The 114,281-nt window shown below is 52.7% G+C and carries 113 protein-coding genes and 7 tRNA genes (2 of these 120 cut by a window edge); 42 read left to right on the top strand and 78 right to left on the bottom strand.

The genetic code is table 11. From position 1 onward, the window contains the following. From hisM to pdxB, 14 genes are all read right to left on the bottom strand, one after another. On the bottom strand, positions 1-137 hold the beginning of the coding sequence (gene hisM, locus FDX24_RS14370; protein WP_003028116.1) for a histidine ABC transporter permease HisM. 571 nt of this gene lie to the left of the window's left edge; 137 of the gene's 708 nt are visible here — the first part of the coding sequence; it begins with the start codon at positions 135-137; its stop codon lies off the left edge, out of view. Next, entirely contained in the window at positions 134-820 is a 687-nt protein-coding gene (locus FDX24_RS14365; protein WP_003028118.1) for a histidine ABC transporter permease HisQ, read from the bottom strand. Before FDX24_RS14365 ends, hisM begins: the two co-directional genes overlap by 4 nt. 186 nt (positions 821-1,006) lie before the next feature. Then, positions 1,007-1,789 carry a histidine ABC transporter substrate-binding protein HisJ gene (hisJ, locus tag FDX24_RS14355; RefSeq protein WP_003028120.1) on the bottom strand — a complete coding sequence of 261 codons (783 nt, stop codon included), beginning with the start codon at positions 1,787-1,789 and terminating at the stop codon, positions 1,007-1,009. A 247-nt stretch (positions 1,790-2,036) separates the two neighbouring features. After that, positions 2,037-2,819, bottom strand: a complete 783-nt coding sequence (gene argT, locus FDX24_RS14350) for a lysine/arginine/ornithine ABC transporter substrate-binding protein ArgT (RefSeq protein WP_003028123.1) — start codon at positions 2,817-2,819, stop codon at positions 2,037-2,039. Positions 2,820-3,106: 287 nt separating this feature from the next. Continuing rightward, positions 3,107-3,676, bottom strand: a complete 570-nt coding sequence (locus FDX24_RS14345) for a UbiX family flavin prenyltransferase (protein WP_115601723.1) — start codon at positions 3,674-3,676, stop codon at positions 3,107-3,109. Positions 3,677-3,772: 96 nt separating this feature from the next. Further along, complete coding sequence (purF, locus tag FDX24_RS14340; RefSeq protein WP_005129677.1) at positions 3,773-5,290, bottom strand: amidophosphoribosyltransferase; 1,518 nt, start codon at positions 5,288-5,290, stop codon at positions 3,773-3,775. Positions 5,291-5,323: 33 nt separating this feature from the next. Then, the gene (gene cvpA, locus FDX24_RS14335; RefSeq protein WP_005129678.1) at positions 5,324-5,812 is read right to left on the bottom strand and encodes a colicin V production protein; all 489 of its coding nucleotides are present in this window, start codon (positions 5,810-5,812) and stop codon (positions 5,324-5,326) included. A 220-nt stretch (positions 5,813-6,032) separates the two neighbouring features. After that, entirely contained in the window at positions 6,033-6,701 is a 669-nt protein-coding gene (gene dedD, locus FDX24_RS14330) for a cell division protein DedD (RefSeq protein WP_061068227.1), read from the bottom strand. Next, positions 6,691-7,959 (bottom strand): bifunctional tetrahydrofolate synthase/dihydrofolate synthase, encoded by a 1,269-nt coding sequence (gene folC, locus FDX24_RS14325; protein WP_048211055.1) that lies wholly within the window; start codon positions 7,957-7,959, stop codon positions 6,691-6,693. Before folC ends, dedD begins: the two co-directional genes overlap by 11 nt. 69 nt (positions 7,960-8,028) lie before the next feature. Beyond that, positions 8,029-8,943, bottom strand: coding sequence for an acetyl-CoA carboxylase, carboxyltransferase subunit beta (gene accD, locus FDX24_RS14320; protein WP_115601722.1), 915 nt, complete (start codon positions 8,941-8,943; stop codon positions 8,029-8,031). Between the two features lie 149 nt (positions 8,944-9,092). Next, positions 9,093-9,752, bottom strand: coding sequence for a DedA family protein (locus tag FDX24_RS14315; protein ID WP_003028140.1), 660 nt, complete (start codon positions 9,750-9,752; stop codon positions 9,093-9,095). Positions 9,753-9,776: 24 nt separating this feature from the next. Continuing rightward, positions 9,777-10,589 carry a tRNA pseudouridine(38-40) synthase TruA gene (gene truA / locus FDX24_RS14310; RefSeq protein ID WP_061068229.1) on the bottom strand — a complete coding sequence of 271 codons (813 nt, stop codon included), beginning with the start codon at positions 10,587-10,589 and terminating at the stop codon, positions 9,777-9,779. Continuing rightward, positions 10,589-11,602 (bottom strand): aspartate-semialdehyde dehydrogenase, encoded by a 1,014-nt coding sequence (locus FDX24_RS14305; RefSeq protein ID WP_115643128.1) that lies wholly within the window; start codon positions 11,600-11,602, stop codon positions 10,589-10,591. Before FDX24_RS14305 ends, truA begins: the two co-directional genes overlap by 1 nt. Positions 11,603-11,670: 68 nt before the next feature. Next, positions 11,671-12,807, bottom strand: coding sequence for a 4-phosphoerythronate dehydrogenase PdxB (gene pdxB, locus FDX24_RS14300; protein ID WP_137364507.1), 1,137 nt, complete (start codon positions 12,805-12,807; stop codon positions 11,671-11,673). A 108-nt stretch (positions 12,808-12,915) separates the two neighbouring features. Between pdxB and flk the strand changes: the two genes are divergently transcribed. After that, positions 12,916-13,923 (top strand): flagella biosynthesis regulator Flk, encoded by a 1,008-nt coding sequence (flk, locus tag FDX24_RS14295; protein ID WP_121585493.1) that lies wholly within the window; start codon positions 12,916-12,918, stop codon positions 13,921-13,923. On the opposite strand, the gene FDX24_RS14290 is transcribed toward flk, so the two are convergent. Both FDX24_RS14290 and FDX24_RS14285 read right to left on the bottom strand, forming a co-directional pair. After that, a complete protein-coding gene (locus FDX24_RS14290) occupies positions 13,920-15,098 on the bottom strand; it encodes an MFS transporter (RefSeq protein ID WP_121584856.1) in 1,179 nt (392 codons plus the stop codon). The genes flk and FDX24_RS14290 overlap by 4 nt on opposite strands. 179 nt (positions 15,099-15,277) lie before the next feature. Beyond that, positions 15,278-15,652, bottom strand: coding sequence for a hypothetical protein (locus FDX24_RS14285; RefSeq protein ID WP_048212552.1), 375 nt, complete (start codon positions 15,650-15,652; stop codon positions 15,278-15,280). Positions 15,653-15,823: 171 nt separating this feature from the next. On the opposite strand from FDX24_RS14285, the gene FDX24_RS14280 reads away from it, so the two are divergent. The 3 genes from FDX24_RS14280 (at position 15,824) to FDX24_RS14270 (ending at position 17,119) form a co-directional block, all read left to right on the top strand. Then, a complete protein-coding gene (locus FDX24_RS14280) occupies positions 15,824-16,069 on the top strand; it encodes a helix-turn-helix domain-containing protein (RefSeq protein WP_061068232.1) in 246 nt (81 codons plus the stop codon). A gap of 163 nt (positions 16,070-16,232) precedes the next feature. Then, the gene (locus FDX24_RS14275) at positions 16,233-16,601 is read left to right on the top strand and encodes a hypothetical protein (RefSeq protein ID WP_061068233.1); all 369 of its coding nucleotides are present in this window, start codon (positions 16,233-16,235) and stop codon (positions 16,599-16,601) included. Continuing rightward, the gene (locus FDX24_RS14270; protein ID WP_137364506.1) at positions 16,601-17,119 is read left to right on the top strand and encodes a YbjP/YqhG family protein; all 519 of its coding nucleotides are present in this window, start codon (positions 16,601-16,603) and stop codon (positions 17,117-17,119) included. Before FDX24_RS14275 ends, FDX24_RS14270 begins: the two co-directional genes overlap by 1 nt. Positions 17,120-17,166: 47 nt before the next feature. On the opposite strand, the gene fabB is transcribed toward FDX24_RS14270, so the two are convergent. After that, entirely contained in the window at positions 17,167-18,387 is a 1,221-nt protein-coding gene (gene fabB / locus FDX24_RS14265; RefSeq protein WP_005129715.1) for a beta-ketoacyl-ACP synthase I, read from the bottom strand. Between the two features lie 159 nt (positions 18,388-18,546). On the opposite strand from fabB, the gene mnmC reads away from it, so the two are divergent. Further along, a complete protein-coding gene (gene mnmC / locus FDX24_RS14260) occupies positions 18,547-20,547 on the top strand; it encodes a bifunctional tRNA (5-methylaminomethyl-2-thiouridine)(34)-methyltransferase MnmD/FAD-dependent 5-carboxymethylaminomethyl-2-thiouridine(34) oxidoreductase MnmC (RefSeq protein ID WP_170973073.1) in 2,001 nt (666 codons plus the stop codon). Positions 20,548-20,667: 120 nt separating this feature from the next. On the opposite strand, the gene FDX24_RS14255 is transcribed toward mnmC, so the two are convergent. The 6 genes from FDX24_RS14255 to prmB are packed head-to-tail and all read right to left on the bottom strand — an operon-like array spanning position 20,668 to position 25,220. Continuing rightward, positions 20,668-20,946: a YfcL family protein gene (locus tag FDX24_RS14255; RefSeq protein ID WP_048211045.1), complete on the bottom strand. Its 279-nt coding sequence runs from the start codon at positions 20,944-20,946 to the stop codon at positions 20,668-20,670. 32 nt (positions 20,947-20,978) lie between these two features. Then, positions 20,979-21,527, bottom strand: coding sequence for an elongation factor P hydroxylase (locus FDX24_RS14250; protein ID WP_005129723.1), 549 nt, complete (start codon positions 21,525-21,527; stop codon positions 20,979-20,981). Beyond that, entirely contained in the window at positions 21,527-22,336 is an 810-nt protein-coding gene (locus tag FDX24_RS14245; protein WP_137364504.1) for a sulfite exporter TauE/SafE family protein, read from the bottom strand. The genes FDX24_RS14250 and FDX24_RS14245 overlap by 1 nt, the downstream gene beginning before the upstream one ends. After that, the gene (gene mepA / locus FDX24_RS14240; protein ID WP_061068236.1) at positions 22,336-23,160 is read right to left on the bottom strand and encodes a penicillin-insensitive murein endopeptidase; all 825 of its coding nucleotides are present in this window, start codon (positions 23,158-23,160) and stop codon (positions 22,336-22,338) included. Before mepA ends, FDX24_RS14245 begins: the two co-directional genes overlap by 1 nt. A 2-nt stretch (positions 23,161-23,162) precedes the next feature. Further along, positions 23,163-24,248 carry a chorismate synthase gene (gene aroC / locus FDX24_RS14235; protein WP_048211043.1) on the bottom strand — a complete coding sequence of 362 codons (1,086 nt, stop codon included), beginning with the start codon at positions 24,246-24,248 and terminating at the stop codon, positions 23,163-23,165. 39 nt (positions 24,249-24,287) lie between these two features. Next, a complete protein-coding gene (gene prmB / locus FDX24_RS14230; RefSeq protein ID WP_043017082.1) occupies positions 24,288-25,220 on the bottom strand; it encodes a 50S ribosomal protein L3 N(5)-glutamine methyltransferase in 933 nt (310 codons plus the stop codon). A 166-nt stretch (positions 25,221-25,386) separates the two neighbouring features. On the opposite strand from prmB, the gene smrB reads away from it, so the two are divergent. Continuing rightward, entirely contained in the window at positions 25,387-25,938 is a 552-nt protein-coding gene (gene smrB / locus FDX24_RS14225) for an endonuclease SmrB (protein WP_048211042.1), read from the top strand. 93 nt (positions 25,939-26,031) lie between these two features. Here the strand turns inward: smrB and sixA are convergent, their stop codons facing one another. The 4 genes from sixA to FDX24_RS14205 form a co-directional block, all read right to left on the bottom strand. Then, complete coding sequence (gene sixA, locus FDX24_RS14220; RefSeq protein WP_048211041.1) at positions 26,032-26,517, bottom strand: phosphohistidine phosphatase SixA; 486 nt, start codon at positions 26,515-26,517, stop codon at positions 26,032-26,034. Positions 26,518-26,725: 208 nt separating this feature from the next. Then, complete coding sequence (gene fadJ / locus FDX24_RS14215; RefSeq protein WP_137364503.1) at positions 26,726-28,873, bottom strand: fatty acid oxidation complex subunit alpha FadJ; 2,148 nt, start codon at positions 28,871-28,873, stop codon at positions 26,726-26,728. Beyond that, positions 28,873-30,183 (bottom strand): acetyl-CoA C-acyltransferase FadI, encoded by a 1,311-nt coding sequence (gene fadI, locus FDX24_RS14210; protein ID WP_061068237.1) that lies wholly within the window; start codon positions 30,181-30,183, stop codon positions 28,873-28,875. The genes fadJ and fadI overlap by 1 nt, the downstream gene beginning before the upstream one ends. 176 nt (positions 30,184-30,359) lie before the next feature. Further along, positions 30,360-30,644, bottom strand: coding sequence for a YfcZ/YiiS family protein (locus FDX24_RS14205; RefSeq protein ID WP_005129756.1), 285 nt, complete (start codon positions 30,642-30,644; stop codon positions 30,360-30,362). A 371-nt stretch (positions 30,645-31,015) separates the two neighbouring features. On the opposite strand from FDX24_RS14205, the gene fadL reads away from it, so the two are divergent. Further along, a complete protein-coding gene (gene fadL, locus FDX24_RS14200; protein WP_061068238.1) occupies positions 31,016-32,347 on the top strand; it encodes a long-chain fatty acid transporter FadL in 1,332 nt (443 codons plus the stop codon). A gap of 60 nt (positions 32,348-32,407) precedes the next feature. Here the strand turns inward: fadL and mlaA are convergent, their stop codons facing one another. Then, positions 32,408-33,163 (bottom strand): phospholipid-binding lipoprotein MlaA, encoded by a 756-nt coding sequence (gene mlaA, locus FDX24_RS14195; protein WP_005129765.1) that lies wholly within the window; start codon positions 33,161-33,163, stop codon positions 32,408-32,410. A gap of 286 nt (positions 33,164-33,449) precedes the next feature. On the opposite strand from mlaA, the gene FDX24_RS14190 reads away from it, so the two are divergent. The 3 genes from FDX24_RS14190 (at position 33,450) to FDX24_RS14180 (ending at position 35,288) form a co-directional block, all read left to right on the top strand. After that, positions 33,450-34,391: a formate/nitrite transporter family protein gene (locus tag FDX24_RS14190; RefSeq protein WP_137364502.1), complete on the top strand. Its 942-nt coding sequence runs from the start codon at positions 33,450-33,452 to the stop codon at positions 34,389-34,391. A gap of 75 nt (positions 34,392-34,466) precedes the next feature. Further along, a tRNA-Arg gene (locus FDX24_RS14185) sits at positions 34,467-34,541 on the top strand. 207 nt (positions 34,542-34,748) lie between these two features. After that, positions 34,749-35,288 carry a DUF2058 domain-containing protein gene (locus FDX24_RS14180; protein ID WP_048211015.1) on the top strand — a complete coding sequence of 180 codons (540 nt, stop codon included), beginning with the start codon at positions 34,749-34,751 and terminating at the stop codon, positions 35,286-35,288. A gap of 100 nt (positions 35,289-35,388) precedes the next feature. Here the strand turns inward: FDX24_RS14180 and pgtA are convergent, their stop codons facing one another. The 3 genes from pgtA to pgtC are packed head-to-tail and all read right to left on the bottom strand — an operon-like array spanning position 35,389 to position 39,831. Next, the gene (gene pgtA, locus FDX24_RS14175) at positions 35,389-36,636 is read right to left on the bottom strand and encodes a two-component system response regulator PgtA (RefSeq protein WP_048212549.1); all 1,248 of its coding nucleotides are present in this window, start codon (positions 36,634-36,636) and stop codon (positions 35,389-35,391) included. Next, positions 36,626-38,635 carry a two-component system sensor histidine kinase PgtB gene (gene pgtB, locus FDX24_RS14170; protein WP_137364501.1) on the bottom strand — a complete coding sequence of 670 codons (2,010 nt, stop codon included), beginning with the start codon at positions 38,633-38,635 and terminating at the stop codon, positions 36,626-36,628. Before pgtB ends, pgtA begins: the two co-directional genes overlap by 11 nt. Next, the gene (gene pgtC / locus FDX24_RS14165; RefSeq protein ID WP_105242214.1) at positions 38,632-39,831 is read right to left on the bottom strand and encodes a phosphoglycerate transport regulator PgtC; all 1,200 of its coding nucleotides are present in this window, start codon (positions 39,829-39,831) and stop codon (positions 38,632-38,634) included. The genes pgtB and pgtC overlap by 4 nt, the downstream gene beginning before the upstream one ends. A 415-nt stretch (positions 39,832-40,246) precedes the next feature. Between pgtC and pgtP the strand changes: the two genes are divergently transcribed. Continuing rightward, on the top strand, positions 40,247-41,638 hold the full coding sequence (gene pgtP, locus FDX24_RS14160; RefSeq protein WP_040231431.1) for a phosphoglycerate transporter PgtP: 1,392 nt from the start codon (positions 40,247-40,249) through the stop codon (positions 41,636-41,638). A gap of 114 nt (positions 41,639-41,752) precedes the next feature. Here pgtP and FDX24_RS14155 read toward each other — a convergent pair whose 3' ends face one another. Beyond that, entirely contained in the window at positions 41,753-41,995 is a 243-nt protein-coding gene (locus tag FDX24_RS14155) for a YfdY family protein (protein WP_048211012.1), read from the bottom strand. Between the two features lie 440 nt (positions 41,996-42,435). Between FDX24_RS14155 and lpxP the strand changes: the two genes are divergently transcribed. Next, positions 42,436-43,356, top strand: a complete 921-nt coding sequence (gene lpxP, locus FDX24_RS14150) for a kdo(2)-lipid IV(A) palmitoleoyltransferase (RefSeq protein ID WP_137364500.1) — start codon at positions 42,436-42,438, stop codon at positions 43,354-43,356. A 41-nt stretch (positions 43,357-43,397) separates the two neighbouring features. On the opposite strand, the gene FDX24_RS14145 is transcribed toward lpxP, so the two are convergent. Next, positions 43,398-44,015, bottom strand: coding sequence for a lysozyme inhibitor LprI family protein (locus FDX24_RS14145; protein WP_137364499.1), 618 nt, complete (start codon positions 44,013-44,015; stop codon positions 43,398-43,400). 344 nt (positions 44,016-44,359) lie between these two features. Between FDX24_RS14145 and ypdK the strand changes: the two genes are divergently transcribed. Next, positions 44,360-44,431: a membrane protein YpdK gene (gene ypdK, locus FDX24_RS14140; RefSeq protein ID WP_010723117.1), complete on the top strand. Its 72-nt coding sequence runs from the start codon at positions 44,360-44,362 to the stop codon at positions 44,429-44,431. Positions 44,432-44,496: 65 nt separating this feature from the next. On the opposite strand, the gene alaC is transcribed toward ypdK, so the two are convergent. Then, positions 44,497-45,735: an alanine transaminase gene (gene alaC, locus FDX24_RS14135; RefSeq protein WP_061068244.1), complete on the bottom strand. Its 1,239-nt coding sequence runs from the start codon at positions 45,733-45,735 to the stop codon at positions 44,497-44,499. A gap of 387 nt (positions 45,736-46,122) precedes the next feature. Here alaC and FDX24_RS14130 point away from each other — a divergent pair, with 387 nt between their 5' ends. The 3 genes from FDX24_RS14130 to FDX24_RS14120 all read left to right on the top strand — a co-directional run bounded on the left by FDX24_RS14130 (position 46,123) and on the right by FDX24_RS14120 (position 48,852). Then, on the top strand, positions 46,123-47,820 hold the full coding sequence (locus FDX24_RS14130; protein WP_137364498.1) for a sensor histidine kinase: 1,698 nt from the start codon (positions 46,123-46,125) through the stop codon (positions 47,818-47,820). A gap of 14 nt (positions 47,821-47,834) precedes the next feature. Then, the gene (ypdB, locus tag FDX24_RS14125) at positions 47,835-48,569 is read left to right on the top strand and encodes a two-component system response regulator YpdB (protein WP_048211008.1); all 735 of its coding nucleotides are present in this window, start codon (positions 47,835-47,837) and stop codon (positions 48,567-48,569) included. 82 nt (positions 48,570-48,651) lie between these two features. Further along, complete coding sequence (locus tag FDX24_RS14120) at positions 48,652-48,852, top strand: hypothetical protein (RefSeq protein WP_071887368.1); 201 nt, start codon at positions 48,652-48,654, stop codon at positions 48,850-48,852. 108 nt (positions 48,853-48,960) lie between these two features. On the opposite strand, the gene glk is transcribed toward FDX24_RS14120, so the two are convergent. Further along, positions 48,961-49,926 carry a glucokinase gene (gene glk, locus FDX24_RS14115; protein ID WP_115643122.1) on the bottom strand — a complete coding sequence of 322 codons (966 nt, stop codon included), beginning with the start codon at positions 49,924-49,926 and terminating at the stop codon, positions 48,961-48,963. Between the two features lie 204 nt (positions 49,927-50,130). Between glk and FDX24_RS14110 the strand changes: the two genes are divergently transcribed. Then, positions 50,131-51,366, top strand: coding sequence for an ion channel protein (locus FDX24_RS14110; RefSeq protein WP_048211006.1), 1,236 nt, complete (start codon positions 50,131-50,133; stop codon positions 51,364-51,366). Here FDX24_RS14110 and FDX24_RS14105 read toward each other — a convergent pair whose 3' ends face one another. Next, positions 51,367-53,019, bottom strand: a complete 1,653-nt coding sequence (locus FDX24_RS14105) for an alpha-keto acid decarboxylase family protein (protein ID WP_121584864.1) — start codon at positions 53,017-53,019, stop codon at positions 51,367-51,369. It lies immediately after the preceding gene. Between the two features lie 183 nt (positions 53,020-53,202). On the opposite strand from FDX24_RS14105, the gene mgrA reads away from it, so the two are divergent. From mgrA to FDX24_RS14075, 6 genes are all read left to right on the top strand, one after another. Continuing rightward, positions 53,203-54,192: an L-glyceraldehyde 3-phosphate reductase gene (mgrA, locus tag FDX24_RS14100; RefSeq protein ID WP_137364497.1), complete on the top strand. Its 990-nt coding sequence runs from the start codon at positions 53,203-53,205 to the stop codon at positions 54,190-54,192. A 137-nt stretch (positions 54,193-54,329) separates the two neighbouring features. Further along, positions 54,330-54,656, top strand: a complete 327-nt coding sequence (gene ypeC, locus FDX24_RS14095) for a DUF2502 domain-containing protein YpeC (protein ID WP_048211003.1) — start codon at positions 54,330-54,332, stop codon at positions 54,654-54,656. Positions 54,657-54,933: 277 nt separating this feature from the next. Continuing rightward, entirely contained in the window at positions 54,934-56,139 is a 1,206-nt protein-coding gene (locus FDX24_RS14090; protein ID WP_101742350.1) for a PfkB family carbohydrate kinase, read from the top strand. Between the two features lie 44 nt (positions 56,140-56,183). Further along, on the top strand, positions 56,184-57,146 hold the full coding sequence (locus tag FDX24_RS14085; RefSeq protein WP_048211001.1) for a sugar ABC transporter substrate-binding protein: 963 nt from the start codon (positions 56,184-56,186) through the stop codon (positions 57,144-57,146). Positions 57,147-57,219: 73 nt separating this feature from the next. Next, positions 57,220-58,746, top strand: coding sequence for a sugar ABC transporter ATP-binding protein (locus tag FDX24_RS14080; RefSeq protein WP_137364496.1), 1,527 nt, complete (start codon positions 57,220-57,222; stop codon positions 58,744-58,746). Between the two features lie 13 nt (positions 58,747-58,759). After that, positions 58,760-59,752 (top strand): ABC transporter permease, encoded by a 993-nt coding sequence (locus FDX24_RS14075; RefSeq protein ID WP_061068251.1) that lies wholly within the window; start codon positions 58,760-58,762, stop codon positions 59,750-59,752. A 51-nt stretch (positions 59,753-59,803) separates the two neighbouring features. Here FDX24_RS14075 and FDX24_RS14070 read toward each other — a convergent pair whose 3' ends face one another. Beyond that, on the bottom strand, positions 59,804-61,042 hold the full coding sequence (locus FDX24_RS14070) for an Nramp family divalent metal transporter (RefSeq protein ID WP_137364495.1): 1,239 nt from the start codon (positions 61,040-61,042) through the stop codon (positions 59,804-59,806). 344 nt (positions 61,043-61,386) lie between these two features. Between FDX24_RS14070 and nupC the strand changes: the two genes are divergently transcribed. Beyond that, on the top strand, positions 61,387-62,589 hold the full coding sequence (gene nupC / locus FDX24_RS14065) for a nucleoside permease NupC (protein ID WP_048210997.1): 1,203 nt from the start codon (positions 61,387-61,389) through the stop codon (positions 62,587-62,589). Positions 62,590-62,736: 147 nt separating this feature from the next. On the opposite strand, the gene FDX24_RS14060 is transcribed toward nupC, so the two are convergent. Both FDX24_RS14060 and FDX24_RS14055 read right to left on the bottom strand, forming a co-directional pair. After that, a tRNA-Ala gene (locus FDX24_RS14060) sits at positions 62,737-62,812 on the bottom strand. 38 nt (positions 62,813-62,850) lie between these two features. Next, positions 62,851-62,926: transfer RNA gene (locus tag FDX24_RS14055), tRNA-Ala, on the bottom strand. Positions 62,927-63,147: 221 nt separating this feature from the next. On the opposite strand from FDX24_RS14055, the gene FDX24_RS14050 reads away from it, so the two are divergent. Beyond that, complete coding sequence (locus FDX24_RS14050) at positions 63,148-63,510, top strand: YfeC-like transcriptional regulator (RefSeq protein WP_003028277.1); 363 nt, start codon at positions 63,148-63,150, stop codon at positions 63,508-63,510. A gap of 1 nt (position 63,511) precedes the next feature. Further along, entirely contained in the window at positions 63,512-63,904 is a 393-nt protein-coding gene (locus tag FDX24_RS14045; RefSeq protein ID WP_061068253.1) for a YfeC-like transcriptional regulator, read from the top strand. A gap of 57 nt (positions 63,905-63,961) precedes the next feature. On the opposite strand, the gene gltX is transcribed toward FDX24_RS14045, so the two are convergent. After that, positions 63,962-65,377 (bottom strand): glutamate--tRNA ligase, encoded by a 1,416-nt coding sequence (gene gltX / locus FDX24_RS14040; protein ID WP_048210996.1) that lies wholly within the window; start codon positions 65,375-65,377, stop codon positions 63,962-63,964. 258 nt (positions 65,378-65,635) lie between these two features. On the opposite strand from gltX, the gene FDX24_RS14035 reads away from it, so the two are divergent. The 4 genes from FDX24_RS14035 to FDX24_RS14020 all read left to right on the top strand — a co-directional run bounded on the left by FDX24_RS14035 (position 65,636) and on the right by FDX24_RS14020 (position 66,035). Next, positions 65,636-65,711, top strand: a tRNA-Val gene (locus FDX24_RS14035). A gap of 46 nt (positions 65,712-65,757) precedes the next feature. Then, positions 65,758-65,833: transfer RNA gene (locus tag FDX24_RS14030), tRNA-Val, on the top strand. A 46-nt stretch (positions 65,834-65,879) separates the two neighbouring features. Then, positions 65,880-65,955: transfer RNA gene (locus FDX24_RS14025), tRNA-Val, on the top strand. A 4-nt stretch (positions 65,956-65,959) separates the two neighbouring features. After that, positions 65,960-66,035: transfer RNA gene (locus FDX24_RS14020), tRNA-Lys, on the top strand. 152 nt (positions 66,036-66,187) lie between these two features. Here the strand turns inward: FDX24_RS14020 and FDX24_RS14015 are convergent. The 3 genes from FDX24_RS14015 to xapA form a co-directional block, all read right to left on the bottom strand. After that, entirely contained in the window at positions 66,188-67,072 is an 885-nt protein-coding gene (locus FDX24_RS14015) for a LysR family transcriptional regulator (RefSeq protein ID WP_124021395.1), read from the bottom strand. A gap of 70 nt (positions 67,073-67,142) precedes the next feature. Further along, positions 67,143-68,399: a nucleoside permease gene (locus FDX24_RS14010; protein WP_101742267.1), complete on the bottom strand. Its 1,257-nt coding sequence runs from the start codon at positions 68,397-68,399 to the stop codon at positions 67,143-67,145. A gap of 57 nt (positions 68,400-68,456) precedes the next feature. After that, positions 68,457-69,290: a xanthosine phosphorylase gene (gene xapA / locus FDX24_RS14005; protein WP_137364494.1), complete on the bottom strand. Its 834-nt coding sequence runs from the start codon at positions 69,288-69,290 to the stop codon at positions 68,457-68,459. A 291-nt stretch (positions 69,291-69,581) separates the two neighbouring features. Between xapA and FDX24_RS14000 the strand changes: the two genes are divergently transcribed. After that, positions 69,582-69,920 (top strand): FlxA-like family protein, encoded by a 339-nt coding sequence (locus tag FDX24_RS14000; RefSeq protein ID WP_048210992.1) that lies wholly within the window; start codon positions 69,582-69,584, stop codon positions 69,918-69,920. Here FDX24_RS14000 and FDX24_RS13995 read toward each other — a convergent pair. Next, positions 69,911-70,837 carry a LysR family transcriptional regulator gene (locus tag FDX24_RS13995; RefSeq protein WP_048210991.1) on the bottom strand — a complete coding sequence of 309 codons (927 nt, stop codon included), beginning with the start codon at positions 70,835-70,837 and terminating at the stop codon, positions 69,911-69,913. The two genes, FDX24_RS14000 and FDX24_RS13995, sit on opposite strands and share 10 nt — an antisense overlap. An 89-nt stretch (positions 70,838-70,926) precedes the next feature. Here FDX24_RS13995 and FDX24_RS13990 point away from each other — a divergent pair, with 89 nt between their 5' ends. Next, positions 70,927-71,925, top strand: a complete 999-nt coding sequence (locus FDX24_RS13990) for a bile acid:sodium symporter family protein (protein ID WP_061068297.1) — start codon at positions 70,927-70,929, stop codon at positions 71,923-71,925. Here FDX24_RS13990 and FDX24_RS13985 read toward each other — a convergent pair. From FDX24_RS13985 to zipA, 3 genes are all read right to left on the bottom strand, one after another. Next, positions 71,922-72,140 (bottom strand): DUF3820 family protein, encoded by a 219-nt coding sequence (locus FDX24_RS13985; protein ID WP_003038102.1) that lies wholly within the window; start codon positions 72,138-72,140, stop codon positions 71,922-71,924. The two genes, FDX24_RS13990 and FDX24_RS13985, sit on opposite strands and share 4 nt — an antisense overlap. 1 nt (position 72,141) lies before the next feature. Then, positions 72,142-74,157 (bottom strand): NAD-dependent DNA ligase LigA, encoded by a 2,016-nt coding sequence (ligA, locus tag FDX24_RS13980; protein WP_137364493.1) that lies wholly within the window; start codon positions 74,155-74,157, stop codon positions 72,142-72,144. A gap of 71 nt (positions 74,158-74,228) precedes the next feature. Next, positions 74,229-75,233 carry a cell division protein ZipA gene (gene zipA, locus FDX24_RS13975; protein WP_121584870.1) on the bottom strand — a complete coding sequence of 335 codons (1,005 nt, stop codon included), beginning with the start codon at positions 75,231-75,233 and terminating at the stop codon, positions 74,229-74,231. 230 nt (positions 75,234-75,463) lie between these two features. On the opposite strand from zipA, the gene cysZ reads away from it, so the two are divergent. The 5 genes from cysZ to crr all read left to right on the top strand — a co-directional run bounded on the left by cysZ (position 75,464) and on the right by crr (position 80,324). Then, positions 75,464-76,225, top strand: a complete 762-nt coding sequence (cysZ, locus tag FDX24_RS13970; protein ID WP_086523404.1) for a sulfate transporter CysZ — start codon at positions 75,464-75,466, stop codon at positions 76,223-76,225. 163 nt (positions 76,226-76,388) lie between these two features. Beyond that, positions 76,389-77,360: a cysteine synthase A gene (cysK, locus tag FDX24_RS13965; protein WP_137364492.1), complete on the top strand. Its 972-nt coding sequence runs from the start codon at positions 76,389-76,391 to the stop codon at positions 77,358-77,360. Between the two features lie 383 nt (positions 77,361-77,743). Next, positions 77,744-78,001: a phosphocarrier protein Hpr gene (gene ptsH / locus FDX24_RS13960; RefSeq protein ID WP_002913505.1), complete on the top strand. Its 258-nt coding sequence runs from the start codon at positions 77,744-77,746 to the stop codon at positions 77,999-78,001. Between the two features lie 45 nt (positions 78,002-78,046). Beyond that, entirely contained in the window at positions 78,047-79,774 is a 1,728-nt protein-coding gene (gene ptsI / locus FDX24_RS13955; protein WP_005121951.1) for a phosphoenolpyruvate-protein phosphotransferase PtsI, read from the top strand. Positions 79,775-79,814: 40 nt separating this feature from the next. Beyond that, positions 79,815-80,324: a PTS glucose transporter subunit IIA gene (gene crr / locus FDX24_RS13950; RefSeq protein ID WP_000522253.1), complete on the top strand. Its 510-nt coding sequence runs from the start codon at positions 79,815-79,817 to the stop codon at positions 80,322-80,324. A 61-nt stretch (positions 80,325-80,385) separates the two neighbouring features. On the opposite strand, the gene FDX24_RS13945 is transcribed toward crr, so the two are convergent. Both FDX24_RS13945 and pdxK read right to left on the bottom strand, forming a co-directional pair. Beyond that, positions 80,386-80,625, bottom strand: coding sequence for a cytoplasmic protein (locus FDX24_RS13945; RefSeq protein ID WP_101742264.1), 240 nt, complete (start codon positions 80,623-80,625; stop codon positions 80,386-80,388). Beyond that, positions 80,622-81,488 carry a pyridoxine/pyridoxal/pyridoxamine kinase gene (gene pdxK / locus FDX24_RS13940; RefSeq protein WP_137364491.1) on the bottom strand — a complete coding sequence of 289 codons (867 nt, stop codon included), beginning with the start codon at positions 81,486-81,488 and terminating at the stop codon, positions 80,622-80,624. Before pdxK ends, FDX24_RS13945 begins: the two co-directional genes overlap by 4 nt. A gap of 82 nt (positions 81,489-81,570) precedes the next feature. Here pdxK and ptsJ point away from each other — a divergent pair, with 82 nt between their 5' ends. Next, positions 81,571-82,863, top strand: coding sequence for a transcriptional regulator PtsJ (gene ptsJ, locus FDX24_RS13935; protein ID WP_137364490.1), 1,293 nt, complete (start codon positions 81,571-81,573; stop codon positions 82,861-82,863). A gap of 13 nt (positions 82,864-82,876) precedes the next feature. Further along, a complete protein-coding gene (locus tag FDX24_RS13930; protein ID WP_061068302.1) occupies positions 82,877-83,593 on the top strand; it encodes a type 1 glutamine amidotransferase in 717 nt (238 codons plus the stop codon). 91 nt (positions 83,594-83,684) lie between these two features. Here the strand turns inward: FDX24_RS13930 and cysM are convergent, their stop codons facing one another. The 10 genes from cysM to FDX24_RS13880 all read right to left on the bottom strand — a co-directional run bounded on the left by cysM (position 83,685) and on the right by FDX24_RS13880 (position 92,173). Continuing rightward, positions 83,685-84,596 carry a cysteine synthase CysM gene (gene cysM, locus FDX24_RS13925; protein WP_137364489.1) on the bottom strand — a complete coding sequence of 304 codons (912 nt, stop codon included), beginning with the start codon at positions 84,594-84,596 and terminating at the stop codon, positions 83,685-83,687. Positions 84,597-84,715: 119 nt separating this feature from the next. Then, positions 84,716-85,813: a sulfate/thiosulfate ABC transporter ATP-binding protein CysA gene (gene cysA / locus FDX24_RS13920; RefSeq protein WP_003038066.1), complete on the bottom strand. Its 1,098-nt coding sequence runs from the start codon at positions 85,811-85,813 to the stop codon at positions 84,716-84,718. Further along, on the bottom strand, positions 85,803-86,678 hold the full coding sequence (gene cysW / locus FDX24_RS13915) for a sulfate/thiosulfate ABC transporter permease CysW (protein ID WP_115601694.1): 876 nt from the start codon (positions 86,676-86,678) through the stop codon (positions 85,803-85,805). The genes cysA and cysW overlap by 11 nt, the downstream gene beginning before the upstream one ends. Then, positions 86,678-87,511, bottom strand: coding sequence for a sulfate/thiosulfate ABC transporter permease CysT (gene cysT, locus FDX24_RS13910; RefSeq protein ID WP_003038061.1), 834 nt, complete (start codon positions 87,509-87,511; stop codon positions 86,678-86,680). Before cysT ends, cysW begins: the two co-directional genes overlap by 1 nt. Next, positions 87,512-88,528 (bottom strand): thiosulfate/sulfate ABC transporter substrate-binding protein CysP, encoded by a 1,017-nt coding sequence (cysP, locus tag FDX24_RS13905; RefSeq protein WP_137364488.1) that lies wholly within the window; start codon positions 88,526-88,528, stop codon positions 87,512-87,514. Between the two features lie 159 nt (positions 88,529-88,687). Further along, positions 88,688-89,479: an SDR family oxidoreductase UcpA gene (gene ucpA / locus FDX24_RS13900; protein WP_048210976.1), complete on the bottom strand. Its 792-nt coding sequence runs from the start codon at positions 89,477-89,479 to the stop codon at positions 88,688-88,690. Between the two features lie 205 nt (positions 89,480-89,684). Then, positions 89,685-90,584: a porphyrinogen peroxidase gene (yfeX, locus tag FDX24_RS13895; RefSeq protein WP_048210975.1), complete on the bottom strand. Its 900-nt coding sequence runs from the start codon at positions 90,582-90,584 to the stop codon at positions 89,685-89,687. A 92-nt stretch (positions 90,585-90,676) separates the two neighbouring features. Continuing rightward, positions 90,677-91,252, bottom strand: coding sequence for an RpoE-regulated lipoprotein (locus FDX24_RS13890; RefSeq protein WP_061068305.1), 576 nt, complete (start codon positions 91,250-91,252; stop codon positions 90,677-90,679). Positions 91,253-91,311: 59 nt separating this feature from the next. Beyond that, a complete protein-coding gene (locus tag FDX24_RS13885) occupies positions 91,312-91,761 on the bottom strand; it encodes a DUF2919 domain-containing protein (protein ID WP_137364487.1) in 450 nt (149 codons plus the stop codon). Beyond that, positions 91,748-92,173: a GNAT family acetyltransferase gene (locus FDX24_RS13880; protein ID WP_048210972.1), complete on the bottom strand. Its 426-nt coding sequence runs from the start codon at positions 92,171-92,173 to the stop codon at positions 91,748-91,750. Before FDX24_RS13880 ends, FDX24_RS13885 begins: the two co-directional genes overlap by 14 nt. A gap of 212 nt (positions 92,174-92,385) precedes the next feature. Here FDX24_RS13880 and amiA point away from each other — a divergent pair, with 212 nt between their 5' ends. Next, entirely contained in the window at positions 92,386-93,255 is an 870-nt protein-coding gene (gene amiA / locus FDX24_RS13875; RefSeq protein WP_005121924.1) for an N-acetylmuramoyl-L-alanine amidase AmiA, read from the top strand. A gap of 2 nt (positions 93,256-93,257) precedes the next feature. Then, the gene (gene hemF / locus FDX24_RS13870; RefSeq protein WP_137345517.1) at positions 93,258-94,157 is read left to right on the top strand and encodes an oxygen-dependent coproporphyrinogen oxidase; all 900 of its coding nucleotides are present in this window, start codon (positions 93,258-93,260) and stop codon (positions 94,155-94,157) included. 70 nt (positions 94,158-94,227) lie between these two features. Here the strand turns inward: hemF and eutR are convergent, their stop codons facing one another. The 18 genes from eutR to maeB form a co-directional block, all read right to left on the bottom strand. Continuing rightward, on the bottom strand, positions 94,228-95,280 hold the full coding sequence (gene eutR, locus FDX24_RS13865) for an HTH-type transcriptional regulator EutR (protein ID WP_061068308.1): 1,053 nt from the start codon (positions 95,278-95,280) through the stop codon (positions 94,228-94,230). A gap of 48 nt (positions 95,281-95,328) precedes the next feature. Further along, positions 95,329-95,859, bottom strand: coding sequence for an ethanolamine utilization microcompartment protein EutK (eutK, locus tag FDX24_RS13860; RefSeq protein WP_048210969.1), 531 nt, complete (start codon positions 95,857-95,859; stop codon positions 95,329-95,331). 11 nt (positions 95,860-95,870) lie between these two features. After that, entirely contained in the window at positions 95,871-96,530 is a 660-nt protein-coding gene (gene eutL, locus FDX24_RS13855) for an ethanolamine utilization microcompartment protein EutL (protein ID WP_040233508.1), read from the bottom strand. Between the two features lie 9 nt (positions 96,531-96,539). After that, the gene (gene eutC, locus FDX24_RS13850) at positions 96,540-97,436 is read right to left on the bottom strand and encodes an ethanolamine ammonia-lyase subunit EutC (RefSeq protein ID WP_048210968.1); all 897 of its coding nucleotides are present in this window, start codon (positions 97,434-97,436) and stop codon (positions 96,540-96,542) included. Between the two features lie 20 nt (positions 97,437-97,456). Further along, positions 97,457-98,818 (bottom strand): ethanolamine ammonia-lyase subunit alpha, encoded by a 1,362-nt coding sequence (gene eutB, locus FDX24_RS13845; protein WP_137364486.1) that lies wholly within the window; start codon positions 98,816-98,818, stop codon positions 97,457-97,459. 11 nt (positions 98,819-98,829) lie between these two features. Then, the gene (eutA, locus tag FDX24_RS13840; RefSeq protein WP_101742255.1) at positions 98,830-100,233 is read right to left on the bottom strand and encodes an ethanolamine ammonia-lyase reactivating factor EutA; all 1,404 of its coding nucleotides are present in this window, start codon (positions 100,231-100,233) and stop codon (positions 98,830-98,832) included. Next, positions 100,230-101,462 carry an ethanolamine utilization protein EutH gene (gene eutH, locus FDX24_RS13835; RefSeq protein ID WP_003038023.1) on the bottom strand — a complete coding sequence of 411 codons (1,233 nt, stop codon included), beginning with the start codon at positions 101,460-101,462 and terminating at the stop codon, positions 100,230-100,232. Before eutH ends, eutA begins: the two co-directional genes overlap by 4 nt. Before the next feature lie 27 nt (positions 101,463-101,489). Then, on the bottom strand, positions 101,490-102,677 hold the full coding sequence (gene eutG / locus FDX24_RS13830) for an ethanolamine utilization ethanol dehydrogenase EutG (protein ID WP_048210965.1): 1,188 nt from the start codon (positions 102,675-102,677) through the stop codon (positions 101,490-101,492). Beyond that, entirely contained in the window at positions 102,667-103,506 is an 840-nt protein-coding gene (eutJ, locus tag FDX24_RS13825; protein WP_048210964.1) for an ethanolamine utilization protein EutJ, read from the bottom strand. Before eutJ ends, eutG begins: the two co-directional genes overlap by 11 nt. 12 nt (positions 103,507-103,518) lie before the next feature. After that, entirely contained in the window at positions 103,519-104,922 is a 1,404-nt protein-coding gene (locus FDX24_RS13820; RefSeq protein WP_048210963.1) for an aldehyde dehydrogenase family protein, read from the bottom strand. 11 nt (positions 104,923-104,933) lie between these two features. Next, a complete protein-coding gene (gene eutN, locus FDX24_RS13815) occupies positions 104,934-105,221 on the bottom strand; it encodes an ethanolamine utilization microcompartment protein EutN (RefSeq protein WP_005121909.1) in 288 nt (95 codons plus the stop codon). Between the two features lie 121 nt (positions 105,222-105,342). Then, on the bottom strand, positions 105,343-105,636 hold the full coding sequence (gene eutM / locus FDX24_RS13810; protein WP_005121908.1) for an ethanolamine utilization microcompartment protein EutM: 294 nt from the start codon (positions 105,634-105,636) through the stop codon (positions 105,343-105,345). 41 nt (positions 105,637-105,677) lie between these two features. Continuing rightward, complete coding sequence (pta, locus tag FDX24_RS13805; protein ID WP_048210962.1) at positions 105,678-106,694, bottom strand: phosphate acetyltransferase; 1,017 nt, start codon at positions 106,692-106,694, stop codon at positions 105,678-105,680. Then, positions 106,691-107,494, bottom strand: a complete 804-nt coding sequence (eutT, locus tag FDX24_RS13800) for an ethanolamine utilization cob(I)yrinic acid a,c-diamide adenosyltransferase EutT (RefSeq protein WP_048210961.1) — start codon at positions 107,492-107,494, stop codon at positions 106,691-106,693. Before eutT ends, pta begins: the two co-directional genes overlap by 4 nt. Positions 107,495-107,503: 9 nt before the next feature. After that, the gene (gene eutQ, locus FDX24_RS13795) at positions 107,504-108,202 is read right to left on the bottom strand and encodes an ethanolamine utilization acetate kinase EutQ (protein WP_061068313.1); all 699 of its coding nucleotides are present in this window, start codon (positions 108,200-108,202) and stop codon (positions 107,504-107,506) included. Further along, entirely contained in the window at positions 108,180-108,659 is a 480-nt protein-coding gene (gene eutP / locus FDX24_RS13790; protein WP_048210959.1) for an ethanolamine utilization acetate kinase EutP, read from the bottom strand. Before eutP ends, eutQ begins: the two co-directional genes overlap by 23 nt. 12 nt (positions 108,660-108,671) lie before the next feature. Beyond that, a complete protein-coding gene (eutS, locus tag FDX24_RS13785; protein ID WP_003037995.1) occupies positions 108,672-109,007 on the bottom strand; it encodes an ethanolamine utilization microcompartment protein EutS in 336 nt (111 codons plus the stop codon). A 159-nt stretch (positions 109,008-109,166) separates the two neighbouring features. Beyond that, positions 109,167-111,446 carry an NADP-dependent oxaloacetate-decarboxylating malate dehydrogenase gene (maeB, locus tag FDX24_RS13780; protein WP_137364485.1) on the bottom strand — a complete coding sequence of 760 codons (2,280 nt, stop codon included), beginning with the start codon at positions 111,444-111,446 and terminating at the stop codon, positions 109,167-109,169. Positions 111,447-111,725: 279 nt separating this feature from the next. Here maeB and tkt point away from each other — a divergent pair, with 279 nt between their 5' ends. Continuing rightward, a complete protein-coding gene (tkt, locus tag FDX24_RS13775) occupies positions 111,726-113,720 on the top strand; it encodes a transketolase (RefSeq protein WP_137364484.1) in 1,995 nt (664 codons plus the stop codon). 82 nt (positions 113,721-113,802) lie between these two features. On the opposite strand, the gene FDX24_RS13770 is transcribed toward tkt, so the two are convergent. After that, a protein-coding gene (locus FDX24_RS13770; RefSeq protein ID WP_048212548.1) for a DUF1176 domain-containing protein crosses the window boundary here: on the bottom strand, positions 113,803-114,281 show its 3' portion. Its footprint extends 565 nt past the window's final position; the window shows 479 of its 1,044 coding nt (coding positions 566-1,044); its start codon lies beyond the right edge, outside the window; the stop codon is at positions 113,803-113,805.

Below are 114,281 nucleotides of genomic sequence, written 5' to 3'. Positions count from 1 at the left end.
ATCGCCAAAAACAGCGCCAGTATCCCGCCCATCACCACCGACGAAATCAGCAGCCAGAGAGTGATAGCAACGCCAGTGTAGCGATATCCGTCAGTCCACAGCAGGGACTTCCAGTATTCCTGAATAATCTCAATCACAGGTCAGCCCTCTTCACACCCACGGAGTAGCGGCGCTCAAGGTACAGCAGCACACCATTAGACACGGTGGTAAACACCAGATAGATGACCCCGCACACCACGGCAAAATAGAACGGCTCCCAGGTACTCTTCCCGGCAAGCTGAGTGGCTTTCACTACGTCTTCAAGTCCAAGCAGTGACACCAGCGCCGTGGCCTTAAGAATGACCTGCCAGTTGTTGCCTATTCCCGGTAAGGCATAGCGCATCATCGCCGGGAACATAATGCGGCGAAATATTTGTGAGCTGGTAAAACCGAATGCCGTCGCGGCCTCAATATGACCTTTTGGCACAGCCATGAACGCACCACGGAACGTTTCGGTAAAATAGGCGCCGTAGATAAACCCAAGCGTAATTATACCCGCGACCATCGGATCGATATCAATCTGGCCGATACCGATGGCATCGGTAATGGTATTCAGCGCAATTTGTAACCCGTAGAAGATGAGCAGCATTAAGACGAGATCGGGAACCCCGCGGATAAGCGTTGTGTACCCTTCGAAAATAAGCCCCATTGCCCGGCTTTGCGACAGCTTAGCTGCCGCGCCGACAAGACCTATCAGAACCGCCAGTACCACCGAGCTGAGTGCCAGCTCAAGCGTAACAATTGCGCCCTGTAAAATAACACCTGAAAAGCCATACAACATGCTGCCTGTCCTGTCGTGTGTGGTGGAGTAGTAAGCCTCTTTTGATTTCAGACTAACCGTTAAATGCCGGATGGCGGCTTTGCCTTATCCGGCCTACAAAATCACCGTAGGCCTGATAAGCGCAGCGCCATCAGGCATAAATTCAACGCGTCAAAAATCTACGGGCTTTATCAGCACCTGCGGTGATTAACCGCCGTAAACATCAAAATCGAAATACTTTTTCGCCAGCTTCTCGTAAGTCCCGTCAGCGCGCATTTCAGCAAAGGCTTTGTTCAGCGCTTCGCGCAGCTCGTTATCGTCTTTGCGCAGCCCCATACCGGTACCCACGCCGAATAACTTTTCGTCTTTCACAGACGGGCCGCCGAATTTGTAATCTTTACCGACCGGCTGTTTCAGGAAGCCTTCGCTGGCCGCGACTTCATCCTGGAATGCGGCGTCAATACGCCCGGCAGTCAGGTCAGAATAGATATTGTCTTGTCCCTGATAGGAGACAATTTCAATGCCTTTTGGCGCCCAGTGCTCGTTACCGAACGTTTCCTGAGTCGTGCCCTGCAGCACGCCGACACGTTTACCTTTCAGCGACTCAATAGTCGGCTGAATAGCAGAATCTTTAGCGACAACCAGACGCGAGTCGGCTGCATAAAGCTTGTCGGTAAAGGCAATTTCCTGCTGACGTTTTTCAGTAATGGAAAGCGAGGACATGATCGCATCGATTTTTTTCGCTTTTAGCGAAGGGATCAGCGCGTCCAGCGGGTTTTCCACGAAGGTACATTGCGTATTGATACGTTTGCACAGCTCTTTAGCCAGATCGATATCAAAACCGACTAATTCACCCTGCGCATTTTTCGATTCGAACGGCGCATAAGTAGGATCGGTACCGATACGAATTTTTTGCGGAATGGCGGCAAATGCTGCGGTAGCACTGGAGAAAGCCAGAACCAGAGAAAGAGACAACACCAGTTTTTTCATAACTATCCTCAACAGACTGTCTTTTATAGGGGATCTTTACAGGACCAGGTGCAGTTATCGTGCCATTAATCAGGCCGACAAGGCAAAGCATTCTACCCTGTCGGCGGTATTTATTTGCATGAAAAGCGCTTAAGTATGCACTCATGCTTATTAAGCCAACGACAAAAGCACCAAAAAAGTGCACTGAATGTATTATGCACCGTAATGGTTACCCGCAATGGTGCAGTCAATTCCCCGCTGCGGCGTATTAATCGCCGTAGACATTGAAGTTAAAATACTTACTCGCCATTTTGTCGTAAGTGCCGTCTTTGCGCAGTTCACCCAGCGCTTTATCAAAAGCGGCTTTCAGCTCGGTGTCATCTTTGCGCAAACCAATCCCGGTTCCGTCGCCAAAGTATTTTTTATCTTTTACCGAAGGACCTGCAAAGTCGTAGTCTTTACCGGCAGGCTGCTTCAGGAAGCCTTCGCTGGCCGCGACTTCATCCTGCAACGCCGCGTCGAGACGACCCGCCGTCAGGTCAGAATAAATGAGATCCTGGTTCGCATAGGCCACCACATCCACGCCTTTGCTACGCCAGTTGTCATTGGCATAGGCTTCCTGAGTAGAGCCTTGCAGCACGCCAACGTGTTTACCCTTGAGGGAATCCAGAGTCGGTTTAATTGGGGAACCTTTCGCGGCGATCAGACGTGAGTCTGCTGCGTAAAGTTTGTCTGAGAACGCAATCTCTTGCTGACGCTTCTCGGTGATAGAAAGCGAGGAGATAATGGCGTCAATTTTTTTCGCTTTCAGCGACGGGATCAGCGCATCAAAGTCGCTGGCAACCCAGGTACATTTGATCTGCATGCGCTTACACATCTCATTTCCCAGATCGATATCAAAGCCGACAAAGTCGCCTTTGGCATCTTTAGAGGAAAAAGGTGCGTATGTTGTATCTGTACCAATACGAACCGTCTGCGGAAGTGCTGCGTAGCTGGCCGCGGTGGCGGAAAGTCCTACCAGCAAAGACAAAGCAAGAACCGTCTTCTTCATACATAACCCTCAAGTGGCGTAATTTTATTATGTTTTACGTTGTGTTGTGTGTTTGCAGACTTTTTCATGCAGGTCTTATGCCATTTTCGCGTCGATGAGGATATTCGACGTTAAATATGTTAATAAAACGTTGCAATAATGTCCTGATTTTGAAGATAGCAGGTCTGACGGTTGAACCGCAGCGTTTCGTTGAGTTTTAGCGAATTAAATGTTGAGGATATGATCGCGGTTACAAAATTGCCCTGAAACAGGGCAACGGACGCTTCTTTGCACGCTAATGGAACGGCTCACGCCCCTTGCCAGCGGGTGAACAGATCCTGTGGAAGGGAAATATCGAACTGGTCAAGTACGCGGTTAACCGTTTGATTAATCACATCATCGAGCGTTTGCGGGCGATGATAGAACGCCGGGACAGGCGGCATAATTACTGCGCCAATTTCTGCCGCCTGGGTCATGAGGCGCAGATGCCCCAAATGCAGCGGCGTTTCGCGCACGCACAGCACCAGCGGGCGGCGTTCTTTCAACACCACATCTGCCGCACGGGTCAGCAGCCCATCGGTATAGCTGTGGACGATGCCGGAAAGCGTTTTAATGGAACACGGCAGGATAACCATTCCGGCGGTCTGAAAAGAGCCGGAAGAGATACTGGCGGCGATATCGCGCGTATCGTGAGTCACATTCGCCAGCGCCTGTACGTCACGCACGGTGAGGTCCGTTTCCAGTGCCAGCGTCTGCCGGGCAGCGGCACTCATCACCAGATGGGTTTCCACATCGGTAACGTCACGCAAAACCTGCAGCAGGCGCACGCCGTAAATTGCCCCGCTTGCGCCAGAAATACCAATGATGAGTCGTTTCATGTGTAATCGCCCTTACTTGCTCAGGGCCGACTTTGCAGGAAATTACGGTGAGTTGCAAGCAAGGGTGCAGGTTGCGCCCTTGCTTGCGAGCAAACATTAACCTTCGTTGTGCATCTCAAGGTTTTCCGCTTCGTTCTGACGCAAAATCGCTTTGGCGTCGTCATTACGCAGGGAGTCGAGGAAATCGAGATATTGCTGGTCGACGTCTTTGGTGACGTACACGCCGTTAAACACGGAACATTCAAACTGCTGAATATCCGGGTTCTCAGCACGGACGGCTTCAATCAGATCGTTCAGATCCTGGAAGATAAGACCATCTGCGCCAATTATCTGGCGAATCTCGTCCACTTCGCGACCATGAGCAATCAGCTCCGTCGCCGTAGGCATATCGATACCATAAACGTTCGGGAAGCGAATTTCCGGGGCAGCAGAGGCCAGATACACCTTCTTCGCTCCTGCCTCACGAGCCATCTCGATAATCTGTTCTGAGGTCGTACCGCGCACGATGGAGTCATCCACCAGCAACACGTTTTTATCACGGAATTCCGCACGGTTGGCGTTCAGTTTACGGCGCACGGATTTACGGCGCAGCTGCTGGCCTGGCATGATAAAGGTACGGCCCACGTAGCGGTTTTTCACAAAACCCTGACGGTACGGCTTACCGAGAATACGGGCAATTTCCAGCGCGATATCACAGGAGGTTTCCGGAATCGGGATCACCACGTCAATGTCCAGATCTTCCCATTCACGAGCAATTTTTTCGCCAAGCTTGGTACCCATGTTTACGCGGGCGCTGTAGACGGAAATCTTGTCGATAAAGGAGTCAGGACGTGCGAAGTAGACATATTCAAACAGGCACGGATTGCTGACCGGGTTATCGGCACACTGGCGGGTAAACAACTGACCTTTTTCGGTGATATAAACCGCTTCGCCAGGGGCAACGTCGCGCAGGAATTCAAAGCCCAGCGTATCCAGCGCTACGCTCTCGGAGGCCACCATGTATTCGGTACGACCATCGCCGATATCACGTTTACCCAGCACCAGCGGGCGGATGCCGTTCGGATCGCGGAAAGCAACCATACCATGGCCGATAATCATCGCCACGCAGGCATAGGCGCCGCGGATCTGGCGGTTGGTTGCGGCAATAGCAGCAAAAATATTGTCGGCTTCCAGCGGATAGTGGCGGAAATTATCCAGCTCGCTGGCGAAAATATTCAGCAGAATTTCAGAATCTGAAGTGGTATTGATGTGGCGGCGCTTTTCTTCAAACAGCTTTTTACGCAGCTCATGCGCGTTGGTCAGGTTGCCATTGTGGGCAAGCGTGATGCCATACGGTGAGTTGACGTAGAAAGGTTGGGCCTCAGAGGCGCTGGAGCTGCCAGCCGTTGGGTAACGCACATGACCAATGCCCATGTTGCCCTGCAAACGCTGCATGTGGCGCGCTTCAAAAATGTCGCTCACCATTCCGTTCGCTTTACGCAAGCGGAAGCAGTTGTTGGCATCAATGGTGATGATGCCAGCGGCATCCTGGCCACGATGCTGGAGCACCGTTAACGCGTCATAAATCGACTGGTTTACCGGCATAACACCGGCGATACCGACAATACCGCACATACGTCTTTTCCTCGTTCAGCAACAACCCAAAGTTTATACTTTGGGCAAGAAACTTGACGAGCTTTGCAGATAGTCAAAGAACCATCTGATGATGAAACTGAACTGCGGGATCAGCTGCGACTTACTCCAGTCTTCACTTTTCGACAGACCGGTAAATGTATCGAGAAAGAACAAGATGGCGGCGACGATCAGCGCCCCTCTCAGAGCTCCGAAGCAAATCCCCAACACCCTGTCGGTACCCGACAAGCCTGTTTTCTCTACCAGCTGGCCTATCACAAAGTTAACGATAGCGCCGACGATAAGTGTCGCGATGAACAGTATCGCGATAGCAATCCCATTTCGAACCAGTTCGTCTTCAAAGCCCGTAAACCAGACAGACAGGTAAGTGTAGTAATGGCTGGCGACAAAGAAAGCACAACCCCAAGTCACCAACGATAATGCTTCACGAACAAAGCCACGGATCAGGCTAACCAGACAGGAAAAACCAATCACCGCGATAATGGCGTAATCAATCCAGACCATATGTGTCCCACGATTTTACGCCCTGTCGTCCTGTTCGGGGCGCATTCTAACAGAAAAAGAAAACGTTTGCGTAGGGATTTCCTTTCCACGCGTAAATAAAAATGGCGCTGAAAAAATCTTCAACGCCATACCGTTTTATGCCTCTTCGGGCACTGCCGGATAGCGGTAAAAACACCGTATCCGGCCTGAATCAGAGCTGCGCCGTAAACAGCGCAATCCCTTAATTAGGGGTGTACCCCATCACGACGCCACTCAGACCAGAGATCTTCTGCAGCTCGCCCAGCGAGTTTTTCAGCTTATCTTTGGAGGCGTCCGGCCCCACGAGAATGCGGGTTATTTTACCCTGCACCGGCGTTGACGGGGAAGTATATACCCGGAAGCCCGCGCCACGAAGTTTACCCACGATCTCATTGACCTTATCCGCATTTTTCAGCGCACCGAGCTGTACAACGTACGCTTTGCCGGTCGGCGCTGGCGGTTCCTCAGCAGCCGGTTTAGGCGCTGGGGCTGGCGCAGGAGCAGGCGTCGGAGCGACGGCAACAGGCTGCGGCTTCGGTTTGGGTTTCGGCTGCTCTACGGGCGCTGGGACAGGATCTAACTCCGCGCTGTTTGCCGTCGTCAAACGTGAAGGATCCAACGATGGCGCGGCAGCATCTCCCGCACGCACCTCTTCTGCCGCCCCTTCCGGCGGCTGGGTCGGCAGCGCCTGCGTTGCCGCTGGCATCATATCTGGTTCATCGCGATCGCCGGGTTTCGGCACCAGAGGGATCGCCGCAAACTCATCCTGATAATGTTTTTTCTGCCCGTCAAGCAGCCCAGGGAGCACAATCACCCCCAGCGCGACCAGCACAATTGTGCCGACTAATCGATTCTGAAACTTACTCGCCACCGCTTCTCCCCACGTCTATTACTTCCATGACATGTGCGACAGTGTGAAACGATCCACACACCAACACGGTATCTTCTGGCTTCGCCTCAGCCAGTGCCGCAGACCATGCCTGCGCCACGCTATCGTAGGCGTCGCCTTTGCCCAGATGCTCCAGCAGTTGTTCTGCCGTTGCGCCACGCGGCCCTTCCAGGGGCGCACAGTACCAGACGTCAACCACGCTTTTTAACCAGGCTAACGTACCGGCAATGTCTTTATCATGTAGCATACCGATAACCGCAAGTACACGCCCGCTTTTCACTAACTTTTTCAGACGTCCGGTCAGATACTCTGCCGCATGCGGGTTATGGGCAACATCGAAAATCACTCGCGGCGACTCGCTCACAATCTGGAAGCGTCCCGGCAAAATCGCGTGTTCGATGCCGTCACGAATGGCCTGCTCGCTAACGTTCAGCCCGCTTGCACGCAGCGCGGCCAGTGCGGTAGCAGCGTTAGGTTGTGGAACCTGCGGCAACGGCAGATGCGCCAACGTTCCGTGAGCGTCCGTAAATGACCAGTCGTCCTCAGTGACCGCATAGCGCCAGTCCACGCCGCAGCGTTGCAAAATTGCCCCGCACTCTTGCGCGACATCCGCGATGGTGTAAGGCATTTCAGGTTCGCCGACGATAGCCGGTTTCTCTGCACGGAAAATGCCCGCTTTCTCACGACCAATGCTTTCACGATCCGGACCCAGCCAGTCGGTATGATCAAGCGCAATACTGGTGATCACCGCCACATCAGCATCAACGATATTGGTGGCGTCAAGGCGCCCGCCCAGCCCCACTTCCAGAATAACGACATCCATCTGCGCCTGTTTAAACAGCCAGAGCGCCGATAACGTACCGTATTCAAAATAGGTCAGAGAAATGTCGCCACGCGCGTCTTCGATCTCAGCAAACGATGCGGTATGCGCTGACTCCGGCAGTTCACGCCCCTGCACGCGCACGCGCTCCGTGTAGCGCACCAAATGCGGCGAACTGTACACCCCGACTTTATAGCCTGCTGCGGTCAGCACCGATTCCAGCGTACGACATGTCGTGCCTTTTCCGTTGGTTCCTGCCACCGTAAACACAAATGGCGCGGGTTTCAACACACCCAGTTTGCGCGCCACCTGGCTTACACGTTCAAGGCCAAGATCGATGGTTTTACTGTGCAGGTTTTCCAGATAAGAAAGCCACGACGCCAGGGGCGACGCGGCTTGAGGAATACGTTTATTGTCCATGATGCCTGTAATTTTATGACGTAGAGAAAAGCAAAAGGGCAGAGCCAGTGGCCCTACCCTTATCAGCTATCAGGCCTCTGATTCCTGATCGGGTACCGGAGGCACCACCTCGCCTTCACGCGGCTCATCCGGATTCGGCGCAGGAAGATTCATCAGCTTCGCCAGAATGCTTGCCAGTTTCAGGCGCATTTCCGGACGGCGGACGATCATATCGATAGCGCCTTTTTCAATCAGGAACTCGCTGCGCTGGAATCCCGGCGGCAGTTTCTCACGTACGGTTTGCTCGATAACACGCGGACCTGCAAAGCCGATCAGCGCTTTCGGCTCAGCAATGTTGAGATCGCCCAGCATCGCGAAGCTTGCGGAAACACCACCCATTGTTGGGTCGGTCAGTACAGAAATATACGGTAAACCGCGTTCCTGCATTTTCGCCAGCGCTGCAGAGGTTTTTGCCATCTGCATCAGAGACATCAGCGCTTCCTGCATACGCGCCCCGCCAGAAGCGGAGAAGCAGATCAGCGGACAGTTATCTTCCAGCGCCTGTTCGACGGCACGGACAAAACGCGCGCCGACCACAGAGCCCATGGAGCCGCCCATAAACGCGAACTCGAATGCTGCAGCAACGACCGGCATACCATGCAGCGTGCCTTTCATCACCACCAGCGCATCTTTCTCGCCGGTTTCTTTCTGCGCAGAAGCCAGTCTGTCTTTGTATTTTTTGGAATCACGAAACTTCAGCACGTCTTTCGGCTCAAGCTCGCTACCCAGTTCCACAAGAGAACCTTCATCTAACAGGCTATGCAGGCGATTGCGCGCCGACATGCGCATATGATGGTCACACTTCGGACAGACCTCAAGATTACGTTCCAGCTCAGCACGGTATAAAACCTGACCGCAGCTATCACACTTGGTCCACACCCCTTCAGGAATGCTTGCCTTGCGGGTGGGAGTAATGTTGCTTTTAATTCGTTCAATCCAGCTCATTGGTGACCTTTCTGCCTGAACCCTAGTCAGCTTTGTTATAAGGGGCGCATAATGCCATTTTTGCCCCTAACAGACCATGAATGTTGCACATTAAAACATAACAGCCCGAAACTTTGGATAAAAAAGTGGTCGAACCGCTGAGTTACTTTCTATTTTGCAGCCCGTGACGCAGCACGCTTATGGCGAATCACTTCAATTACGCCCGGCAATACGGAAAGAACGATAATCGCCACAATCAGTAATTTCAGGTTTTCCTGAACGATCGGCAAATCGCCGAACAGGTAGCCTGCGTAGGTGAATAACAATACCCACAGCAGCGCGCCTACGACGTTATACATCGCAAAATGACGGTAGGACATGTGTCCCATCCCGGCAACAAACGGCGCAAATGTCCGTACGATAGGAACGAAACGCGCAAGAATAATGGTTTTACCGCCATGACGCTCATAGAACGCATGGGTTTTATCCAAATAGCTGCGGCGGAAAATTTTGGAATTTGGGTTACTGAACAGCTTCTCGCCAAACAATCGCCCGATGGTGTAGTTCACCGCATCGCCCACAATCGCCGCCACTATCATTAACGCCACCATCAGATGAACATTAAGATCGTTCGTTGGCAGCGCAGAAAGCGCACCAGCAACAAACAGCAGCGAATCGCCTGGCAGGAACGGCGTCACCACCAGTCCCGTTTCGCAGAACAGAATCAAAAACAGAATAGCGTATACCCAGATACCGTATTCCGCGACCAGCTCCGCCAGGTGCACATCAATGTGCAGGATAAAATCAATAAGAAAGTAAATCAGGTCCATAGTTATGCCTTTATACGACTCAAATTAGTCCGCCAGAAATAGCGGGCCCATAGGCGGTTTTGGCAGGTCGAACCGATCCGGGTAATCTACTGCAACCAGATACAGTCCTTCCGCTTTCGCCGTTGCCGCTGCCAGCGTTCTGTCCTTCGCCGCTAACAGTTCTGCTATCCAGCTCTCCGGCTGGTTGTGGGCACCTACTTCCATCAGGCTGCCGACAATATTCCTGACCATATGATGTACAAAGGCATTCGCTTTAATATCCACCACCACATACGCACCGAAACGTTCAACGTTAATGTGCATCACGTTACGCCACGGTGTGCGCGACTGGCACTGTACCGCCCGAAACGAGGTAAAATCATTTTCGCCAATCAGACACTGGGCTGCACGATGCATACGCTCAGCGTCCAGCGGCTCATAGTAATGGGTTACCCCTTTACCTAAAATCGCAGGACGCAACCGATGATTGTAGATGATGTAGCGATAACGGCGAGCCGTAGCGCTAAATCGGGCATGAAAATCATCAGGTACAGCTTTCACCCAGCGTACAGCGATGTCACCAGGTAAATTCGCATTTACCCCCAGTGTCCAGGCCGCATCTTTACGCTGTGCCGTCGTTTCAAAGTGAACAACCTGCCCTGTGCCATGAACGCCCGCATCCGTGCGTCCCGCACAAAAGACATTAATGCGTTCATTCGCCACCTGAGAGAGCGCTTTTTCCAGTTTTTCCTGAACGCTACGCACTTCGTTCTGGCGCTGCCAGCCATAATATTTGCTGCCATCGTACTCAATGCCCAGCGCAATTTTATGAGTTGACGGCTGTTGCAGGTCAGACATTAGTACAGGTACTCCTGCACCAGTTTTTCCGCAATTTTCACCGCCATTAACGCGCCGCCAAAGCGCACGTTGTCTGCCACAGACCAGAACTGAACTTGCTCAGGCATGCCGTAATCGTTATGCACGCAGCCAATGGAAAGGTGCGGAGTACCTGACGCGTCGCCAACCTGAGTCGGGAAATCGGTCTCTTCTGACAGAACAATATCTTCACCACGAGAAAAGGCATCACGCGCCTCTTCTGCGGCCAGCGGGCGCAGCGCTTCAAAATTCACCATCTGCGCATGACCGTAGAACACGGGTGACTGCACGATGCTGGCTGAAATTAACAGGCCGTCATCCTGCATAATCTTGCGCACTTCATCAACAATACGACGCTCTTCCCGCACGCTACCTTCGCGATCGGGCAGCAGCGGCAGCATATTGAACGCCAGCTGACGACCAAAGAAATCATCTTCGTCAATCGGGATGCCGTTAAGCAATTTCGCGCTTTGTCCGGCCAGTGCGTCTACGGCTTTTTTACCGTGAGCGGAAGCCGAGATAATGTTGGTTACCGTAATACGTGAGAGGCCACCGTCATCGATCAGCGGTTTCAGCGCGGAAAGCAGTTGGCTGGTCAGGCTGTTTGGCACCGCAATCACATTGCGGTTACGGTAATCCGCCAGCACGAACGGGTTAACGTCCGGGACGACCAACGGAACGTCAGGCTCGAGCGCAAACAGACCACTGCTGTCAATAACCAGACAACCGGCATTGGTTGCTTCTTCAGCCCATGCCGCAGTGGCTTCAACGCCCGCGACAAAAAATGCCAGCTGAGCCTGGGTCCAGTCAAAGTCAGCGACATCCTGCACTATGACCGATTTACCGTTAAAACGCAGATGCTCACCGGCACTTTCATTGCGTGCCAGCGCATAAATTTCACCGACCGGGAACTGGCGTTCAGCCAGCGTATCGAGCAGGGCTTCGCCTACGGCGCCCGTTGCGCCCAGAATGGCAATATTCCAGCCTTCAGACATGGTGATTTACTCCAAGAAATACGTAAGCGTCCCTGTCGCATTATTCGACAGGGAGCATTAAGAAGACATTAATGTGCCGGATGATGAACGGCGTTAAAACCCAGCTTACACAGCAGGGCAGCAGCGGCTGCGTCGTCACACATCACATATAAAGACGACCATTCACGGCGCTCAAGATAATTCTTGCGCAGTTTATCAAATTCACCCGGAATTCCAGCGACTTTGCGCAGTGGCGCATCGTCGCGGCGCACATCATACACTAAATGAACCAACCTTTTCAGCGTTGGCTGATCTAACGGGCCATGCAGGGTGATACGACCAAATTCCGGTGCGGGTAACAGGGTACTGAGCGCAACGTGCTGCTCGTGACCAATAAACTTACTATAGGCCTCAAAGACCTGCGTGGTGCCACGCGCTTTTCCTTCGAGGGTATACCCGGCAATGTGCGCCGTGCCAATATCGGCTTTCTCCAGCAACGCCACATTGAGATCCGGCTCTCCTTCCCAGACATCCAGCACAACGCTCAGCGACTGACCGGCATTCAACCGGTTCAGCAATGCTGTATTGTCGATGACCGGCCCACGGCAGGCGTTGATCAGAATAGTGCCCGGCTTCAGTCGGCTAATCAGCGCATCATCCGCCATGTGCAGCGTTTTGTAGGGTCCGTCTTTAAACAGTGGCGTATGGAAAGTCAGCACATCAGCTTGCTCTACCAGTTCGTCCAGTGAGCGGAAATCGCCCTCGTCGCCCCGATCGGCACGCGGTGGATCGCACAGCAAGGTACGGATCCCCAGCGCTTCCAGGCGCGCCTGCAAACGCCCGCCCACGTTGCCCACGCCCACAATACCCACGGTACGATCGCGTAAAGCGAAGCCATCACGCTCCGCCAGCATCAACAATGCTGAAAAAACATATTCCACGACCGCAATCGCGTTACAGCCGGGCGCGGCGGAAAAACCGATCCCCGCCTGCGCAAGCCAGGCGTCATCCACATGGTCTGTGCCAGCGGTTGCCGTACCGACAAATTTAACCGGTTTTCCGCTAAGCAGTGATTCATTTACTTTCGTCACCGAGCGCACCATTAAAGCATCCGCATCATCCAGTTCAGCAACGGGAATCGGACGACCGGGAACCGCTTTGACCTCCCCCAAACGACTGAACAGTTCGCGGGCATAGGGCATATTTTCATCAACGAGGATTTTCACGTCTTTCGCACCTGTTTGAGAACGAGAGTTAACCGGGCAAGTGTGCCATAATCTCGCCGCCAGGCATACTGCGAGACCTGGCCAGGACAGATTTAAGGAACAGAGATGATGCAGCCCATTTCAGGTACGCCCGCCCGCCCTCCCGGCGAAGGCCAAAATGCCCCTTCCGCTGCGGGTGAACAACCGTTATCCACGCAACAACGTACCGTACTGGAACGACTGATTACCCGTTTGATTTCGCTTACCCAACAGCAAAGCGCTGAGGTGTGGGCTGGAATGAAGCACGATTTGGGCGTTAAAAACGATACACCGCTGCAGTCACGTCACTTCCCCGCAGCAGAACAAAACCTGAATCAGCGTCTGGGGGTTGCTCAGCAGAATCATGCTAACCGTCAGGTTCTGTCGCAGCTCACTGAATTACTGAGTCAGGGAAATAATCGCCAGGCGGTGAGTGATTTCATCCGTCAACAGTACGGGCAGACAGCGCTCAGCCAGCTCACGCCAGAGCAGTTGAAGAACGTGCTCGCGCTGTTGCAGCAAGGGCAGCTTTCAATACCGCAGCCACAACAGCGGCCGGCAACCGATCGCCCTTTATTACCCGCCGAGCACAATACGCTGAACCAGTTGGTCACTAAGCTGGCGGCCGCCACGGGAGAGTCGGGGAAAATGATCTGGCAGTCAATGCTGGAGCTGTCTGGCGTAAAAAGCGGCGAGCTGATCCCCGCCAAACAATTTACGCATCTGGTGACATGGTTGCAGGCGCGTCAGACCCTCAGCCAGCAAAATGCGCCGACGCTGCAAACGCTCCAGGCGGCGCTAAAACTGCCGCTGGAGCCAAATGAGCTAACGGCAATAAAAGAGTACGCACAGCAGACGTATCAGATCCAACCACAATCGATTCTGACCACGGTGCAGGTGCTGGACTTGCTCAATCAAATCTTCCTGCGCCGCGTGGAACGTGACCGGGAGCAGGAATTAAACGATCCGCGTCATCTTCAACCCATTTTCAGCCCGTTCGCACCAGTGATTGAAACGGTAAAAACGCTGTCGGCACGACCGGGGCTGATGTTTGTCGCCTTGCTGATCGCATTAGCCCTGTTCTGGTTGCTTGCTTAACCTTTTCGCAGAGTCAGCAGCGTCACGAAAATGCCCACCACCGCGGAAATCGCCCCGGCAAGGAATACCGAGGAGTAACCGTATGCAGTGGCCAGAACCCCGGCAACCGGACCGCTTATGCCGTAGGAGATATCCTGAAATGCGGCGTAACCGCCCAGCGCCGTACCGCGAACCTGCGCGGGTACTCGCTTCACGACCTCGACGCCCAGCGCCGGGAAGATAAGCGAACACCCGGCCCCGGTTAATGCCGCTCCAAGCAGTGCAACCCAGGCTGTTGGGGCCTGCCACAGCAGAATCAGACCCGCGGTTTCAACCAGCAAAGAGACAACGGCAACCTTCACGCCGCCGAACCGGTCCGGCATCCAGCCAAACAGAATGCGCATCAGCACAAACGCCCCGCCAAATGCGGTCAGGGTGAACCCCGCCATCGTCCAGCCGTTGCTGACAAAATAGAGTGAAATAAATGTACCGATCACCGCAAAGCCAACGCCCTGCAGCGCCAGGCCCAGGCCCGGTTTCCAGATAAGCCCTACCACACTCCATAACGAAGGACGCTCTCCTGCATGTGCAGGCACTTTGCGCACGGTGCCATTGAATGCCCATGCCAGCAGCGGTAATACCATCGTGGTTCCTGCCAGCGCCGCAAAGCCAAAGTGGCTGTGGATCAAAAGCCCCAGCGGCGCCCCCGCGGCCAGCGCGCCGTAAATCGCCATCCCGTTCCACGACATCACCTTGCCGGAACGCGTTGGCCCAACCAGCCCCAGCCCCCAGGTCAGCGTTCCGGTGAGCAACTGGCTTTCGCCAAAACCAAGGATCAAGCGCCCGACAATCAACAACGCAAACTTCACCGGAACGGAAACGGGCAATAGCGCGGCTAACAGCCACGCCGCGCCCGCCAGCGCACAGGCAAACATCCCCTGTAGCGCCGAACGTTTAGCACCATATTGATCGGCTAAGCGCCCGGCGTAGCCGCGCGTTAATACCGTTGCCAGAAACTGTACGCCAACGGCGATACCGACCATGGTGTTGCCATAGCCCAGCTCCTGGTGCACAAACAGAGGAATGACGGGCAAAGGTAAACCGACCGTCATATAGGTCAGGAAAACCGCAAAAGCGATACGAAACAGCGAAAAATTCGCCGAAGGTGTTTTTTCTTGTTGGGTTACAGCTGTCATGCGTTACTCCAAAATGCAGAGTAAGGCGAGGAATGTCCACGCCCCCTCTACCTGACTATCAGGATTAAGGTGCGTTGGATAACGTTAAACGCTTACGCATTATCAAGAGGATAATGTTGAAGCTGGAGTCTGCCTGCGAGTGGCCCTGGCTGTCAACTGTGAAAGCATAGCAGTGCGTTTCAAAGCGATGACTTCTCTACGAACAAAAAGGGAAATACCGCTTCAACGCCTTTCGTTCTGAACCGCCCGGTTACCTGTTCACGCTGCTGCGGCGTCAGGAGCAGGAACATCATATCCCAAATCTCTTTGGGTCCTGCTTCCTGCACGATGTTGCAATCTGGTGCTTCTGTTTTCTCATTTTCATTCAGATACGAGCGTACATACAGTGGGAACACAGAAATATGAAATTCCTCGGCCTTAGATTTCGCTCGCTTGCGCTTAACGCCCTCTTTCCCTTCACTGTAGGTATTTAAGCGCAGGCGTACAGCGGGTGCGCTTCCAGGAAACCCCGGTAATTCAAGACACTCCTTGACCGTGAACCACTCTTTTACCATCAGTTTCTTTCCTTTCTGCTGATGAAATAAAAATATTTTTTCTTTTTCGCGAAATTTCAAATTAATTCTGGCAATATTCCTACGACAAAAAGAAAGTAACGTTCTTTTGTCTTTCTAATTTATAACCTGAAAAATATCGGTGCCGATAACACATCTTCTTAGGATTACAGAATGGAACAAAAAAGCCAAGACTGGCATCGTGCAGATATTAAAAGTGCACTGGAAAAAAGAGGTATTACACTCAGAGAGTTGTCACGTTCGGCAGGTTTATCTCCTGACTCGCTGCGTAATGTATTTACCCGCAACTGGCCCCGAGCAGAACAGATCATCGCACAGGCGCTGGAAACCACGCCGGACGTGATTTGGCCGTCACGTTATCTCTCAAAATCAGCAAAAAAAAGCCGTTGCAAAGAATAATCATTAATTATAAATACATCTTCAAGAATTTGCCCAGCAAATTGATTAATATCTCAATTAAATATATTTATGATATTAATAGCACTATCGGCTATTCCCATCGGATTAAATCCTGTTAAAGCAATACACGAACTTATTACATATTCCATCAACAGGAGTCATGATGAGCTGGAATAAAACAACAGCAGTTAATCACGCTAAATCACACGCGAGTTCACATTCTCAAGGACGCTGCGCGGAATTTACCCGCAAAGCCATTCAGGCAGGAGGTATCACTCTTGGGCATACTTATCATGCTAAAGATTATGGTCCCATGCTAAAAAGTGCCGGTTTCAGCCCTATCGGCACATTTGAACAACCCCGGGAAGGCGATGTCGTCATCATTCAGCCTTATGAAGGAGGAAACCCAAGCGGGCATATGGCGATATTTGACGGTCAGGCGTGGTACTCCGATTTTAGACAACGCGATATGTGGGCCGGACCTGGCTATCGGGCGGCAAAACCGTCATACACTATTTACAGGAAGCAGTAATGAAAGCATTCTCGTTGATTGCTCTGGTGCTGTTACTTTGCGGCTGCTCTACACCGCGCCACGATAGCTCCCGGGATGTAAAACAATTCTATCTCGCGTGGATGTCCGCCTACACACAAGAGCGGGATACATCCGCACTCATGCAACGCTATGTGGCGAAAGACGTTATCAATCGTCTGGCGCTGATTGACGGCCTTTATGAGCAGGAAATTCTGGACTCGGACTACTTTATGTACGTACAGGATTACGACCCGGAGTGGATCCCGCTGTTACGGGTTGGACCGGCTCAACCTTTTCTCGGTGGCGAAAAGGTGGAAGTACAATTAGGTGGGCCGACAGGTGAAGTCCCCATGCTGTTGGAGGTATATACGCGTTGGGAAGACAGGCGCTGGAAAATTTATCGCGTTCGCGATATTAGCGATCGTTATGAACAGCCCATCTACAGTACCGGGGATATTACCCGTGCGAAAGCTTGGTCTGCGAAGATCGCACCGGAGTACGAAAAGATGAATAAGTAAAAAAGGGAGCCTGACGGCTCCCTTTCGTGTACTGCATTAGCCGGGACTTATGCTTTCAGCTTACGCATAACCAGCGTGGCGTTGGTGCCGCCAAAACCGAAGCTGTTAGACATAACAGTCGTCAACGCTTGCTCGGTCGGTTTAGTCACGATGTTCAGACCTGCAGCCTGCTCGTCCAGCTCTTCAATGTTGATGCTCGGCGCGATAAAACCGTGTTCCAGCATCAGCAGAGAGTAGATAGCTTCCTGAACGCCAGCCGCACCCAGTGAGTGACCGGTCATGGCTTTGGTTGCAGAAATGGCCGGGCTGTTATCGCCAAAGACTTCGCGGATTGCGCCCAGTTCCTTCACGTCGCCTACCGGAGTAGAAGTACCGTGGGAGTTCAGGTAGTCGATCGGCGTGTCTACGCCGTGCATCGCCATCTGCATGCAACGTACTGCGCCTTCACCAGACGGAGCAACCATGTCTGCGCCATCGGACGTTGCGCCGTAACCGACGATTTCCGCATAGATGTGCGCGCCACGGGCCAGAGCGTGTTCCAGCTCTTCGACCACCACCATACCGCCGCCGCCTGCGATAACAAAACCGTCACGGTGTGCATCATAAGTACGGGAAGCTTGAGACGGGTTGTCGTTATATTTGGTAGACAGCGCGCCCATTGCGTCGAACTCGCACGCCATTTCCCAGCACAACTCTTCGCCGCCGCCAGCAAAAACGATGTCCTGCTTGCCCAACTGAATTTGTTCAACAGCGTTGCCGATACAGTGTGCAGAAGTTGCACAGGCGGAGCTGATGGAGTAGTTGACGCCGTGGATTTTGAACGGCGTTGCGAGGCAGGCAGAAACGCCGGACGCCATCGCTTTGGTGACCACATACGGGCCAACCGCTTTCAGACCACGCGGGCTACGCATTGCGTCAGCGCCGAATACCTGAAAACGCGGGGAGCCGCCGCCGGAACCTGCAATCAGGCCAACGCGCGGATTGTTCTGATAATCTTCTGCAGCCAGGCCGGCATCAGCCACTGCCTGCTCCATAGAAAGGAAAGCATAGATGGATGCGTCGCTCATAAAGCGCACTACTTTGCGGTCAATGAGGCCAGTGGTATCCAGTTTTACGTTGCCCCAAACGTGGCTACGCATGCCGGAGTCCTTCAGCTCCTGAGAGAAAGTGATCCCTGAACGTCCTTCACGCAGAGATGCCAGGACTTCCTGCTGGTTATTACCGATGCTGGAAACGATGCCCAAGCCAGTAATCACTGCACGTTTCATTCAATACCTCTGTAAGTCGCACTATTTTAAAGTTTCGAGTGGCACAATAGCGTACACTTGTACGCCGAACAAGTCCGATCAGCCATTTTGTGTGGAAATTTGCGCAGCCAGGCACTCCTCGTTAAGATCGGGGCACAGCCTGTCAGACGAGTAACTTACGTGAAACAATACGCTATACAACCTGCCAACCTTGAATTCAACGCTGAGGGTACACCTGTTTCCCGAGATTTTGACGATGTCTATTTTTCCAATGATAACGGGCTGGAAGAGACACGTTACGTCTTCCTTGGCGGCAACCACCTCGCCGAACGTTTTCCTGTGCACCCACGCCCGGTGTTCGTGGTGGCAGAAAGTGGCTTTGGTACCGGGCTAAACTTCCTCACGCTCTGGCAGGTATTCGCCACCTTTCGCAACGCACACCCTGACGCTACCCTGGAAAGATTACATTTCATCAGTTTTGAAAAATTTCCGCTGACGCGTGAGGATCTGACACTAGCGCATCAGCGCTGGCCGGAACTGGCGTCGTGGGCAGAGCAACTCCAGGCACAGTGGCCACTGCCGCTGGCGGGTTGCCATCGTCTAGTGCTTGATGAGGGGCGGGTTACTCTGGATCTGTGGTTCGGCGACATCAACGAACTCACCAGTAAGCTGGACGAGTCTCTGAACCAACAGGTTGATGCCTGGTTCCTGGACGGCTTCGCCCCAGCCAAAAATCCGGATATGTGGACGCCAACACTCTTTAACGCCATGGCCAGACTGGCCCGACCAGGCGGTACGCTGGCGACCTTCACTTCGGCTGGTTTTGTACGCCGGGGATTGCAGGAAGCCGGATTTACGATGCAAAAATGCAAAGGTTTTGGTCGCAAACGTGAAATGCTCTGTGGCGTAATGGAACAAACTCAGGCGCTGCCTTCCTCAGCCCCCTGGTTTGCACGTACGGGAACTGAGAAGCGCGAAGCCGCCATTATTGGCGGCGGTATTGCCAGCGCATTGCTGTCTCTGGCGCTACTGCGTAGAGGCTGGCAGGTCACACTCTATTGCGCGGACGATAAGCCTGCGCAGGGCGCATCCGGTAATCGCCAGGGCGCGCTCTATCCGTTACTCAGCAAGCATGACGCGGCTATTAATCTCTTTTTCCCCACCGCGTTTACCTTCGCCCGTCGACTGTATGACACCCTCCCCGTTGAGTTCGCGCATGACTGGTGCGGCGTAACGCAACTCGCATGGGACGAAAAAAGCCAGCAAAAAATCGCCCAGATGTTGTCCCTTGAACTGCCCGAAGCGCTCGCCGTCGGCGTGGACGCCGATCAAATTTTGCAAACAACAGGCGTAGTGACCGAATGTGATGGCATCCAGTACCCGGCCGGCGGATGGCTGTGTCCGGCGCAGCTTACCACTGCCGTTCTCGAGTATGCGACAACGCTTGGGTTACGTACTTACTACCAACACACACTGACCTCACTTGCTCATCAAACCGATAGCTGGCAGTTGCAGTTCGCCAGCGGGGAAGCGGCAACACATGAGGTCGTGGTTCTGGCTAACGGACATCGCATTAACGGCGTTGAACAGACGCAGTCGCTACCGGTGTACTCCGTAGGCGGTCAGGTGAGTCACATTCCTACTACGCCTTCGCTTTCAGCGCTGCATCAGGTGCTGTGCTATGACGGCTACCTCACGCCGCACAACCCGCAAAATCAGCAGCACTGCATTGGCGCCAGTTATCATCGCGGAAGTGAAGAAACGGTGTATCGTGCTGACGATCAGCAGCAAAACCGTCAGCGCTTAATAGATTGTTTCCCGAATGCCGCGTGGGCAAAAGAAGTAGACGTTAGTGGCAATGCCGCACGTTGTGGAGTGCGCTGCGCCACGCGCGATCATTTACCGATGGTCGGTAATGTGCCGGACTATAACGCCACACTCAGCCAGTACGCCACGCTTGCCGAAGACAAAGAGCATGCTTTAAGCGCACCGGTATACCCGGATTTGTTCATGTTTGGCGCGCTGGGGTCACGTGGGTTATGTTCTGCCCCGCTATGTGCAGAAATTCTGGCCGCGCAAATGAGTGGTGAACCGATCCCAATGGATGCCAGCACGCTGGCGGCGCTGAATCCGAATCGTCTGTGGGTACGGAAGTTATTGAAGGGTAAAACGGTGAAATAAAAGGATGGGGTGTCAGCCGATCATTGCCTGATGGCGCTACGCTTATCAGGCCTACAAACACCCGCCCACATAGGCCGGATAAGACACCTCAGTGTCGCCATCCGGCACACGCTACTGTACTTATTGTTTTGTCGCCTTCAGGAACAAGGTGTCCCACATCTCTTTCACTAACGCCTGGTCACGCGGCGAGAGTTCGCCCGCGCTGATGGCTTTCTCCAGACTGCTGGTCACATTGGCGTACAATGCCTCAGCCGAATGGTCCTCGCCAGCATCCAGCTCAGCAACGGCCAGCGTCAGGTGTCCACGCAAATAACCACTGGCAAACAACTCATCATCGCTGGCGTGCTCTACCATATCGTCGATTAATGCCAGAATGCGTGATTCAAACTCCGCGATCATCTTCTTTCCTCATTGTAAACGTGGCAGCGGCGTCAGTTGAGCGCTTCGGGCCACGGGAATTGTTCCGCCTTAAGTTCAGGCGTGTGATAATAATTCTGTAACGCGTTAATGAAACGCGCCGGGCGTTCAGGGATCCCCTTGTCCAGATACTCCATCACCTGAGCATGAACACGGCGCTGGAATACCACGCGATCCGGTTCAAAGTCCCCTTCCAGGTTGTCGCAACTGACGTTAAACGGGTAGCCCGCCGCCATGCAAAACAGCCAGTCAAACGCCTGCGGCTTCACTTCTACATCTTCAAACTGGCATTGCGTCTTCGCGTCGCGTCCGTCCGGACAGTACCAGTAACCGAAGTCGACCAGCTCACGACGCGCCTTTCCCGCAATACACCAGTGTGAAATTTCGTGTAACGCACTGGCGTAATAGCCATGCGCAAAAACGATACGGTGATACGGTAATTCCGCATCCGCAGGAAGATAGATCGGTTCGTCGTCGCCTTTAATCAGACGGGTATTAAATTCATCGGCAAAGCAGCCGTTAAAAATCTCAATTAACTGTTCGTAGTGATGGGTATTATTCATTAGTTCATCCCCAGCCAGTGGAGAATCTCCTGTCCATGATTATCATAAAGTAGCTTGGCGCTCATCACGGCGGAGACAATAACGATCATTGGCCGAATGAGTTTTTGTCCTTTGCTGAGCACCAGTCGAGAGCCCATCCGTGCGCCAATAAACTGGCCAATGAGCATCACAAATCCGGTCGCCCAAATCACTTTGCCGCCGAGGGCAAACAGCAACAGCCCACCGATATTCGATGTGGCATTTAATACTTTGGCATGGGCCGTCGATTTCGCCAGGTTGTATCCGCACAGCATGACAAAGGCCAGCGCATAGAACGAGCCTGCCGCCGGACCAAAAAAGCCATCGTAAAAGCCGACACAGCCCCCGGCCACCAGCGCGAAAGGCAAACCGTGCAGTCGACGCTGTCGGTCCTCTTCCCCGATTTTCGGCATCAACAGAAAGTAAAGGCCAATACAGATAACCAGAACCGGCAGGATCTGGCGCAAAATGTCTGACTGCACATGCTGAACCAGCAGCGCGCCGCTCATTGAGCCGATAAAGGTCATGAAGATATTGAGCTTCTGATCCGCCAGATTAACCACGCCACGACGAATAAAATAGAGGGAGGAAGAGATAGATCCCCCGCAGGCCTGCAATTTATTGGTGGCCAGAGCTTGCGCAGGTGGCATCCCGGCCGCCATCAATGCCGGGATGGTGAGTAAACCACCGCCTCCGGCCAAAGAATCAATAAAACCTGCCAGCATCGCCACAAAAAAAAGCACACCTAACAGCAGTGGCGTCACCATAAACAGAGAGGCAAAATGATCCATTAGAGTACATGCTCGTCCAGTAGCGCCTGGCAGGAAGGCGGCAACGGCGGCGGTGTCTTCTTCTCAGGCTTGGTGGTTCCAGGTTTCGGAGGTTCGAACCAGCTTTGCAGCTCCGCGCCGCAGCCGTCACCCGGTGGCGGTAACGGTTGATCTTCGCACTCAAGGCTGTCGGCAGGGCAACGTAACCGGACGTGCATATGCGCACGGTGCTGGAACCATGGCCGCACTTTACGCAACCAGTCCCTGTCGGTCCCTGCATCCAGACAAAGTTGTTGCTTAATCGCCGGATTCACGAAAATACGCGTTACTTCATTATCTTTTGCAGCCAGCCTTACCAGGCTGAAAATCTCCGGCTTCCACAGGGACGGTACAACACGTTTACCATCCTGCGAGACCAGATCTAACGCCTGTGGCCGCAGCAGTTGTGACTGGGTCCAGCGCGTTTTCGGCAGTTGCAGGAAAATATCCACATCCAGCCCGGTCTGGTGACTGGCATGACCGCCATTAAATCGCCCACCGGCCGGCATGCCCATATCACCGATTAACACCGTGCCCAGCCCCTGACTATTAGCCTGATTACTCAGACGCTGGATAAACCTCACCAGATCCGGATGGCCAAAGTAACGACGCTGATCGGTGCGCATTACCTGATAGTGTTCTGACTGTACAGGCAGCGTCTCTGCGCCAACTATACAGCCATTGGAAAACGCGCCGATAGACTGCGCGCTGCCCGCAACCGGATGGGTAATTTTCTGCCAGGGCGTCGCCGCCAGACAGGCGGTACTGGCAAACAGAGCCAGCGCCGCAAGTGCCGTTTTTTTCATTTTTACCAGCGTGGAATATCGGTCTTCACATCCGCATTTTGCGCCCGCTGACGCAGCAAGTGATCCATCAACACGATCGCCAGCATTGCTTCAGCGATCGGCACTGCGCGGATCCCAACGCACGGATCGTGACGACCTTTAGTGATCATGTCGACTTCTTCACCAAAGCGATTAATGGTGCGCCCTGGTACGGTAATACTGGACGTCGGTTTCAGCGCCATATGGGCAATAATTTGTTGCCCGCTGCTGATCCCGCCCAAAATGCCGCCCGCATGGTTGCTCTGAAAACCGTCTTTGGTGATTTCATCGCGGTTCTGACTGCCGCGCAGCGCTACAACGTCAAATCCGTCGCCAATCTCAACGCCCTTAACGGCATTAATGCTCATCAGCGCATGGGCGATGTCGGCATCCAGACGGTCGAATACAGGTTCGCCGAGACCCGCAGGTACGCCGCTTGCAACAACGGTTACTTTCGCCCCGATGGAGTCGCCCTCTTTCTTCAGCCCGCGCATCAGTTCATCCAGTGCTTCAATTTTATCCGGGTCCGGGCAAAAGAAGGGATTCAATTCGACCTGAGACCAGTCCTTGATCTCCAGCGGAATATCACCCATCTGCGTCAGGCAACCGCGAATTTCGACGCCGAATTTTTCCGCCAGATATTTTTTGGCAATCGCGCCAGCCGCAACGCGCATCGCCGTTTCACGTGCGGATGAACGTCCGCCGCCACGGTAATCGCGCAGGCCATATTTCTGCTCATAGGTATAGTCGGCGTGTCCTGGACGGAAAACATCCTTGATCGCGCCATAATCCTGTGAACGTTGATCGGTATTTTCGATTAGCAGGCCAATGCTGGTGCCGGTAGTAACGCCCTCGAATACGCCGGAGAGGATTTTCACCTGATCCGGCTCGCGGCGCTGCGTAGTGTAACGCGAAGTGCCAGGACGACGTCTGTCGAGATCGTGCTGCAGGTCAGCTTCTGTCAGAGAAATGCCCGGCGGAACACCATCGACAATACAACCGAGCGCCAGCCCGTGTGATTCGCCGAAGGTGGTTACGCGAAAGAGTTGCCCAATTGTATTTCCTGCCATCACGGCTCCGTTATGCGTGTTGTGTATGTGCGCGTGTATTTAGTCTTTGTAAATGCTGAAGTGCTCACGAGCGGCGATCAACTGCTCTTTGGTCAGCATGAATACGCCGTCACCGCCGTTGTCGAACTCCAGCCAGGTGAACGGTACATCCGGATATTGCTCTATCAGATGTACCATGCTGTTTCCGACTTCACAAATCAGAATACCGTTATCTGACAGGTAGTCCGGGGCGTTACCCAGAATGCGGCGGGTAAGTTTCAGCCCATCACTGCCGGACGCCAGACCCAGCTCAGGTTCGTGACGATATTCGTTTGGCAGATCGGACATATCTTCCGCATCGACATACGGCGGGTTGGTCACAATCAGGTCATACTGAACCTTCAGCAGATCGCGGAATAGATCGGAGCGGATCGGCGTAACATGATGGATCAGGCCGTGCTCTTCAATGTTGTGCTCGGTCACCGCCAGCGCATCAGTGGAAATGTCCACCGCATCGACTTCGGCTTCCGGGAAGGCATAGGCGCAGGCAATGGCAATACAGCCGCTGCCGGTACACATATCGAGGATATGCTGCGGCTGCTCATTAATCAGGCCCGCAAAGCGGTTATTGATAAGCTCGCCGATCGGTGAACGTGGAACCAGCACGCGTTCATCAACATAAAATTCATGCCCGCAGAACCAGGCTTTGTTGGTCAGATAAGCCACCGGAATGCGCTCGTTGACGCGGCGAATCACGCGTTCAACAATTCGATGGCGTTCGCTGGAAGTCAGACGCGCAGTGCGCATATCTTCTGGGATATCCAGCGGCAAATAAAGCGACGGCAGCACCAGCTGTACGGCCTCGTCCCATGGGTTATCCGTGCCATGGCCATACCAGATATTCGCCGCGCTAAAACGGCTGACCGCCCAACGCAACATGTCCTGAATGGTATGCAGTTCACTCACGGCTTCATCGACGAAAATTTTATCCACGTATTTCTCCAGGGCATGCTCGTATTAATTTCGGCGGCTAGTTTGCCACGAAGACGGCGATAAATCAGCATTCACGCGGAGCCTGAGCGCGAAAATTGCGTTTTAAGCGATCGGATGCCCGCCGAGTCGGGTTAAACTAACGGAAAATAAAAGATGAGACACTCGAATGAAAAAGAAAACATCGCTCAGCGAGGAGGATCAGACGCTGTTTCGCCAGCTGATGACCGGCACGCGTAAAATTAAACAGGACACTATTGTTCACCGACCGCCACGTAAAAAAATCACCGAGGTTCCGGTTAAAAAGCTGCTGCAGGAACAGGCGGATGCCAGCCACTATTTCTCGGACGAATTTCAGCCGCTACTGAATACGGACGGCCCGGTAAGATACCTGCGTGCCGACGTCAGCCATTTCGAACTGAAGAAAATGCGCCGTGGCGATTACTCCCCGGAGCTGTTTCTCGATCTGCACGGGCTGACCCAGCAGCAGGCCAAACAGGAGTTAGGCGCGCTGATTGCCGCCTGTCGTCGTGAGCATGTGTTTTGCGCCTGCGTGATGCACGGCCACGGGAAGCATATTCTTAAGCAGCAAACGCCGCTCTGGCTGGCACAACATCCGCATGTGATGGCCTTTCATCAGGCGCCGAAAGAGTACGGTGGTGACGCCGCGCTGCTGGTGCTGATTGAAGTGGAAGAGTGGCTGCCGCCCGAACTTCCCTGATGCAGAAAACAGAAAGAGCCGCATTTGCGGCTCTTTGATTTTCCGGATGGCGGCAGTGCCTTATCCGGACGATGAAACGTGGCACGGGTTCGATTAAATCGCCTTTGCCATTTTCAAATTACACGGGCTCATCTGCCAGTTGAAAATGCCCTTTCCGCTCTCATCAAGCGTTACGCTGGCAATCGCAGATGTGGTAAACATCGGCGGCGTTTCACCCGGGCAAAGCTCAGACACCAGATATCCCACTAACGGTAAGTGAGAAATTACCAGTGCCGTGGCGATACCTTCATTGGCCAGAGCCTGTAAATAGGCGCTGACCAGACCGACATCGCCGCAGGGAGTCAGCTCCGGCAAAACATCCACACCGGCTGGCAGGTTCATACACTCTCCCACCACATCCAGCGTCTGTTCGGCTCGTAGGAACGGGCTCACCAGAACACGTTCGATATCCACTTTTTGACCTTTAAGCCAGTTCGCCATCAGGCGAGATTCGTCACAACCACAAGAGGTTAAAGGACGAACCGAATCACTGGCGGCATCGAGGGCCGCGTCGCCGTGACGCATGATAAAAACTTGCATATTGCACCGCTTTTGTTAACCAGGATCACCAACACCTTTATTCACCGCCCCTATTGACCGTGGTAACGATGTGGTGGCCGGCATTGTGCCTTATCCATTCACCGAATGAAACGCTGTTTTTTACCTCAACGGCGTAAGTATAGTCAATCTCTGTTTACATTTTGAGCGCGACCCATACATTCGGTGCGGATTCATCCTACCTTTGACCTCATGAATTCAGGTCAGTTTCCCCGATATCCCAGAATCTTTCACCACGTTCCGCCATCTGCAATAACTGTTCACACGGCGTAAACCGTGAACCATATTGCGTGGACAGTCGTTGCAGAACCGCAACCACTTCACCCGTACCGAGAGAATCCATATACCGGAACGGGCCGCCGAGGAATGGCGGAAAACCAATACCAAATACAGCGCCGATATCGCCATCACGTGCGCTACGGACGACCTGCTCACCAAAACAGCGTGCTGCTTCGTTAAGCATTAACATGACACACCGCTCTGCAATTTGCGGGGCTGTGAGTTGGCCCTGACCCTGGACGCCAATAAGCGTATAAATTGCAGGGTCGACCTGTTTTTTGCTTTTACGCCCTTTCGCGCCATAAAGATAGAAACCCCGACCATTTTTTCTACCTTTGCGATCATCATTCAAAATTGAAGCAACAACATTTGCAGGTGCGCTAAAACGTTCTCCATAGGCGGCCTCAAGCACTGGTATAATTTTAGTGCCCGTATCAATTCCGACCTCATCCAAAAGTTGGATTGGCCCTACCGGAAAACCAAACTTAACCAGCGCGGCATCAATCGTCTCGACGCGCTCGCCTTCGGTCAGCATACGAATCGCTTCGTTGATGTAAGGCGCTAAAATACGGTTAACGTAAAAGCCAGCCTTATCCTGGACAACAATCGGCGTTTTGCCCTGCTTTTTCGCTAACTTAACGGTTGTGGCAATCGTCTGCTCAGAGGTTGTTGCATGCGGAATCACTTCCACCAGTGGCATTTTTTCTACCGGGCTAAAGAAGTGCAGACCAATTACCTGTTCAGGTCTGGTAGCATTAGCCGCAATATCGCCAATCGGTAAAGATGAGGTGTTTGACGCAAAAATAGTATGAGGGGCACAATTCTGCTCAACTTCTGCCACCATCTGTTGTTTTAACGACAGATCTTCGAATACCGCTTCAATAATCAGATCGCGATGCGCAAAACCGCGATAATCGGTGGTTCCCGAAATCAACGCCAGCTGTTTATCACGCTCGCTGGCTTTGATATGACGGCGGCGAACCTTCGTTTCAAGCTGCTCCCAACTGTACTTCAGCGCGTGGTTGATTCCCTTAGCATTAATATCTTTGATGCGCACCGGCACGCCACCTTTACAGGCTGTGACGTAAGCAATACCGCCGCCCATCAGGCCACCGCCCAAAATACCGACGCTATTCAGCGGGCCGGGCTTCGCTTCACTACCGGGATCTTTTTTTACATCGGTATTGGCAAAAAAGATGTTCCGTAGCGCCTTAGACTGCGAAGTCATCGCCAGCTCGCCAAACGCGCGGGCTTCCGCCTCATAGCCGCTGCTGCTGCCCTGCGCGAGACCGGTTTCGATCACCTCAAGAATGCGGTCCGTCGCAGGGTAGTTGCCCTGCGTTTTTTGCGCCGTCTTTTTGCTGACCATACGAAACAGCAGCGCACGTCCCAGCGGCCCCGCCAGCACGCGTTCACGTACGGGCAGAACCCGGTGTGCCGAGCTGTCTTTTTTGGCCAGTTCAACCGCGGCTTCCAGCAAAATGGTCTGTGGTACAACTTCATCCACCAACCCCACTTTTAGCGCCTGTTTTGCCCGGAGCTGTTTTCCTGTCAGGATCATATCCAGCGCAGTACTGACACCAATAAGACGGGGTAATCGCTGGGTGCCCCCGGAACCGGGAAGCAGGCCTAACTGTACTTCCGGCAACCCCAGTACGGTTTTAGCATCATCGGTACAAATACGGTTGTGGCACGCCAGCGCCATCTCCAGCCCACCGCCCAAACAGGCACCATGAATAGCGGCAACAACCGGGATCGGCAATGCATTAATTTCTGCCATGATCTGCTGCCCCTGACGGGCCAGCGTTTCGGCTTCCTGCGCGCTGCGACAGCTACCAATCATGTTGATATCCGCCCCGGCAATGAAGTTATCGGGTTTAGCCGAAATAAACACCACACCACGCAATGCTTTGTTATCGCGGATTTGTTTCAGAATAGCCCGCACCTGAGAAGCAAACTCTGCTTTCAGGGTGTTCATTTTCTCTCCGGGCACATCAATGGAGACAACGGCGACGTTATCCAGACGCACGTTGAGTGTAAAAGCCGATGTCATTTCCATTATTCCGCCTCCAGAACCATTGCCGCACCCAGACCACCAGCTGCACAGGCTGTCACTAAACCAAAACCGCCGCCACGACGACGCAGCTCATGGAGGGTTTGAGTGATCATGCGCGCACCGGTGGCAGCAAAGGGGTGTCCATAGGCAATTGAGCCACCCAGCACGTTAAATTTACTGTCATCGACTTCGCCAGTGGCGTGGGAGCGCCCCAGCACTTCGCGGGCAAAACGCTCGCTGCCCAGCAACTGGAGGTTCGCCAGCGTTTGTGCGGCAAAGGCTTCATGCATATCAATAAGCGTTAAATCCGCCATGGTTAAGCCTGCACGCTCCAGGGCAAGCGGCGTTGACCACGCCGGCCCCAACAGCATGTCCTGCCAGACATCAATGGCGGTAAAGGCAAAACTACGCAGATATCCCAGCGGTACCAGCCCTAACTCTTTCGCACGCGACTCCGTCATCATAATCACGGCGGCTGCGCCATCCGTCAGCGGAGTGCTGTTAGCCGCCGTAACGGTACCGTGTTTTCTGTCAAATGCCGGACGCAACCTCGCGTAATCCGCCATCGTCGAGTTACCGCGAATATTGTTATCTTCTGAAAAAGGATCTTTAAAGGGGGGAGTGTAGGTCGTCATCACCTCATCTGCGAGTTTTCCTTCAGACCAGGCCTGAGCTGCGCGCTGATGAGAACGGTGCGCCAGCGCATCCTGCTGCTCACGCGTGATGCCATAGGTTTTGGCCATTTGCTCGGCGGTATCTCCCATGCGTAAACCGGTGGAATATTCAGCCACTGCAGGTGGCACAGGCATCAGGTCGCGCAAGCGTAGTCGGGAAAAGAGCTTCAGACGTTGCCCGGTTGTGCGGGCTTTATTAACATCCACCAGTACTCGCGCCAGCTTTTTGCTGACACCAATAGGCAGAACGGAAGAGGAGTCTGCACCACCGGCAATCCCAGCACGAATAGTTCCGGCCATCAGGCTTTCCGCGACATTTGCCACGGCCTGAAAGCTGGTTGCACAAGCCCGGCTTACGCTGTAAGCATCTGTATGCACATTCATCCCGGTTCCCAGAACGATTTCCCGGGCAATGTTGGGGGCTTCTGGCATTTGCACCACCTGGCCAAAAACCAGCTGTTCAATCACTTCAGCAGGTATTTCGCTGCGGGCCAGCAATTCACCAACAACCATTTTTCCCAAATCAACGGCGGGAATGCCATGAAACGCGGTAGCCTGACGGGCAAATGGCGTACGCAATCCGCTCACGATGGCGATACGGTCGCCCTGGCGGGTAACCAGCGATAAAGCCTGACTCATAACACTCCCCTGTAAAAAATAAAAATAAGTGGTCTGACCTGATCACAGTCTTAACCAATTTTTTACATTTAGCCAAGCGAGGAGAAAAGAAAGTGAGAGCTATGACACAGTGAATAGTCACTGACTGTTACGAAAATGCCCTTGCCACCGGGTGGCAAGGGCATGAGCAGAAGGGATTAACGCAGGCCCAGCTGGAAAATCAGCGTTTCAGCTTCACAGGCAAAAACAAAATCGATATCCAGACGCACACCCTCTGACTCTTCAGTGAAAGTCGGGGTGATTTTGCAAGGTTCAGACTCTACGCTACGTGCCTTCTCAGTCAGAGCGGCCAGCGTTTCTTCTGCCTCTGCGCGATTCGCGAACACGCGGCTGTAGGAAGCGGTGCAATCGGAGTTGTCCATGATGGTGCCAACATCCATACAGCAGCAAACCGGGGTTTCATCAGCACTGCATTTACTCATTGTAGATTTCCTCTGTATTCGCACCCGAGGTGCCAGATAAACGATAGGGACATTTTACGCTCCCATTATTCGCCTCTCCAGTCGTTAATTGTGCGAAATGCGATAAGTGACCGAAATCACACTTAAAAATGATCTAAAACAAAAATCGCCCAAACAGGTGAGTGCGCGCACCTGCAATTTTGCCAGCTGGATCGCGTTTCTTAGATCAGAATTGAAAATATTTATAAACATACTTGCAACATTCCAGCTGGTCAGACCTATACTCTCGCCACTGGTCTGATTTCTATGTGGTACCTCAGACCCTACACTTCGCGCTCCTGTTACGGCATGTAACATAGTTTGTATAAAAATAAATCTATGAGGTTATGGTCATGAGCCAGAAAACCCTGTTTACAAAGTCTGCTCTCGCAGTCGCAGTGGCAATTATCTCCACACAGGCCTGGTCTGCAGGCTTTCAGTTAAACGAATTTTCTTCCTCTGGCCTTGGCCGGGCATATTCGGGTGAAGGCGCTATTGCAGATGATGCTGGTAACGCCAGTCGTAACCCCGCGCTGATCATGATGTTTGATCGCCCTACTTTCTCTGCGGGTGCGATTTTCGTTGACCCGGATGTCGATATTTCCGGGCGTTCGCGCATTGGTAATGACGCCAGCCAGGATAATATCGCCCCAACCGCCTGGATACCGAACGTGCATTTTGTTGCCCCGATTAACGATCAGTTTGGTTGGGGGGCGTCAGTTACCTCTAATTATGGTCTGGCAACGGAGTTTAACAATAATTACGCAGCCGGCTCGATGGGCGGAAAAACCGATCTGGAAACGCTGAACTTAAACCTGAGCGGCGCCTACCGTCTGAATAATCATTTTAGCTTCGGTCTCGGTTTTAACGCCGTCTATGCCAAAGCGAAGCTTGAGCGTTATGCAGGTGATCTGCCGCAGCAGATCGTTGCAGGCTCTGGTGGCAGGGTTCCTCCCGCCCTGGCCGCACAATACCCGGCAGATACGCAGATTGCGCGCCTGAAGGGTGACGAATGGGGCTTCGGCTGGAACGCCGGTATTCTTTATGAAGTGGATAAAGATAACCGTTACGGTTTCACCTACCGTTCGGAAGTAAAAGTTGACTTCGACGGTGATTACCGCAGCAGCCTGCCATCAATGGACCGTATTCCCGCGCAGTTGCGCCCGGTGTTTGCCAGCCTGCCTGCTGGCACTAACGGCAACACAATCGACGGATCACTTGATCTGAATCTGCCAGAAATGTGGGAGTTCTCAGGTTATAACCGCGTTGCGCCACAGTGGGCGGTTCACTACAGCATGGCATATACCAGTTGGAGTCAGTTCCAGGAGCTTAAAGCGAAAGGCAACAACGGCCAGACTCTGTTCTATAAAGAAGAAGGTTTCAAAGATTCTTACCGCATCGCGCTGGGTACGACCTACTACTACGATGATACCTGGACCTTCCGTACTGGTATCGCCTTCGATGATAGCCCAGTTCCAGCTAACCGCCGTTCCATCTCTATTCCGGATCAGGATCGCTTCTGGCTGAGTGCGGGTACAACCTATGCGTTTAATAAGGATGCTTCATTGGATGTCGGCATTTCTTATATGCACGGTCAGAAAGTGAAATTCGAAGAAGGCCCGTACTCCTTCGAATCAGAAGGGAAAGCCTGGCTGTACGGCATGAACCTGAACTACGCATTCTGATTTCCATCAGACGTAAAAAAGGTGAGCTTTTTAGCTCACCTTTTTATTTGCCTCAATTCCTTACTCAGAATCGATCTCTTTTAACTCATCCTGAATATCTTTTGCGTTCGGGTTTTCTTCTGGTTTGAGTTTACCGCCATTCGCAATAAAGTCATGACGCTGGAAGTAAGCTTCACGCACCATGATGTAAGGATCTGAAGATTGACGCAGCAGACCGTCAGAATCGAGCAGTTGCGCACGCGTTTCAATTCCTTCAACCGTCCATTTACCTATCGACAACGGCCAGGTTAACCAGGAGAGAACCGGATACAGCGTATCCACCATATCGCCGCCATCATCACGCAGCGTGAAACTGCCGTAGAACGGAAGCTGCATATATGGACCGTAACCGACATCATAATGGCCTAATGTGCTGCCGAAGCGGTGTGGTTCAACACGCTGCAACTTCGGATTCGCCATCCCCGCCACATCAATAAACCCGCCCATACCTAACAAGGTGTTGAGGAAGAAACGGGTAAAATGCACCATCCCCTGATAGGGGTCGCCTTGCAGGAAATAGTTAACCATGACAGCCGGTTCTTCAAGGTTGCCAGTAAAGTTGCTCAAACCATTACGGGCCGGCTGCGGAACATAATCACGCCAGGCTACAGCCACCGGGCGAACAACGTATGGATCCAACACATTAAAGTTGAAGTTGTACATGGTACGGTTGAACCCTTCAAATGGGTCCGAACGCCCCTGCTGTTCAGTACCGGAGCTCGCACACCCCACCAAAAGTGTGGTTCCCAGCGCAAGCGCCGACAGGCGAAGCTTCATAAGTGTCTCCCTGTGTATTATGGCTATCGCTGATTGCCATCCATGACGGAACGATGATGTATCCGCCTGATTAGATGTGAGCGATTGTAACAGCACGTCAATCGATGTCTATATGCCCTAACTTACTGATTTGATCATAGCCTGGTAATACAGACACAGTGATGGTTCATTTTAACGAAGCCAATAAAAACATGCGTTACCATTTTTGCGATTTCAGACTTTATCCACCAGCCTTCAAATAAAAACCGCTACGCTTTAGCAATACGTGCTTATTCAGGATCCTGGTATGAATGACATCGAAAAAGAGAAGATTGATCGCCACAGCGACGAGCTCCAGGTGGAAAGCGAAGAAAAGCGGAGCGGAAAAAAGATAGAGCTCAATGAGGACAGGCTCCCCTCACGTGCAATGGCGATCCACGAGCATATCCGCCAGGACGGAGAAAAAGAGATGGAACGTGACGCGATGGCGCTATTGTGGTCAGCCATCGCAGCCGGACTGTCAATGGGAGCATCGTTGTTGGCAAAGGGAATTTTTCACGTACAACTGGAGGGGGGTCCCGGCGGATTTTTGCTGGAGAATCTCGGTTATACCTTCGGCTTTATTATTGTGATTATGGCCCGCCAACAGCTCTTTACGGAAAATACCGTCACCGCCGTCTTACCCGTTATGCAAAACCCTACCCTCGGCAATTTTGGTTTGTTGATGCGTCTGTGGAGCGTAGTACTACTGGGTAATATTCTGGGCACCGGGGTTGCGGCATGGGCGTTTGAATACATGCCGATTTTTGATGAGGCGACCCGCGACGCCTTCGTCAAAATAGGCATGGATGTAATGAAAAATAGCCCGACGGAGATGTTTGCCAATGCCATTGTCTCCGGCTGGTTGATTGCCACGATGGTCTGGATGTTTCCCGCCGCCGGAGCCGCAAAGATTGTCGTCATTGTCCTGATGACCTGGCTGATTGCCTTAGGCGATACCACACATATCGTCGTGGGTTCCGTTGAAATTCTCTATCTGGTCTTTACTGGCACACTGCACTGGGGCGACTTTTTCTGGCCTTTTGCCTTACCGACACTGGCCGGGAATATCTGTGGCGGGACGTTTATCTTCGCGCTGATGAGCCACGCGCAGATCCGCAACGATATGAGCAATAAACGCAAGGAAGAAGCCAGGTTGCAAGCAAAGCGGGAAGCACAACCGCAGAAAAACCAGAAAAAACAGACCTGAATGGCGACTGTTTGAGCAGTCAGGCAGCCTGAGACTTACCGTTGAGAGTAAAAAACGCTATACTCATGCCGCTTCGTCCCCTTAGTTAAATGGATATAACGAGCCCCTCCTAAGGGCTAGTTGCAGGTTCGATTCCTGCAGGGGACACCATTCACATCTAGAACGCAACGCTCTGTTTTATTTCACCATCACGGTACTTGCCATAGCTCCACACAGTTTCTCCCCCGCCGTTTAGCGCCTGAGCATTTCGCGATGCCAGACAGGAGCCAGACCGGTTTGGCAAACCCCGTATTCTGGCATCCCGTTGGACGTTAAGGTTATAATCCTGACAACGATTTTATTGGATCAGATGCAAAAATGACAAAACTCACCCTACAAGAACAGATGCTGAAAGCTGGCTTAGTTTCCAGCAAAAAAATGGCGAAAGTGCAGAGAACGGCGAAAAAATCACGCGTTCAGGCCCGTGAAGCCAGAGAAGCGGTTGAAGAGAATAAAAAAGCACAAATTGAACGGGATAAGCAGTTAAGCGATCAACAGAAACAAGCGACGCTATCGAAAGAATACAAAGCGCAGATTAAGCAGCTTATTGAAATGAACAAAATCACCATTTCCAAAGGTGATATTGGGTATAACTTCACCGATAATAATCTGATTAAAAAAATCTACGTGGATAAGGTGACACAGGCGCAATTGATTAAAGGACGTCTGGCTATTGCCCGGCTGACTGCTGAAAGCGAGCGTGACAGCGAATATGCTATTATCCCGGCCATCGTTGCCGATAAAATTGCGCAGCGCGACGACAGCTACATCGTCTTAAATTGCGAGCTGAGTCAGGAAGCGAAAGACGAAGACGATCCGTATGCTGACTTCGTCGTACCTGACGATTTAATGTGGTAAGCGAAAAATGCCGGATAATGAGTCCGGCATTTTTTCTAATAATGAGGTGACGACTCAGATGTTCATTCAATTGCCCTTATCATAACCGCACCTCTTCTCTCTAGAACTTATAATGCTCTTTACTTAGCCCGTATTTTCTCATCCGCAAATACAGTTTTTTACGCGGGATTTGCAGATATTCTGCCACTTCATTAATACGCCCTTGATGAATATTTAGCGCTTCGGTAATGATTTGCCGCTCATACTCTTCAACCCGGCGATCCAACGGTGTCGGTTCCGGCATATGCAACTGCGGATTAGCGGTTTCCGCCAATGGCAGCAACCCAACGGCAAAAAGCTCTGCGGCGTTTGCCAGCTCTCGCACATTACTTAACCACACACGACGTCGCATCCCTTTTAGCAATTCCCCGTCGACCTCCGGAATGGGGTGGTTCAGACGCAGACAGGCTTTTTGCAGGTAATGGCGAAATAGCGGTTCAATATCGTCCGGGCGCAGGGATAGAGGCTGGCAGGCGATTTGCGTCATGGCGAAACAGTAATAGAGTTCGGCCACGATCTGGTTTGTTGCCGCCAGTTCCACCAGCGATGTCGTGCCAACACCAATTAGCCGAAAAGGGCGCCGCTCCTGACTTTGCAGGTGAACCAAATGGTGCTGCTGCTCGCGCGTCAGACACGCTATATGGCTTAATACCAGCGTCCCACCTTGCGCTTGAGCAATCAGCTCATCGAGCTGAGCGGTGTTCCCGGCGGTGAGTTCTGCGCGGATAAACGGCCCCTGGGCGCTACGCCCCAACTGATGCAAATAACGGGCTCCCGTCATACGTCCCGTCCCGGGTTCCCCATAAAACCAGACGGCAAGATCCGTTTCTGCCAGTTGCTGCAGCCGTTGACGGTACTGATTTATCCAGTCGCTGTAGCCAACCAGTTCAACCTGCAGCTTTTGCTGGCAGTAATGACGACGGGCAATCACAGATTTTCGCTGCTGCAATGCCTGTGCAACCAGCAACAGCAGCTTACCGGGATCGACCGGTTTTTGCAGAAAATCCCATGCCCCTTTTTTCACCGCATCCACCGCCATCGGCACATCACCATGTCCGGTAATCAGCAGGATCGGCAGCTGGTTATCATCCTGATGAAAAAGAGCCATCAGTTCGATACCGTTACAGCCAGGCATACACACGTCACTCAGGACGATACCGGGCCAGTCAGCCTGTAGCCAATTTCGGGCATCGTATGGGTTATTGCACGCGCATACCCGATAGCCTGCCTGCTCAAGCAACAAGGTGTAAGCATCAAGGACATCGGCATCATCATCAATCAGCAGAACAGAATATTCATCACTCAACATCTTCTACATCCGTCAGGTTGAATTGCAGTACCACGCAGGCATTGCGCCCCAGTGTCGATGCCAGGCGTAGCTCGCCGTTCATCTGCGTCATTAACGAGACACAAATTGATAGCCCAATACCGAGACCAACATCCTTACTGGTGGTAAACGGTTTTAATAGCGACGGTAGCAGCGCACCAGGCCAGCCGGGGCCATTATCGCTGACAAATACACACACCGTGCTGCCCTCAACCTGGCAGTGAACGTCAATCTTCGCGGCAACCGGACAGGCATCCAGCGCATTTGCCAGTATGTTTACCAGAACTTGCTGAATTCTCACCTCATCGCCCATAACCCACACGCGCTCAACCGGCAGCGAAAGCGTACCCTGCTGCGGTTTATGCCGCATAGACAATAACTCCCAGGCCGCGCTGAAGGTTTGCCGTAAATCGACCGGATGCAGCGGTGCCCCCGGCTCGGCCCGGCGCGCAAACTGTCGCAATGAGCGGATAATGGCATCGATACGGGTAATGAGTCCTTCGGCTTTGGTTAACGTGCTTCTGGCCTGCGCCAACTGCTCCTGTTCAATTGCCCTGCCCGCAGTAAACAGATACATCGACAATGCATTCAGTGGTTGATTGATTTCGTGGGCCAGCGTGGTCATGGTCTGTCCGACCACCGCCAGTTTCGCCGTCTGAATCAATTCGCCCTGGGTCGCTCGCAGATCGGCTTCAATCTCCTTACGCTCTGCCACTTCCTGTTCAAGCTGACTTTTTTGCGTATTGAGCTGACCCAGCGTATGGCGCAGTAACCCCGCAATGCGCCCTAGCTCATCACGACCATAAACCGGGATCGAGGCATCGGTTCTGCCAAGACCAATTTGCACCACGGCCTGGTTGAGCGCGGTAAAACGCTTCACCAACCGTGAACGGATAAAGTAGTGGTTTAGTCCCCAGGCAAGAAGCAGCGCCAACAGCGTCGCCAGCAAAATAAGCCCGCCGCTAACGCGAACAATCTGCTCCAGTCGCTGGTTAAACATCTGCATTTGTTGATGGCTACTTCCCAACTGAGCCTCAAGCAATGTTCGAAAACGACCAAGTGTAGCTTCTCTGGCATGACTGGCATCAACCAGCGCTTTTTGCGCCGCGACATAATCGCGCATCGTATCGGGCATTTTATTTTTCATCATCCCGATTTCCAGCAATTCGTCGATGGTTTGCCGCAACGTGATAGTACTGGGCCAGTCGTCCAGGGTGCGAATATTTTCATCCGCCGTTTTCTTCAGATTTTCCAGATAGCGAATATGATTCTCGACCAGCATGCCGTCGTCGCTACCTGACTTCAGTTCATTCAACCTGTCGCGTAAATCATCGACAATCTGGTTTTCAATTCTTGCCAGCGTGTACACCTGTTGCTGCTCATTCTGCACCTCCCTGGCGCGTTTCAGGTACAACGCCGCGTCGCCATTTTTCGCTTCAATTTGATCCAACAACGTTCCCTGCTGCCAGGTGAAATCCTGCACCAGAGAGTTCAGTTCGGTCGTGAAATCATCATGTAACCAGTCGATTCGCGCGGAAAGTTCGCTGACTTTTTCGCGTACCAGGAACATGTTGTAGAGCACCCTGTCCAGCTCGGTCATCAATGCCCGGCTATCTTGCAAAATCACCGCCAGCTGTTGCTGTTCCGCGGGTTGCAATCCCCGGCTCAGCAGTTCAATTTTGTCCAGATGTTCGATGATCTGATTACGCAGTTGCAGCCGTACGGTCGTATTGGGGGCAAGCAGGAATTCATTAAGCTGATCGACAACCAGGTTAAGATTCCCTTCAATCAAAAAAGCGGAATGTACGCGCGGAAAATAGTCATCGAGCGAATAGCGGATTTGCGAGCTTTGCTCATGCCAGGAATACAAACTGACACAGCTCACGCTCAGCGTCAGTAAAGCCCCCGTCAAAAAAGCCCCCCGCAAACTGCTGCTGATGCTGAGCTGACGAAGACGTTGCCATAGCGAACCGCCTTTCATTGTAGTTCTTCCAGTTTTGATATCGCCAGGCGCTGGTTTTTAAGAAACCAGAGTTGCCACTCCATCATTTGCTGTTCAGCAAAGCTTTTATTATCGAATTGAGCAAGCCAGGCTTCATCTTCGCTGTTCCTGGCGTCGATTGGGACCTGGGTTAACAGCGCTCTGATTTCGGGTAACGGGTGTTTCAGACGAGCTTCCGCACTGTACAGCGCTCGCCAGGCATCCTTAAGCTGCGCGAGGCGGAAACTGATGGCCGTATCAAACATCCTCTGGACCAGTTGTTGACGCTTCAGGATCAGACGGTAATTAAGCGGTGGCTGTTTCATCAAAATGGCCTGTTGGGCTGCACGCGGGTTATCTGCTGCCAGCGACGTTACCGGATATTTACCGGTATTCGCATCTGCAAGGATCCGCTGCCCTTCCGGGCTCAATAAATAGCGGATAAAACGTTGTGCTTCATTGGCACGCGGGCTGTTTTTCAGCACGGCTACGTAGGTCGGCGAGACCGCCGAGTGTGGGAAGTAAGTAAAAGTCAGATTGGGGTCATTGAGCAGCAGATTGGCATAGTTATCAATAACCGGTCCCGCAACGCCCAATCCGCTCTTAATTTTGTCCGCAACACCAAAGCTGCGTGATGAGATGGTCACCAGGTTCCCGGCACTGGCCAGCAATGTCGCCCAACCTTCTTGCCACCCTTTTTGTTGCAGCAGTGATTCAACCATCAGGTGATTGGTATCGGAGCGCGATGGGCTACTCATCAACAGAGCATTTTGATATTTAGGATGCGTTAAATCACCCCAGTCCGTCGGTGGTGGCAGATGTCGCGCCGTCAGTGCTGAACGATTAATCAGCAGACCAAATCCCGAGAGAGCCACGGCTACAGACGTCGACCGTATTGACTCAGGCACCAGACGCTGGCTTTCCGGCAATGCATTATCAAAAGGAGCAAGTTTCTGATGCTCCTGAAGATGCTGCAGTAGCATCGGCGAAGAGGTCAAAATCAGGTCAACGTTCTCCGCATTCGCGGTATCGAGCAGTTGTTCGAGAGAAGAACTGGTCCGGTTTAGCGTGCGGATCATCACTGATCCCGGCTCCGTTTGCCAGCGCTGAATAATCCAGGCCGTTGCCCCCGGGGAAAACGTCGTCGCCATCACCAGCTCCTTCCCCTGTGCCAGACAGGTCGCCGACAGCGACATAAAACACAGTGAGAGCGCCAACAAACTACCCCGACAGAAAAGTCTGTTTGTGATCCTGCTCATAAATACCAACATCTTCGAAAAATAATATTGAGACAAAATTTACCCGTTTATCACGACACATGGAAAAGATAAAACTGCTATCAAAATAACCAGACGGAATGCGATAACAGAGATAAAGAATACCTGAAAATGTCGTTTGAATTTGTTAATACCCGCACATGCTGATGATAAAAATGCATTAAGAATAATAGCTCTGGCCTCACCATAATTCAAAAAGGTCAAAATCAGCCCCGCTTTCAGCAAATTGAGTCAATAGTGACACATTTCTTCAATTTGAATTTCTTAGCCATCTATTTCACTCTTCACTGCGAAAAATCCTGATATTCACATCAATATAAATTTAGGTGATGATATGTTATCAATATTTAAGACAGGGCCATCGGCAAATAAAGTCCCGGAAGAGAAAATTCAGGAGACTTATGGTCGATACCGCATTCAGGCGTTACTTAGCGTATTTCTTGGCTATCTTGCGTATTATATTGTACGCAATAACTTCACCCTCTCTACCCCGTACCTGAAAGAACATCTGGATCTCAGCGCAACACAGATTGGTTTACTCAGCAGTTGTATGCTAATTGCCTATGGGATCAGTAAAGGCATCATGAGTAGCCTGGCAGACAAAGCCAGCCCGAAAGTCTTTATGGCTTGCGGCCTGATCCTGTGCGCCATTGTCAACGTTGGCTTAGGGTTCAGCACCGGATTCTGGATTTTTGCCGCACTGGTCGTCTTCAACGGACTGTTCCAGGGGATGGGCGTCGGTCCCTCGTTTATTACCATCGCCAACTGGTTCCCACGCAAAGAGCGCGGACGCGTTGGCGCATTCTGGAATATCTCACACAACGTCGGTGGCGGTATTGTCGCCCCCATTGTTGGCGCCGCTTTTGCCATTCTCGGCAGCGAACACTGGCAAAGCGCCAGCTATATTGTCCCAGCCTGTGTCGCGGTGCTGTTTGCTTTTATTGTTCTGATGTTGGGCAAAGGCTCACCGCGCGAAGAAGGCTTGCCTGCTCTGGAACAGATGATGCCGGAAGAAAAAGTCGTGTTAAATGCCCGGCACGTAACCCAGGCACCGGAAAACATGAGCGCCTTTCAAATTTTTTGCACCTACGTGCTGCGTAACAAAAATGCCTGGTATGTTTCATTGGTAGATGTTTTTGTCTATATGGTGCGTTTTGGCATGATCAGTTGGTTACCGATTTATCTGTTAACTGAAAAACATTTCTCGAAAGAACAAATGAGTGTGGCGTTCCTGTTTTTCGAATGGGCCGCAATTCCTTCCACACTGCTGGCGGGCTGGCTGACCGATAAACTGTTTAAAGGTCGTCGCATGCCGTTGGCCATGATTTGTATGGCGCTGATCTTCGTCTGCCTGATCGGTTACTGGAAAAGTGAATCCCTGCTGATGGTCACTATTTTTGCCGCCATCGTCGGGTGCCTGATCTATGTGCCCCAGTTCCTTGCGTCTGTTCAGACCATGGAAATCGTCCCCAGCTTTGCTGTCGGTTCGGCGGTCGGATTACGCGGTTTTATGAGCTACATTTTTGGTGCATCGCTGGGAACCAGTCTGTTTGGTGTCATGGTCGATAAAATGGGATGGCATGGCGGTTTCTATCTGTTGATGGGCGGGATTGTCTGCTGCATTCTGTTCTGCTATCTGTCTCACCGCGGGGCGCTGGAACTCGAACAACAACGAAAAAATGCCCAACAACAGGACACGGAGTTGCAGCTTGCTGATGCCAGGTAATCGGCTTTAGAGAGAAAAAAGTGCCAGCGATGCTGGCACTTTAGTTTGCTCAGATGGAAGCCAGAAAATCAGTCAATGTGGTACATAATTGCGTTTCAGTTATGAACCTGCGATTTAATGCTTATTGTCCCCCACCATAAAGCGAATGATCAATCCGCATGTCGGGGCAAGAAAAAGAAACAGTCCCGTTACCATTTCGTTTCCGTCAGTCAACCGTATGGTAAAGAAATAAATTAATGCCGTAAGGATAGCCATGCCGAAAAAAGAACTAATTGACGCGGCAGCGCCCATTACCTGCCAAATATAGCAACTAACGCACAGAATGCTCAATGCGAGGAAAGTCCAAAAATAGAACATAGCGTTACCTCCTGTCTGCCGTAAAAATCGACGTAAGTCCTTACACATCCTTGAGTTTATAGTCTAAGACAATTCCTATCCGTTCGCAATTCGAGCAACATTTTCGCTACAATAACTGTTCATTTTCTGAACCGGGCATTCTCCATTGACCTTTATTTAATCGTCATAAAAACAACATATTATCTATAAGTCTATTCTTGCTTTTTATCGACCAAAAAACATTTACGAAACTTGAGGAATTATTTCTGGATGACATTAATCTTCGGGTGTACATTGTGCGTCCGATCATTCATACCCCTCGTGGTTTGTCCTGACTCAGTTTTACACTCTTTACAGGAACCATTGTCGCTCATAGTGACCTAACTGTTCAGTGACAGAGAGTAACGCTGTAGACAAAGAATCTTCGCGATACATTATTTTCGTACCAACAACAGGTGCTTATGTTCCCCCAATGTAAATTTTCGCGCGCGTTTTTGCATCCGCGCTACTGGCTCACATGGTTCGGTGTCGGTGTGCTCTGGTTACTGGTGCAATTCCCTTATCCTGTTTTATGTTTTCTGGGCACCCGTACAGGTACGCTGGCGCGCCCATTTTTAAAGCGCCGGGAATCCATTGCCCATAAAAATCTCGAACTCTGTTTCCCGAATCTGTCGCAAGAAGAAAGGAACAAACTGGTCGACGAAAACTTCCGCTCACTCGGCATGGCACTGCTTGAAACCGGTATGGCCTGGTTCTGGCCAGATCGCCGGGTGCGTAAATGGTTTGATGTTGAAGGTCTGGACAACCTGCAACGCGCTCAGGCGCATAACCGTGGCGTAATGGTAGTAGGCGTGCATTTTATGTCGCTGGAACTGGGGGGCCGCGTGATGGGGCTTTGCCAGCCAATGATGGCAACCTACCGCCCGCACAACAACAAATTAATGGAGTGGATACAAACCCGCGGCCGTATGCGCTCGAACAAAGCCATGATCGGCAGAAATAATCTGCGCGGCATTGTCGGCGCACTGAAAAAAGGGGAAGCCGTATGGTTTGCGCCCGATCAAGATTATGGCCGTAAAGGCAGTTCATTTGCGCCATTCTTCGCCGTCAAAGATGTTGCGACAACCAACGGTACCTACGTGCTGTCACGTTTGTCGGGGGCGAAAATGCTGACCGTCACCATGGTGAGAAAATCTGATAACTCCGGCTACCGTCTGTTTATCACGCCAGAAATGGAAGGTTACCCGGAAGATGAAAACCTGGCCGCGGCCTATATGAACAAAATTATCGAAAAAGAGATCATGCGCGCCCCCGAGCAGTATCTCTGGATCCACCGTCGCTTCAAAACGCGCCCGATGGGTGAAACCTCGCTATATGTCTAAAAAGAAAGGCCGAATGGCCTTTCTTCTTTTCTACGGCTGAATTACTTAACGCCCCACTTGTTCTGGAGTTCAGTCATTCGCTCATTATAGCTTCGGGCAATGCAGGCTGGCTCATCATCCTTCTCCTTCCAGCATTCATTACGTCCTTTGATCCAACCTCGTTGCTCTGCTTTTAGCATTGGGTCATTCTTCGATTTAGCCAATGCCTGTTTGTAGACCCCGTTCAATTTTAGATCCATTGCGGAGAGCGATGGGCTCTGACAGATAATCTCTTCCATACTTCCCTTTTCCACTGCAGAACAGGAGAACGATGGGCCAGCATGAGTCGATTTTTTCGCCACAGCGAAATCAACATTATCCTCAGGCTGACAAATCCCATGCTTGCGGTTTGGGCCAGCCCAGGATACTTCCGGGTTTCCGTCATCTTTTCTGGAAATTGAGACGGTATTTTTACCGCTCTTCGCCTCCCAGTAATTTTCATTGAAGCTTTTAATGGTCGCTTTTGCGCCATTAATCCATACATTGCCTTTACCATCACTATTCACACCACCAATACTTGCGCAGCTGAAATTGAACGCTTGCGGTGCAGCCGCCATTGACGTCAATGGCGCAAGAACAAGTGCTAACATCATTAATCTGGTCATTTTTAACCTTTTCATTATCAAATTCCGCGAAAAAATTAACCACATTAACCTCAAGGTGATATGAGAATTCTCTGAGTAACAGTCACGTCGCTCAATAGCAATTTATTACCGTCAGAAATTAAACTGTCGCCGAATCACGACACTTGTAAGTTACTAAAATTAAATAAAAAAATGCCTCTTGTTTCACCTCATTTTTAGGCGTACATTAGCGCCGTCTGGAGCATTAAAGCTCAGAATTCTGAGGTGATGCAGCCAAGTAAGCGCGGGGTATTCTCCCTTTCGTTTATGCTCGCATCAGCTCTCTGTCAGGTAAGCATATGTTCATTGAGACGTACCCCAGGTACGCGGAGAGATGAAAAGTGAAATATTTCTTTATGGGCATTTCTTTTATGGTCATCGTTTGGGCCGGTACTTTCGCCCTGATGATCTAAATAAAAAGACGCAGCAAAAAAACAGGAGCCATTTGGCTCCTGTTTGCGTTTGAGGAATCGTGTTATCAGTCGGTACTTTCCGTGGTCGATTTCGCACTGGCAGGCAGCAAACCATCCGCGCGAAACATTGCTTTGATGCCGCGAATTGCCTGGCGAGTACGGTCACGGTTTTCAATCAACGCAAAGCGCACGTGTGTATCACCATAGTCCCCAAAGCCAATCCCCGGCGAAACACAAACCTTCGCCTCATTCAGCAATTTTTTGGCAAATTCAAGCGACCCCATTGCGGCGTATTGCTCTGGAATTTTCGCCCACACGTACATCGACGCTTTTGGCATTTCAACCATCCAGCCCGCTTCATGCAGCCCCTTGACCAGCACATCGCGACGACGCTTATATTGCTCAGCGATATCCCGTACGCACTGCTGATCGCCTTCCAGCGCGGCAATAGCGGCTACCTGCAGCGGTGTAAACGTTCCGTAATCGTGATAGCTCTTAATGCGCGCCAGTGCGTTTACCAGCGTTTTATTGCCAACCATAAAGCCAATGCGCCACCCCGCCATGTTATAGCTTTTCGACAAGGTGAAAAATTCAACGGCAACATCACGGGCCCCCGGAACCTGCATAATCGATGGCGCTTTCCAGCCGTCGTAGACAATATCGGCATAGGCCAGGTCATGAACCACCAGCACGTCGTAGCGTTTAGCCAGTGCGACGACCTTTTCGAAAAACTCCAGCTCGACACACTGCGCCGTCGGGTTGGACGGGAAGCCTAAGATCATCATCTTCGGTTTCGGGTAGCTTTCGCGAATCGCGCGCTCCAGTTCATTAAAGAAGTCGACCCCTTCCACCAGCGGCACGGAACGCACCTGTGCTCCGGCGATAACGGCACCATAAATATGGATGGGGTAACTGGGATTAGGCACCAGAACCGTGTCGCCGTGATCCAATGTAGCCAACATCAGGTGAGCCAGCCCCTCTTTGGAGCCAATTGTTACAATCGCTTCGGATTCAGGATCGATCTCGACGTCATAGCGTTCCTGATACCAGCGAGAAATCGCCCGACGTAAACGAGGAATACCGCGCGATGTTGAATAACCGTGGGTATCCGGGCGCTGCGCCACGGTACACAGTTTTTCGACAATGTGAGGAGGCGTGGCCCCATCCGGGTTCCCCATGCTGAAATCGATAATATCTTCGCCGCGCCGACGCGCAGCCATCTTCAGTTCAGCGGTAATGTTAAAAACGTAAGGGGGAAGACGATCAATACGCGTAAAACGACGTTCAGGGCGGGAATCAGCCATAATATCCTCAGATGTACGTTAGCGCCCGGACCGTCCGAGCGACGCTGCCACGATGGTGGCACGTTTAGAAAATAGCCTGATTAATTTCCTTCTGTCGAGAGGTACAGCAAAATATTTTTTATCGGCATAAAAGAGGAACAACATTTCTAAAACGGGAAATTCATGAATATCCACCCCTTATGAAATCACCAATTATTAACATTTTGTTGTTAAATACATTACGTTGAGGTCCGCCTTCTCTGGAGAGATATTGTAAATACAACAATCATGCAACAATCCCCTTTTAATATTGTGGTTTTTCCTCATTAGTCCATGCTGACAGGGATGCTGGTCATCCTGCCTCAGGTTACCTATCATAGAGGTTTAACCCCTTCGCAAGAGTCACCTGTGCACGAAATATTCAATATGCTGCTGGCGGTCTTTGATCGGGCAGCGCTGATGCTGTTCTGTCTGTTTTTCCTGATTCGTATCCGCCTGTTCCGCGAACTGTTGCACAAGTCAGCCCACTCGGTGAAAGAGCTGCTCGCCGTTACTGCCATTTTCTCCATGTTTGCACTGTTCAGCACCTGGTCTGGTGTACCGGTAGAAGGCTCACTGGTGAACGTGCGTATTATTGCCGTGATGTCAGGAGGAATTCTGTTCGGCCCATGGGTCGGTATCATTACCGGACTCATCGCGGGTACACACCGTTATCTGATTGATATTGGAGGTGTTACCGCCCTTCCCTGTTTTATTACCAGTATCCTTGCTGGCTGTATTGCAGGTTGGATCAACCGAAAAATCCCTAAGGCGCAACACTGGCGCGCCGGTATTTTAGGCGGGATGCTTTGCGAGTCATTGACTATGATTCTGGTGGTCGCCTGGGCCCCCACTACCGAACTGGGGCTGGATATTGTCTCGAAAATCGGTATCCCAATGATCCTTGGCAGCGTCTGTATCGGCTTTATCGTCATGCTGGTACAAAGCGTGGAAGGAGAGAAAGAAGCCAGTGCGGCAAAACAGGCTAAACTGGCGCTGGATATCGCTAACAAAACCCTGCCGCTTTTTCGTCAGGTCAATAGCGAGTCGCTACGCCAGGTGTGCGAGATTATTCGCCATGATATTCATGCAGATGCCGTCGCGATCACCAATACCCAGCACGTTCTGGCCTATGTCGGCGTTGGCGAACTGAACTACCGCGATAACGATGATTTCGTTAGCCCTACCACCCAGCAGGCGATAAATTACGGAAAAATCATCATAAAGAACAATGATGAAGCACATCGCACGCCGGAAATACACTCCATGCTGGTAATACCGTTGTGGGAAAAAGGTGTGGTCACCGGTACGCTGAAAATCTACTACTGCCATGCCCACCAGATCACCTCCTCATTACAAGAAATGGCTATCGGCCTGTCACAAATTATCTCAACTCAGCTTGAGGTTTCCCGTGCCGAGCAGCTACGTGAAATGGCAAATAAGGCAGAGTTGCGGGCACTACAAAGTAAAATAAATCCCCATTTCCTGTTTAATGCGTTAAACGCGATCTCATCGTCAGTGCGGCTTAACCCGGACACTGCACGCCAGCTCATTTTTAATTTATCTCGCTATCTTCGCTATAATATTGAATTAAAAGATGATGAGCAGATCGACATCAAGAAAGAGCTGTATCAAATTAAGGATTACATTGCCATTGAGCAGGCCCGTTTTGGCGATAAGTTGACGGTTATTTATGATATTGATGAAGAGGTCAGCTGTTTTATTCCCAGCCTGCTGATTCAGCCATTGGTTGAAAATGCCATCGTTCATGGGATCCAACCCTGCAAAGGGAAAGGTGTGGTCACTATCAGCGTGGCGGAATGTGGTAAGCGGGTGCGCATTGCCGTCAGAGATACCGGTCATGGTATCGATCCAAAAGTCATTGAACGCGTTGAGTCTAATGAAATGCCGGGCAATAAAATTGGCCTGTTGAATGTGCATCACCGCGTTAAACTCCTGTACGGCGAAGGGCTACATATCCGCCGTCTTGAGCCTGGCACAGAGATTGCTTTTTACGTGCCAAACCAGCACTCACCTGCAGCAGCCCCGGCCACATTATTGCTTTAACCAGGAGTTAAGTTGTGAAAGTCATCATTGTTGAAGATGAATTCCTGGCCCAACAGGAACTTAGCTGGCTGATAAAAGAGCACAGCCAGATGGAGATTGTCGGCACATTTGACGACGGTCTGGATGTGCTTAAATACCTGCAGCACAACCGCGTTGACGCTATTTTTCTGGATATTAATATTCCGTCACTGGATGGTGTGCTGCTGGCGCAAAACATCAGTCAGTTCGCGCATAAACCCTTTATTGTGTTTATTACTGCCTGGAAAGAACACGCTGTTGAAGCCTTTGAACTGGAAGCGTTTGACTACATTCTGAAACCGTACCAGGAATCACGGATTGTCGGCATGTTGCAAAAACTGGAGGCAGCCTGGCAGCAACAGCAAACAGGAACCCCCCTTACCAGCCCGGTGATGCGTGAAAACGATACGATCAACCTGATCAAAGACGAGCGGATCATCGTTACGCCAATCAACGATATTTACTACGCTGAAGCCCATGAAAAGATGACCTTCGTCTACACGCGACGCGAATCGTATGTCATGCCGATGAACATCACCGAATTTTGCAGCAAACTGCCTGCTTCACATTTTTTCCGCTGCCACCGCTCATTCTGCGTAAACCTGAACAAAATCCGCGAGATCGAACCGTGGTTTAACAACACCTATATTTTGCGATTAAAAGATCTGGAATTTGAAATCCCGGTTAGCCGGAGCAAAGTAAAAGAATTCAGGCAATTAATGCATTTATAGTGCGATTAGTCATGATCGTGCGGATCGTTGTAAAATGGCGATCTACTGCCGGTGCTATAAAACGTAATAAAGTGAATTTTCAATGAAATACAGACATGTGCTATCTCAGTTATGTTTTCAGATGCTGGAAATGGGTGCGGATCGCCGTACGGTGAAAAAAGCCCTCACCTCCCGTCGAATGAAGGCACGTCAGGCTGTCGTACTGCTGTGCAAGCAAGAGATGGTGCTACTGAGAGCCGGGAAACTACCGATACAAAACGCAACAAGCACGACATCTCACTGACAATAACAGGTCGCGAGCTAACTAAACCATTAACTCGCGACCACTTCGCGTACAGAGCATGCTACAGGCTAAACTGAATTAACTAAGAGCAACCTTCCGGCACGAGTCTTACAGAATGTGCCCCAGCGTCTGGCGTAAGTGCGCGCCGGAACCAAGCAGACCTGGATTATCATGCACAATCAGATATACCGGGATATCCTGCACATAGGCTTTAAAACGCCCTTTATCCTCAAAACCACCGCGAAAACCCGACGCTTTAAAGAATTCCAGGAAGCGCGGCACTATGCCTCCGGCAATGTACACCCCGCCAAACGTCCCCAGCGTTAATGCCAGATCGCCGCCAAACCGGCCCATGATGACGCAAAACAGCGACAGTGCACGGCGACAGTCAATACAGGAATCGGCCAGGGCGCGTTCCGTAATGTCTTTCGGTTGCAGATTTTCCGGCAAACGTCCGTCGGATTTCACAATCGCACGATACAGATTTACCAGCCCAGGACCAGAAAGCACGCGCTCCGCAGAAACGTGACCAATCTCAGCCCGCAGCACTTCCAGGATAATCGCTTCTTCCTCGCTGTTCGGCGCAAAATCTACATGCCCCCCCTCGCCTGGCAGGCTCACCCAGCGTTTATCCACATGAACCAGATGCGCCACGCCGAGACCGGTGCCTGCGCCGTAGACCGCAATAGGTTTGCCCTCGACAGGCTCAGCGCCGCCAAACTGGATCAAATGCTCTTTTTTCAGCATAGGGATTGCCATTGATACGGCTGTGAAATCATTGATGATTTCCAGATGGCTAAAGCCCAGATTCTTTTTCATCTCGGCAATAGAAAATGCCCAGGTATGGTTGGTCATGGCCACCCAGTCGCCGGTTATTGGGCAGGCAATAGCGATACAGCCATCTTTGACGCTAACGCTATGCTCATCCAGGTACACGCGCACAACGGCTTCAAGGCTTGGGTAATCCAGCCCGGAATAGGTTTTCGCCTGCGAAATCTCGCCACTGGCAATATCGCACAGAGCAAGACGCGCATTGGTGCCGCCAACATCACCCACTAAAGCATATTTTGTCATTCTTCCACGGCTCCGCTAAAGTCAGAATACATCTTTGTCACACTGTAAATTCATGGGGGCATAACAACAACGCCCTGAAGGCTGATGCCCGTGGAATATCGATCCAGGTCACAGAATTACTTTATCGTTTCAGCACCTTTTGCAGCGATGCCGTTGGGCAGGCTGTGCAAACTACGTCTATGACTCTGCATTAAGGAATAGAAAATGCTCCATCCGCGAGCCAGAACGATGCTCTTGCTATCAACGCCTGCGTTGCTGATTGGTGTAGCGTCCAGCCTGGTGCTGATTGCTGTAATGAAAGTGGCTTCCGTTTTACAGCAATTTTTGTGGGAACGTCTGCCCATAAGCATCGGTATTGCCCAGGATTCTCCATTCTGGATTATTACTATGCTGACGCTTACCGGGGTCATGGTCGGGCTCATCATCCGCTACAGTCATGGTCATGCTGGCCCTGACCCAGCCTGCGAACCCTTAATTGGTATGCCCGTTTCGACGTCTGCATTGCCCGGACTGCTGGCCGCCCTGATAATTGGCCTCGCGGGTGGCGTCAGTTTGGGTCCAGAGCACCCCATCATGACCGTTAACATTGCGCTGGCAGTGGCGATTGGTAGCCGCATGTTTCCGCGAATTGCAAAGCTGGACTGGACCATCCTCGCCTCTGCTGGCACCATCGGGGCGCTATTTGGTACCCCGGTTGCCGCTGCGCTGGTCTTTTCGCAAACGCTGAACAGCTCCAACGATGTCCCCCTATGGGATCGTCTGTTCGCACCGTTAATGGCCGCCGCGGCAGGTTCACTCACCACCAGCCTGTTCTTTCATCCCCACTTTTCATTGCCTATCGCGCACTATACGCAGATGCATCTGGTCGATATCTTCAGCGGCGCGGTCGTTGCTGCCATTGCTATCGCGGCGGGGATGGTGGCCGTGTGGTGCCTGCCTCGTTTGCACCATCTGATACATCGCCTGAAATACCCGGTGCTGATCCTAGGCGTTGGAGGCTTTATCCTCGGTATTCTGGGTGTTATCGGAGGACCACTAACCCTGTTTAAGGGCCTGGATGAGATGCAGCAAATGGCATTTAGCCAGACACTGGGAGCCTCGGACTATTTCATGCTGGCGGTGATAAAGCTGGCTGCGCTGGTTGTGGCTGCAGCGAGTGGTTTTCGCGGTGGGCGGATTTTCCCTGCGGTATTCGTTGGCGTCGCGCTGGGGCTGATGCTGCACGCCCATGTCGAAGCCGTTCCTGCCGCGATTACGGTCTCCTGCGCCATTCTGGGATTGGTACTGGTCGTCACTCGTGATGCATGGCTGAGCCTGTTTATGGCGGCAGTGGTGGTGCCGGACACCACCCTACTACCGCTGTTGTGCATCGTTATGCTTCCGGCCTGGCTGCTCTTAGCCGGAAAACCAATGATGATTGCTGACCGTCCCGATAAGTAGCTATCCCCCGTTGCGGGATTCCAGCGCACGGGTCACCGTGCGCAAGAGTTCTGGAAGGTCAGCCTTCGGCAACACCACTTCTATCAACGAGAGGCGTTGCGGTTTTGCCAGACGAGCCAGAACCTCTTCCAGTTGGACAGCCTGCTTCACGCGCCAGCATTCCGCCTGACATTCACGACTTAGCGCCTGTGGCACCAGCGTCCAGCTCCATCCGGCTATATCATTGTATCGTTGGTTCGCACCATGAATGGCACGTTCCACGGTATAACCGTCATTATTAAGCAGTAAAATAACAGGAGTTTGCCCGTCTCTAAGCATGGTTCCCAATTCCTGAATGGTGAGCTGTGCCGCACCATCGCCAATAATCAGGATCACCCTACGGTGCGGGAAGGCTGTTTGCGCCCCAAATGCAGCAGGCAAAGCGTAACCGATTGACCCCCATAGCGGCTGGACCAGTACCTCCGCCCCGGCAGGAAGTGACAGCGCAGCTGCGCCAAATGCTGCGGTCCCCTGATCGACAAGGATAATGTCGTCGGGGGCCAGATATTGTTGCACCGTATGCCAGAAATTTTCCTGCGTCAGAGGGCCTTTCTCAACCTGCAGACGCCCGGCACAAGGACGTTCAGGCGGCAGTGAAAACGACATTTCCAGGCACAGTTCCCGTAGCGTAGTAACCGCCTGTTCCATCGGGATGTTAAACCAGCTTCCCCCAACCCGCGACGCATGGGGTTGAACCTCAATAGTGCGCTCGCGAGGTAAGTTTTGCGTAAACCCGGCGGTCAGCGTGTCAACAAACCGGGTACCGACGCAAATAATCGTATCAGCATCTTCTATCGCCTTACGCACATAATCACTGCTGGCCCCCGCACTGTATGTGCCCACAAACGCAGGATGCCGCTCATCAAACAATCCTTTGCCCATCAACAGCGTGGCATGAGCCATCGGCGTTTCCGTCATCCAGCGTTGTAAAACGGGCTGCAAGCCAAATCGTAGCGCGAGAAAATCGGCTAATAGCGACACGCGTGAACTGTCCAGCAACTGTTCACGTGCATGATAGCGAAACGCAGCAGCTACACTACTTTCCGGCTCGCTCAAGGGAACAATGAGTATGTCACTCGGTGGTGTAGCAGGTTGTTTCGCAACATCAGCAGGTAGCATCAGGTAACCCGGTCGTCTTTCGGTTAACATCGCTTGCAACACGCGGTCAATTTCATAGCAGGCATTTTGTTCATCCAGCACTGCACTGGCGACCGTCACTGACTGTTGCATACGGTAGAAATGCTGAAAGTCACCGTCGCCGAGAGTGTGATGCATTAACTCGCCACGACGCTGAGCGCTGCGACATGGGGCCCCGACAATATGCAGGACAGGAACGTATTCCGCGTAACTTCCTGCAATACCATTAATTGCGCTTAACTCGCCCACACCAAAAGTGGTAAGCAGCGCTCCCGCTCCGACTACCCGGGCATAGCCATCCGCGGCATACGCCGCATTCAATTCATTCGCACACCCGACCCAACGCACGCTTGAGTGCTCAATGACGTGGTCAAGAAACTGTAAATTGTAATCGCCCGGCACACCAAACAGATGGTCAATGCCACAGCCTGCCAGCCTGTCCAGCAGATAATCAGCAACGGAATACGGGGTTTGCATGACAGCTATCCTTCTGACGGTAACCTCATGTTGAGTATCGAAGAACTGCGTTGACTGTCCAGGAATGTCGCTGCGAAGGAGGTGGAAAGCAGGATGTACAGTTTTGGCGATTTAAATTTCCTTGAAGAATCGATTGTGTAACCGTATACACTGAAAGACACATATGTTCTGGAAGGAGGCGACATGGTTTATCAGGCTAACGAAAATCGCTATCACACAATGGAATACCGCCGCTGCGGTCAGAGCGGGCTCAAACTGCCGATTGTCTCTCTGGGTTTGTGGCACAATTTTGGTGATACCACTCAGGTCGAAAACAGCCGGACCTTATTACAGCGCGCCTTCGATCTGGGGATCAGCCATTTTGATCTGGCGAATAATTACGGCCCGCCGCCGGGTTCTGCTGAACGAAACTTCGGTCGCATCCTGCAGGAAGATTTTTTATCGTACCGGGATGAACTGATAATCTCGACCAAAGCGGGCTATACCATGTGGGAAGGTCCCTACGGTGATTGGGGATCGCGCAAGTACCTGATTGCCAGCCTCGATCAAAGCCTGAAACGTATGGGACTGGAGTATGTTGATATCTTCTATCATCACCGCCCTGATCCCCAAACTCCGCTCAGAGAAACCATGAACGCGCTGGATCATATTGTGCGTCAGGGGAAAGCGTTGTACGTAGGACTCTCTAACTATCCGACTGATCTCGCCAGACAGGCGATCGAAATACTCGATGATTTAGGGACGCCATGTCTCATCCACCAGCCGAAATATTCCATGTTTGAGCGCGAGGTAGAGAGGGGACTGCTATCACTATTACAGGAGAAAGGTGTGGGCAGTATCGCCTTTTCCCCGCTGGCTGGCGGGCAATTAACTGACCGCTATCTGAACGGTATTCCGGCGGATTCCCGGGCAGCGAGCGCCAGTCGTTTTCTCAACCCAGACCAAATCACCCCACAAAAACTGGAAAAAGTCCGTGCTCTTAATGCGCTGGCCGAGCGCCGGGGACAAAAGCTGTCCCAAATGGCGTTAGCCTGGGTTCTCCGCGATGATAAGGTGACGTCAGTACTGATTGGTGCCAGCAAACCTGCGCAAATTGAAGATGCCGTTGGCATGCTGGCAAACCGTCATTTATCTCCCGAAGAGTGTACGGAGATCGACGCCATCCTGGGTTGATGGAAATAAAGACACATTTATTAACAAAAAGTGCGCTCTCTGACGATTTAAGAGTTAAGGCGATGAAACGGGGCTTTACTGCCCCGTAATATTGCGTTAACAGGCCGGCTACGGCTCGATCGTGAAGGAGAGAAAGAATGTTCAGGTCACTGATTCTGGCGGCAGTGTTATTGGCTTTTGCACCGCTGGCCGCAAACGCTGGCGAAATCACCCTGCTGCCGTCGATTAAATTACAAATTGGCGATCGCGATAACTACGGCAACTACTGGGACGGTGGGCGCTGGCGTGACCGGGATTACTGGCACCATAATTATGAATGGCGTAAAAATCGTTGGTGGCGTCATGACAACGGCTATCATCGCGGCTGGGATAAGCGCAAAGCTTATGAGCGTGGCTATCGTGAAGGCTGGAACGATCGCGATGACCATCGCGGGCGTGGACATGGCCACGGGCACCGCCACTAATGTAACAAATCCCCATCATGTGGGGAGTACTGCTCACAAAAATCATCGAGTTACCCAGGGCCTGTGTCTATACCCAGGCCCTTTTTGCATCACGCTTCGCCAATCGCCAGATGACGAGCAGTCAAATCCGCTCCCCCCTGTTTTCCCGTAAATTTCCTGTTCATTTCACAAATTCGCAAAATCGGAAAAAAAAATTCCGATTTATCGTGTTTTTTTTGAACTTTGCGCGATAAATATTAACATTAATTTAATATTATAAAACCTGGGGTGAGCGCTAATGAAAAAACAAGAAAGACAAAAGGCCATTCGGGTTAAGTTAGTAACCGATAAGAAGGTTTATGTTAGCGAATTAGCAAAGGAATTATCTGTCACAACTCGCACGATCCGTAATGACTTAAATGAATTAAGTCAGAATAGTCTTTTCTCGTTATTTCATGGCGGTGCACAAATAAAAAGCGCACCTGATGAATCATTATTTGAGCAGTCTTTCACCAACACCATATTGAATGGGTTCAAAAGCCACAAAGAAATTACATCGGTTCCTGCTCATGCCAAGCAAAACAGCTATATTGATGATAGCATTTACATACTTGGTTCATTTAATATAGATATTGTTTCTGAAACGACGACATTTCCTCAGATTGGCCAGACTATCCGAGCGTCTGCAACCCGTTTTTATGCCGGAGGCAAAGGCACAAACCAGGCAGTTGCCGCAGCTAAAATCAATAATAATGTTCATCTTACCGTTAAGTTAGGAGCCGATGAGTTTTCAAAAAAAGCCAAAAGATATTTAACCAATACTGAAATTTCTTCTTTTTCTTTTTTTGAAAATGAAATGTCATCCACGGGCATTGCAATGGTATGGGTTTCAGGTGCCACAGGTGACAATATGATCAGTATCGATCTTGGGGCCAATGAAACATTTACCCAGGAAGATATTCTATTGGATATTGATACCATTCGTAATTGCAAAGTTTTTTTAACTCAGCTGGAGAATAATTTTCCGATCACGCGTTTCGCTATCATGCAGGCAAAACTCGGAAAATCGCTGGTTGTCCTGAATCCGGCACCTTATGTTTCAGAGATCAAAGAAATATTGCATTTAATTGACATTATTACGCCGAACAAAATTGAAGCTGAAGCGTTATCTGGTATCAACATTGTTGATATCTATTCGGCCAAAAATGCCGCCAGGAGCATTTATGTGCAAGGCGCAAAATGCGTCATTATCACGTTAGGTAGCGACGGTTGTCTGATCTTTGATGGCACAGTTTTCACTCATATTCCTGCCTATAAATCAGCCGTCGTCGATACCAGTGGAGCAGGCGATGCCTTTACCGGGGCACTGGCTGCATGCATTGCAAACGGTAAAGGACTCATCAATGCAGCGCAGTACGCTTCTGCGTTTGCCTCGTTGAAAGTTGAACGTAAAGGTGCATCAAATATGCCCAACAATTCACTCGTTTATCATCGTATGCAGTAGCTGTTTAGAGCATCATTCAGCCCCTACACCTATAGGATAATTTCATGAAAAATAAAATGTTTTATCGTGTTATCGGTGCCACAGTCGGTTTAGCGCTTTCCGCCACTTTCACCGTCCCCGCTTTTGCCGCCGATACTCAGACGCATAAACCTAAAGTCGCGCTGGTGATGAAGTCACTGGCAAATGAGTTTTTCCTGACCATGGAAACCGGAGCAAAAGAGTATCAGAAAAAAAATGCCGACAAGTTTGATTTGATTTCTAACGGCATCAAAAACGAAACGGATACGGCAAATCAAATCCAGATCGTTGAACAAATGATTGTCTCGAAAGCCGACGCGATTATCATTGCGCCATCAGACTCGAAAGCCCTTGTACCGGTCATTAAGAAAGCAATTGATGCAGGTATTATTGTCATCAACATTGATAACAAATTTGATGACAGTGTGCTTAAAGATAAAAACCTGAATATTCCTTTTGTTGGCCCGGATAACCAAAAAGGTGCAAAAGAAATTGGCGATTATTTAGCGAAGCATCTTAAGGCCGGCGATCAGGTTGGTATTATTGAAGGCATCCCTACCTCCAGCAACTCTCAGCAACGTACTCTGGGCTTCCAAAATGCGATGGCACAGGGCGGCATGAAAGTCGTTTCTGTGCAATCTGGCCAATGGGAAATTAACAACGCCAATGCGGTCGCGGCGGCAATGTTAAGTGAGTATCCTGATATCAAAGCACTGTTAGCCGATAACGATAATATGGCATTAGGTGCCGTTTCTGCCATCCGCTCTGCCGGGAAAAAAGGACAGGTTCTGGTTGTCGGCTATGACAATATCGAAGCGATTAAGCCAATGTTAAATGACGGTCGTGTTTTAGCAACTGCGGACCAATTTGCCTCTCAACAAGCTGTATTTGGTATTGATGCCGCCCTTGATGCCTTAAAAAATGGCAAAAAACAGAGTGAACTCTCTAGCAACGTAGAAACACCAATAAAACTGATCGTCAAACAATAAGCGGAAAACAGTGCGCCGCTGTGGTACTGCCATCAATTGAGTATCAGAGCGGCTTACCGGATAAGGCCAGAATATGAAAAGTGGGCAAGAAATCCTCTCAATACAGGGGGTAGGTAAAACCTACAGTGAACCTGTTCTGGTGGATGTAACGCTAGCATTATATCCAGGAAAAGTACTGGCCCTGACGGGAGAAAACGGTGCCGGGAAAAGTACGTTATCAAAAATTATTGGCGGGTTAACCAACGCAACGACCGGGAAAATGGTTTATCAGGGGCAGCCTTACGCACCTGCGAACCGAAAAGAGGCGGAAAAGCTGGGTATTCGCATGGTTATGCAAGAACTCAATTTACTGCCTACGTTGTCGGTTGCAGAAAACTTATTTCTCGAACAACTTCCGCATCGATTCGGCTGGATCGATCGAAAAAAGCTAGCAAAAATGGCCCGTCCGGTGATGGCAATGGTTGGGCTGCAATCGGTCGATCCAACTACGCTGGTGGGCGAATTGGGTATTGGTCACCAACAGATGATCGAAATCGCCAGAAACCTGATTGGTGAAAGCCGGGTACTGATTCTGGATGAACCGACAGCCATGCTCAGTAGCCGTGAGGTCGAACTGCTGTTTAAACAAATAGCGCTCTTCAAAGCCCGGGGCGTTTCAATAATTTATATTTCTCACCGGCTGGATGAGCTTGCGATGATTGCTGATGACATCGCGGTGCTACGTGATGGTCATTTGGTTTGCGTGGACGATATTAAACGCTATACCCGCGATCAACTTGTTTCGTTGATGGTCGGCCGCGATTTAGAAAGTTCATTTGATTTAAGTGGACGCCAGGCAGGTCAACCCATTCTGAAAGTGGAAAATTTTAAGCGTGGGAAAATCATTCGGGACACGTCGTTCACCTTGCACAGTGGCGAAGTGCTCGGCATTAGTGGCCTTGTCGGCTCTGGCAGGACAGAGCTGCTACGCGCTATTTTTGGCGCAGACAAAATAGACAGTGGCACATTACTGATTGGTACGCCACTTAAACCGGTGGTGATCCGTTCGCCTGCACAGGCTATCCGACATGGTATTGCATTAGTCACGGAGGATCGTAAAGGTGAAGGGCTTCTGTTACCACAGTCGGTTGCCGCAAATATCTCGTTGGGTAACAGCGACAAAATTAGCCATTTGTCGGTCGTTAACACATTGAGTGAAACCACATTAGCGAATAAACACATTAAAAGTTTAGGCGTTCGTACAACGAACACTTCACAGGCCGTGGAAAGCTTGTCAGGTGGTAATCAGCAGAAAGTTCTCATTAGCCGGTGGCTGGAACGAGACTGTGAAGTCGTCTTATTTGATGAGCCGACTCGCGGTATTGATGTGGGTGCCAAGCAAGATATTTATCAATTGCTGAATACGTTAACGGCTAAGGGAAAAGGCGTTGTTGTCGTTTCCAGTGACCTACGCGAACTGATGCTGGTTTGCGATCGTATTGCGGTCATTTCCGATGGCAAGTTAGTGAACACATTTACACGTGATAACTGGAGCCAGGATCGCATTTTAGCGGCTGCATTTTCGGCCTATCAGCATTCAGAAGAGACTGTCAGCGAGTAGCCGGGGATAAAAAATGAAAAATAATTTTGCGACAAAACAAGCGGCAGCAGAGAAAAGAAATACACCGACGTCATGGAAAGGCCTAAGTAGCTATATCGGGTTGCTCGGGGCGTTAGCCGCAATGATCGTCCTATTTTCATGCCTCAGTTCTCATTTCTGGAGCATGAACACTTTCAGCACTATTGCAAATCAGATCCCCGATTTAATCGTCATGTCGGTGGGGATGACATTTATCTTAATCATTGCCGGCATCGATCTTTCCGTTGGATCGTTGCTAGCGCTTGCTGCTGCAGTCGTCAGCGTCACCTATTTAAATTTTCATTGGACGCCCTGGCTGGCCGCGCTTTCAGGTGTAGCACTCGCCACATTCGTTGGGGCACTAACGGGTCTGATTACCGTTGCCTGGCGTATTCCGGCGTTTATCGTCTCACTGGGTGTTCTGGAAATGGCCCGCGGAGCAGCGTATCAGTTAACTGACTCGCGGACCGCGTATCTCGGTTCTATTTATGATTATTTAGCCGACCCCATTCTCTTTGGCGTCTCCCCCTCTTTTATTATCGCGATCGTTGTCATTGTTGCCGGGCATCTGGTGCTGACGCGAACCGTATTTGGTCGCCATTTGATCGGTATTGGCACCAATGAAGAAGCCGTTCGATTATCAGGTATAAATCCAGGTCCCTATAAGATTGCAGTCTTTGCCTTGATGGGGGGATTATCCGGTCTGGCCTCGCTGTTTCAGGTTGCCCGCCTTGAAGCCGCCGACCCCAATAGCGGCGTTGGCATGGAACTACAGGTGATTGCCGCAGTTGTGATTGGTGGCACAAGCCTGATGGGAGGACGTGGCTCTATTATCTGTACGTTTCTTGGCGCGCTGATCATTTCCGTTCTGGCTGCGGGACTGGCGCAAGTTGGCGCAAGCGAACCGACAAAACGTTTTATAACAGGAGCAGTGATAATCGTTGCAGTGGTACTTGATACCTACCGTAGCCACTTAAATAAAAAATAATCATGAGGGTTACCCGGCTTGACCGGGTAACCACAGCGGATGAAAGCCCTGCTACAATCCGAGCGCGGTCCCGACCAGCAACCAGATATTCAGTGCCACCACCAGCACCACAATCACCCAGCCAACCTGTTTTACCCAACGGCTATTAACTAAATCCCCCATCAGTTGGCTGTTGCTGGTAAAAATCAGTAGCGGTACCAGCGCCAGAGCGATACCAAAACTGAGTAATACCTGACTCATCATCAGAATCCGGGTGGGATCAAGCCCCATTAAAATCACAATAAATGACGGCATCATGGTGACGCTACGGCGCACCCAGAGCGGGATATGAAAGCGGATAAACCCTTGCATAACCACCTGTCCCGCCAGCGTGCCAACCACGGTAGAGGAAAGCCCTGCCGCCACCAGACTTAAACCAAACACGGTTGCCGCAGCATGACTTAACAGCGGTTCAAGCGTCAGATAGGCCTGGTCCAGGTCTGCGATACCAGTATGCCCGCTAAAGTGAAACGCGGCTGCTGCAGTCGCCATCATCGCCAGATTGACAAATCCGGCAATCGTCATGGCGATAGCCACATCCCATTTCGTCGCTGCGTAACGCTGCTGGCGCGTACCACCGTGCAAATGCTGGGTTAAGGAGGAGTGCAGATAAATGACGTGCGGCATGATGGTGGCGCCAAGCACACCGGCCGCCAGGAACACCGCTTCAGAATTAGGCAGGCTCGGTATAACCATCCCTTTGCTCAGCTGTGCAAGGTTCGGTTGGGAAAAGATCAGCTCGACAATATATGCCGCAGCCACGAACAACAACAAACCGCCGATCACTTTTTCCAGGGGTTTCTGCCCGCGGCGCTGCAGCATCAGAATTAAAAATGTCGCAATACCCGTGAGCACAGCCCCCTGCAGCAGCGAAACGCCAAGGATGAGTTTAAAGCCAATCGCAGCGCCAATAAATTCTGCAAGATCGGTCGCCATCGCAATAATTTCGGCCTGTACCCAGTAAAACCAAACCACTGGACGAGGATAATGATCACGGATCTGTTCCGCCAGATTTTTGCCGGTGGCAATGCCAAGCTTGGCCGATAGCACCTGAATCAGCATCGCCATCAGGTTTGCCCAGACCACAACCCACAACAGTTTGTAGCCAAAGCTAGCCCCTGCCTGGATATTGGTAGCAAAGTTACCTGGATCGATATAGCCGATCGCCGCGATGAACGCAGGTCCCATTAATGCGAGCTTCAACTTGCGCGCTGCCCGTCCACTGCTACTCTCAACGCGATCGTTAGTCATTTTAGTGCCTCAGAAACATAGCCTTTGCTATGTTTCAAGCTACGCCTATTGAGAATGATTATCAAATTCATTTTAATGGGTGAAGTTGATTTCTCTGATAGCGTTTGTCTATGGAACGGTAAGAAATTTAGAAATGCCGGTAAGATGTTTGATTATTGTTATGAGATTAGCACAGTGACATAACTTTTCACTTCCATACTAAACATAACAGAAGTGTATCATCGATCACTAATTTTGAATCTCGTCACAGGTCCTTATTATAGTGTGTGTTTGATCTCGTTTTCTTTACTGTTGTTACATAGAATGTGCACGAAAACTAAATCTGCCTCAAATTTGGAGCAAATATGGACCGCGTTCTTCACTTTGTCCTGGCCCTTGCCGTGGTTGCGGTACTCGCACTGCTGGTAAGCAGTGACCGTAAAAAAATCCGCATTCGTTATGTTATTCAATTGCTTGTTATCGAAGTGTTACTGGCATGGTTCTTCCTGAACTCTGATGTCGGCCTGGGCTTTGTAAGAGGCTTCTCCGAGATGTTTGAGAAACTGCTCGGATTCGCTAATGAAGGGACTAACTTTGTCTTCGGCAGCATGAACGATAAAGGCCTGGCATTCTTCTTCCTGAAAGTGCTGTGCCCTATCGTCTTTATCTCCGCCCTGATCGGTATTTTGCAGCATATCCGTGTTCTGCCGGTTATCATCCGCGCGATTGGTTTCCTGTTATCCAAAGTGAACGGTATGGGCAAGCTGGAATCCTTCAACGCCGTCAGCTCCCTGATCCTGGGTCAATCCGAGAACTTTATCGCCTATAAAGATATCCTCGGTAAAATGTCTCGCAACCGCATGTACACCATGGCAGCAACGGCGATGTCTACCGTTTCCATGTCTATCGTCGGCGCGTACATGACCATGCTGGAACCAAAATACGTTGTTGCTGCGCTGGTTCTGAACATGTTCAGCACCTTTATCGTTCTGTCACTGATCAACCCTTATACCGTTGATGCCAGCGAAGAAAATATTCAGATGTCCAATCTGCACGAAGGTCAGAGCTTCTTCGAGATGTTGGGCGAATACATTCTGGCAGGCTTCAAAGTTGCGATTATCGTTGCAGCAATGCTGATTGGTTTCATCGCGCTGATCGCTGCCCTGAACGCCCTGTTCGCTACCGTGACCGGTTGGTTTGGCTACAGCATCTCCTTCCAGGGCATCCTGGGTTACATCTTCTACCCGATTGCGTGGGTGATGGGTGTGCCGTCCAGCGAAGCGCTGCAGGTGGGCAGTATCATGGCAACCAAACTGGTTTCCAACGAATTCGTCGCAATGATGGACCTACAGAAAATCGCCTCTACGCTCTCTCCGCGCGCTGAAGGCATTATCTCTGTGTTCCTGGTTTCCTTCGCGAACTTCTCTTCTATCGGTATCATTGCAGGTGCAATTAAAGGCCTGAACGAAGAGCAAGGTAACGTGGTTTCCCGCTTTGGTCTGAAACTGGTATACGGTTCTACGCTGGTCAGCGTACTGTCTGCTTCCATTGCAGCACTGGTGCTGTAAGACGACATCAATACAGCCGTTACCAAACCGGGGAGATTCTCCCCGGTTTTTTTATGTCTGTTATCCAGCAATCTAAGCAAATAAACGAGAAACGCAGGCAGGAATCAAATGCAAAAAACCCCCGCTTTTCAGCGAGGGTTTCAATTTTGGTGGAGCTAAGCGGGATCGAACCGCTGACCTCTTGCATGCCATGCAAGCGCTCTCCCAGCTGAGCTATAGCCCCACGATGCGTTTACGTACCAAATTCATTGGGATTAAATTTGGTGGAGCTAAGCGGGATCGAACCGCTGACCTCTTGCATGCCATGCAAGCGCTCTCCCAGCTGAGCTATAGCCCCGTCACGTAAAGCTTGTCGAGTTGACGGGCGGCATCATATGAATTCCCTTCGCGTGTGTCAACGGCAAAATTAACTCATAGAATTCAATCGCTGAAAAAGCAGGCAAATGGAGAACATTGCGCAACAACTCGCATTCAGTAGTTAAACGCGTCACGGTTTCTACTAAAATGGTGCTATAAAATGAGCCACTAATTAACCCCACGACCATTCAGGGAATCGTTATGTTCAAGGAACGGATGACGCCAGAAGAACTTGCTAATCTGACCGGATACAGCCGACAGACCATCAATAAATGGGTGCGCAAGGAAGGTTGGGCTACCTCACCCAAACCCGGTGTTCAGGGCGGTAAAGCCCGTCTGGTTCATGTTACCGAACAAGTTCGTGAATACATTCGCAGCGCTGAGCGTTCAGCGGAAGGCTTATCAGATAATTTATCTTTATCCGGTGACACCTCCATCGAAGCTCTACTGATAAGACTCGCCAAAGAAATGACGCCATCAGAACAGAAAATGTTTACGTCGCTGATCCTGCGTGAAGGCATTACGGGTTTGTTACAACGCTTAGGGATTCGCGACAACAAATAATATGAAAAAATTACGCAGTAAAATGACCACCGAAGAGCTGGCTGAATGTCTCGGTGTCGCCAAACAAACCGTCAATCGTTGGATCAGAGAGCAAAACTGGACAACCGAAAAGTTTCCCGGTGTTAAAGGTGGTCGCGCAAGGCTTATTCATATTGATGCCGGCGTCCGAGAGTTTCTTCTCAATATTCCAGCTTTTCGCAAGGCACCGGAATTTTATCAGGCAGAAGAACCGCTTGCCGAGTATACACACGTGGTTCGCAGTCACGCCTGCCGTCAGATAATCAGCGCACTGGATAACATGTCGCCAACGGAACAGGAAAAGCTGGCGATGTATATTTCGCGCGAAGGTATTCGCACTTTCCTGACCCGTCTGGGCATTGATGAGTCTGAATAACAGGCAAAAAAAAACGGCAGGATGCGCCCCTGCCGTATTTTTATCGATCACTCTGTCTTATTGCTGACTTTCACGCTCAGCAATAAACGCCAGCGCCTTGTTAATACGTTCAATGCTGCGAGATTTACCAATCGCATGCACCGTAACGTCTAACGCCGGAGACTGACCCGCACCGGTTACGGCTACGCGCAGCGGCATCCCGACTTTACCCATGCCCACTTCCAGCTCATCAGCGGTTGCCTGAATCGCGTGGTGCACGTTTTCCGCGGTCCATTCACTGATAGCAGCCAGTTTGTCGCGAACCACTTCCAGTGGCTGACGCGCAACCGGACGCAGGTGTTTCTTCGCCGCATCGGCATCGAACTCAGCAAAGTCTTCATAGAAATAGCGGCAGCTCTGCGCCATCTCTTTCAGCGTCTTGCAGCGTTCACCCAGCAGTTTTACCAGCTCAGACAACTGCGGGCCGACGCGCGTATCGATATTTTCCTGCTCAATGTGCCACTGCAGATGCGTCGCCACATATTCTGGCGCCAGTGCATTAATGTAGTGGTGGTTCAGCCACTGCAGTTTTTCAGTGTTAAATGCGCTCGCAGACTTGCTCACCGCACCAAGAGAGAACAGCTTGATCATTTCTTCACGGGTGAAGATCTCCTGATCGCCGCTGGACCAACCCAGACGTACCAGATAGTTCAGCAACGCTTCCGGCAGGTAGCCGTCGTCGCGATACTGCATCACGCTGACCGCACCGTGACGTTTAGAGAGTTTTTTGCCGTCGTCGCCGTTGATCATCGACACATGCGCGTAAACCGGCACCGGCGCGTTCAGCGCTTTCAGGATGTTGATCTGACGCGGGGTGTTGTTGATATGGTCTTCACCACGAATGACGTGGGTGATTTCCATATCCCAGTCATCAACAACGACGCAGAAGTTATAGGTCGGGGAACCATCTGTACGGCGGATAATCAGGTCGTCCAGCTCCTGGTTGCTGAATTCGATCGGCCCACGGATCTGATCATCAAAAATAACGGACCCGTCCTGCGGGTTAGCAAAACGCACCACGCAAGGTTCATCAGCAGCGTGATGTTCGTGACCGTGACGGCAGCGACCGTCGTAACGTGGTTTTTCACCTTTTGCCATCTGTTCTTCACGCAGCTGTTCCAGACGCTCTTTGGAGCAGTAGCATTTATATGCCGTCCCCGCTTCCAGCATCTCATCGATGACAGCATTGTAACGGTCAAAACGTTTAGTCTGGAAATACGGGCCTTCATCCCACTCCAGATTCAGCCAGTTCATGCCATCCATAATGGCTTCAATAGCTTCCGGCGTGGAGCGTTCGAGATCGGTGTCTTCAATACGCAGCACAAACTCACCGCCATGGTTACGTGCAAAAAGCCAGGAATAAAGAGCAGTACGCGCACCGCCGACGTGCAGGTAACCTGTCGGGCTTGGCGCGAAGCGAGTTTTGATTTTCATGAAATGGCCTTACGTTTATAAAGATGCCGACAACCGGCAAATCCAGGGAAGATTATCAGGCTGGTATTCTATCACTGTGGTCTGATTCCTCAATGTTCATCGGGTTGGAACATCACGCTTTGCCATTTTCGTATACAAATCATGCGGCATGGATTGTTTTGCGATCGTTTTGTTTAAATTTACGACGAACGAACAATTTCTTTAGAAAATGCGTTGACTCATTTTCAACTCTCCCTATAATGCGACTCCACACAGCGGGGGTGATTAGCTCAGCTGGGAGAGCACCTCCCTTACAAGGAGGGGGTCGGCGGTTCGAACCCGTCATCACCCACCAACTACTTTACGTAGTCTCCGCCGTGTAGAACAAGAAATTGAGAAGTGGGTGATTAGCTCAGCTGGGAGAGCACCTCCCTTACAAGGAGGGGGTCGGCGGTTCGATCCCGTCATCACCCACCACTTTCTCGCCAGCTGGATTTCTTGTTAAAATGTGAAGTACCGAAGTGGGTGATTAGCTCAGCTGGGAGAGCACCTCCCTTACAAGGAGGGGGTCGGCGGTTCGATCCCGTCATCACCCACCACTTCGGGTCGTTAGCTCAGTTGGTAGAGCAGTTGACTTTTAATCAATTGGTCGCAGGTTCGAATCCTGCACGACCCACCAATGTAAAAAAGCGCCCTAAAGGCGCTTTTTTGCTATCTGCAATTTGTAAGATTCGAACCTGCCGCAGGTTCGGTGTTGAGCGCAGCGAAACAACGGAGCCGTTTACGGCGACGGCCCGAAGGGCGAGCGAAGCGAGTCATCCGGCACAGACATCATACCATCAAAGCCGCCACCAGTTTTTCCAGCGCTGGCGTGGCCTGCTGCTGTTCATAGACAATATACAAATCCGCCGGAATACGTTCTTCTAACGGCCGGAATACCACGCCAGGCCAGCTCATCTGGGCATAGCTATCGGCAATCAGCGTAATCCCAATCCCCATGCTAATCATCGCCAGCACCGTTTGCGGCTCCCTCACCTCACGAATAATCATCGGTGAAAATCCGGCGCTCAGGCAAACGCGCTGTAAAAATGCCCAGTCGGTATGAATGGAGGGCATCGTGACAAAATATTCATTTCTCAACGCTTCCAGCGGTACGGATTCACAGGCGGTAAGAGCATGTTCTTCCGGCATGGCCACCAAAAATGAGGATTCATGTAAGCGCAGGCTGGTAAATCCGGGAGAAGGTTCAGTAGCCATGCGCCAAATTCCCGCATCCAGTTCACGTCTTTCCAGCATCGTCATCTGCATGGCAGGCATGTTCTCGCGAAACTGCACCTCAACGTTGGGATTTTCCTTCAGAAAACGCCGCATCACCGGACGCATTTTTCCCCACATTGCGGTACCAATGACGCCAAGCTCAATTCGCCCTGCCTCACCGCGACCAATCTGTTCCACTCGTGCCAGCGCCTGATTAGCACTGGATAACAGTCTGCGCGATTCTTCCATCAAAATTTTTCCGGCGTGGGTTAACGCCACGCTGCGGGAATGACGGATAAATAGCAACGTGCCGAGCTGCTGTTCCAGCTCTTTGATATGCGTACTGAGCGGCGGTTGCGACATATTCAGGCGAGCAGCAGCGCGTCCAAAATGCAGTTCTTCTGCGACGGCAAGAAAATAACGCAGTAACTTCAGATCGATGCGGTGCGTGCGTTCCATGGATAATGCGCTCCTGAGTGAAGAATAATGCGCAAAGTTACCACATTGCAAACCCGCCGCTAAAGGAGCATTAATGTGCCGGTGATTTCTGCGCCAGTCGTTCAGGCTCATGCTTATATTTAAAGAACAATGCAAAGATAACCGCCAGGACCAGCGCGTAAGCGGCAAACACCAGCCAGATAGTTTGCCAATCCTTGACGCCATCGACAGAAAAGTAGTCCACCGCCATCCCGCTCAGGATTGAACCCACCCACGCGCCAATGCCATTTACCATCGTCATAAACAGCCCCTGGGCGCTGGCGCGAATGCTTGAGTCAACTTCCTGCTCGACAAATACCGACCCGGAGATGTTGAAGAAATCAAACGCGCAGCCGTAAACGATCATCGACATAAGCAGCAACACAAAGCCAAACGGGGACGGATCGCCAAAGGCAAAGAAGCCAAAGCGCAGCGTCCACGCCAGCATGCTCATCAGCATCACCGTTTTGATGCCAAAACGTTTGAGGAAGAACGGGATAGTGAGGATAAAGCCCACTTCCGCCATCTGAGAAACCGACAGCAAAATGGAGGGATATTTCACCACAAAGCTGTTGGCAAACTCAGGGTTACGGGCGAAATCATGCAGGAACGGATTACCAAAGACGTTGGTAATTTGCAGCACCGCCCCCAGCATCATGGCAAACAAAAAGAAAATTGCCATGCGCGGATTTTTAAACAAAACAAACGCATCCAGCCCCAGCTTACTGGCCAGCGTGGCGGATTCTTTTTTCTCCGCAACCGGTATTTTCGGCAACGTCAGCGCATACAGAGCCAGCAGCAGCGATGCGCCTGAAGCGATATACAGCTGCGCGCTGCTCAGCTCCAGCCCCATTAAGCTGACCGTCCACATCGCCACAATAAAGCCAATCGTGCCAAATACACGAATTGGCGGGAACGCGGTGACCGGATCCTGACCCGATTGTGCAAGGCATGAATATGAAACGCTGTTCGATAACGCAATAGTCGGCATATACGCCATCGCGTTAACCAACATCACCCAGAACATGGTCTGTGGATCGGTAACGGTTGTGGCGTACAGCAACACGCCAGCACACACCAGGTGACACAGCATATAAGCGCGCTCGGCACGCAGCCACTTATCGGCGATGATCCCCATAATGCCCGGCATAATAATCGCTGCCAGCCCTTTCGAGCTGTAGACCATACCCACATTCGCGCCGGTAAAATCCAGGGTGTTAATCATGTAAGAACCCAAGGTAACCAGCCAGCTACCCCAGATAAAATATTGCAAAAACGACATGAGCTTTAAGCGAGATGCGATACCCATTTTTCCGTTCCTTGCCATAAAAGTAAGACCCCGCAAGCGGGGTCATGTTTTAATTATTCAGGCCAGTTTGCGCAAAAAGCCGCAGATCAGATTGATAAAATTCTGCTGTGAGAGTTCCGCTGCCGCCAGCGTCTGCGCGTGAGATAACTTCACATCCCCCAAACCTTCCGCCAGGTTGGTGATGGCAGCCACCGCAACCACTTTCAGACCGCAGTGGCGCGCAGAGATAACCTCAGGCACCACCGACATCCCCACCACATCGCCACCAATGATTTGCATCATGCGGATTTCTGCCGCGGTTTCAAAGTTTGGCCCCGGATAAGAGACAAATACGCCTTCGCTCAGAGGGAAACCTTCTTCTGCGGCAACGGTTTGCAGGATTGCACGATAGTCAGCATCATAGGCATTCGCCAGCGAAAAGAATCGCTCGCCAAAACGCTCATCGTTAAGTCCCACCATCGGTGTACCCGGCATCGTATTGATGTGATCGCTAAGCGCAACCAGACTACCCGGCCCAACTTCAGGGCGGAGGGAGCCTGCGGCATTGGTACAAAATAACAGTTCACAGCCCAGCAGCTTCAGTGTGCGAATGGCATCGGTCATCACCATCATGCCGCGACCTTCATAAAAATGCCCACGCCCTTTCATACAGGCCACTGGAATACCGGCCAGATTTCCCAGCACCAGCTCACCGGCATGACCATGTACGGTACTGACAGGGAATCCCGGCAATTTCTCGTAAGAGATGGCCACTGCATCCTCGATTTGATCCGCCAACGCGCCGAGGCCTGAGCCAAGAATAAAGGCTACGCGCGGCGTGAAATCGGGTTTGCAACTACGAATGATGTCGGCGCTGTACCAGGGATTTTGCGAGAAAAGAGAGTGACTCATGAGATGTCCTTAATACTGAGTAGTCGAAAATAATGTCGCTTACCGCACTGTTATAGCGAGACTACGCAATCGATTACCAATACCGTTTATCCCGACAACCGATAGTAAATCGGTATGGATGAGTCGCACTAAACCAGCCTGAAATCACATTTTTTTCGGGCCAGAAATGGCACAGAAATAGAGATACATGCAGATTTGGGATTTTTATTATTAAACTCTGCTCGGCCGTATTGTCGCTGAAGTTCTGTTCACTAATGCCGATACTCATGTTTTATGGCGTGAGGAATCCGTATGACAACTATCAACGTTTCCACCCCAACTGTTCAAAGCAGTAGCGGCGGAAAAGCACCAGCCGGGAATGATATCTCCGCACAGATTGCGCAAATCACCCAAAAGATAACCAAGCTAACCCAGCAGCTCAAAGATATCCCCAACAGCAGTGGCACTATTGAGCAGAAACGCGAGCAGCAGGAACTTATTCAGACCCAAATCAAGATGTTACAAGCCCAGTTGGATCAATTGTTGCGTCGGCAGGCCGAGGAGTCGCAGCAAAAGCAAAGCGCCGATCAGAGAAAAGCTGAAGGCATCAACACGGCTTCCGACCAACATCAGGTCGATATTTATATCTGATACAACGGATCGCGGGCACGACCGGCGGTTAATTCACTGGCCTGCATTCGCACCACGTCCCACAATGCCTGAGCGGCGGTTGAGAGAGAGCGATTTTTGCGCCGCGCCAACATCAGTTGTCGTTCCACAACCGGCGTCAGGCGCTTAACCTGCAAGTGGCTACCCTGCGGTAAGGGGAGCGCCAGTGCGGGCAGCACGCTGATGCCAATCCCCGCCTCCACCATCGGGAACAGCGTTGCCGGGTGTCCAATCTCCTGAACAATATTGGCATCAATGGAAAAATGGGCCAACGCCGCATCGATCAGCGGTCGGCTGCCGGAAGCGTAATCCTGTAACACCAGACGTTCGTGGTACAAATCCTGCCAGTTTACCCACTCACGTTGGGCTAACGGATGATCATGGCGACACAGCAGCAGGAACGGTTCGGACAGTACGGCTTCACACTGCAGATCGGTCACGGCACCCGGGTCAATCACAATGCCAAAATCCACCTCTCCCTGACGAATACTCTCCAGTACCCATTGTTGTGGCCTGTCGTGCAGGACAAAATCGATTGCCGGATAAAGCTGGTTGCTCTGCGCAATACACTGCGGAATGAGATGCGCGGAAATCGTCTGGCTGGCAGCAACCCGCACCGTACCGGTTAACTGCGTACCCACCTGCCCGGCTTCACGCAGCGTACTGTGCAGTTCATCCAGAATGCGTTCCAGCCGTGCCGCCAACTGGTGTCCGGCTTCCGTCAGCACCACCTCGCGCGTTGTACGATCCAGTAGCCGGACACCCGTCTGCCCTTCCAGCTCTTTTACACTATGACTAACCGCCGACTGGCTTAAGCCAATGATATCCCCCGCCCGGCTAAAACTTTTGGCCTGGGCAACGGTGACAAAGATACGCAACTGACGCAGAGAGTAATTCATCTATTCAATTCATATATGGATGCAATAAATCAATTTTATTTCTCAAACGGAAAAACGCAAAATGTTGCTACCGAATTTCAGGAGTCTTTATGAAACTTTTTCGTATTCTTGATCCGTTCACGATAACGCTGATTACCGTTGTTTTATTGGCGTCGTTTTTCCCGGCCGAAGGTGGCTTTGTGCCTTTCTTTGAAGGCTTAACCACCGCCGCCATTGCGCTGCTGTTTTTTATGCACGGCGCCAAACTCTCTCGTGAGGCGATTATTGCCGGCGGTAGCCACTGGCGTTTGCATCTGTGGGTGATGTGCAGCACGTTCGTTGTCTTCCCGGTGCTGGGCGTCCTGTTCGCCTGGTGGGCGCCCGTCAACGTTGACCCGATGCTGTACACCGGATTCCTGTACCTGTGTATTTTGCCCGCCACGGTGCAGTCGGCTATCGCCTTTACCTCAATGGCAGGCGGTAACGTTGCCGCCGCCGTGTGTTCCGCTTCGGCCTCCAGTCTGTTGGGTATCTTTCTTTCGCCGCTGCTGGTAGGCCTGGTCATGAATATGCATGGCGCAGAAGGCAGCCTGGAACAGGTGGGGAAAATCATGCTGCAGCTGCTGCTGCCGTTCGTGCTGGGGCATCTCTCGCGACCGTGGATTGGCAACTGGGTGTCAAAACATAAAAAATGGATCGCAAAAACGGATCAATCTTCCATTTTACTGGTGGTTTACTCCGCCTTCAGTGAGGCCGTGGTTAATGGGATCTGGCACAAAGTGGGGGTCGGTTCACTGCTGTTTATCGTGGTTGTTAGCATCATATTGCTGGCAATCGTGATTGCTATCAACGTCTTTGTCGCGAGGAAATGCGGTTTCAGCAAAGCTGATGAAATCACTATTGTCTTCTGCGGATCGAAGAAAAGTCTGGCCAACGGGATCCCCATGGCAAACATCCTGTTTCCGACATCGGTAATTGGTATGATGGTGCTGCCATTGATGATTTTCCACCAAATTCAGCTGATGGTGTGCGCCGTGCTGGCGCGTCGCTACAAACAACAGACGGACGCGCTGCAGGCGCAGCAGAAGAGCCGCGCCGCGAAGGCCTAAAGCGGGCGTTTCAGGGGCTGAACCAGCTGCGTCAGCCCCTCGGTTTTAATCAGCAGCGTGATTTGCATCAGCTCACCCAGTTTGCCCGGCGGAAATTCATCCTTACGGGCAAACCACAGCAGATACTCTTCCGGAACGTCAATCAGCCGACGCCCTTTATATTTGCCAAAGGGCATGACGGTATTGGCGATCTCTACCAGCTGCTCTTTTTCCATCTCAGGCACCCAGCAAGCGGATCATTTCAGCTTCGTCGATAACGGCAATGCCCAACTCCTGCGCTTTTGCCAGTTTAGAGCCCGCCGCTTCCCCCGCAATCACCAGATCGGTTTTCTTCGACACGCTCCCCGCCACTTTTGCGCCCAGCTCGGTCAGACGCGCTTTGGCGTCATCGCGTGACATCAGGCTCAGGCTACCGGTCAGCACAATCGTTTTACCGGCAAACGGGCTGTCGATTTCTTCAGCGTTGATAACCACCGGCGCTGGCCAGTGGATCCCCTGCGCCAGAAGTTGCACGATCACCTCGCGGTTACTCTCTTCGGCAAAGAAGTTAAACACGTGAGTGGCCACCACAATGCCCACATCCGGTACTTTTTGCAGCTCTTCAATGGAAGCCGCCTCCAGCGCATCCAGCGTACCGAAATACGCGGCCAGACCCGCAGCCGTCGCTTCGCCGACTTCACGAATACCCAGCGCGTAGAGGAAACGGGCAAACGTGGTCTCTTTCGCTTTTTCCAGCGCATTCACCACGTTTTGCGCAGACTTCGGCCCCATACGATCGAGGCCGGTCAGCTTACCTGCGGTCAGCGTGAAAAGATCCGCTGGCGTGTGGACATACTCTTTCTCGACCAGTTGATCGATAATTTTGTCGCCCATGCCGTCGACGTCCAGCGCACGGCGGGAAACGAAGTGTTTGAGTGACTCTTTACGTTGCGCACCACAGATTAAACCGCCAGTGCAGCGAGTAACGGCTTCGCCTTCCACACGCTCAACGTCAGAGTTGCATACCGGACAGTGGGTGGGAAACTCGATTTCGCGCGTATCTTCCGGGCGTTCGGAGAGTACGACGTTCACCACCTGCGGGATGACATCGCCCGCACGGCGAATAACAACTTTGTCGCCAATACGCAAACCAAGACGCTCAATTTCATCCGCATTGTGCAAGGTGGCGTTACTGACCAACACCCCGGCAACCTGCACTGGCTCAAGGCGGGCGACAGGCGTAATCGCCCCTGTACGTCCAACCTGAAACTCAACATCGCGGACAAAGGTCATCTGCTCCTGTGCCGGGAACTTAAAGGCCACCGCCCAGCGCGGTGCGCGGGCAACAAAGCCCAGTTGCTCCTGCAGCGCCATGGAGTTGACTTTGACAACCACGCCGTCAATATCGAATCCAAGCGTTGGCCGGTCTTCTTCAACCTTATGATAGTAAGCGAGTACTTCCTCCGGAGAGTCGCACAACGTTACCCTGTTGCTGACCGGGAGGCCCCACGCTTTAAACTGCAGCAGGCGACCCAGATGGGTATCGGGCAGTTCGCCGCCTTCCAGCACGCCGACGCCATAGCAGAAGAAAGTAAGCGGTCGCTTCGCTGTAATACGTGGATCGAGCTGGCGTAATGACCCAGCCGCCGCATTACGCGGGTTAGCAAACACTTTGTTGCCAGTACGGCGGGCCTCTTCGTTGATTTTTTCAAACCCGGCCTGCGGCAGGAACACCTCGCCGCGCACTTCCAGACGCGTCGGAATGTTATCGCCACGCAGTTTTAACGGGATCGCGCGGATGGTGCGCACGTTCGAGGTAATGTCCTCGCCAGTCGTACCATCACCACGCGTTGCCGCGCTGACCAGCACACCGTTTTCATACAGGATACTGACCGCCAGGCCGTCCAGCTTAAGCTCGCAGCACCAGGTCAGTTTATCCGTGCTCTTCAGTCTGTCCTGAACGCGCTTATTGAAAGCGAGAAAACTCTCCTCATCAAACACGTTATCCAGCGACAGCATCGGCACTTCATGACGGATCTGGCTGAATGCCGCCAGTGGTGCGGCACCTACGCGTTGGGTGGGTGAATCGGGCGTGACAAGTTCAGGATGCCGCGCTTCCAGTTCACGCAGTTCGCGCAGCAGACGATCGTATTCCGCATCAGGAATTTCCGGCGCATCCATCACATGGTAGAGATACTCATGATGGCGAAGCGTGGTTCGCAGTTCTGTCAGTTGTTGTTCGATTGATTCCATATCGCACCATCAATGATAAAAAACCCCCGACAGGCGGGGGTTCAGAAAGGAGAGGTCACGCCAGAGGAAAATCAGGCGTGAGATTCTTTAACTTCGCGGATGCGGTCCTGATACTCGCGCAGTTTCTGCGGCGTCATCATACGACGTTGATCGTCGAGCACCACACCGCCCACTTCATCGGCAATGTGCTGTGCGGACTGCAGCATCAGCTTGAAGTTTTGCAGCTCGTCACCATAGGACGGAACCTGCATAAAGATAGTGACGCCCGGCGTGCTGAAATCGCCGGTCATCTCAGGGTCAAACGTCCCTGGGTTAACCATATTGGCAAGACTGAACAGCGACGGGCCACTACCATCCGGGCTGAGATGACGATGGAAAATATTCATATCGCCAAATTTAAAACCAGCCTGCTGAATGCTGTTGAGCAACACTTCACCGTTGAGCTCGCTGCCGTGATGCGCCGCAACGTTCATAATGATGACCGCTTCTTTACGCTGCGGTTTTTCAGCAACGGGCGCTTCTTCAACAACCGGTTCAGGCTGCGGTTGCTGTTCAACAACAGGCTCTGCTGGCTGGAAGGTCTGTGGCGCAGGTTGTGGCGCGGGCTGCTGAACCTGCGGCGCAACGGGCTGATGTTGCATCGGCTGCTGCGCAGGTTGCTGCTGAACAGGCTGATGTTGCACCGGCTGCTGCGGTTGTACGGGCTGCGGCGGCTGCTGAACATGCGGCGGCGGTACAGGCGCTTGTGCAGGCTGCTGCGCGTGTTGACGCGGCTGAGCAGACGCATAAGGCGGCTGGTACTGGTGTTGCGGCGACTGAGGAGGAACACCATGTTCCTGAGCGCTGCCGGGAGCATGATTCACACGATGCACGCGGACTTCGCCCACGCCTTCGTCTTCCTCGACGTTGTCGTCGTAGGAATCCTCGTCATCACGTTTAGACTTCATGCGTTTCAGTGGGCGATCGCGGAATATAGAAGACCGTTCTTTACGGCTAGTCCAGAAACCATGTACCAGTAAAGCGATTATGGCGATCGCGCCAACAATGATTAATATCAGACGCAAATCCTGCATCATTATATTCTCTGTTGTTCTAACACCTTGCCACCACGGCAAACATTTACTCACTAAGAGTATTTGCCGATTACGCCAAGTGCAAGTGCACTCTTGGCTTTCACGGCATAAAGATGAATAAAAACGTGCTTTTTGCTGTTTTTTCGAACATTTCTGAACAGCCTAACGCTCAACAACCCGGTAAGATACGCAAAGTTTACCAGAGCTCATATAACAAGGAGTATGTCCTGACCATGGTTTCATCATCTGCAGTTGTACCTCGCAGCGGTTTTTATTACTTTTCTCAGGGATGGAAACTCATCACTCAACCGGGAATTCGTCGCTTTGTTATCCTGCCTTTACTGGTGAATATTCTGCTAATGGGCGGCGCATTCTGGTGGCTGTTTACGCAACTGGACAGTTGGATCCCTGCGCTGATGAGCCACGTCCCGAACTGGCTACAGTGGCTTAGCTATTTGCTATGGCCGATTGTCACGATCTCCGTGCTACTGGTGTTTGGCTACCTGTTCTCTACCATCGCCAACTGGATTGCCGCACCGTTTAACGGCTTGTTGGCGGAACAACTCGAAGCCCGCCTGACAGGTGCAACACCGCCTGACACTGGCGTTCTTGGCATCATGAAAGATGTGCCCCGTATTATGAAGCGCGAATGGCAAAAGCTGGCGTGGTATCTCCCGCGCGCCTTTGTGTTACTGCTCCTCTATTTTATCCCCGGCGTGGGGCAGACCGTTGCCCCGGTACTGTGGTTCCTGTTCAGTGCGTGGATGCTGGCTATTCAATATTGTGATTATCCGTTCGACAACCACAAAGTGCCCTTTAAAGAGATGCGTATCGCCCTGCGCACACGCAAAGTCACCAACATGCAGTTCGGTGCGCTAACCAGTCTGTTTACGATGATCCCGGTGCTCAATCTGTTCATCATGCCGGTTGCGGTTTGTGGTGCCACGGCGATGTGGGTAGACTGCTATCGTGCTAAACACGCGTTATGGAAGTAATGCAAAAATGTGTAAAACAGGGGGGGCTTATGCCGTCCCTTATTCCATACTGACGTCGAATATTTCCTTTCTGAATATAGATATGCTAAATCCTTACTTCCCCATACTTTCTCAACAGGTATGCTGAAGCGGTATCCCAATTTCATACAGTTAAGGACAGGCCATGAGTAAGATTTTTGAAGACAACTCGCTGACTATCGGTCATACGCCGCTGGTTCGACTGAACCGTATCGGTAACGGACGCATTCTGGCGAAGGTGGAGTCACGTAACCCGAGCTTCAGCGTCAAATGCCGTATCGGTGCCAATATGATTTGGGATGCCGAAAAACGTGGTGTACTGAAGCCGGGCGTTGAGTTGGTCGAACCAACCAGCGGCAACACCGGGATCGCACTGGCCTACGTTGCTGCCGCCCGTGGTTACAAACTCACCCTGACGATGCCAGAAACCATGAGCATTGAGCGTCGCAAGTTGCTGAAGGCATTGGGTGCAAACCTGGTGCTGACCGAAGGCGCGAAAGGCATGAAGGGCGCGATTCAAAAGGCAGAAGAGATTGTTGCCAGCGACCCAGAAAAATTCCTGCTGCTTCAGCAATTCAGCAACCCGGCTAACCCGGAAATCCACGAGAAAACTACCGGCCCGGAAATCTGGGAAGATACCGATGGTCAGGTTGATGTGTTTATCTCTGGCGTAGGTACCGGCGGTACGCTGACCGGGGTGACTCGCTACATTAAAGGGACCAAGGGCAAAACGGACCTCATCACCGTTGCCGTTGAGCCGACAGACTCTCCGGTTATCGCCCAGGCGCTGGCGGGTGAAGAACTTAAACCAGGTCCACATAAAATTCAGGGCATCGGTGCAGGCTTCATTCCAGGCAACCTTGATCTGAAACTTATCGATAAAGTCGTCGCCATCACCAATGATGAAGCAATCTCTACTGCGCGTCGCCTGATGGAAGAAGAAGGTATTCTGGCAGGTATCTCTTCAGGTGCTGCCGTTGCTGCCGCGCTTAAGCTGCAGGAAGATGAAGCCTTTACCAATAAGAATATAGTGGTTATTCTACCGTCATCGGGTGAGCGTTATCTGAGCACAGCACTGTTTGCCGATCTCTTCACTGAGAAAGAACTGCAACAGTAATGCCAGCATGTTAAAAACGCGTAAAAAAGCACCCTTTTGGGTGCTTTTTTGTGGCCTGCTTCAAAGTTTCAACCCACCTGGCATTGATTCAGCCCGCCGGAACTGGTATTTAACCAAACTAATTATTTTGATGCGCGAAATTAATCGTTACAGGAAAAGCGCTAGCTGAATCGATTTTATGATTTGGTTCAACTCTTCCTTTCGCGGCATAATGTTTAATGACGAACGAAACGTCAGCGGCAAGAAGTTGCCAGCAACGGATTGCACCGAACTCCTTTTGTGTCGCGTCCTGTTTACGTCGACGCTAACAATACAGGCTAAAGTTGAACCGCCAGGCTAGACTTTAGTTCCACAACACTAAACCTATAAGTTGGGGAAATATAATGTTCCAGCAAGAAGTTACCATTACCGCTCCGAACGGTCTGCATACTCGCCCTGCTGCTCAATTTGTTAAAGAAGCAAAAGGCTTTACGTCTGAAATCACTGTGACTTCCAACGGCAAAAGCGCTAGCGCAAAAAGCCTGTTTAAGCTGCAGACTCTGGGCCTGACTCAGGGCACCGTTGTTACCCTTTCCGCAGAAGGCGAAGACGAGCAGAAAGCAGTTGAGCATCTGGTTAAACTGATGGCTGAACTCGAGTAAGTTCAACGAGTTCTTTTAAATATCAGTCACAAGTAAGGTAGGGTTATGATTTCAGGCATTTTAGCATCCCCGGGTATCGCTTTCGGCAAGGCACTGCTGCTGAAAGAAGACGAAATCGTCATTGACCGGAAAAAAATTTCTGCCGACAAGGTTGATCAGGAAGTTGAACGTTTTCTGAGCGGTCGTGCCAAGGCATCTGCGCAACTGGAAGCGATCAAAACCAAAGCTGGTGAAACATTCGGTGAAGAAAAAGAAGCCATCTTTGAAGGGCATATTATGCTGCTCGAAGATGAGGAGCTGGAGCAGGAAATCATAGCCCTGATTAAAGATAAGCACATGACGGCTGACGCCGCTGCGCATGAGATTATCGAAGGTCAGGCCACAGCCCTGGAAGAGCTGGATGATGAATACCTGAAAGAACGTGCGGCTGACGTACGTGACATCGGTAAACGCCTGCTGCGTAACATCCTGGGTCTGGCAATTATCGACCTGAGCGCTATCCAGGAGGAAGTTATCCTGGTTGCCGCTGACTTGACCCCGTCAGAAACTGCACAGCTGAACCTCGAGAAGGTGCTGGGTTTCATCACTGATGCAGGTGGACGTACCTCTCATACCTCAATCATGGCGCGTTCTTTGGAACTGCCTGCCATCGTCGGTACGGGTAGCGTCACCTCTCAGGTGAAAAACGACGACTATCTGATTCTGGATGCCGTAAACAATCAGGTTTACGTCAACCCAACTAACGACGTTATCGAACAACTGCGTGCCGTTCAGGAGCAGGTTGCTACCGAGAAAGCGGAACTCGCTAAGCTGAAAGATCTGCCGGCTATCACGCTGGACGGACATCAGGTTGAAGTGTGTGCCAACATTGGTACCGTTCGTGACGTTGAAGGCGCTGAGCGTAATGGCGCTGAAGGCGTGGGTCTGTATCGTACCGAATTCCTGTTCATGGACCGTGAATCGCTGCCAACTGAAGAAGAACAGTTTGCTGCGTATAAAGCCGTTGCTGAAGCGTGTGGCTCTCAGGCGGTTATCGTCCGTACCATGGACATTGGCGGCGATAAAGAACTGCCGTACATGAATTTCCCGAAAGAAGAGAACCCGTTCCTGGGCTGGCGTGCCGTGCGTATCGCGATGGATCGTAAAGAGATCCTGCGTGACCAGGTTCGCGCTATTCTGCGTGCCTCTGCTTTCGGCAAACTGCGCATCATGTTCCCGATGATTATCTCTGTTGAAGAAGTGCGCGCACTGCGCAAAGAGATCGAAATCTACAAACAGGAACTGCGCGACGAAGGTAAAGCATTCGACGAAAGCATTGAGATTGGCGTGATGGTGGAAACACCGGCTGCGGCAACCATTGCGCGTCATTTAGCCAAAGAAGTTGATTTCTTTAGTATCGGTACCAATGATTTAACGCAGTACACCCTGGCAGTTGACCGTGGTAATGATATGATTTCACACCTTTACCAACCGATGTCGCCATCTGTTCTGACGCTGATCAAGCAAGTTATTGATGCTTCTCATGCTGAAGGCAAATGGACCGGCATGTGTGGTGAGCTTGCAGGCGACGAACGTGCTACACTTCTGTTGCTGGGGATGGGTCTGGACGAATTCTCTATGAGCGCCATTTCTATCCCGCGCATTAAGAAGATTATCCGTAACACGAACTTCGAAGATGCGAAGGTGTTAGCAGAGCAGGCTCTTGCTCAACCGACAACGGACGAGTTAATGACGCTGGTTAACAAGTTCATTGAAGAAAAAACAATCTGCTAATCCACGAGATGCGGCCCAATTTACTGCTTAGGAGAAGATCATGGGTTTGTTCGATAAACTGAAATCTCTGGTTTCTGATGATAAGAAAGACACCGGAACTATTGAGATTGTTGCTCCGCTCTCTGGCGAGATCGTCAACATCGAAGACGTGCCGGATGTAGTTTTTGCTGAAAAAATCGTTGGTGATGGTATTGCTATCAAACCAACCGGTAACAAAATGGTTGCTCCTGTAGATGGCACCATCGGCAAAATCTTTGAAACTAACCATGCGTTCTCTATCGAATCTGATAGCGGCATTGAGCTGTTTGTTCACTTCGGTATTGATACCGTTGAACTGAAAGGCGAAGGTTTCAAGCGTATCGCTGAAGAAGGTCAGCGCGTGAAAGTGGGCGACCCGGTTATTGAATTCGATCTGCCGCTGCTGGAAGAAAAAGCCAAGTCTACCCTGACTCCGGTTGTTATCTCCAACATGGACGAAATCAAAGAACTGATCAAACTGTCCGGTAGCGTGACCGTGGGTGAAACCCCGGTTATCCGCATCAAGAAGTAATTCTTGCCGCAGAGAAAAATGGCGCCGATTGGCGCCATTTTTTTATACACTTCATCCGCCATTAAATGTGCGCGGTCATCGGTCGATAATACGCTTCGCGCATCAGGATTTTCATGCCCTCCGGCCCGCTTTCCAGCATCCGTCGTTCCGAATCCGCCACCAACAACTCACAGTCGTAACCACCCGCAATGCCAAACATGGCCCGCGCCACGCAGATATCTTCCAGCGCTTCTTTCCCGCTGGTGTCAAAATGTCCAACCATACGCCCATTCTGGCGAACCACCAGCCGGTAACTCTTCATCGCGACTCCCCTGCCGGTGGCAGAATTAATTCATCACAACAGCACTGGTGCGTCCACGTCATCACTTCCAGTACGCGCTGTGCAGCGTCATGCGTGGCAGCAGTGAGTGGTTTCCCCAGCACGATACCGCTCACCAGTTCAGCGCAGAACAGATCGCCGGTGCCCTTCAGGTCCGTTTTCACCCGCGAATGGGCTAGCACCTCAACCGTTTCAGCTGTCACAACGGCAACCTGAATGACCTCCTCGGTTTCTCCCGGTGCGCTGGTGATCACCACCCATTTCAGCGTATCAGTGAGCAGCGATTTGGCTGCCGATATCGCTTCATCCAGCGTGCGACACGGTTTACCGCTCAATATCTGCAGCTCAAACACGTTTGGCGTCAGTCCCTGTGCCAGCGGTAGCAGATGTTTGCGATACGCCTGCGGTATTTCGGCCTTTACGTACATGCCGCTGTCCGTATCGCCAATCACCGGATCAACCAGAATACACAGATCCGGGTGGGTAGCCCGAACGGTCTCCAGCCACTGTGCCAACAGAGCGATTTGTTCCGCACTGCCCATATACCCCGTGGTCACCGCTTTTAGCTCACGTAACGCATCGCGCTCATTTAAGGCGCGAAGATAGCCGCTAAACCAGTCGGCCGGGATAACACCACCATAAAAGGTCTCATAATGCGGTGTATTACTGAACAGCACCGTTGGGATCGCGGTGACGCGTAATCCCTGCGCTTTGATGGCTGGGACGGCGATACTGTTGCCTACGCTGCCATACACCACCTGTGACTGGACGGCGACGATATCGGTTTGTAACGCCCGATGCTTGTCGTCGAAGAGCACTGACTGAATATCACTCCCCTGCTCCATAAATCTCTCCTCTCGCTGGACAGCGGGCTAACGCCTCACTATTATCGTCATATGCTAAAATTCATTTTGTCATAGGTCAATAATGATCGACGGAAAAACCGCTAACGAAATTTTTGACAGTATTCGTCAACATGTCGCTACAGGCACGTTGGCAGCAGGAGAAACGTTGCCACCGGTGCGTGAACTGGCAACAGCATTGAACGTTAACCGTAATACTGTCGCGGCGGCTTATAAACGCCTTGTCACCTCCGGACTGGCTCAGAGCCTCGGACGCAATGGCACGGTGATCAAAGAAATTTCTGCCCCCGTTGCGCTGGAAGGTGGAAACCCGGATACCCCGCTTACCGACCTTTCCGGCGGTAACCCTGCGCCGACTTGTCTCCCCGATCTCAGCCGTTATTTCGCGCAAATAAATAAGAATCCACGTCTGTATGGCGATGCCGTCGTATCGCCTGAGCTTAAAACCTGGGCCACACGCTGGATGCAGGATGCCCTCCCTGGCGTGGGGGAAATTGATATCACCAGCGGTGCTATTGATGCCATTGAACGGCTACTGTGCGCCCATTTATTGCCGGGCGATAGCGTCGCGGTAGAAGATCCCTGCTTTTTAAGTAGCATCAATATGTTGCGTTATGCGGGATTCTCAGCGAGCCCGGTCACCGTAGACAACGAAGGCATGCAACCCGACATGCTGGAGGCTGCGTTACAAAGAGGTGCGCGGGCGGTGATCCTGACGCCGCGGGCTCACAACCCAACGGGATGCAGCCTGAGCGCCTCACGCGCGGCGCAATTGCAGGAAATTCTGGCCCGCTATCCGCAGACGCTGGTGATCGTCGACGACCACTTTGCGCTGCTATCTGCTTGCCACTGGTATCCGGTGATTGCGAAGGAAACCACGCACTGGGCAGTCGTCCGTTCAATGTCGAAAACATTAGGTCCGGACTTACGCCTGGCCATTGTGGCCAGCGATCCGGTCACTTCAGCGAAACTGCGGTTACGACTCAACTCCGGTAGCCAGTGGGTCAGCCATCTGCTTCAGGATTTAGCCTGCGCCTGCCTGAGCGACGAAGAGTATCGACATAAGCTGGTGCAGACTCAGCAGTTTTACGCAACACAGCAGCAAAAACTGGCCACCGCTCTCAGAGGATATGGCATTGATCTGCCCGTCGCTGATGGTCTGAATCTGTGGCTGCCTCTGGCGCACCACAGTCAATCACTTGCTTTTGCCCTGGCAAAATCCGGTTGGCTGGTACGCGAAGGCGAGGTATTTGGTGTGAATACACCATCGCACGGTCTGCGCATTACGCTGTCGACCTTAAACGACAACGATATTCATAAGCTGGCGGCTGATATTCATCAGGCGCAAAAGCGCTAACAGGAGAGAAAAAGTGCGAGTTCATTTTGTTATTCATGAGTCTTTTGAATCTGCTGGCGCGTATCTGCCGTGGGCCGAATCACGTGGCTATACCATCAGCTGGTCACGGGTTTACGCCGGAGAATCGGTTCCCGCCAATGCCGATGGCTTCGATATGCTGGTCGTCTTTGGCGGTCCGCAGTCTCCACGCACCACGCTAGCAGAGTGCCCGTACTTTGATTCTCAGGCCGAGCAGCATCTGATCAATCAGGCGATTGCGGCACGCAAAATTGTGGTGGGGATCTGCTTAGGTTCACAGCTCATTGGCGAAGCGCTGGGCGCGAAAGTATGTCAAAGCCCGGAAAAAGAGATTGGTCATTTTCCCATTACACTGACTGAAGCAGGTAAAGCGCACCCGCTGATCGCCCACTTTGGATCGCCGCTGATGGTCGGTCACTGGCACAACGATATGCCGGGATTAACCGACCAGGCGACAATTCTTGCCACAAGCGAGGGGTGCCCACGACAAATCGTGCAATACGGTAATTTTGTCTATGGTTTTCAGTGTCATATGGAATTTACCGCCGAAGCGGTTGAAGGATTAATTCAGCACTCTGAGCAGGAGTTAGCCGAAGCCAAAGGGAAGCGTTTCATCCGTTCTGTTGAAGAGATGCGCGCATGGGATTATCAGCAGATGAATGAGAAGCTGTGGCAATTCCTTGATAAGCTGGTGGAAAAACGTAACGATTGATTATGGCAGGCCGGATAAGACGCTTTACGTCGTCATCCGGCGATCGTGCCGTACGTTTGCCTGATGGCGCTATGCTTATCAGGCCTACAAACTAAATCCCTGATCCCTGGTTAAAGTGCTCTTCGCCAAACACGCCGGTCGAAAGGTAGCGATCGCCGCGATCGCAGATGATCGCCACCACCACCGCTCCCGGATTTTGTTCGGCCACGCGAATCGCTCCGGCTACCGCGCCGCCGGAACTGACGCCGCAAAACACCCCCTCTTTCACCGCCAGCGCGCGCATGGTGTTTTCTGCATCATTCTGATGAATATCCAGCACCTCATCCACCAGCGAGGCGTTAAAAATGCCCGGCATATACTCCGCAGGCCAACGACGAATCCCCGGAATACTGCTGCCCTCTTCCGGCTGCAGGCCAACGATGGTAACCGGTTTTTCCTGCTCGCGCAGAAAACGAGATACGCCGGTAATGGTGCCGGTCGTGCCCATGCTGGAGACAAAATGGGTAATACGTCCGGACGTTTGCTGCCAGATTTCCGGGCCGGTTGTGGTGTAATGCGCATACGGGTTATCAGGATTGTTAAACTGATCGAGCAACTTACCTTCGCCACGTTGTGCCATTTCCAGCGCTAAATCGCGCGCCCCTTCCACTCCCTGCTCTTTGGTCACCAGTATCAGTTCAGCCCCGTAAGCCCGCATCGCCGCACGGCGTTCCTGACTCATGTTGTCTGGCATCAGCAGCTTCATGCGATAGCCTTTCAGCGCGGCGATCATCGCCAGCGCAATCCCGGTATTACCGCTGGTTGCCTCGATCAACACATCACCAGGCTTAATTTCTCCACGTTTTTCCGCTTCGACGATCATCGACAGCGCGGCCCGGTCTTTCACCGAACCCGCGGGATTATTGCCTTCCAGCTTAACCCAAATTTCACTACCGTTATCCGGCGTCAGACGTTGTAATTTCACCAGAGGCGTATTGCCAATTGTTTGTTCTAATGTGTTCATGAGTGCTGTCCAATAAAAAGCCGGGTGGCGCTACGCTTACCCGCCCTACAAAATCACGGCATATGCGGTAGGCCCGGTAAGCATAGCGCCACCGGGCGATAAACATACTTTTTAACCTATCAGGCACTTTGCGCCAGAGCAAGTTCCTCTTCACGCGTTTCAATACGCTGGTCACCGTTATACAGACGCGCATTTTGCAGCCCGACAAACAGCCGCTCGCCGCGGCTTGGGGAATCATCGCCCTGCATGATGACCGTCAGCGGTTCGTTATACCACCCCAGCGGTTGCACAACTAATTGGGTGTAGTGTCCTTTCGGGCTGGCTTCCAGTACCTGTACCGGCAACGGCGAATCCAGGCTGGTACGACGACTCACGTCCACTTCCCACGGACGCAGGAACAGATCCACCGGTCCCTGATAACCAGGCGTATAACCCAGTGGCCAGCGGTGTGCGCCCACGTGGAATTGTCCACCGCGAATCGTTCCTTGTAGGCGGTTAACCTCGCCCATAAATTCCAGGACAAAACGGGTAGCCGGTTCGCGCCATACCTGATCGGGCGCATCGGCTTGTTCGATATGACCCTGACTCATCACCACCACGCGATCGGCAACTTCCGTCGCTTCTTCCTGGTCGTGGGTAACAAACACGCTGGTGAACTTCAGCTCTTCATGCAACTGACGCAGCCAACGACGCAGCTCTTTACGCACCTGCGCATCGAGCGCGCCAAACGGCTCATCGAGCAGCAGGATCTGCGGTTCCACCGCTAACGCTCGTGCCAACGCCACTCGCTGTTTTTGTCCACCGGAAAGTTGCGCCGGAAAGCGATCCGCCAGATGGGCAAGCTGCACCATCTCCAACAATTTGGTGACTTTCGCTTTGATGGCCGCCGCATTCGGACGCTCCCGCCGTGGCAAAACCGTCAGGCCAAAGGCGATATTGTCGAAAACGGTCATATGGCGAAACAGCGCATAGTGCTGGAATACGAATCCCACTTTACGGTCGCGAGCATGCAAACGGCTGACGTCGGTGCCATGAAAACGGATATGTCCGCTGGACTGATGTTCCAGCCCGGCAATAATTCGCAGCAGCGTGGTTTTGCCCGAACCGGATGGCCCCAGCAGCGCGACCATCTGACCTGAAGGAATATCCAGCGAGATATCGTTCAGCACCTGGGTGCGACCAAAAGACTTCTTAATATTGGCAATCTCAATGCTCATGATTTTCCTCCTGCTGCGCGCGTTTCTCCTGGTTCTCCAGACGCCATTGCAACATGCTCTTCAAAAACAGGGTAATAATCGCCATCAGCGTTAACAGCGCTGCAGCGGTAAAGGAGCCGACCGTGTTGTAGTCCTGCTCCAGTAATTCAATTTGTAGCGGTAGCGATAGGGTTTCGCCGCGAATCGAGCCGGAAACCACCGATACCGCGCCAAACTCGCCAATCGCGCGGGCATTCGTCAGCACTACGCCATACAGCAACGCCCAACGGATATTCGGCAGCGTCACGCGGCGGAACATTTGCCAGCCGGATGCGCCAAGCAGAACCGCCGCTTCGTCTTCATTGCTGCCCTGGCTTAACATAACCGGCACCAGTTCACGCACCACAAACGGACAGGTGACGAACACTGTGACCAGCACCATTCCCGGCCAGGCAAACATAATTTGCAGATTGTGTTCATCCAGCCATCCACCCAGCGGACCGTTAGAGCCGTAAAACAGCAGATACACCAGACCGGCGACCACCGGCGAGACGGCAAACGGAATGTCCAGTAAGGTCAGCAACAGCTGGCGTCCTGGGAAGTTAAAGCGGGTCACCAGCCAGGCCAGCAATACGCCAAACACCAGGTTCACCGGTACTGCAATCAGCGCAATCAGCACCGTCAGCCAGATAGCGTGCAGCATGTCCGGGTCGGCCAGGTTCTGTAATACCGGCATTAATCCCTTGCTGAACGCCTGCACGAAGATGTAAATCATCGGCACCAGCAAAATAAATGCGGACACCAGCATGCCAGTGCCGATCAGAAACCATTTACCCCAGTTAATTCGGGGCGCCCCATAGTGTTTCAATTGGGTAATCTCTGCCATCAGTGACCTACCACGCGTCGACCAAAGCGACTCTGCAGGGTGTTAATCGAAAACAGCAGCAACAACGAAGCCCCAAGGATTACTGACGCAATCGCACTGGCGGCCGGGTAGTCAAACTCCTGCAAGCGAACAAAAATCATCAGCGAGGTGACTTCCGTTTTCCACGCGATATTCCCGGCGATAAAAATAACCGCGCCAAACTCACCGAGGCTTCGGGTAAACGAGAGCGCAACGCCCGCCACCAGCGCGGGAGACAACTCCGGCAGCACCACTTTACGAAAACTCTGCCAACGCGTAGCCCCCAGCGTTTCCGCCGCTTCTTCATACTCCGGACCTAACTCTTCCAGCACCGGCTGTACGGTACGTACCACAAACGGAATGCTGGTAAACGCCATCGCCACCGCGATACCAAGCCAGGTGTAGGTCACCTTGATATCCAGCTTCGCCAGCCACTCGCCGTAGAAGCCATTAACCGAAAACAGCGACGCCAGCGTCAGACCCGCTACCGCCGTAGGCAGCGCAAATGGCAGGTCCATCAGCGCATCCAGCAGCGTGCGGCCCGGAAAACGATAGCGGGTTAAGATCCACGCCATTAACAGACCAAACACGCCGTTAAAAATCGACGCCACAAACGCCGACAGCAGCGTCACTTTATAAGCCGCTACCACCTGCGGATTGGTAATCACATCCCAGTATTGCGCCCAGCTCATCTGCGCCAGTTGCATCACCAGCGCGCTAAGCGGCAGGAGCAATATCAGGCAGACAAACAGTAAGCTTGTGCCCAGGCTCAAAGTGAAGCCGGGCAGCACGCGTCGGGAAGAAACAGCAAACATTTACTTACGCCCCGCCGCCAGCAGTTTGTCCAGCTCTCCACCGCTGACAAAGTGTGTTTTCATCACTTCAGGCCACGAACCAAACTTGTCTTCTACGCGGAACAATTCAGTCTGCGGGAATTTATCTTGCAGCTTGTCCATCACCTGGGGGTTATTCACACGGTAGTAATAGTCGGTGATGATGGTTTGCGCCTGCGGGCTGTACAGCCAGTTCAGATACGCTTTAGCCGCTTTCTCTGTCCCGTTGGCCTGCACATTCTTATCTACCCAGGCAACCGGGAACTCGGCAAGAATATTGGTTTTCGGAATAACAACCTCAAAACCCTGCGCTTCATACTGCTTGCGAATGTTATTCACTTCTGACTCGAAGCTGATCAATACGTCACCGAGCCCACGCTCGGCAAAAGTGGTGGTTGCGCCGCGGCCGCCGGTATCAAACACTTCGACGTTTTGCAGGAACTGGGTCATAAACTGTTCGGTTTTGGCTTTATCGCCGCCGTCTGCTTTATCCGCAGCGCCCCACGCCGCTAAATAGGTGTAGCGCGCATTCCCGGACGTTTTCGGGTTCGGGAAGATAAGCTTGACGTCAGAACGAACAAGGTCATTCCAGTCGTGAATATTTTTAGGGTTTCCTTTACGCACCAGGAATCCCATTGTGGAATAGAACGGTGAACTGTTATTCGGCAGGCGGCTTTGCCAGTCGGCCGGGATCAGCTTGCCTTTGTCGTGCAGGATCTGTACATCGGTGACCTGGTTATAGGTTACCACATCGGCTTTCAGCCCTTGCAGAATCGCCAGCGCCTGTTTTGATGACCCGGCATGAGATTGTTTTATCGTCAGTTTGTCACCGCCGTTATCCTTCGCCCATTGCTGTTCAAACGGCGGATTAAGGGCGGCAAACAGCTCGCGAGACACATCGTATGAACTGTTCAACAGTTCTGTTGCCTGCGCCTGACCCACCAGCAACAGCAGCGCCGCCAGCGTCAGAGTTCTTTTTTTCAGTAAGTTAACGGCCATTGCGCACCCTTATAAATTTAATGACTTTCTTATGGTCATCATATTTATAACCGGCACTAAAGGAGTAACGGTTTTATATACCGTTTGATGATTTGAAAGTTGAAAAGAGAATAAGGGGAAACCCCTCCCCAGGTTCACCGGGGAGGAGACAGGCATCAATCAGATGCCGACGCTGACGCTTTCAGGCAGGGTGCTGCCGCCATCAATCACGTTTTGCGTGCCAGTTAAGTAGCTGGATTCATCCGACGCCAGGAACGCCGCCAGTTCACCCACTTCAAGCGGACAGGCCAGACGGCGCATCGGGATCGCTTTCGCCATGTCGACTAATACCGATTCAGGATCGTCCGGGTTAGACTGACGTGCAATATTTTCCGCCATTGGCGTACGAACGTAGCCCGGGCAAATGGCATTTACACGAATCCCCGATTGCGCGTACTCAACCGCCAGGGACTTGGTTAAGCCGATAATAGCGGCTTTCGACAACGCATACGCCGTTTCACCCGGGTCGGCCACCAGATCGCCAGTTACCGATGACATCATCACGATGCGCCCGTCTTTGCGCGCAATCATCTCCGGCAGAACGGCCTTCGTCACGTTCCAGACGCCTTTAATGTTGACATCAATGTGGAAGTCGCGATCTTCATCGCTCATTTCAAGGAAGTTGCCAAGGCGGCATACGCCTGCATTGTTGACCAGAATGTCGATTTTGCCTTCAATTTTCTTCGCGCGTTTTACCGCTTCCGTAACCGACGCAAAATCTCTGACGTCTGCGTGAACCGCTGTGCAGCGATGTCCGCGCCCTGCCAGTTCATCCGCCAGCTTTTCAATCTCATCGGAGATATCCAGCAGGATTAAGTTCGCGCCATGGCGGGCAAACGTTCTGGCGATCCCCTCGCCAATACCCTGAGATGCGCCCGTAATCAATGCTGTTTTGCCCGTGAGTTTTCCCATTTCAATATTCTCCTTTTGAATATGAAGCCTTCACTTCATTCACGCAGAAGATACAGCATTAACAAATTCATGCTGAGGAATAGCTCACTAAATCAGGTTAATTTCAGGTAAAAAAAATCCCCGTCAGGGCGGGGATTTTCAATTTCATGACAGATAAGAACGCGGTAGGTCTGGTAAGCGTGAGCGCAACCAGGCAACACCGGGGTTACAGCGCCATCAGTCGATCCAGCGACGGTGCAAAATAATAGCCACCGGTGACCGGTTTGGTGAAGCGCAGCATCGCGTCACGTTTACCGTCGGTATCACCAAACATGCTCAGCAGTTGCTGCTCAATATTGTGCAGACGCGCGCAGTACGCGCAGAAATAGAGACCATGCGTACCGCTGGCTGTACCGTATGGCAGGCTCTGACGCACAATTTTCAGCCCCTTGCCATCTTCTTTCAGATCCACACGGCTCAGGTGAGAGGTGACCGGACGGTCGTCACCGTCGATCTCTTCGTTGGCTTCCTTGGTACGGCCAATCATCATTTCCTGGTCATGGATGCTCATGCGGTTAAGCTGCTTCAGGTTATGTTCCCAACGCTGCACGAATACATAGCTGCCACCGGCATCGACGCCATCTTTAATAACAGCGACTTCACGGCGCGTTTCTTCGCCTGCCGGGTTTTCAGTGCCATCAACAAAGCCGCTGAGGTCACGCTCTTCCACCCAGCGGAAACCGTGGATCTCTTCTTTAACCTCAATGCAATCGCCAAATGCTTCCATTGCCGCCTGCGCAACGGAGAAGTTCACGTCATGGCGCAGCGAGAGAATATGGATCAGTACGTCATACTGGGTCGCCGGAGCCAGACCTTTACCGTAGGGGATGAAGTCCTTCAGCTCTTCCGCGCCCACGCCGCCGCTCAGTGTGCGCCAGGTGTTGTTGCCAAAAGCGACTACCGCGCCCAGATGCGCATCCGGAAATTTCGCTTCAAAGGTCGCCAGCTTATCGGCAAACGTTTTGCTGGCCGCTCGCAGGGCCTCAACATCACCTTTTACATTGGCTTCAATCCAAATCGCCGCACGGCAATGTTCTGGCAAAATGCCACTCTGAACCTGAGACATTGTTCCTCCTGAAAAAAGCTGCCACGACATCGTGGCATTGCTGGGCGTTATTCTACCTGTTTTTTTAGTAAGTCGATTTGTTCAGACGCAAATTAACGCCGCCAGATAATTTTGCTTACTTTCCACTCTTGTAGCGTATCGTCAGACGGCATTATGCCTTCAGGGCCGCTCCAGTCACCGGAAAAAATATAGCTAATATGCTGACTTCCTTCGGCTTTACACTCAACGCCCGCGCTATCATCACCGGTTGCTTTCTGGCAATGACCAAAAGCTTTAGTGTAAAGGTCGCTAAACGGTGTACCGATTTCGACACCCGCGGCTGATGCGATGTCGCTGTCCAATACATCAATGCGATTGATCGTTCCCTGGTCGCCATTGATCACCATTGCCAGCTTGTCACCTTTCATTGCCTCAAAAAAGCGCACGACAGTGCCGTTATTGGTTTTCATGCCACTACGCAGGCGATAATCGCCATCCAGCGCATCAGCAATGGTCTTTTCATCCAATGTCGTCGCACCCGTGAGTTTTCCCACGCCTTGCTCAGTGACCTCGGTCGAAGAACCAAACCAGTTCCACGGATTAGCGGCGGACCAGTTCACCGATGAGAGGGTTGAACACCCGGTCAGCACAAGCGGTATCGCGCATAACGTCAAACGCAGTGATTTCATTTCACTTCCTTCCATATTTATCAACGCTGCTTTGAGTCCGGTTTCACTAAAAAGTGCCGTTATTCTTTCTCGGGGGAAAAACAGGCGCGCAAACGTTGATTGGTTAACAGCCAGATCAGTGCGACGATATCCGCCACCAGCAGCGCCAGACCAACGCCGTTGACCTGATCGCCCCCCAACCACAGCATCGGCTGCCAGCAGAGCAACACCAGTTGAGCGAGGATCAGTAATCCACGCAGTCGGCGCCATAACCCAGGAAACGCAAAACGCCTGCCGCTAAGCAAAAACGCCAGCACCGCCGGAACTCCGGGAAGTAACCCCAGCCAGAACGCGTCATGATCGGGATAAAACAAATTCAGCAACGTGTTGCCCTGCTCACGGGAAGAACCGGCAATCACAAACAAAACCCAGGTGCGTGCCTGCAACAGCAGTACGCACCAGAAGAGAAAAGGCAAGCGCAGACGCCCATGACCGTCATAGTCGGCGGGATGGAACTCAGTACTCTTCATCTTCGATTAAACGTTTACCCAGATGGAGTACATCGGTATGTTCATAGCCCAGACGCTCATACATACCCAGCACAACGTCATTATCGTCACGCACCATGATTTGAATCTTTGGACAACCACGGGCAATGAGCTTTTTCTCCAGTCGGTTCAGCAGCGCATTAGCAATACCGCGCCCCCTGAACTCAGGATGCACGCCAAGGTAATAGGCGGAGCCACGATGACCGTCATAGCCCCCCATCACTGTGCCGACCACCTCGCCGTTCACTTCTGCGACCAGAAACAAGCTGACGTCATGATTGACCTTGCGTTCAATGTCCATTTCCGGGTCATTCCATGGACGCAGCAGATCACAGCGCTCCCAGAGGGTGATCACCTCTTCGAAATCTTCCTGGCGAAATACGCGTATTTCCATGGTATTGGTTTCCTTTTCAGGACGTTAAAAAGCGATTATGGCGCGAACCACTGATTTAGCCAATATCTGACGCGAAGCGACGGAAAAAATGGCATAATACGGAATTGTCACGTATTGAAATGAAAAGTAAAACAATTCTTATCCCGATCCGTCGCAACGGACAACGCGATACGATATAACGTTTAGAACCTTTTTTTTACAACTCAGGCCGTATGAGCACTTTTAAACCACTAAAAACACTCACATCGCGCCGCCAGGTGTTGAAAGCCGGGCTGGCCGCCCTGACGCTGTCAGGCATGTCGCAAGCCATCGCTAAAGAAGAAGCGCTTAAGACCAGCAATGGTCACAGCAAACCGAAAGCGAAAAAAGCCGGCGCTAAGCGCGTAGTTGTCCTCGATCCGGGTCACGGCGGGATTGATACCGGCGCCATTGGTCGCAACGGTTCAAAGGAGAAGCACGTGGTGCTGGCGATTGCCAAAAACGTGCGCTCGATTCTACGCAACCAGGGGATTGATGCACGCCTGACCCGCTCCGGCGATACGTTTATTCCACTGTACGATCGCGTCGAGATAGCCCATAAGCATGGCGCCGATCTGTTCATGTCGATTCACGCCGACGGTTTCACCAATCCGAGCGCCGCAGGTGCGTCGGTCTTTGCGCTGTCTAACCGCGGTGCCAGTAGCGCCATGGCGAAATATCTGTCCGACCGTGAAAACCGGGCCGATGAAGTAGCCGGAAAGAAAACCACCGATAAAGACCATTTGCTGCAGCAGGTATTGTTCGATCTGGTGCAAACCGACACCATTAAAAACAGCCTGACCTTAGGCTCGCATATTCTCAAGAAGATCAAGCCAGTACATCGTCTGCACAGTCGTAGCACGGAACAGGCCGCCTTCGTGGTGCTAAAATCACCATCAATTCCGTCGGTACTGGTCGAAACCTCGTTCATTACTAACCCGGAAGAAGAGCGACTGCTGGGCACGACGGCGTTTCGTCAAAAAATCGCTACCGCTATCGCCAATGGCATCATTAGCTATTTCCACTGGTTTGATAACCAGAAAGCACACTCGAAGAAACGTTAATCATGAAGCCCGATGCACAGCGCGTAAAACAGTTCCTGCTTAGTCTGCAGGATAATATTTGCCAGCAGTTATCCGCCGTCGATGGCGCAGAGTTTGTTGAAGATAACTGGCAGCGTGAAGCGGGCGGCGGCGGTCGTAGCCGGGTGCTGCGTAACGGTGGTATTTTCGAGCAAGCGGGCGTCAACTTCTCCCACGTCCACGGCGATGCAATGCCAGCATCGGCTACTGCACATCGCCCGGAGCTTGCCGGGCGCAGCTTTGAGGCGATGGGTGTCTCGCTGGTGGTGCATCCGCAGAATCCTTACATTCCGACCAGCCATGCCAACGTACGGTTTTTTATCGCGGAAAAACCGGGCGCCGACCCGGTGTGGTGGTTTGGCGGTGGCTTTGATTTAACGCCCTACTACGGCTTTGATGAGGATGCGATTCACTGGCATCGCACCGCGCGTGATCTGTGCCAGCCGTTCGGCAATGACGTTTATCCACGTTACAAGAAGTGGTGCGATGACTACTTCTTTCTCAAGCACCGTAACGAGCAGCGCGGCATCGGCGGACTGTTTTTCGATGATTTAAATACGCCAGATTTCGACCACTGCTTCGCCTTTATGCAGGCGGTCGGGCAAGGTTACACCGAAGCGTATCTGCCAATCGTCGAACGCCGCAAAGCGATGAGCTGGGGCGAGCGCGAGCGAAACTTCCAGCTTTATCGTCGCGGACGCTATGTGGAATTTAATCTGGTGTGGGATCGCGGCACGTTATTCGGTTTACAGACCGGCGGGCGCACGGAATCGATTTTGATGTCGATGCCGCCGCTGGTACGCTGGGAATATGACTGGCAGCCGGAAGCGAACAGCCCGGAAGCCGCCCTTAGCGAATTTATTCAGGTCCGCGACTGGGTGTAATGGCCTGATAGCGGCACAATTCGTAGGCCGGATAAGACGTGTTAGCGTCGCATCCGGCACAATAATCTCATCACGCCCACTGACGCATGCGCTGATGCAGCGTCAGCGACGGTTTCTCCGCAAACAACTGCTGGTAATCGGTAGCAAACTGCCCTAAATGCCAGAATCCCCACTGCATCGCAGCGTCTTTCACCGTCGCACTTTGCGACCACGGGCTAATAAGCTCCCGGCGCACGGCATTCAGACGAATACGTTTTAACCAGGCATTCGGTCCGATACCGAGGATTGCGTGAAACGCGTTTTGCAGCGTGCGACGACTCACATGTAGCTGGTTGCACAAGTCGAGTACGGTCAGCGGCTCTGACATATTTTCCAGCACATATTCGCGCGCCCGCGACAGCAGGCGGCGATAGCTCTGATGGCTGATGCTTTCAGCGGTCATAATCGGCTGAGCGTCTTCCAGCATGGTGCCCATCGCCAGCAGCAGGTTATCACCCAACACTTTGCGCACCGCCGGCTGATGAAGGTTCTCAGGATTCTCGCTAAACGTCGCCAGCGCCTGTTGCACAAAGCCCCATAGCGCGGCTTTGTGCTGTTCTTTCACCTCCAGCGCCGACTGGTTGCGCAGCATATGCAGCACCCTTTCCGGGTTATGCAGGAAGTTAGCCTGACGCGCAATGGTGTCTTCAGAGATAACGACCCCAAGAATGGTGTAATCATCGGGTGTACTCAGCTCAAACTCCGTTCCGCCTGGGCGGGTCGCAATTTCAGCACTGCCAAGGCATTGCGTACCAATAAATCCCTGCTCGCCGCGGGTGGCCGGAATACCAAACCAGAACGAGTTCGGCCAGACCAGGCATGACTGGCGCAGCGCAAGACCGGTGTATTCACGGAACACCTGAATATCATCAAGCAGGATTTCCGTGAACTCGCCATGAAATTTTCCCGGATGCAGTTGATCGTAAATCTGCTGCCAGGCGGTAATCGTCAGGGCATGCTCATACACATCTGTTGTTCGCCGTTGGTGAACATTGTCCACCTCGACCTTCGGCGTAAGTTTAACGTCTTCGGGTAATGCTTCATGATAAAGATGGTGCAGGTTTGCAGTACGGGTCTTTTTCATGATCTTTTAAGCCGGAAGCTTCAACGAAGCCCCCGGCCCTCCGACAGGTTAATTTTTTAAGCGATAGCGACTACTGCGTTTACGCAACGCTCCGTCAGAAAAGAGCTGTTCCAGCGCCTTTCTGGCTTCATCAAGTGACCAGCCAAAGTGCGCGGCCACTTCCCCTGCCGTCATTCCTTGACGGGTTGATGCCAACAACGCCAGGAGTTCATCAGAAGATTCAGATGTCACAGGCGTGTCCTGCGTCTTTTCCGCTTTGTCTTCTGGCATCATTTCTGGCTTCGGTGCGGGTTTCTTCGGCTGGCGCGTAAAACCGCCGATCAGCCACTGGGTGTCATCATCCGGCCGCCCTATCTCCTTGCGGCTGACAACACGTCCTGTACGCGCTGCAGCTGCGCTTCCGGCATCCAGCGCTGCACGACACGCGGCCAGATCGCCTTCCACCACCAGAGTCAGCCTGCCAGGATCCAGCACCTGGTGACTGAGCAGACGCACGTTCGCGGCTTTCAGCATGGCATCTGCCGCGTCTACGGCAGCCACCATGCCATCCACTTCCAGTAATCCCAGTGCATTGATCATCACAACCTCTCTTACGCGCGTTGTACCGGATTCCGGGCAATATCCAGAACAGCATCAGCGAAAGCATTACAGGCAGCTTTACAGGCAGCCTGGCTACCAGTTAAAAACGCCGCTGAGTAGTTGGTTTCTGACGGCGGCGGCACGTAGGTGACAATCTGTACATCGGCAGATTTGAGCGCAGCATCAATACCAAACGTTGCTTCCAGCGGCGGAGCCACCAGATACGCCATCGGATCGCCAAGTCGGCATCCTGCGGTCGCCGAGAGATACGAACCGGTACGCGAAACCACGTGCGCAAGGAAGGCGGTATCTTCTGCGTCATTGGCCCACTGGAACGCCGCGCCGCTTTCGATATTGGCGACCATCGCGTCCAGGCCGGCGCGAACTTCGGCCGGGTTAGGTCCACCGAGCATGATCAGCACTTCGCCCGAGGTTGGAGAGGGACTGTGCGCCGCGCCGGCATACAGCGAGCGGCCATAAACCACTTCCACCATCGCCTGTTTTGTCGCTTCGTCTGCAGCAATATACGCCACGTCATCAGAATCTGCTGTGATGAGTCCGAGACTACGTATATGTGGCGGTAATTTAAGTTCACGGGCAAAACCGTCATTTACCGAGGCAATCACGCGCATTGCGGTGACTGAAGGTCTAATCAAATCTAATGCTGGCATGATGCCTCCTTAACGGGTCATATTGATGCCGGACGCTTTTTGCTCCAGCATGCGCTTGGCCAAATCCACAATCACCGCCGCCGCTTCAACCGGTGGCGTACCGCCCTGGTGAATATTCGAGATACAGGTACGGTCAGCTTCAACGGTTGTCGCCACGCGTGGCGAATAGACGGCATAGCAAGAAAGACTTTCCGACTGGCCGAGGCCCGGACGTTCCCCAACCAGCAGGATCACCGCTTTTGCACCCAGCAGTTCACCGATCTGATCTTCGATTTTCACACGGCCATAGCGAACAAAGAACGGTGTCCCGACTTTTAATCCGGCCTGTTTTAAGCCTGACAACAGCGGCGGCAGGATCTCTTCGTAGTTAGCGGTGATGGCGTCGGTAGACAGGCCATCAGAGATAATCACCTGCACATCCGGGTTCATTACACACTGTGATTTCAGCGCTTCAATGGCTTCTGCGCTCAGACGACGCCCCATGTCCGGGCGCGTCAGATACAGGTTTTTGTCGCTGATTTCCGAGCGTACTTCCAGCAAGCCTTGCGCTTTCACCCACTCTTCCGGGACTTCTTTCAACACTGTGTCTTTTGAACGCGAGTGGTCGGCCAGGAAGCGCAGTAGCGCCTGAGTGCGCGGACGCGGACCGGCACGACCGGTACATACACGCGCGGCGGTGCTGCGGCGCAGCTCGGTCAGCACTTCTGCACGATGCGGGTTCTCAACGCCAATCCACGCTTTCGCTTCGGCTGAACCTAAGTCCATCGCACAGCTTTCACCCGTTGGTGCGGCGCACTGCGTAGTGCTGCATTTCGCTTCTGGTGACGGCGCTTGAGCCTGCGGCTGTGACTCCCCCATTGACGCCATTACACTGCGTACAATTTCTTCAATCTGTTTTTGATCCATCGTATGTCATCTCCGCGTCATCAGAAGAACAGTGACGGATCGCCCGCCCGTTTGGTCAGGCGACCGTTTGCCATAATGCCCATGGTTTCCAGCCAGCGTTCAAACTCCGGCGACGGGCGCAGGTTCAGCAACTGACGCACGGTCGCGGTGTCGTGGAAGGCGGTGGTCTGGTAGTTGAGCATGATGTCGTCACCGAGCGGCATGCCCATGATGTAGTTGCAGCCAGCGGTAGCGAGCAGAATCATCAGGTTTTCGTTGAGGTTCTGGTCAGCATCAGCATGGTTGGTGTAACAGCAGTCGCAGCCCATTGAGATGCCGCTCAGCTTGCCCATGAAGTGATCTTCTAAGCCCGCGCGAATAATCTGACGGTCGTTGTAGAGATATTCCGGCCCGATAAAGCCCACCACGGTGTTCACCAGGAACGGATCGTAGTGACGCGCCAGCCCGTAGTTACGCGCTTCCATCGTCACCTGATCGGCACCAAAGTTAGCGCCAGCGGAGAGCGCAGACCCTTGCCCGGTTTCAAAGTACAGGCTGTTTTCCCCGGCGATGCGGTTGAACTCCGCGCCCACTGCACGCGCCTCATCCAGCATCGCCAGCTCAACGCCAAACTCTTTTAAACCTTTCTCACTGCCGCAGATACTCTGGAAAATCAGCCCGCCCGGTGCGCCGCGACGAATCGCTTCGATCTGGGTGGTCACGTGCGCCAGTACGCAGCCCTGGGTCGGAATATTGAACTTGTCGATAACGCCATACACGGTATCGAGCACGCGGCTTAAGTTTTCCACGTCATCCGTGACCGGGTTGACGCCAATTACCGCATCGCCCGCACCGAAGGACAGCCCTTCATAGATTTGTGCAGCAATACTCTGCACGTCATCACGGGTGTCGTTCGGCTGTAAACGACAGCTGAAGGTGCCCGGCAAACCGATGGTGGTGTTAGCCTTTTTGATCACCGGCATTTTCTTACCGCCGTAGATCAGGTCCGCGTTAGAGCAGATTTTTGCTACCGCGGCGACCACTTCCGACGTTAACCCTTTGCGCGTAAACGCAATGTCATCCACGGAGGTTTCATCGCTCAGCACGTACTCGCGCAGCTCGCTTATACTCCAGTTTTTGATGCGGTTATAGGCCGTTTCGTTGACGTCATCCTGAATAAGACGCGTCACGCAGTCCTCTTCATAGGAAATCACCGGGTTGTTGCGGATATCCGCCACCGTCATTTCCGACAATACCTGCTTAGCCGCCACGCGCTCTTGCGAACTGGTTGCAGCCACGCCTGCCAGCACATCCCCCGAACGCAGTTCGTTGGCTTTTGCCAGCACCTCTTTAACATCCTTAAACTGATAAACATTGCCGAACAATGTGGTCTTTAGTTTCATAAGTCGTTCCCTCAGGAAGGAAATGCGAGTGATTTCACCGTCACCGGCACAACCGATCCGCCAAAAAGAGGCGTACCAATGTCGATATAGTCCCCCGCGCGGACAACCACCTCATCGATGACCGCCAGCGGGTGTTGCTGTAACTGTGGGCGTAACAGCATGCCCAGGGCTTTACCAAAATCCTGCTCGGCTACCACCAGCAGGGGATGCGGATTCGGATAGCGCGCGACAAAGGCCAGCAGCGCATCAATCACCGTTAACAGCGCGGCGTAGCGCACCGGTAGCGAACCGGGCAGCGCCAGCACGTAGGCGTCAGTTTTCGGGTCAAGGTCGAGCTGCAGCAGCGCCTGCTGCCAGGCGGCCACCAGATCAGCCTCATCAACCGGAATCGCCACCGGCAGATTGCGCAGCGGAAGCGCCACACCCTCCAGCCAGATGGTGCTGCCCGAAAGCGACAGCGTATGCGCCCCGGCACCAATCACCGTGGCGCGCACGGTTTGCGCCGGAAACTGCACGTTCATCTCACGCAGGCGCGGATGTTCATGCAGCGCCGTTGCTAACAGCGGCCCAATGTCGGAAAAACAGAACGGATCGGCAGGTTGGTTGCGGTAGCACTCGCCCACCCCACCGGACAACGTAATCACTTCAGGCTTCACGCCAACAGGCAGCAGACCGGTTTGCATCAGCGCCTGCGCCAGCGGTGAAAGCGTGCCGTCAATCACCTCCACAATCAGCGCCGCCATCCGTCGGGCCACCTGAACAAGCTGCGCCGCATTGAGGGTTCGGGCATCAGTGCCTGGACCAAATACGTCATCAACAATCATCTGCCCCGGCTGATGCGCATGTACTACGCGCCCCTGGCCGTCCGTTTCCAGTAGCCGCCCGCCGACGTTCAGGCAGGCCGAGCCGCTGACTTTTCCCGCGTCGAACAGGACGTAATTCGACGTACCGCCGCCGATGTCGATATTCAGTACGCGGCACAACTTCTGCTCGGACAGGGTTTGTGCCCCCGCACCATGACCAGCAATCACCGATTCCAGATGTGGGCCAGCGCTTGCCACCACGAAGTCGCCCAGCGACTGGGAGAGCGCCATCACCGCCGGGCGCGCGTTGCGCGTTTTGGCACTTTCCCCGGTAATGATGATCGCGCCGGAATCGACGGTCTCTGGCGCAATCCCCGCCGCCTGATACTGGGCGAGGATCAGGGCTTTCAGTTCGGCCTCTTTCAACCCGCCCTGCTTATCAACGGGGGTAAAGAACACCGGGCTTTGCCAGCTAATTTCGCGTTTGATGAATTCGTAGCGCGGCACCTGCGACACTGCCGCACGGTTAACCAGCTCAAGGCGGGAGAAGATCACCTGAGTGGTGGTGGTGCCGATATCGATACCGACGCTGAGTAGCTGGCGAGTATTCACGATTGCGCCTCCGGATTGGTTTCTGCTGGTGCCGGAACATCTTCGTCTTTCGGTACTAACAGCATAGCCACGCCAATCGCCGTCACGCCGCCAATCAGCTTGCCGACAATCATCGGGAAGATCATGGCGTTCATGTTGGCAGCGGCGAAGCCTAAGTGGTCACCCAGCGCGAAGGCCGCTGAGACCGCGAACGCGCAGTTGATCACTTTGCCGCGGGTATCCATGTTTTTCATCATGCCGAACATTGGGATGTTGTTGGCAAGCGTTGCCACCATACCCGCAGCCGCAATGTTATTGACTTTTAACAGGTTGCCGACGCTCATCAGCGGTTTTTCAAACCAGCGGGTCAGCAGCAGCACCATTGGGTAGGCACCCAGCAGCACACAGGAGATAGAACCGATAACTTCGATGGCGCGCATCACTTCACCCGGCTTATCGCCTGGCGCCATGAAAATAGGATCAAGACCCGGGATCAGCTCCCAGCCGAGCAGGAATTTAATCACCGCAGCCGCCAGACCGAGGGTGATCAGCGCTACCAGGAACTTGGCGAAGATCTGGAAGCCGTTGATCATTTTTTCCGGGATGAATTTCAGTCCCAGCGCCACCAACACGGCCACGATCAGCACCGGGATCATGTTCATCAGGATCAACGCAAAGGTGAACTCCACCGGCTGACCGTTGATTTCCACACCGGAGTACATCGCGACCAGACCACCCGCAATACAGCCAATCGGAATGGTGACGATACCGGCCAGCACGCCCAGCGCCAGATAACGACGGTCAGACGGTTCAATAATTCCCAGCGCAACCGGAATGGAGAACACCAGCGTCGGTCCCATCATCGCGCCGAGGATCAGGCCAGAGTACAACCATGCCGCCACGTCGCCGCCCGCCAGTTCTTTCGCCAGGAAGAAGCCGCCCATATCGCACGCCAGCAGCGTTCCGGCAAACATCGACGGGTTCGCGCCCAGCATTTCATACAGCGGAATAATCACCGGCCCGAGCACATGCGCCAGTACCGGCGCCAGCGCGGTCATACCGACCATCGCCAGGCCCAGCGCGCCCATTGCCATAAAGCCTTCTTCAAACTGACCGCCCGATCCCTCAATGCTCTTACCGAACTTACCGAGGAAGCGCGCCGAACCGCCGAACTGCGACAGGATCCTGTCCACGGCGGCAATCAGCATAAAGAACATCATGATGTACATGATGATTTCGTTAATTCCCATAGCCTTCACTCCCTGTCATATGTGTATTTATTGTGCCGCCGCATACAACGCGATAATTTCGGCCTGCGTGGCGGTGCGTGGGTTACTGCGAATACAAATATCCTCCAGCGCGGCGTGTGCCCATGCGCTGTAATGCTCGGGTTTTGCCCCAACGTCTGAGAGCCGTTTGGTCTGGCCCACTTCGGCGATCAGCTCGCTGACCGCGCTGATGGCGTCACGATCGTCTGATTTCTTATTGGTTAACGCCCTGCCGATATGGCTGAAGCGCTCACGACACACCATGCGGTTGAACCCCATTACCGTGGGTAGCAGCATGGCGTTAGCCTGTCCGTGTGGGATGTGCAGCGTCGCACCCGGCTGGTGCGCCATCGCGTGACACAGACCCAGCCCCGCGCTGGAAAACGCCATTCCCGCCATGCAGGACGCCAGTAACATGCTTTCACGCGCCGCCAGATCGTGGCCGTAGCCCACCGCTTTCGGCAGCGATTTGCCGATCATCGCAATCGCGCCAATCGCCAGGCTGTCGGTAAACGGCGTCGCGTTCAGGGCGCTGTACGCTTCAACGGCATGGGTCAGCGCGTCAATGCCGGTCATTGCCGTCACGTGCGCCGGAACGCCTTCCGTTACCGCGGCATCCAGAATGGCGACGTCCGGCATCAGGGTTGCGTGGGCCAGCACTTTTTTGAGTCCGGTGGCGGCGTCGATAATCACCGTAACGTTGGTGGTTTCTGACCCGGTCCCGGCGGTGGTTGGCACGGCAATCAGCGGCAGACGCGGGCGCAGCACGCTGTGCTCCGTCATGTCAGCCAGTGTTTGCGTCGGGTTGGTCACCAGCAGCGCCACTGCTTTAGCGGCATCCAGTACAGAGCCGCCACCAAAGGCCACCACGCCATCGCACTTCGATTCACGCAGTTGCGCGACCGCCGCGCAGACGTCCGTAATACACGGTTCGCCGACCGGACATGGCCACAGCGTCATTGCCACGCCTTTCATCGCCAGGCTACGTTCCAGAGCGGCGGTCATCCCCGCCTGATGCAGGAAGCTGTCAACCATGACGAACATATGCGTCAGTCCGCGCGTTTGCGCTTCCTGTCCGCAGGTGCTGAGCGCTCCCAGTCCGCATAATGTGACCGGTGGAACGCTGAACGTTTTTACGCGTTGCAGATTCAGGGCATCGAATGCCTGAAAGAGCGCGGTCTGCAATTCAGCTTGCATAGATTCCTTCCGCTTTTACTTTTCCGCTATTGGCAATCGCCAGCGGGGTCATAAACAGACTGTGCTGCGGTAAATGCACCTGCAGCTCCGGGAAACGCTTACGAAAAAGCTCATCAACACCCGGCTGCATACAGGACCCACCAGCCAGCCATAAATCCGTTATCCCTTGTCCGGCAATATGATGGGCGACGATTTCCGCCATCTTTTCGTAAACCGGCTTAACCACCGGCCAGATTTCTTTGCCGTTGCTGCGTTTGAACTGCTCGGCTTCTTCCAGTTGAATACGACGGTTCCCGGCAAGCGTCAGGGAAATGTGGTGCCCACCGGTCGCTTCATCGGCGGAGTAAGTCACTTTGCCCTGTTTCACAATGGCGATACCGGTCGTACCACCGCCGATATCGACGACTCCGGCGTTATCAAGCGCCAGCAGATCCGCCACGGCGGTTGGCTCATCCAGCACATGGCTCACCTCAAGCCCGGCAGACTCCAGCACGTTGATAGAGATACGCGGGTCAGTGCCCGGCGGGAATGAGGTAGCCGCATGAGTAAAACGGCAACCCAGTTGTTGCTCGAGCGTATCGAGATGGCGACGAACAATGGTCACAGCACCGAAGAAATCCCAGACGATGCCATCGCGCACGACGTCAGCCCAGTCCAGACAAACCGCAACCGGCTGCCCATCACTGTCGACAACCATCGACACCACATCACAGGTTCCCAAATCAACGCCCAGCCACAGCGGTGAATCGCTTACGGCAGGCATCTGGTTACACAGCGATGCCGCTTTTTGCAGTCTGGGTGTGAGCCACAGTTGTTCGTCATGCGCCATCTCTTTCACTCCTTATACGATGCGAAACGCATCCACCAGCACACAGCGACGCAGGCGTACAAACGTGCGCGCACTGGTCACCCCTTCCCCGGTTGGCGTGGTAATGGTCATGGTCGTCCAGCCTTCGCCGCCAAGCCCAAGGCCGGCAATGCACGGTCCGTTCTTGACGAAAATACTGGTGTCGATGGCGTTAGCCATACGGTTCATGTTGTCGATGTTGCGTGAGTGCATCGCCGCCGTATGGTGACAACCACCTTCGAGCGTAACGGCCAGCGCAATGGCTTCGTCAACGTTAGCCACCCGCACCACCGGCAGCACCGGCATCATCAGTTCAGTCACAGCAAACGGATGCGTGGCGGAGGTTTCGACGAACAACAAGCGGGTTTGCTCCGGAACATTCAGGCCGATCGCCGCGGCGATTTTTGCCGCATCGCGCCCGACCCAGTCACGGCTGACGGTGCCTTTACCGCGCTCATCGACATTTTTCAGCAGTACCGGTTGCAGCTGTTCAGCCTGGGCTGTCGTCAGTTTGACCGCATGTTGGCCTTCCATCAGACGCATCAGTTCATCAGCAACGCTATCCACGACAATCAGCACTTTTTCATCGGCACAGATAATGTTGTTATCAAACGATGCGCCTTTGACGATGGACTGCGCGGCGCGGGTCAGATCGGCCGTTTCATCCACCACCACCGGCGGATTACCAGCACCAGCGGCAATCAGACGCTTGTTGGTATGCTTACGCGCAGACTCCACCACCGCTTCACCACCGGTGACGACCAGCAGTCCGATGCCCGGGTATTTGAACAGACGCTGTGCGGTTTCGATATCCGGGTTAGCAACGGTAACCAGCAGGTTTGCCGGACCACCTGCGGCGACTACCGCCTGGTTAAGCAGGCCGATCGCGCGCTGAGAAACGCCTTTTGCTGCCGGATGCGGCGCAAAGACGACGCTGTTACCCGCGGCAATCAGGCTGATGGCGTTGTTAATGACGGTCGCAGCCGGGTTGGTGGACGGCGTTACCGAAGCCACCACGCCCCACGGTGCGTTTTCAATCAGCGTCAGGCCGTTATCGCCGGTCAATACCTGTGGAGACAGGCATTCCACGCCCGGGGTACCGCGAGCCTGCGCCACGTTTTTGGCAAATTTATCTTCAACGCGTCCCATGCCGGTTTCACTGACGGCAAATTCCGCTAATTCTCTGGCGTGTTTTTCGCCCGCTTCACGAATGGCGTGAATGGCCAGTTGGCGCATAGCGACGCTTTTCAGCCCCTGCTGGGCCAGTTTTGCTGCCGCCACTGCGTCATCCAGGGAGGCAAAGACGCCCATTTCTTGAACGGCACTGACGGGTTGACTGCTGTCTTTCATTTTCAGCAGCACCGCTTTCACGACCTGTTCAATATCCTGTTGATTCATGATTTTCTGCCTTATTTGTGAAATACCACTTTCCCACCTGCCACCACTTCATCGACGATGCCAATCACGCACAGATCGACAGGCGATGAGTCGTTATGGTGCGCCTGGCGGGCTGAGCTTCCACTGACCAGCAGCACCCACTCTCCGGTTCCCGCCCCGATGCTGTCTATCGCAACAGCGCACTGCCCGTCGGGATTTCCCTGGGCATCAATCATTTCCACCATCAGCAACTTGTCGTGCGCGAGCCCCTGATGGCGAACGGTACAAACAATTTGTCCTGTGACGATTGCCAGTTTCATACCCGCCTCCGTGGCATATTTCAGGTAAAACCTCCCCCTACCCTCCGCAGAAGGTAATGTGAAAAGGAGAGAGGGTGACGCCAGCTTTCTCTTAACGATCCAGTGGCGTCACATGGACGACTTACATATCGTTGCTGTCGCCTTTGAAGCTGATCGGGAACACTTCTTCCAGATCGCCATGCGGACGCGGGATAACGTGTACAGAAACCAGTTCACCGATACGCTGCGCGGCAGCAGCACCGGCATCCGTAGCCGCTTTGCAGGCTGCAACATCACCACGAACCATGGCAGTACACAGGCCGCCACCGATCTGCTTCACGCCAACCAGTTTCACGCGTGCCGCTTTAACCATCGCGTCAGAAGCCTCAATCAGTGCAACCAGGCCCCGGGTTTCAATCATTCCTAATGCTTCCATTGTGCTTTCCTCTTAATCAAAGGGGTCCAGAACGGGACCGTTCATTCAACCAGTGTTTGCGAGACGCTTTCACGGCTCACGTCAGTCTGGCGCGGCACAGCTGCCACCAACGCCAGTTCGATAATTTCCTGTACGCTACAGCCGCGAGAGAGGTCGTGGAGTGGTGCGGCAAGTCCCTGAATCAAGGGGCCAACGGCACGATACCCTCCCAAACGCTGGGCGATTTTATAACCAATATTGCCTGCCTCCAGCGATGGGAAAACCATCACATTGGCATTGCCCTTTAACGGACTGGCGGGCGCTTTTTGCGCGGCGACATCCGGCACAAAGGCAGCATCAAACTGCAGTTCCCCATCCACGGTAAGCTGTGGAGCGCGCTCACGAACGATCTCGGTCGCCTGCTGCACGTTAGCGACATTGGGATGACGAGCACTGCCGTTGCTGGAAAACGACAGCATGGCGACACGCGGTTCTTCACCGGTAATCGCTTTCCAGGTTTCAGCGCTGGCGATGGCGATGTCCGCCAGCTGTGCAGCGGTGGGCTGCGGCACAACGCTACAATCTGCAAACCCTAATGACGGCCCGAGATACTGCGGCAGCATCAGGAAAATTGACGACAGCGTTTTGCAACCAGGTTGTAATCCAATAATGCGCAATCCTGCACGCAGCACATTTGCCGTTGACGACAGGTTGCCCGCAATACACACATCGGCTTTACCGGCGCTGACCATCGCGGCGGCAAACATCAGCGGATCGTTGAGCTTCTCTCGCGCATCCGGCGGCGTTTTTTCGCCCGCGCGGGCCAGCCAGCGCAGAGCAAACTCTTCACGCATCTGTACATTGCTTTGTGGATCAATAACCTGAATACCGTCCATGGCTACGCGATGGCTGAGCGCAAACTGACGCAGCGCAAACGGGCTGGCGACGAGAATGGGGCGTGCCAGACCATGCTGGTGCAGGTAATTGGCGGCTTTCAGCACCCGTACATCCAGCGCATCCGGGAACACCACCCGAGCCGGCGTTTGTTTAGCGAGTTGGCGAGCACGTTCAATGATCATGACTTCTCCCCCAGTCGCTGTTGGATTTGGCTGACGCTTAGCGGATGCTTCGCTACGCTCAGAATCATCATCACGTAAACCGTGCTGGAAAGACGGTTGAGCGCCTGCAGAATGTCCGGCCGCATAACGTCAAAACTGCGGGTGATAAACACCTGAGCGGCCACCGTTTCCGTTTCGCGGACTTTGGTACGCAGCAGATTAAGCAGCGCGCAATCACGTCCGTGGCTGGCTTCCGGCACCAGATGATCGTGGTCCAGGTAGCGCAGCGGCTGATGCGAAAGCCGGTGTAAATCTTCGTCGCTTAAGCCAACGATGGCCTGTGCGGCCAGCGGTTCGTCCACAGCATCAGCACGCATAATGTTGCCCAGGCGCGAGCGAATATCCGCCAGCCACGGCTGCCAGGGTTCCGCCAGTTCAATTTGCAACCACACGGCCAGACCAATGGTGCTGTCCAGCGCGGCGCGAAATCCAAGTCTGGGGTCACTTTTGGCGACCATTTTGTCCGCCGTCAGATGCGTCAGCGTGTCAGGTTTCTTCGCCACCGGTTGATGACACAGTTCACAGGTCGCCTGCGGATGTGTATCGCTGCTGGTCAAACCATGTACCGGCTGCGGCTGCTGTTCCTCGTCGTCAACAAACAAGCTTCCCTGCTCGTCGATATACTTAATGCGCAGACGACGGCTTTCCAGCAGCTCCCGGGCAGACGGCGTCAGGCGGGCATCAGCGGGGAGATGAATTTCAGCCCCTTCGCTGAGCGTATGATTCGCTCTGAGCCATGCTTCGGTAATGAAATCCTTCATACATCCGCCTTAGCAGGACTGCCAGTTCGCAGGCCAGGCCACATACAGGAACTTCACTGTTGATGGCGTACCAAATTCGATGCTGGAGCCTTTCGGGATAAACATCACGTCCCCGGCTTTGGCAATCATGGTTTCGCCTTCATGGCGAACGTGCAGTTCGCCTTCCAGAATCATGTCGATTTCGTCGTAGTTCAGCGTCCATGGGAAAAATGCGTTATCCCACTGCATAAACCCGGCGGCCATGCTGCTACCGTCCTGGTCAGTGACTAAGTCGGTTAAGCCGACGCAGTGCGGTTGCGCGCCATCAAAACGGCCAAACTTCACACTGCTGCCGTCGATAACTTTCACGCCGCCTTTGCCGGTCACCGAGTTAAAGCTCGGCTGCATTCCGCCCTGCTCCAGCGACTGCTTTTCTTTCATCACTTTGTCCATCAGCTGCGCGACCAGGCTTTCGGTAAACTGTCCTTCCGGCAGTTGTGCAATGATGGTTTCACGAATACGCTGGCTTTCCGTTTTGCCGTCATCCACCGCAGCAGGTGCGGTGGCAGTTGGCGCGGATTCATCGCATTCAGTGATAGTGACGCCGAGCAGCGCCGCAACTTCGCGCGCCTCCGGGGTGATGATGCTGGCGCGCAGAACAACCGATACGTCCTGTTCGCCGCGTGCGTGGGCCGCACGAATATCGTTAGCTGTGATGAGTTTTTTCACCTGCCCTTTCCTCCTTTTGGCTGAGCTCAGTCAGATAATCCACCAGGTGCTGCACACTGCTTGGGTCGTGGCTATTGAGCTCAAAAATCGGCTCCTGAAACCCTAGCCCGCGAAGTAATTGTCGCGTTGCGGCGACATTGGCATCCGGCACATCCGTTTTGCTGATAACGGCGATTTGTCGTTTACTGGCGCCGATATCCAACAGCCCGGCAGGTAAGCGACTTTCTTTATCATTTGCCGCATGTATATAAATCAACGTATCGACATCCTGCAGCGTGGTAATTAAGGCGTGATACCAGCGCGGATGGCTAAAATATTCTCCTGGCGTATCGATATCGCCGTTTTCATTAAACTCCACGGCCTGTGTTTTTCTGGCGAGGGAATAATTCCCCTGTAGCGCATTAAAGAGCGTTGTTTTCCCCGCCCCCACCGTACCGACAAATGCAATACGTTTCATCGCCGCCTCTGATTAACTTTTCGTCAGGTTGCACAAAGTGAAATTTAATAATCGCCCCAAACCGCTTACCGTCTGTAATAACGCTTCCTCTACCGCGCCAACCGAGCCGTAGATCACCAGCGCGCCGCTGAATCTATCGAGAAAGCCGATGTGTACATCCGCCGCTTTCATGGCTAAGTCACCGGCAATCATTGCGGTTTCACCTGGCGTCAGCGTCATAATGCCGATAGCGCCCGCTTCGGGAACGCCGATCTTTTTCGCCAGTTCCTCACCGGGGTGCGCAATGAGATGCGCCAGCGTGACCTGTTTCCCCGGCACAAATTCCTGAATAATGCGTTCTTTTTCCATTGCCCACCGCCTCCGCTAAAACTGCCCCCATCGTGGCAATTTTTTGTCAGAGTAAATAACAAAATTCGGCAACCAGGTTTAAAAGGTGAAGTGGATCACTAAGAAAAGGGAAATAAAAAGGCGCGGGAGAAACCCGCGCCGGAATTAATTAAAGTGAAATTACAGCGGCTGAGTCTGTGCTTCAACGACCGCCAGCGCCACCATATTAACGATACGACGAACAGAGGCGATCGGTGTTAATACGTGAACCGGTTTAGCTACGCCCATCAGTACCGGGCCAACCGTTACGCCCTCGGAACTTGAAACACGTAGTAAGTTGTAACTAATACGCGCGGCTTCCATATTCGGCATCACCAGAATATTGGCGGAGCCTTTCAGCGGGCTGTCCGGCATGCGGTCATTACGAATACTTTCCACCAGCGCGGCGTCACCGTGCATTTCACCGTCAATCATCAGTTCTGGCGCACGTGCCTTAATCAGCGCCAGCGCTTCGCGCATTTTGCTGGCCGACGGGCAGTTAGATGAGCCAAAGTTGGAGTGCGACAGCAACGCTACCTTCGGTTCGATACCAAAGCGACGCACGGTTTCTGCCGCCATAATGGCGATTTCAGCCAGTTGATCCGGCGTCGGGTCGTCGTTGACGTAGGTATCGGCGATAAAGGTATTACCGCTTGGCAGCAGCAGCGCGTTCATTGCCCCCGCCGTATGCACTCCGTCACGGTGACCAAATACCGCGTTCACCACGCTGAAGTGCTCGTGGTAGTCGCCGATCGTACCGCAGATCATCGCATGCGCTTCACCGCGCTGCACCATGATCGCACCGATCACCGTGGTATTAGCAATCACCGCCCGCTGCGCCTGCTCCTGGGTGATCCCACGGCGCTTCATGATCTGATAATACTCACTCCAGTACTCTTTAAAGCGCGGATCGGATTCATTGTTGACTATTTCAAAATCAACGCCCGCTTTGATCTGCAGACCCAGTTTCTGGATGCGCATCTCGATCACGCTCGGACGACCAATCAGGATCGGCTTCGCCAGACCTAAAGTGATCAATTCCTGGGTGGCGTGCAGCACACGCGCCTCTTCCCCTTCCGTCAATACCACGCGCTTCGGCGCTTTGCGTGCCAGCGAGAAAATCGGCTTCATGAACAAGTTAGTTTTGTAGACAAACTCACTCAGCTTATCGATGTAAGCATCAAAGTCGGCAATCGGGCGCGTCGCCACGCCAGAGTCCATCGCCGCCTTCGCCACCGCAGGCGCTATTTTGACGATCAGACGCGGGTCGAACGGTTTAGGAATAATATATTCCGGGCCAAAGCTCAGGTCCTGATCGCCATAGGCTGAGGCCACAACTTCGCTCTGCTCGGCATGCGCCAGTTCCGCAATCGCATGTACCGCGGCCAGCTTCATCTCTTCGTTGATGGCGGTAGCACCGACGTCCAGCGCGCCGCGGAAGATGAACGGGAAGCACAGCACGTTGTTAACCTGGTTCGGATAATCAGAGCGGCCGGTGCAGATGATGGCGTCGGGACGTACCTCTTTTGCCAGCGGCGGCAGAATTTCCGGTTCCGGGTTAGCGAGTGCAAGAATCATCGGCGCGCGCGCCATTTTCTTGACCATTTCCTGGGTCAGCACTTTCGGGCCGGAGCAACCGAGGAAAATGTCTGCGCCATCAATCACGTCGTCCAGCGTGCGCTTACCGTCATCCACCACCGCGTAGGCCGCTTTGGTTTCGGCCATATTCGGTTCACGATCTTTATAAATCACGCCTTTGGAGTCGCAGACCACAATGTTGTGTTTCTGCATGCCCAGCGCCACTAGCAGGTTCATACAGGCAATCGCCGCCGCGCCTGCGCCAGACACCACCATGCGCACGTCGGAGATATTTTTCTCCACCACCCGCAGACCGTTAAGAATGGCGGCGGTACTGATGATTGCCGTGCCGTGCTGATCGTCGTGGAAGACCGGAATATTCATGCGCTCACGCAGCTTTTGCTCAATGTAGAAGCATTCCGGCGCTTTGATATCTTCGAGGTTGATACCGCCAAACGTCGGCTCAAGAGCCGCGACCACGTTGATAAATTTATCCGGATCGAGTTCATCAACTTCGATGTCAAACACGTCAATTCCGGCGAATTTCTTAAACAGAACGCCTTTCCCTTCCATCACTGGCTTGCCAGCCAGCGCGCCAATGTTGCCCAGCCCCAGCACCGCCGTACCGTTGGAAATAACCGCAACCAGATTACCGCGCGCGGTGTATTTGTAGGCGGCCAGCGGGTCTTTTTCAATTTCCAGACACGGAGCTGCAACACCGGGTGAATAGGCCAGCGCAAGGTCACGTTGAGTGGCAAGCGGTTTGGTCGGAGAAACCTGAATTTTGCCTGGTACTGGAAATTCGTGGAAATCGAGGGCGCTTTGTTTTAACTGGTCATCCATCTTGTTGTTCCTTTCACGTATCGATCAAAAAAGTGTCGCAGGTAACCCTTCTATTGAGCCGCACATTATCACCTCTGTCAGCGGCGCAAACTTTGAAGGTCGCCAAACTCTCACTACTCAAAGAAAGAATTTGTTATCAATTTATAACAGCCATGTTACCTGCTTAAGCCAGCAATACCATGCCTGTCTGCTATGCTTTTTGCTGACAACGCCTGCAAATTCTCCAAAAGTGTGAATTAACACACGCTCTAACGCTTTACTTTTCAAGGAGTATTTCCTATGACCCGTAAAGAGCTTGCCAATGCCATTCGTGCGCTGAGTATGGATGCCGTCCAAAAAGCCAACTCAGGCCATCCCGGCGCACCGATGGGAATGGCAGATATCGCCGAAGTGCTGTGGAACGATTTTCTCCGCCATAATCCGAGCGATCCTCACTGGTACGATCGCGATCGGTTTATTTTGTCCAACGGCCACGCCTCAATGCTGCTTTACAGCCTGCTGCATCTTTCCGGCTATGACCTGCCGCTGGAAGAGTTAAAAAACTTCCGCCAGTTGCATTCAAAAACGCCCGGCCACCCGGAGCTTGGCTACACACAGGGCGTGGAAACCACCACCGGGCCGCTGGGCCAGGGTTTAGCCAACGCTGTCGGAATGGCGATTGCCGAACGCACGCTGGCGGCGCAGTTTAACCAGCCGGACCATGAGATTGTCGACCACTTCACCTGGGTTTTTATGGGCGACGGTTGTCTGATGGAGGGGATTTCCCACGAAGTCTGTTCGCTGGCGGGCACGCTGGGACTGGGCAAACTCATCGGTTTCTACGATCACAACGGCATCTCAATTGATGGCGAAACCAAAGGCTGGTTTACCGACGATACCGCGAAACGCTTCGAGGCCTACCACTGGCATGTGATACACGATATTGACGGTCACGATCCTGAGGCGGTGAAAAAAGCGATTCAGGAAGCGCAAAGCGTTACCGACAAGCCGTCGCTGATTATCTGCCGCACGGTGATTGGTTTTGGATCACCGAATAAAGCCGGGAAAGAGGAAGCGCACGGTGCGCCGTTAGGTGAAGAAGAAGTGGCCCTGGCCCGACAGAAACTGGGCTGGCATCATCCAGCTTTTGAGATCCCCAAAGAGATTTATCGGGCGTGGGACGCGCGTGAGAAAGGCGAAAAAGCGCAACAGGACTGGAATGAGAAATTCGCGGCGTATCGACAAGCGCATCCGGAACTGGCGGCAGAGTTTACCCGCCGGATGAGCGGAGAACTGCCGGAAGCATGGGAAGAAACGACCCGGAAATATATTACCGACCTGCAGGCCAACCCGGCCAAAATCGCCACCCGTAAGGCCTCGCAAAATACCCTGAACACCTACGGACCGATACTGCCCGAACTGCTTGGCGGCTCGGCGGATCTTGCGCCCAGCAACCTGACCATCTGGAAAGGCTCCACTTCTCTTAAAGAGGATCACGCAGGAAACTACATCCACTACGGCGTGCGTGAATTTGGCATGACCGCCATTGCCAACGGTATCGCGCACCACGGTGGCTTCGTACCGTACACCGCAACGTTCCTGATGTTTGTTGAATATGCCCGTAATGCCGCGCGCATGGCGGCGCTGATGAAAGCCCGACAAATTATGGTTTATACCCACGACTCAATTGGTCTGGGGGAAGACGGTCCCACGCATCAGGCCGTCGAACAGCTCGCCAGCCTGCGACTGACGCCGAATTTCAGCACCTGGCGACCGTGCGATCAGGTTGAGGCGGCAGTGGGTTGGAAGCTGGCAGTCGAGCGTCATAACGGCCCTACGGCGCTGATCCTCTCCAGGCAGAATCTGGCACAGGTTGAACGCACGCCTGAGCAGGTGCAGCAGATTGCCCGCGGCGGCTATGTGCTGAAGGATAGCGGCGGTAAGCCGGATGTCATCCTGATTGCCACAGGTTCAGAAATGGAAATTACATTGCTGGCGGCGGAAAAACTGACCGGTGAAGGCCGTAACGTACGGGTAGTTTCTCTGCCCTCAACTGATATCTTCGACGCCCAGGATGAGGCGTACCGGGAGTCGGTCCTGCCGGCAAACGTCAGCGCACGCGTGGCGATAGAAGCGGGTATTGCCGACTATTGGTACAAATATGTCGGCCTGAAAGGGGCTATTGTCGGCATGACCGGTTATGGGGAATCTGCCCCGGCAGACAAGCTGTTCCCGTTCTTCGGCTTTACGGTGGAGAACATCGTCGACAAAGCGCATAAGGTGCTGAACACCTGATGGCGACGCTCACGCGTCTTATCAGGCCTACGACATCTATCACCATCAGGCCGTATAAGGCGCAGTCGCATCCGGCATTAAATTAACGCGTAATCCACAGCGTGGGCCAGGCATCTGGTCCATGCCAGTTATCACAGCTTGGCTCTTGTGCGTAACGCACCAAACGAAAGCGCTGGCCGTCAAACCGCCAGCGAGTCTGGATCCCGCAGTCCGATAAACCTCGCCCTTTGGCGAGAGTGACCAATTCGCGAGATTTCTCGTCAAACGTAGCGTTGGTCAGCTCCATGTCGGTACTGTCAGCATCGGTTTTAAATGGCAGGCTCAGACGTACAGCGCGAGAGGTAAACGGTGTGGTACGAGAAACGGTCCATGCCAGATCGATCGTGTTGTATGCCCCTGCTTCGCAGCCGATCATCAGCAGAGCTTTGTCGTCCGTTAAGGCGAAAACCCGCATCTCACGACGCATGGGATCGAGTGAACAGCGGATGCCATTGATCCGCCAGTTGCCATAATCCAACAGCTCATTACGCTCCTGTTGAGTGAGTGGCGTTGGCGTAGAAT

Source organism: Citrobacter sp. wls716 (assembly GCF_005280975.1).
Lineage (GTDB): Bacteria > Pseudomonadota > Gammaproteobacteria > Enterobacterales > Enterobacteriaceae > Citrobacter > Citrobacter youngae.
This window is presented reverse-complemented; position numbering and strand designations above follow the sequence as displayed.

Bases quoted from the DNA above. Each gene is read 5' to 3' on its own strand.
- eutR (WP_061068308.1), bottom strand. From the start codon at position 95,280: ATGAAAAAGACCCGTACTGCAAACCTGCACCATCTTTATCATGAAGCA.
- FDX24_RS14050 (WP_003028277.1), top strand. From the start codon at position 63,148: ATGTTCAAGGAACGGATGACGCCAGAAGAACTTGCTAATCTGACCGGA.
- truA (WP_061068229.1), bottom strand. From the start codon at position 10,589: ATGTCTGACCTGCAACAGCCGTCAACTCATAAAATTGCGCTGGGCATT.
- smrB (WP_048211042.1), top strand. From the start codon at position 25,387: ATGAAAAAGAAAACATCGCTCAGCGAGGAGGATCAGACGCTGTTTCGC.
- nupC (WP_048210997.1), top strand. From the start codon at position 61,387: ATGGACCGCGTTCTTCACTTTGTCCTGGCCCTTGCCGTGGTTGCGGTA.
- cvpA (WP_005129678.1), bottom strand. From the start codon at position 5,812: ATGGTCTGGATTGATTACGCCATTATCGCGGTGATTGGTTTTTCCTGT.
- pgtA (WP_048212549.1), bottom strand. From the start codon at position 36,636: ATGTTGAGTGATGAATATTCTGTTCTGCTGATTGATGATGATGCCGAT.
- yfeX (WP_048210975.1), bottom strand. From the start codon at position 90,584: ATGTCTCAGGTTCAGAGTGGCATTTTGCCAGAACATTGCCGTGCGGCG.
- mgrA (WP_137364497.1), top strand. From the start codon at position 53,203: ATGGTTTATCAGGCTAACGAAAATCGCTATCACACAATGGAATACCGC.
- eutH (WP_003038023.1), bottom strand. From the start codon at position 101,462: ATGGGAATTAACGAAATCATCATGTACATCATGATGTTCTTTATGCTG.
- argT (WP_003028123.1), bottom strand. From the start codon at position 2,819: ATGAAGAAGACGGTTCTTGCTTTGTCTTTGCTGGTAGGACTTTCCGCC.
- fadI (WP_061068237.1), bottom strand. From the start codon at position 30,183: ATGAGTCAGGCTTTATCGCTGGTTACCCGCCAGGGCGACCGTATCGCC.
- FDX24_RS14250 (WP_005129723.1), bottom strand. From the start codon at position 21,527: ATGAATAATACCCATCACTACGAACAGTTAATTGAGATTTTTAACGGC.
- pdxK (WP_137364491.1), bottom strand. From the start codon at position 81,488: ATGGAGCAGGGGAGTGATATTCAGTCAGTGCTCTTCGACGACAAGCAT.
- sixA (WP_048211041.1), bottom strand. From the start codon at position 26,517: ATGCAAGTTTTTATCATGCGTCACGGCGACGCGGCCCTCGATGCCGCC.
- eutN (WP_005121909.1), bottom strand. From the start codon at position 105,221: ATGAAACTGGCAATCGTCACAGGACAAATTGTTTGTACCGTTCGCCAT.
- FDX24_RS14255 (WP_048211045.1), bottom strand. From the start codon at position 20,946: ATGATCGCGGAGTTTGAATCACGCATTCTGGCATTAATCGACGATATG.
- ucpA (WP_048210976.1), bottom strand. From the start codon at position 89,479: ATGGGAAAACTCACGGGCAAAACAGCATTGATTACGGGCGCATCTCAG.
- maeB (WP_137364485.1), bottom strand. From the start codon at position 111,446: ATGGATGACCAGTTAAAACAAAGCGCCCTCGATTTCCACGAATTTCCA.
- FDX24_RS14120 (WP_071887368.1), top strand. From the start codon at position 48,652: ATGAAATACAGACATGTGCTATCTCAGTTATGTTTTCAGATGCTGGAA.
- eutP (WP_048210959.1), bottom strand. From the start codon at position 108,659: ATGAAACGTATTGCATTTGTCGGTACGGTGGGGGCGGGGAAAACAACG.
- ptsJ (WP_137364490.1), top strand. From the start codon at position 81,571: ATGATCGACGGAAAAACCGCTAACGAAATTTTTGACAGTATTCGTCAA.
- folC (WP_048211055.1), bottom strand. From the start codon at position 7,959: ATGGACAATAAACGTATTCCTCAAGCCGCGTCGCCCCTGGCGTCGTGG.
- FDX24_RS14045 (WP_061068253.1), top strand. From the start codon at position 63,512: ATGAAAAAATTACGCAGTAAAATGACCACCGAAGAGCTGGCTGAATGT.
- FDX24_RS13945 (WP_101742264.1), bottom strand. From the start codon at position 80,625: ATGAAGAGTTACCGGCTGGTGGTTCGCCAGAATGGGCGTATGGTTGGA.
- eutC (WP_048210968.1), bottom strand. From the start codon at position 97,436: ATGGATCAAAAACAGATTGAAGAAATTGTACGCAGTGTAATGGCGTCA.
- FDX24_RS14010 (WP_101742267.1), bottom strand. From the start codon at position 68,399: ATGGGTATCGCATCTCGCTTAAAGCTCATGTCGTTTTTGCAATATTTT.
- FDX24_RS14315 (WP_003028140.1), bottom strand. From the start codon at position 9,752: ATGGACCTGATTTACTTTCTTATTGATTTTATCCTGCACATTGATGTG.
- FDX24_RS14000 (WP_048210992.1), top strand. From the start codon at position 69,582: ATGACAACTATCAACGTTTCCACCCCAACTGTTCAAAGCAGTAGCGGC.
- FDX24_RS13890 (WP_061068305.1), bottom strand. From the start codon at position 91,252: ATGAAATCACTGCGTTTGACGTTATGCGCGATACCGCTTGTGCTGACC.
- FDX24_RS14155 (WP_048211012.1), bottom strand. From the start codon at position 41,995: ATGTTCTATTTTTGGACTTTCCTCGCATTGAGCATTCTGTGCGTTAGT.
- hemF (WP_137345517.1), top strand. From the start codon at position 93,258: ATGAAGCCCGATGCACAGCGCGTAAAACAGTTCCTGCTTAGTCTGCAG.
- eutM (WP_005121908.1), bottom strand. From the start codon at position 105,636: ATGGAAGCATTAGGAATGATTGAAACCCGGGGCCTGGTTGCACTGATT.
- FDX24_RS14285 (WP_048212552.1), bottom strand. From the start codon at position 15,652: ATGGTAAAAGAGTGGTTCACGGTCAAGGAGTGTCTTGAATTACCGGGG.
- zipA (WP_121584870.1), bottom strand. From the start codon at position 75,233: ATGATGCAGGATTTGCGTCTGATATTAATCATTGTTGGCGCGATCGCC.
- FDX24_RS13985 (WP_003038102.1), bottom strand. From the start codon at position 72,140: ATGGAAAAAGAGCAGCTGGTAGAGATCGCCAATACCGTCATGCCCTTT.
- FDX24_RS14345 (WP_115601723.1), bottom strand. From the start codon at position 3,676: ATGAAACGACTCATCATTGGTATTTCTGGCGCAAGCGGGGCAATTTAC.
- pgtC (WP_105242214.1), bottom strand. From the start codon at position 39,831: ATGTCGCTGTCGGCGACCTGTCTGGCACAGGGGAAGGAGCTGGTGATG.
- mepA (WP_061068236.1), bottom strand. From the start codon at position 23,160: ATGAAAAAAACGGCACTTGCGGCGCTGGCTCTGTTTGCCAGTACCGCC.
- pta (WP_048210962.1), bottom strand. From the start codon at position 106,694: ATGATCATTGAACGTGCTCGCCAACTCGCTAAACAAACGCCGGCTCGG.
- eutG (WP_048210965.1), bottom strand. From the start codon at position 102,677: ATGCAAGCTGAATTGCAGACCGCGCTCTTTCAGGCATTCGATGCCCTG.
- alaC (WP_061068244.1), bottom strand. From the start codon at position 45,735: ATGGCTGATTCCCGCCCTGAACGTCGTTTTACGCGTATTGATCGTCTT.
- ypeC (WP_048211003.1), top strand. From the start codon at position 54,330: ATGTTCAGGTCACTGATTCTGGCGGCAGTGTTATTGGCTTTTGCACCG.
- FDX24_RS14305 (WP_115643128.1), bottom strand. From the start codon at position 11,602: ATGTCTGAAGGCTGGAATATTGCCATTCTGGGCGCAACGGGCGCCGTA.
- cysM (WP_137364489.1), bottom strand. From the start codon at position 84,596: ATGAACACATTAGAACAAACAATTGGCAATACGCCTCTGGTGAAATTA.
- FDX24_RS13885 (WP_137364487.1), bottom strand. From the start codon at position 91,761: ATGAAGAGTACTGAGTTCCATCCCGCCGACTATGACGGTCATGGGCGT.
- mlaA (WP_005129765.1), bottom strand. From the start codon at position 33,163: ATGAAGCTTCGCCTGTCGGCGCTTGCGCTGGGAACCACACTTTTGGTG.
- FDX24_RS14270 (WP_137364506.1), top strand. From the start codon at position 16,601: ATGAAAGCATTCTCGTTGATTGCTCTGGTGCTGTTACTTTGCGGCTGC.
- eutK (WP_048210969.1), bottom strand. From the start codon at position 95,859: ATGATCAATGCACTGGGATTACTGGAAGTGGATGGCATGGTGGCTGCC.
- FDX24_RS14075 (WP_061068251.1), top strand. From the start codon at position 58,760: ATGAAAAATAATTTTGCGACAAAACAAGCGGCAGCAGAGAAAAGAAAT.
- cysZ (WP_086523404.1), top strand. From the start codon at position 75,464: ATGGTTTCATCATCTGCAGTTGTACCTCGCAGCGGTTTTTATTACTTT.
- FDX24_RS14245 (WP_137364504.1), bottom strand. From the start codon at position 22,336: ATGGATCATTTTGCCTCTCTGTTTATGGTGACGCCACTGCTGTTAGGT.
- eutB (WP_137364486.1), bottom strand. From the start codon at position 98,818: ATGAAACTAAAGACCACATTGTTCGGCAATGTTTATCAGTTTAAGGAT.
- ligA (WP_137364493.1), bottom strand. From the start codon at position 74,157: ATGGAATCAATCGAACAACAACTGACAGAACTGCGAACCACGCTTCGC.
- FDX24_RS14290 (WP_121584856.1), bottom strand. From the start codon at position 15,098: ATGACAGCTGTAACCCAACAAGAAAAAACACCTTCGGCGAATTTTTCG.
- FDX24_RS13995 (WP_048210991.1), bottom strand. From the start codon at position 70,837: ATGAATTACTCTCTGCGTCAGTTGCGTATCTTTGTCACCGTTGCCCAG.
- gltX (WP_048210996.1), bottom strand. From the start codon at position 65,377: ATGAAAATCAAAACTCGCTTCGCGCCAAGCCCGACAGGTTACCTGCAC.
- crr (WP_000522253.1), top strand. From the start codon at position 79,815: ATGGGTTTGTTCGATAAACTGAAATCTCTGGTTTCTGATGATAAGAAA.
- lpxP (WP_137364500.1), top strand. From the start codon at position 42,436: ATGTTCCCCCAATGTAAATTTTCGCGCGCGTTTTTGCATCCGCGCTAC.
- cysW (WP_115601694.1), bottom strand. From the start codon at position 86,678: ATGGCAGAGATTACCCAATTGAAACACTATGGGGCGCCCCGAATTAAC.
- FDX24_RS14085 (WP_048211001.1), top strand. From the start codon at position 56,184: ATGAAAAATAAAATGTTTTATCGTGTTATCGGTGCCACAGTCGGTTTA.
- FDX24_RS13880 (WP_048210972.1), bottom strand. From the start codon at position 92,173: ATGGAAATACGCGTATTTCGCCAGGAAGATTTCGAAGAGGTGATCACC.
- xapA (WP_137364494.1), bottom strand. From the start codon at position 69,290: ATGAGTCACTCTCTTTTCTCGCAAAATCCCTGGTACAGCGCCGACATC.
- fabB (WP_005129715.1), bottom strand. From the start codon at position 18,387: ATGAAACGTGCAGTGATTACTGGCTTGGGCATCGTTTCCAGCATCGGT.
- eutS (WP_003037995.1), bottom strand. From the start codon at position 109,007: ATGGAAAAAGAACGCATTATTCAGGAATTTGTGCCGGGGAAACAGGTC.
- FDX24_RS14280 (WP_061068232.1), top strand. From the start codon at position 15,824: ATGGAACAAAAAAGCCAAGACTGGCATCGTGCAGATATTAAAAGTGCA.
- FDX24_RS14365 (WP_003028118.1), bottom strand. From the start codon at position 820: ATGTTGTATGGCTTTTCAGGTGTTATTTTACAGGGCGCAATTGTTACG.
- hisJ (WP_003028120.1), bottom strand. From the start codon at position 1,789: ATGAAAAAACTGGTGTTGTCTCTTTCTCTGGTTCTGGCTTTCTCCAGT.
- pgtB (WP_137364501.1), bottom strand. From the start codon at position 38,635: ATGAAAGGCGGTTCGCTATGGCAACGTCTTCGTCAGCTCAGCATCAGC.
- FDX24_RS14145 (WP_137364499.1), bottom strand. From the start codon at position 44,015: ATGAAAAGGTTAAAAATGACCAGATTAATGATGTTAGCACTTGTTCTT.
- fadJ (WP_137364503.1), bottom strand. From the start codon at position 28,873: ATGGAAATGACATCGGCTTTTACACTCAACGTGCGTCTGGATAACGTC.
- FDX24_RS14015 (WP_124021395.1), bottom strand. From the start codon at position 67,072: ATGGAACGCACGCACCGCATCGATCTGAAGTTACTGCGTTATTTTCTT.
- fadL (WP_061068238.1), top strand. From the start codon at position 31,016: ATGAGCCAGAAAACCCTGTTTACAAAGTCTGCTCTCGCAGTCGCAGTG.
- FDX24_RS14090 (WP_101742350.1), top strand. From the start codon at position 54,934: ATGAAAAAACAAGAAAGACAAAAGGCCATTCGGGTTAAGTTAGTAACC.
- tkt (WP_137364484.1), top strand. From the start codon at position 111,726: ATGACCCGTAAAGAGCTTGCCAATGCCATTCGTGCGCTGAGTATGGAT.
- aroC (WP_048211043.1), bottom strand. From the start codon at position 24,248: ATGGCAGGAAATACAATTGGGCAACTCTTTCGCGTAACCACCTTCGGC.
- FDX24_RS14205 (WP_005129756.1), bottom strand. From the start codon at position 30,644: ATGAGTAAATGCAGTGCTGATGAAACCCCGGTTTGCTGCTGTATGGAT.
- FDX24_RS14275 (WP_061068233.1), top strand. From the start codon at position 16,233: ATGAGCTGGAATAAAACAACAGCAGTTAATCACGCTAAATCACACGCG.
- FDX24_RS13820 (WP_048210963.1), bottom strand. From the start codon at position 104,922: ATGAATCAACAGGATATTGAACAGGTCGTGAAAGCGGTGCTGCTGAAA.
- accD (WP_115601722.1), bottom strand. From the start codon at position 8,943: ATGAGCTGGATTGAACGAATTAAAAGCAACATTACTCCCACCCGCAAG.
- cysP (WP_137364488.1), bottom strand. From the start codon at position 88,528: ATGGCCGTTAACTTACTGAAAAAAAGAACTCTGACGCTGGCGGCGCTG.
- cysT (WP_003038061.1), bottom strand. From the start codon at position 87,511: ATGTTTGCTGTTTCTTCCCGACGCGTGCTGCCCGGCTTCACTTTGAGC.
- cysA (WP_003038066.1), bottom strand. From the start codon at position 85,813: ATGAGCATTGAGATTGCCAATATTAAGAAGTCTTTTGGTCGCACCCAG.
- glk (WP_115643122.1), bottom strand. From the start codon at position 49,926: ATGACAAAATATGCTTTAGTGGGTGATGTTGGCGGCACCAATGCGCGT.
- pgtP (WP_040231431.1), top strand. From the start codon at position 40,247: ATGTTATCAATATTTAAGACAGGGCCATCGGCAAATAAAGTCCCGGAA.
- ptsI (WP_005121951.1), top strand. From the start codon at position 78,047: ATGATTTCAGGCATTTTAGCATCCCCGGGTATCGCTTTCGGCAAGGCA.
- ptsH (WP_002913505.1), top strand. From the start codon at position 77,744: ATGTTCCAGCAAGAAGTTACCATTACCGCTCCGAACGGTCTGCATACT.
- FDX24_RS14190 (WP_137364502.1), top strand. From the start codon at position 33,450: ATGAATGACATCGAAAAAGAGAAGATTGATCGCCACAGCGACGAGCTC.
- amiA (WP_005121924.1), top strand. From the start codon at position 92,386: ATGAGCACTTTTAAACCACTAAAAACACTCACATCGCGCCGCCAGGTG.
- FDX24_RS14105 (WP_121584864.1), bottom strand. From the start codon at position 53,019: ATGCAAACCCCGTATTCCGTTGCTGATTATCTGCTGGACAGGCTGGCA.
- FDX24_RS14180 (WP_048211015.1), top strand. From the start codon at position 34,749: ATGACAAAACTCACCCTACAAGAACAGATGCTGAAAGCTGGCTTAGTT.
- eutJ (WP_048210964.1), bottom strand. From the start codon at position 103,506: ATGGCGCATGACGAACAACTGTGGCTCACACCCAGACTGCAAAAAGCG.
- eutT (WP_048210961.1), bottom strand. From the start codon at position 107,494: ATGAAGGATTTCATTACCGAAGCATGGCTCAGAGCGAATCATACGCTC.
- cysK (WP_137364492.1), top strand. From the start codon at position 76,389: ATGAGTAAGATTTTTGAAGACAACTCGCTGACTATCGGTCATACGCCG.
- purF (WP_005129677.1), bottom strand. From the start codon at position 5,290: ATGTGCGGTATTGTCGGTATCGCCGGTGTTATGCCGGTAAACCAGTCG.
- FDX24_RS13990 (WP_061068297.1), top strand. From the start codon at position 70,927: ATGAAACTTTTTCGTATTCTTGATCCGTTCACGATAACGCTGATTACC.
- FDX24_RS14070 (WP_137364495.1), bottom strand. From the start codon at position 61,042: ATGACTAACGATCGCGTTGAGAGTAGCAGTGGACGGGCAGCGCGCAAG.
- FDX24_RS14080 (WP_137364496.1), top strand. From the start codon at position 57,220: ATGAAAAGTGGGCAAGAAATCCTCTCAATACAGGGGGTAGGTAAAACC.
- flk (WP_121585493.1), top strand. From the start codon at position 12,916: ATGCAGCCCATTTCAGGTACGCCCGCCCGCCCTCCCGGCGAAGGCCAA.
- eutL (WP_040233508.1), bottom strand. From the start codon at position 96,530: ATGCCAGCATTAGATTTGATTAGACCTTCAGTCACCGCAATGCGCGTG.
- FDX24_RS14110 (WP_048211006.1), top strand. From the start codon at position 50,131: ATGCTCCATCCGCGAGCCAGAACGATGCTCTTGCTATCAACGCCTGCG.